The organism is Streptomyces sp. NPDC107471 (genome assembly GCF_055582845.1).
This window is the reverse complement of record NZ_JBVJPC010000016.1, coordinates 54353-162594: the sequence shown is the minus strand read 5'-3', so window position 1 is coordinate 162594 and position 108242 is coordinate 54353. Positions and strand designations below refer to the sequence as shown.

Annotated in this window: 114 protein-coding genes, 1 tRNA gene and 2 pseudogenes (2 of these 117 running past the window's edge); 56 read left to right on the top strand and 61 right to left on the bottom strand. The window is 71.3% G+C overall.

What is annotated here, in order from left to right:
* Both ACZ66S_RS37920 and ACZ66S_RS37915 read left to right on the top strand, forming a co-directional pair.
* A protein-coding gene (locus ACZ66S_RS37920) for an ABC transporter permease (RefSeq protein ID WP_469906125.1) crosses the window boundary here: on the top strand, window positions 1–476 show its 3' end. The gene continues 1069 nt to the left of window position 1, outside the view; 476 of the gene's 1545 nt are visible here — the last part of the coding sequence; the start codon falls outside the window, past its left edge; its stop codon occupies window positions 474–476.
* Window positions 463–1119 (top strand): ABC transporter, encoded by a 657-nt coding sequence (locus tag ACZ66S_RS37915; RefSeq protein ID WP_469906124.1) that lies wholly within the window; start codon window positions 463–465, stop codon window positions 1117–1119. Before ACZ66S_RS37920 ends, ACZ66S_RS37915 begins: the two co-directional genes overlap by 14 nt.
* 84 nt (window positions 1120–1203) lie before the next feature.
* On the opposite strand, the gene mshD is transcribed toward ACZ66S_RS37915, so the two are convergent.
* Window positions 1204–2130 (bottom strand): mycothiol synthase, encoded by a 927-nt coding sequence (gene mshD / locus ACZ66S_RS37910; protein WP_469906123.1) that lies wholly within the window; start codon window positions 2128–2130, stop codon window positions 1204–1206.
* 146 nt (window positions 2131–2276) lie between these two features.
* Here mshD and ACZ66S_RS37905 point away from each other — a divergent pair, with 146 nt between their 5' ends.
* Complete coding sequence (locus tag ACZ66S_RS37905; RefSeq protein ID WP_469906122.1) at window positions 2277–4127, top strand: bifunctional metallophosphatase/5'-nucleotidase; 1851 nt, start codon at window positions 2277–2279, stop codon at window positions 4125–4127.
* Between the two features lie 669 nt (window positions 4128–4796).
* Entirely contained in the window at window positions 4797–6578 is a 1782-nt protein-coding gene (locus ACZ66S_RS37900) for an ABC transporter ATP-binding protein (protein WP_469906121.1), read from the top strand.
* Between the two features lie 3 nt (window positions 6579–6581).
* On the opposite strand, the pseudogene ACZ66S_RS37895 reads toward ACZ66S_RS37900, so the two are convergent.
* The 9 genes and pseudogenes from ACZ66S_RS37895 to ACZ66S_RS37855 all read right to left on the bottom strand — a co-directional run bounded on the left by ACZ66S_RS37895 (window position 6582) and on the right by ACZ66S_RS37855 (window position 17057).
* Window positions 6582–7275: pseudogene (locus ACZ66S_RS37895) on the bottom strand (response regulator transcription factor).
* A 124-nt stretch (window positions 7276–7399) separates the two neighbouring features.
* Entirely contained in the window at window positions 7400–9163 is a 1764-nt protein-coding gene (locus ACZ66S_RS37890) for an immunity 49 family protein (RefSeq protein WP_469906120.1), read from the bottom strand.
* 89 nt (window positions 9164–9252) lie between these two features.
* A complete protein-coding gene (locus tag ACZ66S_RS37885; protein ID WP_469906119.1) occupies window positions 9253–11304 on the bottom strand; it encodes a pectinesterase family protein in 2052 nt (683 codons plus the stop codon).
* A gap of 76 nt (window positions 11305–11380) precedes the next feature.
* Window positions 11381–12820: a sensor histidine kinase gene (locus ACZ66S_RS37880; RefSeq protein ID WP_469906118.1), complete on the bottom strand. Its 1440-nt coding sequence runs from the start codon at window positions 12818–12820 to the stop codon at window positions 11381–11383.
* Window positions 12817–13554, bottom strand: coding sequence for a response regulator transcription factor (locus ACZ66S_RS37875; RefSeq protein ID WP_469906117.1), 738 nt, complete (start codon window positions 13552–13554; stop codon window positions 12817–12819). The genes ACZ66S_RS37880 and ACZ66S_RS37875 overlap by 4 nt, the downstream gene beginning before the upstream one ends.
* Window positions 13555–13657: 103 nt before the next feature.
* On the bottom strand, window positions 13658–13837 hold the full coding sequence (locus tag ACZ66S_RS37870) for a hypothetical protein (protein ID WP_469906116.1): 180 nt from the start codon (window positions 13835–13837) through the stop codon (window positions 13658–13660).
* Window positions 13838–13864: 27 nt separating this feature from the next.
* Complete coding sequence (locus tag ACZ66S_RS37865) at window positions 13865–15016, bottom strand: S1C family serine protease (RefSeq protein ID WP_469906115.1); 1152 nt, start codon at window positions 15014–15016, stop codon at window positions 13865–13867.
* 131 nt (window positions 15017–15147) lie between these two features.
* Window positions 15148–16170 carry a LacI family DNA-binding transcriptional regulator gene (locus ACZ66S_RS37860; RefSeq protein ID WP_469906114.1) on the bottom strand — a complete coding sequence of 341 codons (1023 nt, stop codon included), beginning with the start codon at window positions 16168–16170 and terminating at the stop codon, window positions 15148–15150.
* Window positions 16171–16289: 119 nt separating this feature from the next.
* Window positions 16290–17057 carry a winged helix-turn-helix transcriptional regulator gene (locus ACZ66S_RS37855; protein WP_469906113.1) on the bottom strand — a complete coding sequence of 256 codons (768 nt, stop codon included), beginning with the start codon at window positions 17055–17057 and terminating at the stop codon, window positions 16290–16292.
* A gap of 119 nt (window positions 17058–17176) precedes the next feature.
* On the opposite strand from ACZ66S_RS37855, the gene ACZ66S_RS37850 reads away from it, so the two are divergent.
* From ACZ66S_RS37850 to ACZ66S_RS37840, 3 genes are read left to right on the top strand one after another with little or no spacing between them, the layout of a single operon-like run.
* Window positions 17177–18037: an alpha/beta hydrolase gene (locus tag ACZ66S_RS37850; RefSeq protein WP_469906112.1), complete on the top strand. Its 861-nt coding sequence runs from the start codon at window positions 17177–17179 to the stop codon at window positions 18035–18037.
* 37 nt (window positions 18038–18074) lie between these two features.
* Window positions 18075–18329 (top strand): MoaD/ThiS family protein, encoded by a 255-nt coding sequence (locus ACZ66S_RS37845; RefSeq protein WP_007382997.1) that lies wholly within the window; start codon window positions 18075–18077, stop codon window positions 18327–18329.
* 2 nt (window positions 18330–18331) lie between these two features.
* Window positions 18332–19507 (top strand): hypothetical protein, encoded by a 1176-nt coding sequence (locus tag ACZ66S_RS37840; protein WP_469906111.1) that lies wholly within the window; start codon window positions 18332–18334, stop codon window positions 19505–19507.
* Here the strand turns inward: ACZ66S_RS37840 and ACZ66S_RS37835 are convergent.
* From ACZ66S_RS37835 to ACZ66S_RS37810, 6 genes are all read right to left on the bottom strand, one after another.
* Complete coding sequence (locus ACZ66S_RS37835) at window positions 19504–19911, bottom strand: VOC family protein (RefSeq protein WP_469906110.1); 408 nt, start codon at window positions 19909–19911, stop codon at window positions 19504–19506. The genes ACZ66S_RS37840 and ACZ66S_RS37835 overlap by 4 nt on opposite strands.
* A 10-nt stretch (window positions 19912–19921) precedes the next feature.
* Complete coding sequence (locus tag ACZ66S_RS37830) at window positions 19922–20182, bottom strand: DUF3099 domain-containing protein (RefSeq protein WP_383547612.1); 261 nt, start codon at window positions 20180–20182, stop codon at window positions 19922–19924.
* A gap of 75 nt (window positions 20183–20257) precedes the next feature.
* Window positions 20258–20545, bottom strand: a complete 288-nt coding sequence (locus ACZ66S_RS37825; protein WP_007382995.1) for a DUF1416 domain-containing protein — start codon at window positions 20543–20545, stop codon at window positions 20258–20260.
* A 63-nt stretch (window positions 20546–20608) separates the two neighbouring features.
* Window positions 20609–21448, bottom strand: coding sequence for a sulfurtransferase (locus ACZ66S_RS37820; RefSeq protein WP_469906109.1), 840 nt, complete (start codon window positions 21446–21448; stop codon window positions 20609–20611).
* 408 nt (window positions 21449–21856) lie between these two features.
* Window positions 21857–22585 carry an LmeA family phospholipid-binding protein gene (locus tag ACZ66S_RS37815; protein ID WP_469906108.1) on the bottom strand — a complete coding sequence of 243 codons (729 nt, stop codon included), beginning with the start codon at window positions 22583–22585 and terminating at the stop codon, window positions 21857–21859.
* 118 nt (window positions 22586–22703) lie between these two features.
* Window positions 22704–23066, bottom strand: coding sequence for a DsrE family protein (locus tag ACZ66S_RS37810; RefSeq protein ID WP_469906107.1), 363 nt, complete (start codon window positions 23064–23066; stop codon window positions 22704–22706).
* A 135-nt stretch (window positions 23067–23201) separates the two neighbouring features.
* Here ACZ66S_RS37810 and ACZ66S_RS37805 point away from each other — a divergent pair, with 135 nt between their 5' ends.
* From ACZ66S_RS37805 to ygfZ, 6 genes are all read left to right on the top strand, one after another.
* Window positions 23202–23984, top strand: a complete 783-nt coding sequence (locus ACZ66S_RS37805) for a hypothetical protein (RefSeq protein WP_469906106.1) — start codon at window positions 23202–23204, stop codon at window positions 23982–23984.
* On the top strand, window positions 23981–24775 hold the full coding sequence (locus ACZ66S_RS37800) for a hypothetical protein (RefSeq protein ID WP_469906105.1): 795 nt from the start codon (window positions 23981–23983) through the stop codon (window positions 24773–24775). The genes ACZ66S_RS37805 and ACZ66S_RS37800 overlap by 4 nt, the downstream gene beginning before the upstream one ends.
* Window positions 24772–25821: a hypothetical protein gene (locus ACZ66S_RS37795; protein ID WP_469906104.1), complete on the top strand. Its 1050-nt coding sequence runs from the start codon at window positions 24772–24774 to the stop codon at window positions 25819–25821. The genes ACZ66S_RS37800 and ACZ66S_RS37795 overlap by 4 nt, the downstream gene beginning before the upstream one ends.
* 214 nt (window positions 25822–26035) lie before the next feature.
* Entirely contained in the window at window positions 26036–26611 is a 576-nt protein-coding gene (locus ACZ66S_RS37790) for a heme-binding beta-barrel domain-containing protein (RefSeq protein WP_053846074.1), read from the top strand.
* A 66-nt stretch (window positions 26612–26677) separates the two neighbouring features.
* On the top strand, window positions 26678–27115 hold the full coding sequence (locus ACZ66S_RS37785) for a Fur family transcriptional regulator (protein WP_469906103.1): 438 nt from the start codon (window positions 26678–26680) through the stop codon (window positions 27113–27115).
* 10 nt (window positions 27116–27125) lie between these two features.
* The gene (gene ygfZ, locus ACZ66S_RS37780) at window positions 27126–28091 is read left to right on the top strand and encodes a CAF17-like 4Fe-4S cluster assembly/insertion protein YgfZ (RefSeq protein ID WP_469906102.1); all 966 of its coding nucleotides are present in this window, start codon (window positions 27126–27128) and stop codon (window positions 28089–28091) included.
* A gap of 41 nt (window positions 28092–28132) precedes the next feature.
* Here ygfZ and dtd read toward each other — a convergent pair whose 3' ends face one another.
* Window positions 28133–28558 (bottom strand): D-aminoacyl-tRNA deacylase, encoded by a 426-nt coding sequence (dtd, locus tag ACZ66S_RS37775; RefSeq protein WP_469906101.1) that lies wholly within the window; start codon window positions 28556–28558, stop codon window positions 28133–28135.
* A gap of 168 nt (window positions 28559–28726) precedes the next feature.
* Here dtd and ACZ66S_RS37770 point away from each other — a divergent pair, with 168 nt between their 5' ends.
* Window positions 28727–29350: an RsiG family protein gene (locus ACZ66S_RS37770; RefSeq protein ID WP_469906100.1), complete on the top strand. Its 624-nt coding sequence runs from the start codon at window positions 28727–28729 to the stop codon at window positions 29348–29350.
* A 72-nt stretch (window positions 29351–29422) separates the two neighbouring features.
* Window positions 29423–30673 carry a GNAT family N-acetyltransferase gene (locus tag ACZ66S_RS37765; protein ID WP_469906099.1) on the top strand — a complete coding sequence of 417 codons (1251 nt, stop codon included), beginning with the start codon at window positions 29423–29425 and terminating at the stop codon, window positions 30671–30673.
* Between the two features lie 182 nt (window positions 30674–30855).
* Here ACZ66S_RS37765 and ACZ66S_RS37760 read toward each other — a convergent pair whose 3' ends face one another.
* Window positions 30856–31041, bottom strand: a complete 186-nt coding sequence (locus ACZ66S_RS37760) for a hypothetical protein (protein ID WP_031056588.1) — start codon at window positions 31039–31041, stop codon at window positions 30856–30858.
* Between the two features lie 185 nt (window positions 31042–31226).
* Between ACZ66S_RS37760 and ACZ66S_RS37755 the strand changes: the two genes are divergently transcribed.
* Window positions 31227–32144: a winged helix-turn-helix domain-containing protein gene (locus ACZ66S_RS37755; RefSeq protein WP_469906098.1), complete on the top strand. Its 918-nt coding sequence runs from the start codon at window positions 31227–31229 to the stop codon at window positions 32142–32144.
* A 35-nt stretch (window positions 32145–32179) separates the two neighbouring features.
* Here the strand turns inward: ACZ66S_RS37755 and ACZ66S_RS37750 are convergent, their stop codons facing one another.
* A complete protein-coding gene (locus tag ACZ66S_RS37750) occupies window positions 32180–32368 on the bottom strand; it encodes a hypothetical protein (RefSeq protein ID WP_469906097.1) in 189 nt (62 codons plus the stop codon).
* A 199-nt stretch (window positions 32369–32567) separates the two neighbouring features.
* On the opposite strand from ACZ66S_RS37750, the gene ACZ66S_RS37745 reads away from it, so the two are divergent.
* Together ACZ66S_RS37745 and ACZ66S_RS37740 are read left to right on the top strand one after the other, a co-directional pair.
* Complete coding sequence (locus ACZ66S_RS37745) at window positions 32568–33449, top strand: winged helix-turn-helix domain-containing protein (protein WP_469906163.1); 882 nt, start codon at window positions 32568–32570, stop codon at window positions 33447–33449.
* A 29-nt stretch (window positions 33450–33478) separates the two neighbouring features.
* Window positions 33479–34198, top strand: coding sequence for an HAD family hydrolase (locus ACZ66S_RS37740; protein WP_469906096.1), 720 nt, complete (start codon window positions 33479–33481; stop codon window positions 34196–34198).
* Window positions 34199–34206: 8 nt separating this feature from the next.
* On the opposite strand, the gene ACZ66S_RS37735 is transcribed toward ACZ66S_RS37740, so the two are convergent.
* On the bottom strand, window positions 34207–34389 hold the full coding sequence (locus ACZ66S_RS37735; protein WP_469906095.1) for a hypothetical protein: 183 nt from the start codon (window positions 34387–34389) through the stop codon (window positions 34207–34209).
* Window positions 34390–34560: 171 nt separating this feature from the next.
* On the opposite strand from ACZ66S_RS37735, the gene ACZ66S_RS37730 reads away from it, so the two are divergent.
* On the top strand, window positions 34561–35433 hold the full coding sequence (locus ACZ66S_RS37730; RefSeq protein ID WP_469906094.1) for a winged helix-turn-helix domain-containing protein: 873 nt from the start codon (window positions 34561–34563) through the stop codon (window positions 35431–35433).
* On the opposite strand, the gene ACZ66S_RS37725 is transcribed toward ACZ66S_RS37730, so the two are convergent.
* The gene (locus tag ACZ66S_RS37725) at window positions 35423–36187 is read right to left on the bottom strand and encodes an HAD family hydrolase (RefSeq protein ID WP_469906093.1); all 765 of its coding nucleotides are present in this window, start codon (window positions 36185–36187) and stop codon (window positions 35423–35425) included. The two genes, ACZ66S_RS37730 and ACZ66S_RS37725, sit on opposite strands and share 11 nt — an antisense overlap.
* A 255-nt stretch (window positions 36188–36442) precedes the next feature.
* Between ACZ66S_RS37725 and ACZ66S_RS37720 the strand changes: the two genes are divergently transcribed.
* The 4 genes from ACZ66S_RS37720 (at window position 36443) to ACZ66S_RS37705 (ending at window position 42663) form a co-directional block, all read left to right on the top strand.
* Window positions 36443–37516, top strand: a complete 1074-nt coding sequence (locus ACZ66S_RS37720) for a phosphotransferase (RefSeq protein ID WP_469906092.1) — start codon at window positions 36443–36445, stop codon at window positions 37514–37516.
* Between the two features lie 324 nt (window positions 37517–37840).
* Window positions 37841–39895: a phosphotransferase gene (locus tag ACZ66S_RS37715; RefSeq protein WP_469906091.1), complete on the top strand. Its 2055-nt coding sequence runs from the start codon at window positions 37841–37843 to the stop codon at window positions 39893–39895.
* Window positions 39896–39923: 28 nt separating this feature from the next.
* Window positions 39924–40538, top strand: a complete 615-nt coding sequence (locus tag ACZ66S_RS37710; protein ID WP_469906090.1) for a TetR family transcriptional regulator — start codon at window positions 39924–39926, stop codon at window positions 40536–40538.
* Window positions 40539–40617: 79 nt separating this feature from the next.
* Window positions 40618–42663 carry a HelD family protein gene (locus ACZ66S_RS37705; protein ID WP_469906089.1) on the top strand — a complete coding sequence of 682 codons (2046 nt, stop codon included), beginning with the start codon at window positions 40618–40620 and terminating at the stop codon, window positions 42661–42663.
* A 71-nt stretch (window positions 42664–42734) separates the two neighbouring features.
* Here the strand turns inward: ACZ66S_RS37705 and ACZ66S_RS37700 are convergent, their stop codons facing one another.
* Window positions 42735–43577, bottom strand: a complete 843-nt coding sequence (locus ACZ66S_RS37700) for a nitroreductase/quinone reductase family protein (RefSeq protein ID WP_469906088.1) — start codon at window positions 43575–43577, stop codon at window positions 42735–42737.
* Window positions 43578–43734: 157 nt separating this feature from the next.
* Between ACZ66S_RS37700 and ACZ66S_RS37695 the strand changes: the two genes are divergently transcribed.
* The 5 genes from ACZ66S_RS37695 to ACZ66S_RS37675 all read left to right on the top strand — a co-directional run bounded on the left by ACZ66S_RS37695 (window position 43735) and on the right by ACZ66S_RS37675 (window position 47321).
* Complete coding sequence (locus tag ACZ66S_RS37695; RefSeq protein ID WP_469906087.1) at window positions 43735–44358, top strand: RraA family protein; 624 nt, start codon at window positions 43735–43737, stop codon at window positions 44356–44358.
* A gap of 2 nt (window positions 44359–44360) precedes the next feature.
* Window positions 44361–44984: an HAD domain-containing protein gene (locus ACZ66S_RS37690; RefSeq protein ID WP_469906086.1), complete on the top strand. Its 624-nt coding sequence runs from the start codon at window positions 44361–44363 to the stop codon at window positions 44982–44984.
* Between the two features lie 51 nt (window positions 44985–45035).
* A complete protein-coding gene (locus ACZ66S_RS37685) occupies window positions 45036–45761 on the top strand; it encodes a class I SAM-dependent methyltransferase (protein WP_469906085.1) in 726 nt (241 codons plus the stop codon).
* Window positions 45762–45831: 70 nt separating this feature from the next.
* A complete protein-coding gene (locus ACZ66S_RS37680) occupies window positions 45832–46446 on the top strand; it encodes a carboxymuconolactone decarboxylase family protein (RefSeq protein WP_469906084.1) in 615 nt (204 codons plus the stop codon).
* Window positions 46443–47321, top strand: coding sequence for an RNA polymerase sigma-70 factor (locus tag ACZ66S_RS37675; protein WP_469906083.1), 879 nt, complete (start codon window positions 46443–46445; stop codon window positions 47319–47321). Before ACZ66S_RS37680 ends, ACZ66S_RS37675 begins: the two co-directional genes overlap by 4 nt.
* 122 nt (window positions 47322–47443) lie before the next feature.
* Here the strand turns inward: ACZ66S_RS37675 and ACZ66S_RS37670 are convergent, their stop codons facing one another.
* The gene (locus tag ACZ66S_RS37670; RefSeq protein WP_469906082.1) at window positions 47444–49198 is read right to left on the bottom strand and encodes an ankyrin repeat domain-containing protein; all 1755 of its coding nucleotides are present in this window, start codon (window positions 49196–49198) and stop codon (window positions 47444–47446) included.
* 40 nt (window positions 49199–49238) lie between these two features.
* Window positions 49239–49979: a VOC family protein gene (locus ACZ66S_RS37665; RefSeq protein ID WP_469906081.1), complete on the bottom strand. Its 741-nt coding sequence runs from the start codon at window positions 49977–49979 to the stop codon at window positions 49239–49241.
* Window positions 49980–50061: 82 nt separating this feature from the next.
* On the opposite strand from ACZ66S_RS37665, the gene ACZ66S_RS37660 reads away from it, so the two are divergent.
* On the top strand, window positions 50062–51102 hold the full coding sequence (locus tag ACZ66S_RS37660) for a DUF4241 domain-containing protein (protein ID WP_469906080.1): 1041 nt from the start codon (window positions 50062–50064) through the stop codon (window positions 51100–51102).
* Here ACZ66S_RS37660 and ACZ66S_RS37655 read toward each other — a convergent pair.
* From ACZ66S_RS37655 to ACZ66S_RS37645, 3 genes are read right to left on the bottom strand one after another with little or no spacing between them, the layout of a single operon-like run.
* A complete protein-coding gene (locus ACZ66S_RS37655) occupies window positions 51052–51792 on the bottom strand; it encodes a dihydrofolate reductase family protein (RefSeq protein ID WP_469906079.1) in 741 nt (246 codons plus the stop codon). The genes ACZ66S_RS37660 and ACZ66S_RS37655 overlap by 51 nt on opposite strands.
* A complete protein-coding gene (locus ACZ66S_RS37650) occupies window positions 51792–52283 on the bottom strand; it encodes an SRPBCC family protein (RefSeq protein WP_469906078.1) in 492 nt (163 codons plus the stop codon). Before ACZ66S_RS37650 ends, ACZ66S_RS37655 begins: the two co-directional genes overlap by 1 nt.
* Window positions 52267–52629: an ArsR/SmtB family transcription factor gene (locus tag ACZ66S_RS37645; protein WP_469906077.1), complete on the bottom strand. Its 363-nt coding sequence runs from the start codon at window positions 52627–52629 to the stop codon at window positions 52267–52269. The genes ACZ66S_RS37650 and ACZ66S_RS37645 overlap by 17 nt, the downstream gene beginning before the upstream one ends.
* A 218-nt stretch (window positions 52630–52847) precedes the next feature.
* Here ACZ66S_RS37645 and ACZ66S_RS37640 point away from each other — a divergent pair, with 218 nt between their 5' ends.
* The 3 genes from ACZ66S_RS37640 to ACZ66S_RS37630 all read left to right on the top strand — a co-directional run bounded on the left by ACZ66S_RS37640 (window position 52848) and on the right by ACZ66S_RS37630 (window position 54571).
* Complete coding sequence (locus ACZ66S_RS37640) at window positions 52848–53339, top strand: helix-turn-helix domain-containing protein (protein WP_469906076.1); 492 nt, start codon at window positions 52848–52850, stop codon at window positions 53337–53339.
* A 71-nt stretch (window positions 53340–53410) separates the two neighbouring features.
* Window positions 53411–54088 carry a hypothetical protein gene (locus ACZ66S_RS37635; protein ID WP_469906075.1) on the top strand — a complete coding sequence of 226 codons (678 nt, stop codon included), beginning with the start codon at window positions 53411–53413 and terminating at the stop codon, window positions 54086–54088.
* Window positions 54089–54232: 144 nt separating this feature from the next.
* Window positions 54233–54571 carry a DUF2516 family protein gene (locus tag ACZ66S_RS37630; protein ID WP_030318102.1) on the top strand — a complete coding sequence of 113 codons (339 nt, stop codon included), beginning with the start codon at window positions 54233–54235 and terminating at the stop codon, window positions 54569–54571.
* Between the two features lie 69 nt (window positions 54572–54640).
* On the opposite strand, the gene ACZ66S_RS37625 is transcribed toward ACZ66S_RS37630, so the two are convergent.
* From ACZ66S_RS37625 to ACZ66S_RS37615, 3 genes are all read right to left on the bottom strand, one after another.
* Window positions 54641–55948 (bottom strand): PP2C family protein-serine/threonine phosphatase, encoded by a 1308-nt coding sequence (locus ACZ66S_RS37625; RefSeq protein WP_469906074.1) that lies wholly within the window; start codon window positions 55946–55948, stop codon window positions 54641–54643.
* A 338-nt stretch (window positions 55949–56286) separates the two neighbouring features.
* On the bottom strand, window positions 56287–57363 hold the full coding sequence (locus tag ACZ66S_RS37620; RefSeq protein ID WP_469906073.1) for a C40 family peptidase: 1077 nt from the start codon (window positions 57361–57363) through the stop codon (window positions 56287–56289).
* Between the two features lie 395 nt (window positions 57364–57758).
* Entirely contained in the window at window positions 57759–58589 is an 831-nt protein-coding gene (locus ACZ66S_RS37615; protein WP_469906072.1) for a class I SAM-dependent methyltransferase, read from the bottom strand.
* 316 nt (window positions 58590–58905) lie between these two features.
* On the opposite strand from ACZ66S_RS37615, the gene mshA reads away from it, so the two are divergent.
* A complete protein-coding gene (gene mshA / locus ACZ66S_RS37610; protein WP_469906071.1) occupies window positions 58906–60246 on the top strand; it encodes a D-inositol-3-phosphate glycosyltransferase in 1341 nt (446 codons plus the stop codon).
* Complete coding sequence (locus tag ACZ66S_RS37605; protein WP_469906070.1) at window positions 60239–60739, top strand: type III secretion system chaperone family protein; 501 nt, start codon at window positions 60239–60241, stop codon at window positions 60737–60739. Before mshA ends, ACZ66S_RS37605 begins: the two co-directional genes overlap by 8 nt.
* 55 nt (window positions 60740–60794) lie before the next feature.
* Here ACZ66S_RS37605 and ACZ66S_RS37600 read toward each other — a convergent pair whose 3' ends face one another.
* Together ACZ66S_RS37600 and ACZ66S_RS37595 are read right to left on the bottom strand one after the other, a co-directional pair.
* Complete coding sequence (locus ACZ66S_RS37600) at window positions 60795–61325, bottom strand: hypothetical protein (protein WP_469906069.1); 531 nt, start codon at window positions 61323–61325, stop codon at window positions 60795–60797.
* 10 nt (window positions 61326–61335) lie between these two features.
* The gene (locus ACZ66S_RS37595) at window positions 61336–62184 is read right to left on the bottom strand and encodes a helix-turn-helix transcriptional regulator (RefSeq protein WP_469906068.1); all 849 of its coding nucleotides are present in this window, start codon (window positions 62182–62184) and stop codon (window positions 61336–61338) included.
* 49 nt (window positions 62185–62233) lie between these two features.
* On the opposite strand from ACZ66S_RS37595, the gene ACZ66S_RS37590 reads away from it, so the two are divergent.
* Window positions 62234–62659 carry a DUF2000 family protein gene (locus ACZ66S_RS37590; RefSeq protein WP_469906067.1) on the top strand — a complete coding sequence of 142 codons (426 nt, stop codon included), beginning with the start codon at window positions 62234–62236 and terminating at the stop codon, window positions 62657–62659.
* Between the two features lie 7 nt (window positions 62660–62666).
* Here ACZ66S_RS37590 and ACZ66S_RS37585 read toward each other — a convergent pair whose 3' ends face one another.
* Window positions 62667–63926 (bottom strand): MDR family MFS transporter, encoded by a 1260-nt coding sequence (locus ACZ66S_RS37585; RefSeq protein ID WP_469906066.1) that lies wholly within the window; start codon window positions 63924–63926, stop codon window positions 62667–62669.
* A 163-nt stretch (window positions 63927–64089) separates the two neighbouring features.
* On the opposite strand from ACZ66S_RS37585, the gene ACZ66S_RS37580 reads away from it, so the two are divergent.
* Window positions 64090–64851, top strand: coding sequence for a phosphoglyceromutase (locus ACZ66S_RS37580; RefSeq protein WP_469906065.1), 762 nt, complete (start codon window positions 64090–64092; stop codon window positions 64849–64851).
* A 65-nt stretch (window positions 64852–64916) separates the two neighbouring features.
* On the opposite strand, the gene ACZ66S_RS37575 is transcribed toward ACZ66S_RS37580, so the two are convergent.
* The 5 genes from ACZ66S_RS37575 to phoU form a co-directional block, all read right to left on the bottom strand.
* A complete protein-coding gene (locus tag ACZ66S_RS37575; protein WP_469906064.1) occupies window positions 64917–65192 on the bottom strand; it encodes a ribosomal protein L7/L12 in 276 nt (91 codons plus the stop codon).
* A 60-nt stretch (window positions 65193–65252) separates the two neighbouring features.
* On the bottom strand, window positions 65253–65723 hold the full coding sequence (locus ACZ66S_RS37570) for a hypothetical protein (RefSeq protein ID WP_469906063.1): 471 nt from the start codon (window positions 65721–65723) through the stop codon (window positions 65253–65255).
* 22 nt (window positions 65724–65745) lie between these two features.
* Complete coding sequence (locus ACZ66S_RS37565) at window positions 65746–65994, bottom strand: SCO4226 family nickel-binding protein (RefSeq protein WP_469906162.1); 249 nt, start codon at window positions 65992–65994, stop codon at window positions 65746–65748.
* Between the two features lie 147 nt (window positions 65995–66141).
* Window positions 66142–66300, bottom strand: a complete 159-nt coding sequence (locus ACZ66S_RS37560) for a hypothetical protein (protein ID WP_167348002.1) — start codon at window positions 66298–66300, stop codon at window positions 66142–66144.
* 150 nt (window positions 66301–66450) lie between these two features.
* Entirely contained in the window at window positions 66451–67140 is a 690-nt protein-coding gene (gene phoU, locus ACZ66S_RS37555; protein WP_053851307.1) for a phosphate signaling complex protein PhoU, read from the bottom strand.
* A 223-nt stretch (window positions 67141–67363) separates the two neighbouring features.
* On the opposite strand from phoU, the gene phoR reads away from it, so the two are divergent.
* Window positions 67364–68620 (top strand): two-component system sensor histidine kinase PhoR, encoded by a 1257-nt coding sequence (gene phoR / locus ACZ66S_RS37550; protein WP_280850770.1) that lies wholly within the window; start codon window positions 67364–67366, stop codon window positions 68618–68620.
* A 5-nt stretch (window positions 68621–68625) separates the two neighbouring features.
* Window positions 68626–69297: a two-component system response regulator PhoP gene (gene phoP, locus ACZ66S_RS37545; protein WP_004000192.1), complete on the top strand. Its 672-nt coding sequence runs from the start codon at window positions 68626–68628 to the stop codon at window positions 69295–69297.
* A 73-nt stretch (window positions 69298–69370) separates the two neighbouring features.
* Here phoP and ACZ66S_RS37540 read toward each other — a convergent pair whose 3' ends face one another.
* Entirely contained in the window at window positions 69371–70033 is a 663-nt protein-coding gene (locus tag ACZ66S_RS37540; protein WP_469906062.1) for a copper chaperone PCu(A)C domain-containing protein, read from the bottom strand.
* Window positions 70034–70622: 589 nt separating this feature from the next.
* Here ACZ66S_RS37540 and ACZ66S_RS37535 point away from each other — a divergent pair.
* From ACZ66S_RS37535 to ACZ66S_RS37510, 6 genes are all read left to right on the top strand, one after another.
* The gene (locus ACZ66S_RS37535; protein ID WP_003953493.1) at window positions 70623–71105 is read left to right on the top strand and encodes a CarD family transcriptional regulator; all 483 of its coding nucleotides are present in this window, start codon (window positions 70623–70625) and stop codon (window positions 71103–71105) included.
* 325 nt (window positions 71106–71430) lie between these two features.
* Entirely contained in the window at window positions 71431–72195 is a 765-nt protein-coding gene (ispD, locus tag ACZ66S_RS37530) for a 2-C-methyl-D-erythritol 4-phosphate cytidylyltransferase (RefSeq protein ID WP_469906061.1), read from the top strand.
* Window positions 72185–72682 (top strand): 2-C-methyl-D-erythritol 2,4-cyclodiphosphate synthase, encoded by a 498-nt coding sequence (gene ispF / locus ACZ66S_RS37525; RefSeq protein ID WP_469906060.1) that lies wholly within the window; start codon window positions 72185–72187, stop codon window positions 72680–72682. The genes ispD and ispF overlap by 11 nt, the downstream gene beginning before the upstream one ends.
* Before the next feature lie 49 nt (window positions 72683–72731).
* Window positions 72732–74132, top strand: coding sequence for a cysteine--tRNA ligase (gene cysS / locus ACZ66S_RS37520; RefSeq protein ID WP_469906059.1), 1401 nt, complete (start codon window positions 72732–72734; stop codon window positions 74130–74132).
* Between the two features lie 103 nt (window positions 74133–74235).
* Window positions 74236–75177 carry a 23S rRNA (guanosine(2251)-2'-O)-methyltransferase RlmB gene (rlmB, locus tag ACZ66S_RS37515; protein WP_469906058.1) on the top strand — a complete coding sequence of 314 codons (942 nt, stop codon included), beginning with the start codon at window positions 74236–74238 and terminating at the stop codon, window positions 75175–75177.
* Between the two features lie 118 nt (window positions 75178–75295).
* A complete protein-coding gene (locus tag ACZ66S_RS37510; protein WP_469906057.1) occupies window positions 75296–76909 on the top strand; it encodes a DoxX family protein in 1614 nt (537 codons plus the stop codon).
* A gap of 127 nt (window positions 76910–77036) precedes the next feature.
* Here the strand turns inward: ACZ66S_RS37510 and ACZ66S_RS37505 are convergent, their stop codons facing one another.
* The 3 genes from ACZ66S_RS37505 to ACZ66S_RS37495 form a co-directional block, all read right to left on the bottom strand.
* Window positions 77037–77768, bottom strand: coding sequence for a nucleotidyltransferase family protein (locus ACZ66S_RS37505; protein ID WP_469906056.1), 732 nt, complete (start codon window positions 77766–77768; stop codon window positions 77037–77039).
* A gap of 60 nt (window positions 77769–77828) precedes the next feature.
* Window positions 77829–78287, bottom strand: a complete 459-nt coding sequence (locus tag ACZ66S_RS37500) for a hypothetical protein (protein WP_469906055.1) — start codon at window positions 78285–78287, stop codon at window positions 77829–77831.
* Window positions 78288–78504: 217 nt separating this feature from the next.
* The gene (locus tag ACZ66S_RS37495) at window positions 78505–79641 is read right to left on the bottom strand and encodes an ABC transporter ATP-binding protein (protein ID WP_020140121.1); all 1137 of its coding nucleotides are present in this window, start codon (window positions 79639–79641) and stop codon (window positions 78505–78507) included.
* Between the two features lie 216 nt (window positions 79642–79857).
* On the opposite strand from ACZ66S_RS37495, the gene ACZ66S_RS37490 reads away from it, so the two are divergent.
* Window positions 79858–79931: transfer RNA gene (locus ACZ66S_RS37490), tRNA-Thr, on the top strand.
* Window positions 79932–79951: 20 nt separating this feature from the next.
* On the opposite strand, the gene ACZ66S_RS37485 is transcribed toward ACZ66S_RS37490, so the two are convergent.
* Window positions 79952–81064 carry a sensor histidine kinase gene (locus ACZ66S_RS37485; RefSeq protein ID WP_469906054.1) on the bottom strand — a complete coding sequence of 371 codons (1113 nt, stop codon included), beginning with the start codon at window positions 81062–81064 and terminating at the stop codon, window positions 79952–79954.
* Entirely contained in the window at window positions 81057–81752 is a 696-nt protein-coding gene (locus ACZ66S_RS37480; RefSeq protein ID WP_469906053.1) for a response regulator transcription factor, read from the bottom strand. Before ACZ66S_RS37480 ends, ACZ66S_RS37485 begins: the two co-directional genes overlap by 8 nt.
* Window positions 81753–82013: 261 nt before the next feature.
* On the opposite strand from ACZ66S_RS37480, the gene ACZ66S_RS37475 reads away from it, so the two are divergent.
* Complete coding sequence (locus tag ACZ66S_RS37475; RefSeq protein WP_469906161.1) at window positions 82014–83000, top strand: endonuclease/exonuclease/phosphatase family protein; 987 nt, start codon at window positions 82014–82016, stop codon at window positions 82998–83000.
* Window positions 83001–83025: 25 nt separating this feature from the next.
* Here the strand turns inward: ACZ66S_RS37475 and ACZ66S_RS37470 are convergent, their stop codons facing one another.
* Together ACZ66S_RS37470 and ACZ66S_RS37465 are read right to left on the bottom strand one after the other, a co-directional pair.
* Window positions 83026–83502: a GNAT family N-acetyltransferase gene (locus ACZ66S_RS37470; protein WP_469906052.1), complete on the bottom strand. Its 477-nt coding sequence runs from the start codon at window positions 83500–83502 to the stop codon at window positions 83026–83028.
* Window positions 83499–84427: pseudogene (locus ACZ66S_RS37465) on the bottom strand (aminoglycoside phosphotransferase family protein). Before ACZ66S_RS37465 ends, ACZ66S_RS37470 begins: the two are co-directional and overlap by 4 nt.
* Between ACZ66S_RS37465 and ACZ66S_RS37460 the strand changes: the two are divergent.
* Window positions 84426–85079: a rhomboid-like protein gene (locus ACZ66S_RS37460; RefSeq protein ID WP_469906051.1), complete on the top strand. Its 654-nt coding sequence runs from the start codon at window positions 84426–84428 to the stop codon at window positions 85077–85079. The pseudogene ACZ66S_RS37465 and the gene ACZ66S_RS37460 sit on opposite strands and share 2 nt — an antisense overlap.
* 11 nt (window positions 85080–85090) lie before the next feature.
* Window positions 85091–86488, top strand: coding sequence for an NAD(P)/FAD-dependent oxidoreductase (locus ACZ66S_RS37455; protein ID WP_469906050.1), 1398 nt, complete (start codon window positions 85091–85093; stop codon window positions 86486–86488).
* Between the two features lie 98 nt (window positions 86489–86586).
* Here ACZ66S_RS37455 and ACZ66S_RS37450 read toward each other — a convergent pair whose 3' ends face one another.
* From ACZ66S_RS37450 to ACZ66S_RS37440, 3 genes are all read right to left on the bottom strand, one after another.
* A complete protein-coding gene (locus tag ACZ66S_RS37450) occupies window positions 86587–88068 on the bottom strand; it encodes an MFS transporter (RefSeq protein WP_469906049.1) in 1482 nt (493 codons plus the stop codon).
* A 44-nt stretch (window positions 88069–88112) separates the two neighbouring features.
* A complete protein-coding gene (locus ACZ66S_RS37445) occupies window positions 88113–89093 on the bottom strand; it encodes a zinc-binding dehydrogenase (protein ID WP_469906048.1) in 981 nt (326 codons plus the stop codon).
* Between the two features lie 61 nt (window positions 89094–89154).
* Complete coding sequence (locus ACZ66S_RS37440) at window positions 89155–90315, bottom strand: NAD(P)-binding protein (protein WP_469906047.1); 1161 nt, start codon at window positions 90313–90315, stop codon at window positions 89155–89157.
* Between the two features lie 165 nt (window positions 90316–90480).
* Between ACZ66S_RS37440 and ACZ66S_RS37435 the strand changes: the two genes are divergently transcribed.
* Entirely contained in the window at window positions 90481–91167 is a 687-nt protein-coding gene (locus tag ACZ66S_RS37435) for a pentapeptide repeat-containing protein (RefSeq protein WP_469906046.1), read from the top strand.
* Window positions 91168–91227: 60 nt separating this feature from the next.
* Here ACZ66S_RS37435 and ACZ66S_RS37430 read toward each other — a convergent pair whose 3' ends face one another.
* Window positions 91228–91728: a hypothetical protein gene (locus ACZ66S_RS37430; protein WP_469906045.1), complete on the bottom strand. Its 501-nt coding sequence runs from the start codon at window positions 91726–91728 to the stop codon at window positions 91228–91230.
* Window positions 91729–91768: 40 nt separating this feature from the next.
* Between ACZ66S_RS37430 and ACZ66S_RS37425 the strand changes: the two genes are divergently transcribed.
* Window positions 91769–93184, top strand: coding sequence for a M1 family metallopeptidase (locus ACZ66S_RS37425; RefSeq protein WP_469906044.1), 1416 nt, complete (start codon window positions 91769–91771; stop codon window positions 93182–93184).
* A 41-nt stretch (window positions 93185–93225) separates the two neighbouring features.
* On the opposite strand, the gene ACZ66S_RS37420 is transcribed toward ACZ66S_RS37425, so the two are convergent.
* From ACZ66S_RS37420 to ACZ66S_RS37410, 3 genes are read right to left on the bottom strand one after another with little or no spacing between them, the layout of a single operon-like run.
* Complete coding sequence (locus tag ACZ66S_RS37420) at window positions 93226–93693, bottom strand: hypothetical protein (RefSeq protein ID WP_469906043.1); 468 nt, start codon at window positions 93691–93693, stop codon at window positions 93226–93228.
* Window positions 93694–93697: 4 nt separating this feature from the next.
* Window positions 93698–94372, bottom strand: a complete 675-nt coding sequence (locus tag ACZ66S_RS37415) for a GNAT family N-acetyltransferase (protein WP_469906042.1) — start codon at window positions 94370–94372, stop codon at window positions 93698–93700.
* A 58-nt stretch (window positions 94373–94430) separates the two neighbouring features.
* Window positions 94431–95006, bottom strand: a complete 576-nt coding sequence (locus ACZ66S_RS37410; RefSeq protein WP_037709701.1) for a TerD family protein — start codon at window positions 95004–95006, stop codon at window positions 94431–94433.
* A gap of 169 nt (window positions 95007–95175) precedes the next feature.
* On the opposite strand from ACZ66S_RS37410, the gene arfB reads away from it, so the two are divergent.
* Both arfB and ACZ66S_RS37400 read left to right on the top strand, forming a co-directional pair.
* On the top strand, window positions 95176–95613 hold the full coding sequence (gene arfB, locus ACZ66S_RS37405) for an alternative ribosome rescue aminoacyl-tRNA hydrolase ArfB (protein WP_469906041.1): 438 nt from the start codon (window positions 95176–95178) through the stop codon (window positions 95611–95613).
* Window positions 95614–95748: 135 nt separating this feature from the next.
* Window positions 95749–96591: a sigma-70 family RNA polymerase sigma factor gene (locus tag ACZ66S_RS37400; RefSeq protein WP_469906040.1), complete on the top strand. Its 843-nt coding sequence runs from the start codon at window positions 95749–95751 to the stop codon at window positions 96589–96591.
* Here ACZ66S_RS37400 and ACZ66S_RS37395 read toward each other — a convergent pair.
* Both ACZ66S_RS37395 and ACZ66S_RS37390 read right to left on the bottom strand, forming a co-directional pair.
* Window positions 96588–97058, bottom strand: coding sequence for a GNAT family N-acetyltransferase (locus ACZ66S_RS37395; protein ID WP_469906039.1), 471 nt, complete (start codon window positions 97056–97058; stop codon window positions 96588–96590). The genes ACZ66S_RS37400 and ACZ66S_RS37395 overlap by 4 nt on opposite strands.
* Before the next feature lie 42 nt (window positions 97059–97100).
* Window positions 97101–97646 carry a flavin reductase family protein gene (locus tag ACZ66S_RS37390; RefSeq protein ID WP_469906160.1) on the bottom strand — a complete coding sequence of 182 codons (546 nt, stop codon included), beginning with the start codon at window positions 97644–97646 and terminating at the stop codon, window positions 97101–97103.
* Between the two features lie 324 nt (window positions 97647–97970).
* Here ACZ66S_RS37390 and cdgB point away from each other — a divergent pair, with 324 nt between their 5' ends.
* Together cdgB and ACZ66S_RS37380 are read left to right on the top strand one after the other, a co-directional pair.
* Complete coding sequence (cdgB, locus tag ACZ66S_RS37385) at window positions 97971–99626, top strand: diguanylate cyclase CdgB (RefSeq protein ID WP_469906038.1); 1656 nt, start codon at window positions 97971–97973, stop codon at window positions 99624–99626.
* A 121-nt stretch (window positions 99627–99747) separates the two neighbouring features.
* On the top strand, window positions 99748–100689 hold the full coding sequence (locus ACZ66S_RS37380) for a CBM35 domain-containing protein (protein ID WP_469906037.1): 942 nt from the start codon (window positions 99748–99750) through the stop codon (window positions 100687–100689).
* 3 nt (window positions 100690–100692) lie between these two features.
* On the opposite strand, the gene ACZ66S_RS37375 is transcribed toward ACZ66S_RS37380, so the two are convergent.
* The 3 genes from ACZ66S_RS37375 to ACZ66S_RS37365 all read right to left on the bottom strand — a co-directional run bounded on the left by ACZ66S_RS37375 (window position 100693) and on the right by ACZ66S_RS37365 (window position 103860).
* Window positions 100693–101622, bottom strand: a complete 930-nt coding sequence (locus tag ACZ66S_RS37375; RefSeq protein ID WP_469906159.1) for a 1-phosphofructokinase family hexose kinase — start codon at window positions 101620–101622, stop codon at window positions 100693–100695.
* Window positions 101623–101704: 82 nt separating this feature from the next.
* Window positions 101705–102916, bottom strand: coding sequence for an N-acetylglucosamine-6-phosphate deacetylase (gene nagA / locus ACZ66S_RS37370; RefSeq protein ID WP_469906036.1), 1212 nt, complete (start codon window positions 102914–102916; stop codon window positions 101705–101707).
* Window positions 102916–103860, bottom strand: coding sequence for an ROK family protein (locus ACZ66S_RS37365; protein ID WP_469906035.1), 945 nt, complete (start codon window positions 103858–103860; stop codon window positions 102916–102918). The genes nagA and ACZ66S_RS37365 overlap by 1 nt, the downstream gene beginning before the upstream one ends.
* Before the next feature lie 76 nt (window positions 103861–103936).
* Between ACZ66S_RS37365 and ACZ66S_RS37360 the strand changes: the two genes are divergently transcribed.
* Window positions 103937–105238, top strand: a complete 1302-nt coding sequence (locus ACZ66S_RS37360) for an ABC transporter substrate-binding protein (RefSeq protein ID WP_469906034.1) — start codon at window positions 103937–103939, stop codon at window positions 105236–105238.
* A gap of 33 nt (window positions 105239–105271) precedes the next feature.
* Window positions 105272–105505: a DUF3263 domain-containing protein gene (locus tag ACZ66S_RS37355; RefSeq protein WP_053848713.1), complete on the top strand. Its 234-nt coding sequence runs from the start codon at window positions 105272–105274 to the stop codon at window positions 105503–105505.
* 3 nt (window positions 105506–105508) lie between these two features.
* On the opposite strand, the gene otsB is transcribed toward ACZ66S_RS37355, so the two are convergent.
* From otsB to ACZ66S_RS37340, 3 genes are all read right to left on the bottom strand, one after another.
* Entirely contained in the window at window positions 105509–106330 is an 822-nt protein-coding gene (otsB, locus tag ACZ66S_RS37350) for a trehalose-phosphatase (RefSeq protein ID WP_469906033.1), read from the bottom strand.
* A gap of 2 nt (window positions 106331–106332) precedes the next feature.
* Window positions 106333–107727, bottom strand: a complete 1395-nt coding sequence (locus tag ACZ66S_RS37345) for an alpha,alpha-trehalose-phosphate synthase (UDP-forming) (RefSeq protein WP_469906032.1) — start codon at window positions 107725–107727, stop codon at window positions 106333–106335.
* Between the two features lie 67 nt (window positions 107728–107794).
* Window positions 107795–108242, bottom strand: partial view of a glucosyl-3-phosphoglycerate synthase gene (locus ACZ66S_RS37340; protein ID WP_469906031.1) — the final stretch only. It continues 497 nt past the right edge of the window; the window shows 448 of its 945 coding nt (coding positions 498–945); its start codon lies off the right edge, out of view — the gene reads right to left on this strand; its stop codon occupies window positions 107795–107797.

The window sequence follows — 108242 nt, the reverse complement described above, 5'->3', positions numbered from 1 at the left end:
CCCGGTACGGCCTGAGCGGCGACGCGGCGATCGACCCGCTCACCGCGCCGCACCAGGTCACCGCCGACACCCGGTGGGGCGGCAACCGGGTCCCCGAGTTCGCGGTCGCCGTCGCCTATGTGCTGGTCGCCGGTGACGAGACGAAGGGCAGCGAACTGTGCGACGGCCGTGTGGTCACCACGATGTGGCTGGCCCTGGGTGGGGACGCGCATCCGATGACCGCCCTCGCGGACGTCCGCCTCGACGACAGCGTCACCGGGGACGCGGGCGTCCTCGCCCCGACCAGCGGGCTGTCCATGACGGCCGGACAGACCGATGTCGTACGGGAGTTGCTGCGCCGGCCGCGCGGCGAGGTGACGGCCTCCGTCAAGCGGCACTGGAGCGAGCTGACCGCGCCGGGCGTCTCGACCGCCCGGGTGGCGCGGGTGCTGGGCACCGAGGTGCCGAAGGAGGCGAACGACTGTGCGGAGGAGTGACGGGGGTGCCCGGTGGGCGCTGGTCGCGGCCGTGGCACGCACCGTGCCGTGGCGGGCGGTCGGTGCCGGGGCGGTCGTGGGCCTGCTGGTCGTCGCGCTGCCGCGGCTGCTGTCCGCACGTCCCGACGCGTGGCTCGGGCTCAACCTTCTCCGGGCCGCCGCCCTCCTCTTCGCCCTGGGCCTGGCCTTCCTCATGGACGACCCGGCCCGCAGGCTCACCGCCCCCGTCCCCACCCGGCGTTGGGTGCGCGGTGGGCTGCGGGTCGCGCTGGCCGCGCCGGTCGCCGCGCTGTGGTGGACGGCGGCGCTCGCCCTGCTGCCCGGGGACGTGCGGCCGCCGGTGGGCGCGGTCACCCTGGAGGCGGCGGCCACGGCCGTCCTCGCGCTGGCCGCGGCGGCGGTGGCGGTCCGCTTCACCGACGAACCCGAACCCGGGCCCTCGGTGGCGGCCGCCGTCCTGACCCTCGCCCTCCTCGGCCCCCTCCTGCTCCCCGCCCGCTGGGACCTGTTCGTCCCGGTGGGGGACCCGGAGTGGCAGGCGGCGCACGTGCGGTGGGCGTGGGTGCTGGTGAGTGCGGCCCTGGTGTGGACGGCCTGCGGCCCGGAACCGGTACGACGGCTGCGGGTGCGCCCCGCCGCCTGATGACCCGCGCGATCCCGTCCCCCGCGATCCCACCCCCGCCCGCCCCGGCGGTCCCGCACCGCGCGGGATCTCACCCGCGCGGCCTCACGTCTCCGTGCGGTACATCAGGTCCGTCTCGTAGGTCGTGAAGCCGAGCCGCTCGTAGACCGAGACCGCCGCCTTGTTGTCGGCGTCGACGTAGAGCATCGCGGTCGGCAGGCCCTGGGCGGCGAGATGGCGCAGGCCGATCGTCGTGAGGGCCTTGCCGAGTCCGCCGCCCTGGGTGCCGGGGCGGACGCCGAGGACGTAGACCTCGCCGAGCTGTTCGGCCGCGTGCACCTTGGTCCAGTGGAAGCCGACCAGTTCGCCGTCGCGGAAGGCCAGGAAGAAGCCCTCGGGGTCGAACCAGGCCTCGGACATGCGGTCGTCGAGGTCGCGCTGGGTCAGCGAGCCCTGCTCCGGGTGGTGGGCGAAGGCGGCCGCGTTCACCGCGAGCCAGGCGGCGTCGTCCTCGCCGGGCACGAAGGCGCGGACCGTCACGCCCGCCGGGAGCACCGGGTCGGGCAGCTCCAGACCGGCCAGCGGGCGCCGCATCTGCCGCAGCTCGCGGAAGAGGGTGAGCCCGAGGACCTGGGCGAGGTGACGGGCGGCGCTGTGGCCGCCGTGGGCCCACACCCGCAGCCGCTTGCCGGAGGCGGCGAGGAGCGCCGAGCCCAGGGCGCGGCCGTGGCCGTGGCCGCGGTGGGCGGGGTGCACGACCAGCTCCGCCGCCGGCGCCTCCACCGGGTCGGTGTCCTCCAACTGGGCGTATCCGGCCAGTTCGGTGCCGACGTGCAGCAGCAGATGGGACACGCCCTCGCGGGCGCCGCCCCTGAGCTGCAACCTGCCCTGTTCGGACACCGCTTGCTGGCCGTCGTCGTGCGCGGCCTCGGCGAGGAGCCCGAGGACCGCCTCGGTCTGTTCCGGCGAGAGTGCCGAAAGGGTCTCGATGGAGCGGGAGATGCCGGGGCGTGCGATGTCGTCGCTGGTCATGGCTACGAGGGTAAGGGGAGGGTGCGGCAAAGCGGCGGCAAAGAAGCAACCAGGATGTAACCACGAAACCTCTGTCGCGCTACGCGCGTTGACCCTAGGCTGCGGCCGGACGGGGGCACTCTCACATCCGGAACACAGGGGGGCGTATGCCAGCCATATCCCAGTCGGACCTGACCGATCAGCCGGGTCGGTCGGACCGGCCGAACCGTTCGGACGCCGGTCGCCGCGGACGTCGTACGTACCGTCTGGTCGCCGTGGCCGCCGGTCTCGCCACCGTCGGCGCCCTGGCCGCCGCACTGCCCGCGGGCGCGCACGACAACAAGCACGGCAAGCCGCTGCCGAGCCGCTACCAGGACGTCCAGCTCCTGTCCTTCAACGACCTGCACGGCAACCTGGAGCCGCCGTCCGGCTCCTCCGGCCGGGTCACCGAGCTCCAGGCGGACGGGACGACGAAGACCATCGACGCGGGCGGTGTCGAGTACCTCGCCACCCATCTGCGCGAGGCCCGCAAGGGCAACGCCTACTCCGTCACGGCCGCCGGCGGTGACATGGTCGGCGCGTCCCCGCTCGTCTCGGGCCTCTTCCACGACGAGCCCACCATCGAGGCGCTGAACAAGCTCGACCTCGATGTGACGAGCGTCGGCAACCACGAGTTCGACGAGGGCGCGAAGGAACTGGCCCGGCTCCAGAACGGTGGCTGCCACCCCACCGCCGGCTGCTACACCGACAAGGAGTTCGAGGGCGCCGACTTCCCCTACCTCGCCGCGAACGTCCTGGACGAGAGGACCGGCAGGCCGATCCTCAAGCCGTACTGGGTGTGGAAGAAGAAGGACGTCAAGGTCGGCTTCATCGGCGTCACCCTGGAGGACACCCCCGGTGTCGTCTCCGCCGAGGGCGTCAAGGGCCTGAAGTTCAAGGACGAGGTCGAGACGATCAACAAGTACGCCCGCGTGCTCCAGAAGCAGGGCGTGAAGTCGATCGTGGCCCTCATCCACGAGGGCGGGGCCCCGGCCTCCGCCGCCTACAACTACGACTGTGACGCGCCCGGTGCCGGCGACGGCATCTCCGGCCCGATCGTCGACATCGCCAAGAACATCTCGCCGTCCGTGGACGCCCTGGTCACCGGCCACACCCACGCGGCCTACGTGTGCACGATCGACGACCCGGCGGGCAACCCGCGCATGGTCACCTCGGCCGCCTCCTTCGGCCGGCTCTACACCGACACCACGCTGACGTACGACCGCTTCACCGGCGACATCGCCCGTACGGCCGTGAAGTCGGCGAACCACGTGGTCACCCGGACCGTCGCCAAGGCGCCCGACATGACCGAGCTGATCGGCAGGTGGAACACCCTCGCGGCGCCCATCGGCAACCGTCCGATCGGCTACATCTCCGCCGACGTCCCGAGCACCGGCACCGAGTCCCCGATGGGTGACCTGATCGCCGACGCGCAGCTCGCCCACGGCAAGGGGCTCGACCCCGAGACCGACCTCGCGCTGATGAACCCGGGCGGGGTCCGGGCGGGCCTGACCTACGCGGCCAAGGGGACCGAGGGCGACGGGGTGGTGACATACGCCGAGGGCTTCACCGTGCAGCCGTTCTCCAACACCGTGAACCTCCAGGACTTCACCGGCGCCCAGCTCGTCAAGGTCCTCCAGGAGCAGGTGAGCGGCTCGAACGCGGCCTCGCCGAAGATCCTGCTGCCGTCGGCGAACCTCACCTACACGCTCGACCTGACGAAGACCGGCGCGGACCGGATCGTCGTCGACTCCGTGAAGCTGAACGGCACGGCCCTCGACCCGGCGGCCACCTACCGCGTCGCGACCAACAGCTTCCTCGCGGGCGGCGGCGACGGCTTCACCACGCTGGGCCAGGGCACGAACGACCTCGTCGGCGGCGACGACCTCGCCGCTCTCGTGGCGTACCTGACGGCCAACTCGTCGGCGGGCAGCCCGATCGCCCCGCCGGCCGCGAACCGGATCACGATCGTCCAGTAGGGCGCCTGCCGCAGCGCACCGCGCACTCCCCGGCCCCGCCGATCACCCACCGCCTCACCGGGCGGTGGTGTCGGCGGGGCCGTTCCATGTCCGGCTCGGTCCGTGGATGTCCGGCCTTAAATTCTGTGTCAGCCTTTCAATTCTCAGGCGATGCACATCCAGTCTTATTGAGGTCTAAGGCGAAATGGCTTTTTTGGCTGCGGGAGTGCCGTAGTGTTTTCCATGTCGAAAGCGAAAAACGTAAAAGCAAAGGACGACACGATGAGCTTCCGCAAGATCGCCCCGGTGAAGAAGACCCGCAAGCCCGCCTCGGCCCCGAAGAAGGCCCAGCCGAAGAAGCAGGCGCCGAAGCGTCGCCCGGTCGCCCACAAGGGCTGACAAAGAATTTACTCACGTAAATCAAATTCAACTGTTGCAGAACTCTGACAGAGAAGGATGCAGACATGAGCTTCCACAAGATCGTGCCCGTGAAGAAGGCCGCCAAGCCCGCTCCGGCGCCGAAGAAGAAGGCCCACAAGAAGGCCGCGCCGAAGCGCCGCCCGGTTGCCCACAAGGGCTGAGGCAGCACACCACGAGGCGGGGTCACCGGTGAGCGAGCGTGTCTCGCGCCGGGGCCCCGCCTCGGCCGTCCCCGCCGCCCGGGACGGCCGTACCTGAAAGGAAGTCGTCATGAGGGAGGTCCGCGAGGCCTTCAGTCGTTTCTGGCCGCTGACCCGCGGCGACCGCAAGTGGCTGGCGGCGATCGTCGCGTGCGTGGTGGTCTCCGCGCTCGCCGAGACCGCCGCGCTCCTGCTGTTCGCGGAACTCACCGACACCGCCCTCAAGGCCGGTTCGCTGGCCGCCTTCTGGGGCCCGGCCGGCGCCTGGCTCGCGGTGGCCGCACTGGGCGCGCTCGTCGGCTACCTCGGCAACTCGCTCGCGACCTGGACCGCGGAGAGATTCGTGCTGCGGTTGCGCGCGAAGGTGTTCCGGCACGTCCAGGACCTGCCCCCGCACTTCTTCCAGCGGCACCGCCACGGCGACCTGGTCGAACGCCTCACCGGAGACGTCGAGGCCATCGAGCAGATGGTCGTGTCCGGAGTCGTCGGCACGGTCGCCGCCGCGTTCTCCGCGCTCTTCTACTCGGCGGCCGCCCTCTACCTGCGCTGGGACCTGGCCCTCGCCACCTTCGTCCTCGCGCCCCTGTTCCTGTTCGCCGCCCGCCGCTTCTCCGGCCGCATCAGGGAGGCCGCACAGGACGAGCGGGTCGCGGACGGCGCGATCACCTCCGTCGTGGCGGAGTCCCTCGGCAACGTCGTGCTGACCCAGGCGTACAACCGCCGCCGCGACGAGGAGCGGCGCCTGGACCGCGAGGCCCGCGCCTGGATGCGGGCGTCGGTGCGCGGAGCCCGGCTCAGCGAGATGTACGAGCAGTTCGTCGAGGTCGTGGAGACGCTCTGCGTGCTCGCCGTGATCGGGCTGGGCGTCTGGGAGATCTCGGCCGACCGGATGACCCTGGGCCAACTGCTCGCCTTCGCCGCCTTCATCGGCTACCTGTACCCGCCCGTCCGCAACCTCGGTCAACTCGGCCTCACCCTCACGGCCGCCACCGCGGGTGCCCGGCGCCTGAACGAGATCCTGGACGCGCGGCCCTCGGTGGGCGACCCGGCCGAACCCGTCCCCGCCTGGCCGGTCCGCGGCTGGGTCGGCTTCCACGGGGTGCGCTTTCGCTATCCGGACGCCCACCGCGACTCCCTCACCGACGTGTCCTTCTCGGCCGCCCCCGGCGAGCTGGTCATCGTCACCGGCCCGAGCGGCGCCGGCAAGTCCACCCTGTCCAAGCTCCTCACCCGCTTCTACGACCCCTCGGCGGGCGCGATCACCCTGGACGGAGTCCCGCTCCCGCACCTGGGCCTGGAGTTCCTGCGGGAGCAGATCGCCCTGCTCCCGCAGGAGACGCTGATCCTCAACGGCACCATCCGCGAGAACATCGGGACGGGCCGGCCGGGCGCGAGCGACACGGAGATCGAACAGGCGGCCCGCGCGGCCGCGGCCCACGACTTCGTGGCGGCCCTACACGAGGGCTACGACACCCTCATCGCCCCCGGCACGGCGGCCCTGTCCGGCGGCCAGCTCAAGCGGATCACCCTCGCCCGCGCGATGCTCCGGGCCGCTCCCGTCCTGGTCCTCGACGAACCCACGGCCGGCCTGGACTCGGTGGCCGCCCGTCAGGTGGTCCAGCCCCTGCGCCGGCTGATGTCCGGCCGCACGACCATCATGATCACCCACGATCTGAGCCTGGCCCCGGACGCGGACCGGATCCTCGTGGTGGACGGCGGACGCCTGGTGGAGGCGGGCACCCACGCCGAACTGGTGGCCCGCCGAGGCACCTACGCCCGTCTCCTCGGCCCGCTCCCGCAGGACACCGCGGTCCCGCGGCTGCCGGACGACACCCTGACCCTCAGGCGCTGACCCTCACGCGCTGACGCGCAGGCTGTACCCCATGCCCCGCACGGTCTGGACGAGCCGCGGTTCGCCGCGGCTCTCCAGTTTCCGCCGGACGTACATCACGTACACGTCGAGGGTGTTGGAGGACGGTTCGAAGTCGAAGCCCCAGACCTCCTTGAGGAGCTGGGAGCGGCTGAGGACCTTGCCGGGGTGGCGCATCAGATGGACGAGGAGGGCGTACTCGGTCCGGGTGAGGTCCAGGCGGCGGGTGCCGCGGGTGACCGTGCGGGTGCGGAGGTCCACCGTGACGTCCGCGAAGGCGAGCCGGTCCGGCGGGGCGGCCGCCGGGGCGGGCCTGCGGGCGGTGCGGCGCAGCAGGGCGCGGACCCGGGCGAGCAGTTCCTCCGGCGCGAACGGCTTCGTCAGGTAGCCGTCGGCGCCGTTGTCCAGGGCGACGATTCGGTCGCCCACCGCGTCCCGGCCCGTGATCATCAGGATCGGGACCGTGGAGCCGGAGGCCCGGATCCTGCGGGTCGCGGCCAGGCCGTCGAGGCCGGGCATGGAGACGTCCATCAGCACGAGGTCCGGTGCGTCGCGCACGAGGTCCAGGGCCGTCCGGCCGTCCTCGGCGAGCACGGTCTCGTACCCCTCACCTGAGCAGCCGGCCGAGACCCTCCCGTACGTCCTCGTCGTCGTCGGCCAGCAGAATCTTCTCCGCCATCCCACCCACACTGGGGCGGAGCGCTGTGGCGGACCTGGCAGCCGGATGTGGCTGAGCTGGGTGCGACCGCGCCGGTCCGCTCCTCCCGGCACCTCCGTCCCCCGTCGCCCAGGGCCCGGCCCGGTCAGAACGGCTGCGCCGCCGCCACGAGCCGCCGGGGCAGGTACGGCGATCGCACCCTGATCCCCCAGCCCCGTCGCCGCGCGTGGCACACGAGGGCCAGGATGTCGAGACTGAGGACGGCGTCCGGGTCGGAGGGGCGGTCGGCCACGGCGTAGTGGTCGCGGTGGGCGGCGAGAGCGTCCAGGAGGGCCAGGTTGAAGCTCTCCTCGTCGCCCTCGACGAGCTGGGAGAAGAGCACCGCGGGCGGCGGCAGGACCCCCTGGTCACGGGCCTTGCCGGCGTCCCGCAGCGCCTGGTCCGTGGCCGGCTCCGGGTCCTCGCCGCACAGATAGGCGTGCAGCGCCCGCCGGTAGGAGGCCGCCACGGAACGGTCCGCACCGACCCGCTCCGGGCCCGCCAGGACCAGCGGCGCCAGATGCTCCCGCCGGCCCGTGATCAGCGCGAGGTGCACCGCCCGGTGCCAGGCCACCGGCCCGGCGTCCTCGTCCCGGCAGGCGGGGTACGTCACGGTCCTGCCGTCGATCGTCACCGGCACGTCGGTACCGGGCTCCGCCAGCGTCGTACGGAACAGCGCGGCGCCCAGCTCCGCGGCCAGCCGAAGGTTCTCCACCTGGGCGTCGCTCGCGTCCGGCGTGTGCGCGGCGCGGGTCCGGAAGAGGAGTTCCTGGTAGGTGACGGCGTAGGCCAGCTCGAAGGTGGTGAGCGACTTGCCCGGCACCGGGGTGACGGCGTCCCGGGTGTACAGCTCGAACTGCTCCTCGCTGTCCGGGTCCAGGGGGCGCGGCTCCAGACACCGCCCGAACTCCACCACGCCCGACGCGAGTTCGGCCACCGCGTCCGGGCGCCGGTCCCGGCCGTAGGGTCCCACCCGCGGCGGGGTGGCCCGGAACCCGGTGACCAGCGCGTCCGGCAGGTAGTCGCTGTCGGCGGCGGGCGGCCAGCCCTCGTCCCGGTGCGCCAGCGCCGTGAGCGCGATCGGCAGGAGGGGGAGGAGACTGCCCGGTCGCGCACCGGGCCCGGGGGTGCCGGTCAGCGGCCGCAGCAGGCGGACGACCGCCTCCCCGAACCCCTCCCGGTCGCCCGCGGTGAGCGCGCGCAGCGCCCGCAGCCCGATGCCGTACGGCTGGTCGGCGAGCGGGCGGCCGGTCTGCGCCGCCAGGGCCCGGACCCGGTCGAGCGCCGCGTCGAGCGCGGTGAGCTGCTGCTCGCGGGAGGGCGGGTGGGGGGCGTCGTCATCGCCGGTGTCGCCGACGACGTACGCCATGAAGCCGTTGATCAGTTCGGCGTCGGGGTGTCCGGAGCGGCCCCGCTGGGGTGCCTCGCGGGCGAAGTGGAAGGCCTCGCCGTGCCGGCCGGTCCGCTCGGTGAGGATCGCCAGGCAGAAGGCGTCCAGCCACCTGGCGGCGGTGACCGGCTCGGGGGTGCCGCCGGGCTCGCGGTCGTAGACCAGGCCCCAGTTCGGGTAGGTGAGGAAGACCTCGAAGCGGTCGCGCGGGTAGTAGGCCGCGTAGGCCACCGCGCCGGCGGCCGCCTCGGCGGCGTCCTCCAGGACCGCCTTCGCCTCGGGGGAGTGCAGATCGGGCGTCTCCACCGAGAGCGCGCCGAGGTACTCGACGAACTCCTGGGCGATCAGCCACCACTCCCACGCCGTCACCGGGCCGGCCTTGGACATGGAGTGGACCTGCGAACCGATCCGGTTCGCGAAGTCCTTCCGCACCGCGGAGACGGCCGCCTCGCCGACCCGATGCCTTTCGATACGCACCATTGTTCCGCTCCCCCGTCCGACTTCTTGATCTACGCGACCAGCCTAGATCGAGGGTCTGACAGCGGAGCGGAAGCAGAGGAAACGGCAGGTCAGGAGCTGCTCGGCGTCCAACCGGCCAGCCAGTCGGCGACCTCCTGGTCCGCGGCCTGGGCGTCGGTGAGCTGCGGCCGCTCGGACGAGGCCGCACCCGAGCCCGCACCGCTGTTCCGGTACTCCGCGAACCGGTCGGCCTTCCAGGAGAAGCCGCTCATGTCGGTCCACGGCGTGGACTTGACCGCCGCGCTCAGCGAGGTGTTGCGGACCGTCGTCTGCGGGTCGAGGCTCGCGTCGCCGCCGGCGTGCCAGGGGCGGCCGAGGTAGAAGCTCGCGGACGAGACGTCCCCGTTCACCGTCGAGTTGGCGATGAGGATGCCCTTGCGGTTCGCGGCGGTGCTGGGCGCGGTGACGTAACCGGCCGAGGTGCCGTTCCAGCGCTTCTTCAGCGTGATGACGGACTTGTCGATCACCGCGGTCGCCCGGCCGAAGATGAAGTCGACGTTGCCGACGACGTAGGAGTTCGTCATGTAGACACGGCCGAGCTTGTCCTTGGCGGCGGTGTCCACCAGCAGCGTGTCCTGGTCGCCGCTGACGATGACCCCGTCGAGGAACACCTTGTCGGCGGCGGTGCGCAGGGCGACGGCCTGGTTGGCGATGTCCTGGTGGGCGGCCTCGTCGAAGTCGTTGGAGATCGACAGGTTGCGGGCCTGGAAGTCGTCGGCCTCGACGGCGACGGTGGCGCTGCCGCCGGTGCCGTAGGTGCCGGAGCCGTCGGGCTTGGTGGTGCCGGACGCGTTGTTGTAGACGATCACCGTGTCGCTGCGGCTGGACCCGGTGCCCTGGATGGTCACGTGCGGCTTGTCGGACGGCACCTTGACCAGCTCGCGGTACGTCCCCGGCTTGACCTGGATGACCACCCGCGAGGCGTTGCCGGCCGGTACGGCGTTCACCGCGGCCTGCACGGTCGAGTACTGCCCGCTGCCGTCCTTGGCGACGGTGAGCGTCGTGGCCGCCGCGGCCTTGGCGGTGGCCGTCGTACCGATGGAACTGCGCGGTCCCGTCCCCGACTTGAGCAGGGCGGGCACGTCGGCGGTGTTGTCGAGGGTGTAGGCGTAGTACGTCCTCGGATCGAAGGCGGTGCCCCCGCTCTCGTTCCTGCCGCTGGTGCCCACGAAGGTGTTGCCCTTCTGGACGATGCTCGCGGTGCTGTCCTTGATGACGGGGTTCTTGAAGCCCTGGAACCAGGAGTTCTCCAGGACCATCCTGGTCGCGCCGCGCGAGTAGTTGCCGTAGGAGGAGGCGATGTCGGTGCCGGCCACGTCCTCCAGGAAGTTGTTGTAGAGGTGCGCGTGGGCGGCGTTGTCCGTCGACGGATTGCGCTGTTCGGTCTCGCGGATCCAGTTGTGGTGGATGGTGATGTCGGTGACGACGTTCTCCGTCCAGCCGATGCCGAACGCCTTGTTGTCCTGGCTGAGCCGGTTCCAGGAGACCGTCACGTAGGTGCTGTCCTTGCGGACGTCGATGAGCCCGTCGGCCATGTGCCGCAGGTCGTTGTGGTCGATCCAGACATGGTGGGCGCCGTCCATCTGGATGGCGTCGAAGTCGTGGTCCTTGTCGTTCCAGACACCTTGGTAGGTGTCCCGGACGGTCAGGTTGCGGATGATGACGTTGTGCACGCCCGGGCCCAGGAAGAAGCCGCCGCCGACGATCTGCCCGGAGGTCCCGGACCCGACGATGGTCTTGTCCGACTGGACCTTGATCTCCTTGCCGACCGGGTCCATGGCGATGGCCGCGGCGACGACGATGACGTACGGCTCGCTCGCGGTCGCGTACTTCTCCAGGTCGGCCTGGGTCCTCACGGTCACGGTCCGGCCGTCCCGGCCGCCGTACGTGCCGTTCTGCCCGAGCGCGTCGACCGAGGCGAAGCCGTCCGCGGTGGCGGTGGCCCAGTCGGCGGCGGCGGCGGTGGCGGCGGCCGCGGGGGTCTGGACACCGGGGAGCATGCCGTAGGCCATGACTGCCAAGGCGCTCAGCGCCGGCGGGAGACCGACCGCCAGGGCCGTCCTCCGGCTGCGGTGGCGGGCCTTGCTGTGTGTCTCACTCATAGCGGTTCCGTTCCGTGGGGGGATGGACCGCAGTGCAGTCGCCGCTCCCGCACGGAAGGTTGCCGCCTGAACCAGCCTACTGTGCGGGCGTCTCCGGCGGCGGAGTCGGCGCCCCCGGCAGTCGTACGGTCGCGATGGTGCCGCCGCCCTCGGCGTGATCCAGGGTGACCTCGCCGCCGGCCTGCCGGACTGTGCGGGCCACGATGGACAGGCCGAGGCCGGAGCCGGGCAGGGCGCGGGCGCTGGGGGAGCGCCAGAAGCGGTCGAAGACGTGCGGGAGTTCCTCGGCGGGGATGCCGGGGCCGTGGTCGCGGACGGTCAGGACGCCCCCGGTGAGCCGGACGTCGACGGTGCCGCCCTCGGGGCTGAACTTCACGGCGTTGTCCAGGATGTTGACCACGGCACGCTCCAGAGCGGCCGGTTCCGCGCGCGTGTACCAGGGCTCCAGCGAGGCGTTGACGGTCAGCTCCGGTCCGCGCAGCCGGGCCCGGCGCAGGGCCGCCTCGACGGTGTCCTCCAGCGAGACGACCTGCACGCGTTCGCCGCGCTGGCCCTCCGAGCGGGACAGTTCCTGCAGATCGCCTATGAGGGCGGCCAGTTCGGTCATCTGCGCCTTCACCGAGGCGAGCAGTGCCTTGCGGTCGGCCTCGGGGATGGGGCGGCCGGTCTCCTCGCTGCGGGTGAGGAGTTCGATGTTGGTGCGCAGGGAGGTGAGCGGGGTGCGCAGCTCGTGCCCCGCGTCGGCGATGAGCTGCTGCTGGAGCTCGTGGGAGCTGGCGAGGGAGCTGGTCATCGAGTTGAAGGACCGGGACAGCCGGGCGACCTCGTCCTCGGCGTCCTCGTCGACGGGGATGCGGATGCTCAGGTCCTCGGTCCTGGCCACGTGTTCCACGGCCTCGGTGAGCTTGTCCACGGGCCGCAGACCGGCCCGTGCCACGGCGAGCCCGGCGGCACCGGCCCCGAGCACTCCGACGCCGGAGACGAGGAGCAGGATCAGGGCGAGTTCGTTGAGGGTGGACTGGGTGCTCTTGAGGGGGACCGCGAGAAGCAGGGCGACTCCCCGGGAATCGCTGGTGTCGACACCCAGGTACCGGGTCAGCACACGTACGGAGTTGCCGTCCTCGTCGGTGCCGTTGCGGAAGTAGAGCGTGCTGCCGCTCGCGGTCTCGATGACGTCCTTGTCGGCGTCGGTCACCCTCACCGTCCCCGGCGAGGTCGGGTCGACACAGGGGTCGCCCTCCGCCTTGATCGCCTGGACGTAGTCGTTCCGGCCGGGGAACACCTGCGTGTTCTTCTCCGGGGCCTGCGTACACCTCTGGAGCAGCGCCCCCACCGTGCCGGGCCTGCTGGCCATCTCCTTCAAGTCGCCGTCGACCTGGTCGTACAGCTTCCCCTGCACGATGAACCAGCACGTCACCGACACCGCCGCCACCGCGAACGCCACCGCCGCCGCGACCAGCAGGGCCAGGCGGGACCGGATCGGCAGGGAACGGTACCGGCGCCGGAGCCTGTTCACTCCGCGCCCCCCTGCCGCAGCACGTACCCGACGCCCCGCACGGTGTGCACCAGCCGCGGCTCGCCGCCCGCCTCCGTCTTGCGGCGCAGGTACATGACGTAGACGTCCAGCGAGTTGGAGGAGGGCTCGAAGTCGAAGCCCCAGACCGCCTTCAGGATCTGCTCCCTGGTCAGCACCTGGCGCGGGTGCGCCATGAACATCTCCAGCAGGGTGAACTCCGTGCGGGTCAGTTCCACCGGCCGCCCGGCCCGGGTGACCTCACGCGTCGCGAGGTCCATCCGCAGGTCGGCGAAGGTGAGTGCCTCGTCGTCCTCGGCGGACGCCGCCCCGGCCGCCGCCGCGTAGGAGGACCGCCGCAGCAGCGCCCGCACCCGGGCGAAGAGCTCGTCCAGCTCGAACGGCTTGACCAGGTAGTCGTCGGCGCCCGCGTCGAGCCCGGTGACCCGGTCGCCGACCGTGTCGCGGGCCGTCAGCATCAGGATGGGCGTGGTGTCGCCCGCGCCGCGGATGCGCCGGGCGGCCGTGAGCCCGTCCATGCGGGGCATCTGGATGTCGAGGACGACCAGGTCGGGCTGGTACGCGGTGGCCTTGTCGAGCGCGTCGGCACCGTCCACGGCGACCTCGGTGTCGTAGCCCTCGAAGGCGAGGCTGCGCTGGAGTGCTTCGCGCACCGCCGGCTCGTCGTCGACGATCAGGATGCGCTGGGGGTCACGGTCGCCTTCGGCGGGGCTCATGGCTCGATTCCTCGGGTGCGGTGGGGAACGGGGACTGAAGGTGGTGAACGCTTTCAGCCTCGCACGGTTCCCCGCCGGCGCTGAAGGACGTGCTCCGGCACGGTCAGCCGCGTACGGGGCGGCGGCGGCCGCGGGCGGCGGTCGTCCCGCGGCGGGCCGCTGCCGTGGCGGCCACCTCGGGGGCCCGGGGCGCCGGGGCGTGCAGCGCGTACGCCACCTCGACGGCCAGGGCGAACCCGGCCGGGTCGGTCCCGGCCACCGTGTGCGAAACCTGCTTGATCATGACGTGCTCCTCGCGGGGGTCGGGGGGTCAGCTATCGGAGCCGCCGGCCCGCAGCGTGGCCAGGTCGGACTTGACGGTGTTGATCGGGATGGAGAATCCGAGGCCCGCGCTGCCGGCCGTGGACGAGTCGGAACTGGCCGAGTACATCGCCGAGTTGATGCCGATGATGTTGCCGTTCATGTCGATCAGCGCGCCGCCGGAGTTGCCCGGGTTGAGGGAGGCGTCCGTCTGGATCGCCTTGTACGTCGTCGTGGACGAGCCGGTGTCGCCGTTGAACTGCCGGCCGCCGAACTCGAACGGCCACTGGCCGTTGCCGCCGCCCTGGTTCTGACTCTGGCCCTCGTCGGTGGCGACGGTCACGTCCCGGTTCAGGGCGGAGACGATGCCGCTGGTCACGGTCCCGGTCAGGCCCTCGGGGGAACCGATCGCCACGACCTCGTCGCCGACCTGGACGCCGTCGGAGTTGCCGAGCGTGGCCGGGGACAGCCCGGAGGCGTTCTCCAGCTTGATGAGGGCGAGGTCCTTCTTGCTGTCGGTGCCGACGACCTTCGCGGTGTAGGTCTTGCCGTCGCTGGTGCTCACCTTGATGGTGGAGGCGCCGGAGATGACGTGGTTGTTGGTGATGATCTCGCCGTCGCTGGTGATGATCACGCCGGATCCGGTGGACTCACCGGCGTTCGAGGTGGCGTTGATCTCGACGATGCTCGGGCTGACCGCCTTGGCGACCCCGGCGACCGTGCCCTTGGCGGAGGACGGCACCACGTTGGTGCTGGTGCTGCTGGAGGCGACCGTGTCGTTGCCGGTCAGCTCCTGGATGCCGTAGGCGGTGCCGCCCCCGATGGCCGCGGCGACGATCGCGACGGCGGCGAGGAGGGCGAGGGGACCGGTGCGCCGCTTCGGGGCGGGCGCTGCGGGCTCGGCCGGGGCCGCGGTGAGGAGAGCGGTTCCGCCGCCGTCACCGTCACCGCCGTACGAACCGGCGCCCTGGGCGGCGAAGGCGGGGGCGGGCTGCGCCTGCTGCTGCCCCGGCCACACGGTGGTCGGCTCGACGGCCGGCGGCTGGGCCGGCGGGGGCGGCCACTCGGGGTTCACGGGCGACGAAGCGTGCTGCTGCTGGGCGCCCTGGGAGGGGTTCTCGTACTGCTCGTACTCGCCGTCGCGGCGGAAGCTCTCGGTCATGACAAAAAGCTTGTCGCGCGACCATGAGAGCTCCCTGAGTGCTTGCTGAGAAGCCCGGCAGAACCTCGTATGCCCGATATAAAGCCGCCGCTGGCCTTCGGTCAGGTCTTCTCAGACGGCCTTCAGGAAACTCACTCGCAGCCGCAGGAGCGGCGCACGACCAGCTTCGAGGGGAACACCTTCAGCCGCTCCCGGCGGGAGCCTGCGACCCGCAGCCCGTCGTCCAGCACCAGGTCCACCGCGGCCCGGGCCATCGCCGACCGGTCCGACGCGATCGTCGTCATCGGCGGGTCCGCCAGTGCCGCTTCCTTGATGTCGTCGAAGCCGATGACCGCCAGCTCGCCCGGCACGTCGATGCGCAGCTCGCGCGCGGCCCGCAGCAGGCCGATCGCCTGGTCGTCGGTGGAGCAGAAGATGGCCGGCGGGCGCCGCGGCCCGGCGAGGATCTCCAGCCCCACCTTGTACGCGTCGTAGCGGTTGTACGGCGCCTCGAAGAGCCGTCCCTCGGTCGGGAGCCCGGCCTCCTCCATGGCCTGCCGCCAGCCCTCGACGTGGTCGGAGACCGGGTCGCCGACGGAGGGGGTGTCGGCCGTGCCGCCCATGCAGGCGACGTAGGGGTAGCCGTGGCCCAGCAGGTGCTCCACGGCGGTCTTGGCGCCGGAGAGGTCGTCGAGGACGACGGCGACGTCGTCGATCGCCTCCGGCCGCTCGTGCAGCAGGACGACCCGGGCGTCCCAGGCGTCGATCTCGGCGGCGGCGTTGTCGTTGAGCGCGTGCGAGACCAGGATCAGCCCGGAGACCCGCATCCCGAGGAAGGCCCGCAGGTAGTGGACCTCGCGCTCGCCGATGTAGTCGGAGTTGCCGACGAGCACCATCTTGCCGCGCTCGGACGCGGCCTGTTCGACCGCGTGCGCCATCTCCGCGAAGAACGGCTGGCGCGCGTCCGGCACGATCAGGCCTATGAGATCGGTGCGCCGCGACGCCATCGCCTGGGCGACCCGGTCGGGCCGGTACCCCAGCTCCTTGATCGCGGCGAGGACACGCTCGCGCGTGGCCGGGGCAACCGGCCGGGGTCCGTTGTTGATGACGTAGCTGACCACCGCGGTGGACGTCCCCGCGAGTCTTGCCACGTCATCCCTGGTTACCTTGGCCACGCGCGGAGTCTACGCGGATGGACCCGCTCTGGGCAGGGCGTGAAGGAGGGTCCTGTACTCCCTCCGAGGGGCTTCCGGGGGTGCGCCGGTGCGGGAGCCATGCCCATGCGCGGGACCCGCTACGCCTCTACGTCCTCAAGGGCGGCGCTCTCGTCCGCATCCGCCGTCTTTGCCCGGTCCGCCCTGGCCTTCGCCTCGTCGGAGACCCGGTCGCCCTTCTCGGGCGTAACGAATCGATAACCGACGTTCCGGACGGTCCCGATCAGCGACTCGTGCTCGGGGCCGAGCTTGGCGCGCAGCCGCCGTACGTGCACGTCGACCGTCCGGGTGCCGCCGAAGTAGTCGTAGCCCCAGACCTCCTGGAGCAACTGCGCGCGTGTGAAGACGCGGCCCGGGTGCTGGGCGAGGTACTTGAGGAGTTCGAACTCCTTGAAGGTGAGGTCGAGGACCCGGCCCTTGAGCTTCGCGGAGTAGGTCGCCTCGTCGACCGACAGGTCGCCGTTGCGGATCTCCATGGGGGAGTCGTCGTTGACGATCTGCTGGCGGCCCATGGCCAGGCGCAGCCGTGCCTCGACCTCGGCGGGCCCCGCGGTGTCGAGGAGGACGTCGTCGATGCCCCAGTCGGCGGTGACGGCGGCGAGGCCGCCCTCGGTCACGACGAGGACGAGCGGACAGCCGGGGCCCGTCGAGCGCAGCAACTGGCACAGGCTGCGGACCTGGGGCAGGTCGCGGCGGCCGTCGACGAGGATGACGTCGGCACCGGGGGTGTCGACCAGGGCGGGGCCCTCCGCGGGGGCCACGCGCACGTTGTGCAGGAGCAGGCCGAGGGCCGGAAGCACCTCCGTCGACGGCTGGAGGGCGTTGGTCAGGAGCAGCAGAGAACTCATACGTCTGGTTCCTCCTCGGTCCCGCGAGGGTCATGGCCTTCGTGCACAGGGGTGTCCGAAAGCACAAAAGGACCCGGGGGCTGCATTGCCCGAGTCCTCTTCCGACGAGAATAGCCCACATGGGCATGGAGCAGGCAGGTCGTGTGGGACGTTCCACCGCGCGTCCGCATTCCGAGACGCGCAGACCCGCACCTATACGGACGTTTCTGCACACCGACGACGGAGTGGCGATCGATTCCGTATACGATCCGCCCTCCTTCGTATACGACCCCGCCCGGCCGCCCGCGCGCGACCTGGTGTTCGTGGTCGCGCACGGTTTCACCGGCGACGTGGATCGTCCGCATGTTCGCCGGGTGGTGCGGGCGCTGACGCGGTACGCCGGCGTGGTCACCTTCTCCTTCCGCGGCCACGGAGCCTCCGGCGGGCGTTCCACGGTCGGCGACCGCGAGGTGCTGGACCTGGCCGCCGCGGTGGCGTGGGCCCGCGAACTCGGCCACGCGCGCGTGGTGACCGTCGGCTTCTCCATGGGCGGTTCGGTGGTGCTGCGGCACGCGGCGCTCCACCGGCCGGAGGCCGGCGGCCGCCCGGACGTGCACACGGACACGGTGGTCGCGGTCAGTTCACCGGCCCGCTGGTACTACCGCGGCACGGCCCCCATGCGCAGGCTCCACTGGCTGGTCACCCGCCCCGCGGGCCGGGCGGTGGGCCGCTACGGCTTCCGCACCCGTATCCACCACCGCGAGTGGAACCCGGTCCCCCTCTCCCCGGTCGAGGCGGTCCCGAGGATCGCCCCCACCCCGCTGCTCATCGTCCACGGCGACCGGGACGGCTACTTCCCCCTGGACCACCCGCGGATGCTCGCGGAGGCCGCCGGCGACCACGCCGAGCTGTGGATCGAGCCCATGGGCCACGCCGAGCACGCGGTCGGCGACGGGCTGCTGGACCGGATCGGGGACTGGGCTGTCACAGCGGGCGGCTAGCCTGGCCCCGTACACCACCGAACGATTGAGGAAGCGGATGCCAAAGGTCACGGTGCGCTACTGGGCCGCCGCGAAGGCCGCGGCCGGGATCGCCGAGGAGCCGTTCGACGCGGCCACCCTCGCCGAGGCGCTGGACGCGGCGCGTGAGCGACACCCCGGCGAACTCGTGCGGGTCCTGCGGCGATGCTCCTTCCTCGTCGACGGTGACCCCGTGGGCACCCGCGGACATGAGACGGTACGGCTGGCCGACGGCGGCACGGTCGAGGTGCTCCCGCCGTTCGCAGGAGGGTGACGATGACGAACCAGCCGTACGAGGGCTACGACCAGTACCCGCAGCAGGGCTGGCCGGCCCACGCCCAGCAGGGGTACGAGGACCCGCAGGCCGCCCAGCAGTACACCCAGCAGTGGCAGGGCCAGACCTGGGAGACCCAGGTGCACGCGCCCGTCCCGGGTGCCGCGGAGACGGCGTACCTGCCCCAGCAGACGTACGACGCGGAGTCCCAGGGCTACGACCCGGGCCGGCAGGGCCCCGCCGCCCAAGGCCAGGACCCGGCCGCCTACGGCTCCGCCCCCTACGGCCACGCGGCCGGGGCTCCCGGTCACGGGGCCTACGGTCCCGCGCCGGCCACACCCCCCGGACCCGGCGAGCCCGCCCCCGCCGCGGGTCCCACCTCCTCCGAGTACGGCCCCGCCACCCTCGCCGGCAACGCGCGCGTGACCGACGCCCAGCGCGCCCGCATCGAGGGCCGGTCCCCGGTCATCGAGCCCGGCATGCAGCCCGCCGCGCTCACCGCACTGCTCGGCCTGCTGCTCTCCGGTGCGGCGGCCGTCGGGTCGTACGCCCTCCTCGTGCCCCTCGTCGTCCTCCAGGCCGTCACCGCGGCCGGCTGGTTCCGGCTGAACGGCATGTGGCCCGCCCGCCAGGGCATCGCGCTGGCGTTCCTCGGCGCGCTGGTGGCGGACGCGGCCCTGCTCACGGCCGGCCGGGAGCACGGCCCCGCGGCGATCCTCGGCACCCTCGGCGTCTGGGTCCTGCTCAGCCTGGTGCTGCAACTCCGCTCGCACGCCGACCCGGACGAGCGGATGTACGGCCTGATGGCGACCGTCGCCTCGGCGGCCCTGGCGATCGTCGCGACCGGCCACCTCGCGGCGGACCCGGACGCGGTGACGGTCGGCGCGGCCGCGGTGGCCGTGGCGGTCCTGGCCCGCGCGCTGCCGCTGCCGACCCCGGCCTCCGTGGTCGTCGCGCTGCTCGCCGCCGCGGGCGCGGGCATCGCCGTCGGCGGGATGACCGGCCTCGGCTCGAAGGGTGCCCTGCTCGGCGCGGGCGCCGCGGTGTGCGCGCTGATCGGCCACCGGGTCGCGAGCTACGACTACCCGTCCCGCTTCGTGCACTTCACGGCCGGCGTGGCCCTCCCGCTGGCCGCCTCGGCCCCGGCGGTGTACGTCCTGGGCCGCGCGATCGGCTAGCCCGCGGGGTCCGTCCGGGTCCACAGGCAGAAGGGGTGCCCGGACGGGTCGTGGAGCACCCGCACGTCGTCCTGCGGCTGGTACGCAGCGAGCCGGGCCCCTTCGGCGACAGCGCGGGCGGTCTCGGCCGCCAGGGCCTCAAGCCCGCCGTCGACCTCGATGTCCAGGTGCAGCATCATCTGCTGCTCGCCCGGCTCGCGGGTGGGCCAGACGGGGGGGACGTACCCGGGCTCGGTCTGGAAGGCCAGCGAGGTGCCCGCGGCGCCGGGCGGCGGCCCGGTGAGGACCCAGTGCGGTTCCTCGGCGCGCACCACGTAGCCGAGCAGGCGCTGGTAGAAGGCGGCCAGTTCGTGGGCGTCGTGGGCGTCGAGCACGACGGTGGACAGCCTCGCGGAAGAAGACATGCCCGCCTTCCTACTGCCGGCGCTTCTTCCCGTCCAGTTCGTCCCACCACTCGTCGGACTTGGGGTCCCCGGAGGGGTCGTCCCACCAGCGGTCGTCGGGGCCGCGCCGGTTGGCGACCATCGCGGCGAGCGGCGGGATCACCATGGCGACCACGCACATCCCCACGGCCACCGGGATCGACCAGAGCCGCACGACTCCCCAGGCCAGGACGAACAGGCCGATGCACGTGCCCATCATGGCGAAGTAGACATGCCGTCGTCGCGCCAACATGGGTCCAGCGTAGGCCGGGAAAGGCCGGAGGGCCGCACCCCAGGGGTACGGCCCTCCGGCATGTGCGCGGGTGCCTCAGACGGCGATCGCGACCTCGGCCAGGCCGCCCTGCTGGGCGACGACCGTGCGGTCGGCGGTGCCGCCGGGGACCAGGGCGCGGACGGTCCAGGTGCCCTCGGCCGCGTAGAAGCGGAACTGGCCCGTCGCGGAGGTCGGGACCTCCGCCGTGAACTCGCCGGTCGAGTCCAGGAGGCGGACGTAGCCCACCACAGGCTCGCCGTCACGCGTCACCTGGCCCTGGATGGTGGTCTCACCGGGCTTGATCGTCGAGGCGTCGGGGCCGCCGGCCTTCGCTCCACACATGTCTTTCTCCAGATTCAGAAGGGTCTGACCGGAAGGAAGGCCGGTCGGTGTCCGCGGGGTGGGTTACTTGTTGGCGCCGAGCTCGATCGGAACGCCGACCAGGGAGCCGTACTCGGTCCAGGAGCCGTCGTAGTTCTTGACGTTCTCGACACCGAGCAGCTCGTGCAGCACGAACCAGGTCAGGGCCGAGCGCTCACCGATGCGGCAGTACGCGATGGTGTCCTTGGCGAGGTCGACCTGCTCCTCGGTGTAGAGCTCCTTGAGCTCCTCGTCCGACTTGAAGGTGCCGTCGTCGTTGGCGTTCTTCGACCACGGGATGTTGCGCGCGGACGGGACGTGGCCCGGACGCTGCGACTGCTCCTGCGGCAGGTGCGCCGGGGCGAGCAGCTTGCCGGAGAACTCGTCGGGGGAGCGCACGTCGACCAGGTTCTGCGAACCGATGGCCGCCACCACGTCGTCGCGGAAGGCGCGGATCGAGGTGTCCTGGGCCTTGGCCTTGTAGTCGGTCGTGGGGCGCTCGGGCACCTCCTCGACCAGCTCGCGGGCGTCCAGCTCCCACTTCTTGCGGCCGCCGTCGAGCAGCTTGACGTTCTCGTGGCCGTACAGCTTGAAGTACCAGTAGGCGTAGGACGCGAACCAGTTGTTGTTGCCGCCGTAGAGGATCACCAGGGTGTCGTTGGCGATGCCCTTCGCCGAGAGGAGCTTCTCGAAGCCCTCCTGGTCGACGAAGTCGCGGCGGACGGGGTCCTGCAGGTCCTTGGTCCAGTCGATGCGGATCGCGTTGCGGATGTGGTTCTTCTCGTAGGCGGACGTGTCCTCGTCCACCTCCACGATCGCGATGTTCGGGTCGTCGAGGTTGGCCTCGACCCAGTCGGCATCGACCAGGACGTCGCTGCGGCTCATGCTCTTTCTCCTCCGGGGCAGTTGCGGCGGGGCGTGCGGAAGGGTGCGCGGGGCGCACGGATGCCCTGGACACCAGGGCGGGGGGATGCGGAGGTCGGTGCCGTCCGCTCAGAAGGGGCGACAGAGCATGGCGGCGACGCGGCACAGGTCGACTGCCCGCCGCTTCGTGAGATCCGCCTGTCGCTTCATAGTGGTCGATCGTAGGGACGGACATACCGGCATGTCACCGGTGTGTCGCATGTTGAGACGCGATCGTCCGGGATGTGGGAACAGAAAGCCGCCCGGGCCGCGCTCCCACGGTTCCCGGGCGGCTGTAGCCGTCGTCACATCTGCGGTACGGACGTCGTCGTCTCGCCTGTCGGACGAGCGGCGTCCGGTACGAGGCCGGTGTCCGGTACGAGGCTCGTCTTACCCGGCGAGTTTGACGTCCGAACCCTTCACCGCGATCTCCACACCGTTCGCACCCGGTACGACCTTGTCGAGCTTGATGCCGCCGGGCAGACCCTCGATCTTCTGGTCGAAGTCGGCGATCGACCGGACGTCGGAGTCGGCGAGGGTGATGCTGCCGAAGCTCGGGATCGAGTCGGCGTGCACCCGGACGGTGTCGCCGTCGACGACGCTGACGGTGCTGAGCACGGAGACCGGCTCCTTGAGCGCGCTCAGTTCGATGTCGACCTTGATCTTGCCGTTCCCGCCGTCGGAGAGGCCGACGACCTTGGCGGTGACGCCGAACGGGAGCCGGGTCTCCTCGGACTTGGCGGCCTTCAGGAGCTGGTCGTAGGCGATGGTCGCGGTTCCGGCGGCCGTGCTGGCGGTGGCGGAGCTGTAGTCGCCGGAGAACGCGACGCCCTTCATGGCGGCGTTCAGGTCGTCGATGCGGATGGTGCCGCCGCTGGTCCCGGTGTCCGCCGCGTAGTCCTTCATGCCGACCTCGACGTCGTCGAGCTCACCGCCGGCCACCTGGGTCAGGAACGGGAACCCCTTGATGTCCACGCTCGGCGTCGTGGTCAGCCCCTCCTGCGTCTTCAGCCGGTCCGCGACCTCGCCCTCCGCGAAGCGGACCGCCAGACGGTCGGCGGCGACGAACAGCCCGCCGAGGATCACGACGATGATCAGAAGTATTCGCAGGGCGCGCATGCGGTGGATTCCCCCAGAGCGGCGGTGTGGTGGACGGACGGGTGGCCGTCGAGCGTGAGACTAACCCCGCCGGGTGAGAGCCCCGCCGGATTGTCGACCACCTGTGACAGGCGGCCGCTCAGTAGACGAGCGCCTGCGCCCCGTCCGCCAGGGCCTCCTGCACGAACACCTGGGCGCCCGCGATGCGTACGCCCTCGATGACGTCCTTCTCCGTGATGTCCCGCCGGGCCGCGCACTGGGTGCACAGGGTGAGCCGGCCGCCCGCGAGGACCGACTCCAGCAGGTCGGGCAGCGGGGCCGCGTGCGGCAGCTCGAACTCCGCGGCCCGCCCCGGCAGCGCGAACCACGCCGACTCCCCGGTCAGCCACAGCGAGACGTCCACCCCACTGGCCACGGCCACCGCCGCCACGGTGAACGCCTGCGAACAACGCTCGGGTGCGTCGGCCCCGGCGGTCACCTTGATCACGAGCTTCTTCGCCATGGCCGAATCGTAACCAGCGCGGCTACAACTCCAGCCGGTGACCATGAGTCACCTGTGCGCGTGTATATGGCATGCGCGCCTCAGGTGGGTGTGAGGGATGTCTTGCAAGTACCCGAAGTAGAAGAAAAAGGGGCAGTGGCCCCGCCCGGGGACGAGCCGGTCCGTCCGGCTGCCCCGGACACGGAGGCCGTCACCCCGGCCGGGAGCCGGCCGCCGCGCCGCCGCGGACGGACCACGGCGCTGATCGCCGGTGCGGCCGTACTCGGCGTCGTCGCCGGAAGCTGCGCCGGCTACCTGATCCAGGCCGACCGCGAGCCGACGAAACTGCCCTCGCTGTCCCAGCCGGTGCTGGCGCAGGCCAAGGGCCCGGCCCCCGAACCGCTGTCCGCCGCCCAGGACCGCCGGGTCAGGACCGACGGCGACCTGCGCCAACTGCTGCTGAAGAAGCCGAGCGGGGCCAGGGTCGCGGACTGGGCGAGCGGTGACAACTGGATGACGCTGGCCGACCTGGCGGAAACGAGCGACCAGCCGGACGAGACATTCAGCAGCCTCGTCTCCCAGGAGTTCCGCCGCGCGGCCGACACGGGCTGGGAGATCGGCGGCACCTACAGCGTGGAGACCCGGCTGGTCCAGTTCCGGCAGGAGGAGACGCTGAGCGCCTCCGACGCGGCCGACAGCGAGGACTCCTACCAGGACTCCCGGGGCGGAACGAGGAGCTGGCCGGTTCCGGGCAGCGACAACGGCCAGGTCTACGTCCATACGAAGCCGGTGACCAAGCCGGGCTATCAGCCGCAGTACACCGCCGAGGCCGTCGCCTGGCGTGGAGACATCCTCATGCTGATCTTCGTCTCGGACACCAGGCCCATACCGAAGTCGAAGATCATGGATCTGGCGGAGCGGCAGGTGAAGAAGCTGTGAGCGAGACGGAGTTCGTCGCCTCCGGTGAACCGGTGAGGAAGCCGGTGCGCCGTGGTCGTACCGCTGCCGTGGTCGGGTCCGTGGTGCTGGCCGTGGCGATCGTCGCGGGGGTCGGCTACACGTGCTTCACCGTCAACGGCGCCGATCATGAAGCGGGCGCCCCCGTGTGGAGGTTCCCGAAAGGCGGGGGTGCCGAGGAGAGGACGGCCGAGGCGAAGGGGCTGTCGTCGATGCTCGTGCCGTACGGCGCCGACGGGTGGAGCCGGGGCCCGGACATCGGGGAGTACGGCTACGACGCCCGGCTCAGCGGTGCGCAGGCCACGGCGTTGCGCAAGGAGCCGTTCAGCAGACTGCCCCGGACCCAGCGCAAAGCGGTGGAGAAGCAGATCGACAAGCAGCGCATCACGGGGATGGCGATGCGCAGTTACCTGAGCACCGACGAGCTCGCGTCCGTTTACACGGACCAGGCGTCCACGGTGACCATCGAGCTTTCGCAACTGGACAACAAGGCGGCGGCGCGGGACATAGCGACGGCCGGGAACGAGTTCCTCGACGCGCTCGGCGAGGCCGGGCATGAAGGGCCTCGGATCGAGGGCCACAAAGAGGCCCGTTGCGTCCTGCTGCCGGCAGACCGCGACGAGAAACTGGACGCGATGTTCTGCGCGGCCCGGCAGGGCGACGTCCTGGTCAGTCTCACCGCGGAAAGCGCCAAGCCCATGCAGAAGACGGGTATCGCGATGCTCTTGCGCGAACAGCTCGACCGCATCGCGGAGCCCGGGGAGTCGGTATGACGGAACAGACGCAACAGCAGCCGCCGCAGCCCGCGGCCCCGCCGGCCGACCTCGAGAAGCCGGAGCCGGTCGTGTCCGGCGAGGCCGAGGCCGAGCAGAGCGATCCGCGGGATCACCTGCCGTCCCCCCGCTCCGCCGAGCCCTCGGCGGCCGCGACGGCGAGTGCGACCGCGCCCGAGTCGCCGCCCGCCCCCGCCGTCCCTGCGGCCGGGCCGCTGCCGGACACCGCGCAAGGTGCCGAGACCTCAGCACTCCTCGCGGCCACCCCCGATCCGGCGCCCAAGGACCGCCGGGTCCTGCGGGCGACCCTCCGCTGGACCGCCGCCGTCCTCACCTTCGCCGCGTTCGGTGCGGGGACCGCGTACGGGATCGCCGGGATGGAACGGACGGACGTACCAGGGCTGGCGACAGAGTCGGACGGGCGCTGGGACTACCCCACGCTGACCAAGCCACCGTTGCCCTCCGGCAGTCCCGGGCCCCTCGCCGCGGACAACAAGGCGGGCAGCCACTATGCCGACCTGCGTGCCCTGGTGCTTCCCGCACCCCGGGGGGCGACCGTCGACAAGGCGCTGCGCGGCACGGACGGCTGGCTCCCGACGAAGGACTTCCTCACGGAGTACGCCGGGAAGGACGACCGCGAGGAACTGGGGCACAAGCTCTCCGAGAACGGTCTGCGGCACATCGTGGCCCGCGGCTGGACCACCCCGGACGGTACGCACACCCGGATCTACCTGCTGCACTTCGACACCGCGGCCGTCGTGGACGATCTGTTCGGCAGCGACATCGCCCCGTACGGCAGCCCCGGCTACGCACTGCGCGACGCTTCCGACTCCGTCTCCGACGAGCACTTCCCGGACGCGGCCCGGATCCACGACATCACCGCCTCGGTCTACGTCGAGTCCAAGCCGTACGGCGCCGAACAGGTCCGGCACGCCTACATCAGTGCCGGCGACGTCCTCGCCCTCGTGATCCAGGACCGCAAGGGCACCGCGAACCCCGTCCCCTTCCAGCAGACGGTGACTCTCCAGAGCCAGCTCCTCGCGTGAGCAGGCCCGCACGGCCCCCCGGGCCCCGGCCGCGTAAGCTGGGGCCCGGCCCGTGTACATGCACCGCACCCCGCTCATCCGAGGAGCACCCCGTGGAGATCTTCTTCGAAGCCCTGCTGGTCCTGGTCTGCGTCGGCGTTCTCGCCTTCGCCTACCTGACCGTGAAGAAGCTGTACCAGGGCCAGCGCTGACCCCCCTCTAGGAACCGCCACTCATGATCGAGATCCCGTCCGACCTCCACAAGGACCTCGTCCCGCTCGCCTTCCTGCTCGGCAACTGGGCCGGCGCGGGCGTGCACGACTTCCCGGGCTCGGAGAAGTGCAACTTCGGCCAGGAAGTGACCTTCAGCCACGACGGCCGAGACTTCCTGGAGTACGCCTCCCGTACCTGGGTCCTGGACAACGACGGCAACAAGGTCCGCCCGCTGGAGACCGAGCACGGCTTCTGGCGCATCGACTCCGACCGCAAGGTCGAGGTGACGATGGTCCGCGACGACGGCGTCGTCGAGATCTGGTACGGCGAGATGGCCGACCAGAAGCCGCAGATCGACCTGGTCACCGACGCCGTCGCGCGCACCGCCGCCTCGGGGCCGTACAGCGGCGGCAAGCGGCTCTACGGCTACGTCAAGAGCGACCTCATGTGGGTCGGCGAGAAGCAGACCCCCGAGGTCGAGCTGCGCCCCTACATGTCCGCCCACCTGAAGAAGGTCGTCACCCCGGAAGAGGTCGAGCGCTGGGCCAAGGCCCTCCCCGACGACATGCCGGACGACGGGATCGCCTTCTTCAAGTAGGCCCCGCACATGAGCAGGTCCCGCTTTCCCGTGGGTCCCGCGCCGAGAGGTCCTAGACTTTCCGGTGTGGTGAGCACCGACTGGAAGAGCGACCTCAGGCAGCGCGGCTACCGGCTGACGCCGCAGCGCCAGCTTGTCCTCGAAGCCGTGGACACCCTGGAGCACGCGACCCCCGACGCCATCCTCACGGAAGTGAAGAGGACGGCGTCGGGGGTCAACATTTCCACGGTGTACCGGACCCTGGAGCTCCTGGAGGAGCTCGGCCTGGTCAGCCACGCCCACCTCGGGCACGGGGCGCCGACGTACCACCTCGCCGACCGCCACCACCACATCCACCTGGTCTGCCGCGACTGCGAGAACGTCATCGAGGCGGACGTCAAGGTGGCCGCCGACTTCACCGCGAAGCTCCGGCAGGAGTTCGGCTTCGAGACCGACATGAAGCACTTCGCGATCTTCGGCCGCTGCAAGGACTGTTCTCTCAAGGCTTCAACTACCGAGTCGTAGGCTTAGGCATATGAAGAGCCCTCTGCTGTCCCTGCCCGGCGCCGTCCCCGCCGAGGGCGTGGACGAAGGCGTCGCCGCGCACTACGGCGACCTGTTCCGCGAGCAGCGCGCCCTCGCCGACGGCACCGGATTCGTCGACCTCTCGCACCGCGGGGTCGTGTCCGTCTCCGGTGAGGACCGTCTCGGTTGGCTGCACCTGCTGCTCACCCAGCACGTCAGCGACCTGCCCACGGGACAGGCCACCGAGGCGCTGATCCTCTCCGCGCACGGGCACATCGAGCACGCGCTGTACCTCGTCGACGACGGCACGACCGTCTGGGCCCACGTCGAACCCGGCACCCAGGGCGCGCTGATCGCGTACCTGGAGTCGATGAAGTTCTTCTACCGGGTCGAGGTCGCCGACCGCACGGACGAGTTCGCGATCGTCCACCTGCCCGCCGGTTCCATCGCCCAGGTGCCGGAAGGGGTCGTCGTACGCGAGACGCCGTACGGCCGTGATCTGTTCCTGCCCCGCGCGGACCTGGAGTCGTACGCCGAGAAGTCCGGCCCCGCGGCCGGGCTGCTCGCCTACGAGGCACTGCGCGTCGAGCACCACCGCCCCCGCCTCGGTTTCGAGACCGACCACCGCACCATCCCGCACGAGCTGGGCTGGATCGGCTCCGCGGTGCACCTGCAGAAGGGCTGCTACCGCGGTCAGGAGACCGTGGCCCGGGTCCAGAACCTCGGCAAGCCCCCGCGGCGCCTGGTCTTCCTGCACCTGGACGGCAGCGAGGTCCATCTGCCGCCCGCGGGCGCCGAGATCCGGCTCGCGGACGAGGGGGCCGAGGGCCGCAAGATCGGTTTCGTGACGACCTCCGTACGCCACCACGAGCTCGGCCCGGTCGCGCTGGCCCTGGTCAAGCGGAACGTCCCCCTGGACGCGCGACTCGTCGCCGAGACGACGGCGGCGGCCCAGGAAGTCGTCGTGGAGCCGTAGGACCCAGCCCGTAGAACCCCGCCCGCTCCTCGGGGCGGGGGTCAGATCTCCAGCAGGACCGTGAACGGGCCGTCGTTGGTCAGGGAGACCCGCATCCGGGCGCCGAAACGGCCCGTGGCCACCGTCGCGCCCAGCGCGCGGAGCTGGGCGACGACCTCCTCGACGAGGGGCTCGGCGACATCGCCGGGGGCGGCGGCGTTCCAGGTGGGGCGGCGGCCCTTGCGGGCGTCGCCGTACAGGGTGAACTGGCTGATCACCAGCAGCGGGGCGTCGATGTCGCTGCACGACCTCTCGTCGTGCAGCATCCGCACCGACCAGAGTTTGCGGGCGAGTTGCGCCGCCTTCTCCTTGGTGTCCTCGTGGGTGACCCCGACGAGGACGCACAGTCCCTCGCCGCTGATCTCCCCGACCGTCTCCCCGTCGACGACGACGCTCGCGCCGTCCACCCTCTGCACCACTGCACGCATGTGCCCATCATGCCGGTCCCCCAGGCAGGGGCCGTGTTCGGGTTTGTTTTTGATCCTTAACCCCCCATCTGGGGCCGTTGGGGGCCGTTCGGGGGCACTCGGTCACATAGCGGCCACTTGGGGTGGCACGATGCTTCCACACGCCGGTCGAGGGGACGGTAGAGGCGCATGAGCACACCGAGTACCGGGCAGCATTCCGGGCCCGTCCGCGTTGTCCACAGGTCGGAACCGGAGTCACCCCGGCCACCCGCGCAGCGTTCGGACAGCCCCCTGCTGCCCCCCGATCCACCCGAGCAGGACCTCGCCACGCTGAGCCTGCCCGAACTGCGCGCCCTGCGCAGGGACGCCCAGCGGGACGAGGCCGACCTCAGCTATGTCCGGCGGCTGCTCCAGGGCCGTATCGACATCCTCCGCGCGGAGCTGCTGCGCAGGTCCCCGACGGGATCGGTGCTCGACCGGCTCCCGGAGGCCTCCGTGGTCGAGCGGCTCCCGGAGATCCTCACCGACGCCCCGGCCCGCCACCGCTCCTCGGCCCGCCACGTCCGGCTGGGCACCCCGCACAGCGAGGAGTACCGGCTGCTGGCCGCCGAGATGCTCGCCGAGGTCGAGCTCTCGGACCTCTCCGCACGCACCGACCTGGAGCTGAGCACCGCGATGGGCCGGCTCGTGCGGTACGAGCAGCAGGTCTCGGGCCGCCGGCAGCGGCTCCAGCACACCGCGGACGAGTGCAGCGGGGAGATCGCCCGGCGGTACCGGGAGGGGGAGGCGCAGGTGGAGGACCTGCTGACCTGAGGGGCCGTACGGCCGCCGGGGTGCGGAGAAAAACTGCGCGACACCCCCACCCCGCCCGCCTACCGTGGCCCCATGAACGCCCCAGCCGACATCGACGTCCGTCCGATCACCGAGGCCGAGTATCCGGAGTGGCTGCGTGCCGTGCGCGCCGGGTTCCTGCGGGAGCCCGTCGTCACGGCGGCGGAACTGGACGCCCGCAGGGGGCAGTTCGAGCCCGGCCGGTTCATCGGCGCCTTCGAGGGCGACCGTTGTGTGGCGACCTTCCGGTCGTTCGCGCAGGAGGTGACGGCGGTCGGGGGCCGGCTCGTGCCCGCCGACGCGATCTCCGCCGTCACCGTGACCGCCACCCACCGCCGGCGCGGCCTGCTGACCCGCATGATGAGCCAGGACCTCGCCGCCGCGAAGGAGCGCGGGGACGTCCTGGCCACGCTGATCGCCGCCGAGTACCGCATCTACGGCCGGTACGGCTTCGGCCCCGCCACCTCGGGCACCGAGTGGACCATCGACGTCCCGCGCGCCGGCCTGGACCCCCGCGGTCCGGATCTGGACGGCGGCCGTATCGACCTGGTGGAGCCCGAGGAGGTACGCAAGGTCGGTCCCGAACTGCACGACCGGATGCGCCGGGCCACAGCGGGGGCGATCAGCCGGGACGACTGGTGGTGGCAGCTCAACACGGGTGCCGTGCGCACCGACCCGAAGTGGAGCGAGCCGTTCTTCGCGCTGTACCGGGCGCCGGACGGCACGGTCGAGGGCCTGATGGCGTACGACGTCGACGAGAAGTGGGCCGACACCATGCAGCCGTCGAACACGGCGAGCGTGCGGGGTCTGATCGCCTCGACCCCGGCGGCCGAGCGCGCCCTGTGGCACTACCTGTGCTCGATCGACTGGGTCATGCGGGTCAGGAGCGGCTGGCGGGCCCCCGACGACCTGCTCCCGCACCTCCTGCCCAACCCCCCGGCGGCCGCCGTCACCATGCACGCGGACTGGATGTGGGTGCGGATCCTGGACGTCGTACGGGCTCTGGAGGCGCGGACCTACGACAGCGAGGGCACGCTGGTGCTGGAGGTCCTGGACGGCTCCGGGCTGGCCGGCGGCCGGTACCGCCTGGAGGCCTCGCCCGCCGGTGCCTCCTGCACGACGACCACGGCGAACGCGGATCTCACGCTGGACGTACGGGAGTTGGCGACACTGTGGCTCGGTGACGAGTCGGCGGTGCGGCTCGCGGCGCTGGGCCGGGTGCGGGAAGAGAGAGCGGGCGCCGGCCGGGGGGCCGACGCCCTGCTGCGTACGTCCAGGCGGCCTTGGTGCCCGGACATGTTCTGAGGCCTTCTTCCTGTCGACGACGGCTGACTGTTCATCCGTAGCTGTGCTCTTCAGTTGTGACTGTGCTGGTGAGGCTCTTCAGTTGGCGGTGTTCAGTTGTGGCTGTGCTGACCGACCGGGCTCCCGGCTCCCCTCCAGGAGGGAGCCCGGTCAGCCGGATCCTGGACCCGGTGAGGCGGGCGTCATCCGGACTGGGCGAGCAGCATCACGAGGATGACCGCTCCGATGCCGCCGATCGCGACGTTCTTCGACTTGACGCCGATGGTCAGGGCGAGGAACGCGATGATGCCCATCGCGCCCCACTTCCACTGGACGAGCGCTTCGAAGCCGACGGCGAGGGCGGCGATGGCGACGGCGATGAACGGCATGACGGTCCCCCCTTCGGGACGGTGGCCCCTGTCGACCGCCGAGTTGGCCAACCTCGTGAAGTTTTGACCATGTTTCTCAAGGTTGACCAAGTTGGCGACCAACTTCACTGTACTTATCTCCGCTTGGATGCGGCTCATAACCACCTTCCAGTGAACTGCCAAAAGATGGCGGGAAGTTGTAGTGTTTGGTCGTGGACCCCGAACACGCCTCCGTCACTGGGCGGAAGAGGTCACAGCGGCCACAGAAGTCACATCACGAGGTGGCCGACGAGCTCCGCGCCCGGATCCGGTCCGGCACGCTGCGGGCAGGTCAGCGCATGCCCACACAGGCGCGGCTGGCCGACGAGTTCGGCGTCGAGCGCGGGGTCGTACGCCAGGCGCTGTACCTGCTGCAGACGGAGCACCTGCTCACCAACGTCTCCAAGGGAAGCCCCGCGACCGTCGCCCCCGACCTGGGCCTCAGCAGGACGGTCGCCGGCCCCGCGGCCGCGCCGCAGCCCACCATGGTCGCCCTCGGCCCCCGGATCGCCGCCGCCTTCGCCGCCCCGCACGTGGAGATAGACGCCCTGTGCCTGACGTCGGTGTCCCTCAACCTCGCCATCGGCGAGGCGCTGCGCCAGATCCACGCCGGGCGACTGAATCCGGCCAAGGTCGACGTCCGGGTCCTGCTCCCGGGCCGGGACATCGACCTCGCCTTCCCGGTGCGGGTCGACGGCCGCGGCGACGGCGACCCGGTGCACGAGCGCTGGCTGGCCCAGCGCAACGCACAGGGGCAGGTCCTCCAGCACAACCTCCTGGCCCTGCGGGCCACGCACGGCATCGATGTGCACGTCACCTTCCGCGCCCTGCCCTTCACGCCACCGGTGAAGCTGTACCTGCTCAACGGCGCGGAGGCGCTGTTCGCGTACTACACGCTGACCCGCCGCAAGGAGGAGATCGACGACGAGCACCTGGAGCTGTACGACTCCGAGGGCACCCAGTCGATGCTGTTCGCCTTCGAGCAGGGCGCGGGGCTGCGGGACACGACGTTCGTGGAGCAGTCCCATCTGTGGTTCAACGCACTGTGGGAGACGATCAGTTCGGAGCTGGCGCTCACGAGCTGAGGTCTCCCACAGGGGCGGATCCGGGTGTGCTCGGGTCATAGGGCGGGCCCCGCGACCAGCAGGGCGAGCACCACGGCCCCGGTCGAACTGATCGCGGGGTTCTTGGCCTTGATGCCGATGGTGAGCAGGAGCATCCCGATGATGCCGCTGGCTCCGTACCTCCACTGCAGGGTCTGCTCGACGCCGACGACGAAGACGGCGGAGAGGAGGGCAAGGGCCGGCATGGTGGTTCCCCCTTCGGGCTTCGGGGCGGGCGGTGCGGAGGGGTGGTGCGGAGGGGTGGTACGGAGGGGCGGTACGGAGGCAAAACTTCCGCCAACTCAACCAAGTTGGCAACCAACTCTAACTATGTTGTCCCCACTTGGCGGTAGTTGATAAACAACTTCGCAACAACTCCCCATAGATGGATTGGAGTTGTACCGTTTGGTCGTGACCCAGGAGAACGTGGCAGTGAACGGCAGCAGAAGGCTCACGCCCCAGGAAATCGCCGACACCCTGCGGGAACGCATCCGCACGGGCGACCTCAAGGCCGGCGACCGCCTCCCCACCCAGGCCGAACTCGCCGAGGAGTTCGGGGTGGAGCGGGGCGCGGTCCGCCAGGCGCTGCGCGCCCTCCAGGAGGACGGACTGCTCAGCAACGTGAGCAAGGGGAGCCCGCCGCGGATCGCGGAGCGCGCCCCCGGACTGTCGGGGGAGCCTCAGCCGACGATGGTGGCCCTGGCGCCCCGCCTGGCCGACGCGTTCGCCGGTCCGCAGGTCAGGATCGACGCGGCCTGTCTCACGGCGGAGACGCTGATGGTGGCCCTGAGCGAGCCGGTCCGCCTGATCCACGAGGGCCGTCTGCACCCCGAGTCCATCGACGTCCGCATCCTGCTGCCCTCCCGCGACATCAACCTGGCCTTCCCGGTCCCGGTCGAGGCCCCCGACGACGACAACCCGGTCCACCAGCGCTGGCTGGAGATGCGCAACGCCCAGGGTCACGTCCTGCGCCACAACCTCCGCTCCCTGCGCTCCTCCCACGGCATCGACGTCAAGGTCCGATTCCGCGCCCTGCCGTTCACCCCGCCGGTGAAGCTGTACCTGCTCAACGGGGTGGAGGCGCTGATCGCGTACTACATGGTCGCTCGGCGGGAGGAGGCGACCGACACGGGCATGCTCGACATGTACGACGTCCTCGGCACGGAGTCGCTCCTGTTCTCCTTCGAGAAGAGCGCGGGGGAACGGGACGCGGCGTTCGTGGCCCAATCGCAGAAGTGGTTCGACGCCCTCTGGGAAACCATCACGACGGACCTGACACTCTCCTAGTGACTTCTGATACGACGGAGACAGATCAGGTGGCATCGCACACCGAGAACGAGACCGGGAACCTGCAAGACCTGATCACCCGTGCACGGGTGGTGCTCTGGGACTTCGACGGGCCGATCTGCAGCCTGTTCTCCGGGCACTCGGCTGAGAAAGTGGCCACGGAGTTGGTGGAGTGGCTGGAGGGGCGCGGCCTGCGCGGCCTCGTCACCGACCGCGAGCGGCAGACGCTGGACCCGCATGTCGTGTTGCGTGCCGTGGACGCCAGACACCCGGGCAGCGACCTGGTCGCGGAACTGGAGGAACGTCTCACCACGGAGGAGCTGAGAGCCGCGTCCTCGGCGATGCCGACCGCGTACGCCGACCCCCTGATACGCACTTGGACCGCAGTGGGCTCCCGCCTGGCCATCACGACGAACAACTCCCCCCGTGTGGTCCACAAGTACCTGGCCGGCCGAGGCCTCGTTACTTGCTTCGCCCCCCACATCTACGGCCGCACTCACGAACTGCACCATTTGAAGCCGCACCCGCACTGCCTTCACCGCGCCCTGAACGCCATGGGCGCGGCTCCTGCCGAGGCCCTGATGATCGGCGACACACCCTCCGACTACCTCGCCGCCCGGAGTGCCGGTGTCCCGTTCCTCGGCTACGCGCGTAACGGACGTAAGGAGAGGTTGCTGAGAGATGCCGGAGCCGTGACGGTCGTCGAGTCCTTGCGGCCGGTCCTCGCGGAGGTCCGGACACAAGGGTGAGGTGATGGCTAGGCCTGGACCATCAGCAGGACAAACACCAGGGCACCCAGGGACAGACATGCCGTGCTGCGGGCGCGGAAGCCCGCACCGATGAGGACGAGACAGAGGATGCCGAGCACTCCGTACCGCGTCTGGAACAACTGGTCCACGGCAAGGAGCGCGACAGCGGACAGTAATTGCAGGACGACCATGACTCCCCCAAGCCACCGCTTCCGAGAAGCGATCAACTTCCAGTCAAATTGGACTGGTTGACATAATCTCGTTCTGCCCGGACGTGTTGATCCCTTAACTGGCAGTCCAGGTGCCCAGACGATTTGACTGAAAGTGGTTTGCTCGCGGCATGGTGGCGGTACGGTCGGCGTGTGAGCGAGGGCAACACCGGCGACATCGGCGGCAAGGAGTTCGGGCGCGTGGCGAGTGCGCTGCGGGCGCGGATGGCCGGTGGCACGTATCCCGAGAAGTCGCTCTTGCCGACGCAGCGCGAACTGGCCAACGAGTTCGGGGTCTCCCGCGACACCATCCAGCGTGTGCTTCGGGAACTGGCCGCCGAGGGCTGGATCATCTCGCGGCAGGGCAGTGGCTCCCGGGTGATCAAGGTGCAGCGGATCCACTCCCCGACCAACAGCACGCAGCCGGACCGCATGGTCACCTTGCGCCCCCTCATCGACCGCGCCTTCGAGCAGCCCGACGTGACGCTCGACGTCTACACGCTGACGTCCGAGTCGCTCGACACGCACATCCGTCTCCAAGCAGAGCGGATACGACTGCGGGAGATCAGCCCGCGCAGCATCACCCTGCGCATGCTGCTGCCCGACGAGTCCCTGGCACCGCCCTATTGGCGCACCGCGGACGGTACCCACGACGAACTACTGCGAGCTCGCTACCTGGCCATCTCCCGTCGGCACACCGTGTCGCTGCGCTCGGTGCTGCGCAACCTGGAGGTGGAGGGACTGGTTCCCACTGTGGAGGTGACCTTCCGCCGGGTGGAACTCATGCCGCAGGCCAAGCTCTATCTCCTCAACGGGCGGGAAGCTGTGTACGGCCCCTATCAGGTCTACCGGCGGCCCATCCTGCTGGATGACGGGCAGGAGATAGCAGGGGCCCTCGACGTGGTGGGTCTCGGCGCAGGACTCACCCACCATGTGAAGGATGAGGACCTCTTCGCGCCGGGGACGGTGTTCGTGGACAGCATGCAGCAGTGGTTCGACTCGCTCTGGGAGTTGCTCAGCGCATAGCGGGCGACAGCCACTTGGGCGAAACGGGGAGTTTCCGGCAGGCGGCCACTACGGGAGCGAACGAGGTGACCACAGCGTCGGCCCCCTCCCGGAGCATCGCACGCGCACGGGACCTGTCCCGTGTGTAGCCGAGAAAGCGGGTGTCGGCCGCCCGGGCCGCTTGGAGGTCGGTGAGCTGATCGCCGATGAGGAGGCAGGGCGGCGCATCTTCGGGAAGGGCCAGATAGGTCAGCGCGCGCATCACACAGGCCGGGTCCGGCTTCATCAGCGCCGCGTTGTACGGATCCCTGCCGAACACGGCTTCGAACCTGCCCTTGAGCGTCGGTTGCTCGAGAAACGCCTTGATGGGGTCGTCGGCGTTGTTGCTGACGACCACCAGTCGCTTTCCTCGCTCGTGCAGTGAGCGCACGAGGGCGCCGATGCCCGGCGTCGGTGGCGCGCTCTTGACCGCCTCCCTCTCTTGGTCGGCCACGATGCGTTCCGCGAGGTCGAGCGGGCAACGTGACATCGGTCCCGAGCGGTCGTACATGTTTCTGAGGTGCTTGAGGATGCCGTGCGAGTCGTCACAGCCCTTGACGTCCTCGTCGAGTGTGCCCCAGTGCTTCAGGGCTTCCTGTTTGACCTTCTCCGCGACATCCGCCGTCGACACCCCTCGAAAGAGGTCGCACAGGGGCCCGTCGAAGTCGAAGAGCACAGCGGGGGCTTGGGTGAGCAGGGACAACACGGCGCTCTGGTCGTCGGTCGCGTCTGTCATGGGCCTCCTCGGCGTCCCGGCAGTCCTTCCCGCGGCGCGGGGTGCTGACGCGTGGAAGTGACGCCTTGCCAACGAGTGGGTGCGGCGTGTGGTTTCACGGGCGGGCGGATCCTCGTTCTGGCGTGCGCCGGATCGCCCGTGGCGGCGATGCGGGTACGGCCAATGGAGGGGTTCTTCGCCGAGGGCGGTCGGTGGTGCAGTAACGTGCCTCATCCCTTACTTCAGGGCCTCATCGGAACAGGCTGAACTCAGCGAATGACTCCCCAAGTGGTGTCCGGCACGCGTCGGCGCGCCCAGCAACTCGGCGGCGACGCCGGCGTGGTCAAAGGCCCGCTCAAGGGGTACCACCACGAGACGTACGTGCTTCCCATGCCGGGTGGGACCCGGATCGTCAAGCTGCGGGAGCCGCGCACCGAGATTCTGTGGTTCGACCGCCGGTGCTTCCAGTCGGAGGAGGAGCTGCTGCGCGCCCTGCAGGGGAAGATCAGCCGTATCCCCGAGGTCCTGGATGTCGAGGGGATGGGACTGCAGGGCTTCATCGAGGGACGCACGCTCGGGCAGGGGCTCCTGTGGAACGGACGCGTGCCCGAGACGATCCTCGACCAGCTTCTCGAGCTGTTCCGTCAGATGGTGAGGATCACGCCGGAGATGCTCGGCGTGAAGCGGCGCTGCGATGACAAGGACCGGGCGGATGACGGTGACTCCGACGCTTTCCTGGAGCGCCTTGTCGCCTTCAGTGAGGAGAAGGTCTTCGCGAGGAACAGCGAGCGGTTTGGTGAACTCTTCGCGGATCTCGGTCTGAGCGGCGAATCGTTCGCCCTCCTCAGAAAGCATGTGTCAGGGCTGCGAGAAAGGCCCTTCTGTCTCCTGCACGGAGATCTTCACCGCAAGAACCTCATTGTCGACGCTCGGGGCCAACTGTGGACAATTGACTGGGAGTTGGCGATGCTAGGCGACCCCCTCTACGACCTCGCCACGCACCTCTACCTCATGCGGTTCCCTGATGACCAGCACCGACGTGTGATTCGCGACTGGTGCCGGGTCGTCGATCGAGTCCGGCCTGGCAGTTCGAACGGCTGGGAACACGACCTGCCGCTGATCCTCGACTTCAAGAGGGCGCAGTCCGTCTTCACGGACGTGATCCGGGTGTCGGAGTCTTTGTTGCGGCGGGACAGAACGACCTTGAACTGGACCGGACTTCCTCTGGCGGCCCGCAGGTTGCAGCGGGTGCTGGGATACGCAGCCGAGCCCCTCGGGCTGGAGACGCCGAGCCACTCGCAGATCATGGGCGCTCTGGTGCGATGGCACCGCCGTATCGAAGCCGACTGAGGCGGACGGGAATTGGCGCAGAGATTCCGTGGCCTTTCTGAGATTCCTGCAAAGCCTGTGAGTTGTGCGTCAGCATGTGTGCGTGCGCTGCGGGGGCCTGGCGTGCACTAGGGTTCTGGCCCCCGGCCCTGCCGACAGCTCAAACCACTGGAGCATCCCGTGGGCGCACTTCCCGCTCCCCGTACAAGTCTCGGGGGGCAGGCCACCAGTGAAGAACTCAAAGCTGCTGCCACCGCGTTCGCCAAGCGAGCACAGGCGACCGGACGAGCGAGCAGCGGACACCACAATCGAAACTACGTAGCCCCCCTGTCGCAGGATCTGGCCGTGCTGCTGGGCGTGGAGCCCCACACCCTGGTTACCGTACGTGTCCGGCGCCCGGAGTCCCTGGCCCACCCCGTGGTGATCCGCACATGGGACGAGTCGGACATCCTGCGTGCTCTCGACAGCGCCCGCGAGACCGCGCTGTCCTGCACGCCCCGATGTCTGTTCAGTGGGGACGATTTCACCATCCTCGGCTATGTGGAAGGAGTGCCGCTCTCCACCCTGTGTCCGGACAACAAGCACATGGACACGGTGCTCATCGAGGCACAGACCGGACTCCTCGCCCGCATTACCCAGGTGCCCCGGGAAAGCCTGCCGCCTCTGCCGCCTACTTGGCAGACGTGCAAGGGCGGGGACAGCGAGGCTTTTCTGCGGGCCCTGATGCTCGCGGCTGACGAGCAGGTCCGCAAGCCCAACTGGCCGGCCTTCAGCGAGCTGTTCGAGGATTTCGGCATCCCCGAGGACGTTTTCCTCAGGCTCGCCGACGACGTACCGGCGATGACCCAGCGGCCTTACAGCCTCCTGCACGCAGACCTGCACCGTGACAACTTGATCGTGCCGTACAGCGGTGAGCCGCCCCTCATCTGTGTCGACTGGGAGCTCGCCACCTACGGCGATCCTCTTCATGACCTCGCCATCCATCTGGTGCGGACGCGTTACCGGCGCGAGCAGTGGGACGGAGTCATCGGCTGGTGGGTGAAGGACATGCTGACGCTACGCCCGGCGGCTGTCGACGGCGTGGCCAAGGACCTCGCTCATTATCTGGACTTCGAGCGGGCGCAGTCCGTGTTCCCGGACATCATGCGGGCCGCGATGTCCTTGGAGGGTTCGTACGACCAGAAGAGCCTGGACGAGGCAACCACCGCCGTCCATCGGGCACTGGAGGCCGCGGCGGCGCCGCTGAAGCTGCGGAACATGCCCGATGAGCGGGAGATCGAGCAGACATTGTTCCGCTGGCGGTCCGCCCGGCGGGTGGGGCCGCGGCGCCGTGGCCGACGCAACCACGGCGCGAGAATCCACTGGGAACCGGAGCGGCACTTCCCGGTGCGCACGGACTTCCCCGCCGCACATGTCCGTGGAGCCCTCGCCCGGGAGGTCAAGGCACCCGCAAGTCATGTGTTCAGAGGCTCAGGACACCTGAACACAGTCGTGCGCATCCCAGACTTCGGGGCCCCCGTCGTGGTGCGGCGCGAGCTGCCCAGGCCCCGCTCGGAGGGAAGCCATCTCAGTGAGCATGCCGTACTGAGGGCCATCGAAGAGTCGAGGGTGGCGGTGGCCGCACCGCGGGTTCTGGCGGTGGGAGCGAACCGTCCCTGGCATCCGTTCGCCATCCACACCTACGAGTCGCCGGGCGGGCGCGTGCCGCCCAGGCATCCGGTGGAGGGCCTGTCTCCCCAGCAGGCGAGCGCAGTGATCGATCAGCTCGCGGCCTTGACCGGAGTGGACGCGAGCGCAGTCGACCTGGTGGCGTCACGGAAGGACTTCTCCTTCTCCCAGTGGCTGAAGGACCAGCTCGTCGACTTGGTCGGGCGGTTGCCGCGGGAGTCGCGGCAACTGGCCGAGATCCTCGGTCTGCCCGGCGCCGAAGCACTGCGAGAGATCATGCGTCCGTGGGAGGTCGATCGTCGGAAGCCCGCCCTCGTGCACGGCAATCTGAACCCGTGGAATCTCGTTTGCCGAGAGGACGAACTGGAACTGACGATGATCGACTGGGACATGGCACTGGTCGGTGATCCCCTCTACGACCTGGTCCGACACATGTATCTGACTCCCACCACACCCGAGATCCGCGAGCTCATGCTCGAACGCTGGCGAGACCGGCTGGATGCGGTGTACACGCGGGGCATGGCCTCGGACTGGCCCGTGTACTGGCGCATGGAATCGGTTCGGTCCGCATACGTCGACCTCGACCGCTTGGTGACGGGCGTAGGCCTGCACGCTCCTAATGTCCGCCGAGCCGTGGACACCTACGCCTCCACCCTGCTGGCGGCCACGACCGCCCTGGGCCTTCCGACCCGCTGGCCGGAGAATCCTTACCTCGCCTTCGCGCTGCGCTGACCCCTGCCCCGGTGCGTAGGCTCACCCCATGTCCACCCCCGGCCTGCGTGAGCGCAAGAAGCAGCGGATGTACGAGTCCGTGTCCGAGATCGCCATTCGGCTCTTCCTGGAGAAGGGGTTCGACGCCGTCTCCGTGGCCGAGATCGCCGCTGCCGCCGAGATCTCCAAGCCGACCCTGTTCCGGTACTTCCCGGCGAAGGAGGATCTCGTCCTGCACCGGATCGCCGATCACGAGGACGAGGCCGCGCGGGTGGTGGCGGAGGCCGAGGAGCCGCCCCTCGTCGCTCTCCGGCGGCACTTCCTCGATGGGCTGGAGCGGGAGGATCCCGCCACCGGGCTGAGTGATCATCCCCAGGTGCTCGCCTTCCACCGGCTCCTCTACGGCACTCCCGCGCTGGTCGCGCGGGCGCACACCCACCTGGAGCGGCAGGAGGCCGCGCTCGCCGAGGTGCTCGGGGGGGATCTGGACGCGCGGCTGGCCGCCGGGCAGATCATCGCCGTACGGCGGGTTCTCGCGATGGAGAACTGGCGGCGGATCGCCGCGGGGGAGTCCGTTCAGGACGTGCGGGGGGACGCCGTGGCCGCGGCCGAGCGGGCGTTCGGGCTGCTGGTGAGCGGGCTGACCTGGCTCGACCAACAGTGAGGGGGTTGACCCGATTCCATCATCAGTGACTCGGTAAGAAATTTAACTCAGTTTCATTTTTTCGCGTACGCTCGTCCCCATGACGTCAGCCGATCCCGCTCCCCGTCTCGCCCTGAAAGAGTCCCTCCACCTCGAGCGCGTCCACCACGACCGTTGCCGTGCCGCGCTCGCCGCCATGGTGGACGGGGCGCAGGAGCAGGTCGTCGTGGGGGAGGACGTCTCCGCCTCCGGGGCCGATGCCGAGGTCCTCGGGTACCGGCTGCGCAGTCAGGCCAAGGAGATGCGGGAGCTGCCCGAAGGGCCGTTGTTCTTCGGGAAGTTGGAGTTCGACCACGGCGAGCACGCCGGGCAGGCGTATCACCTGGGCCGGCTGCGGATCACCGAGCATCCCGCCGCCCCGCCGCTCGTCGTCGACTGGCGTGCGCCCGTCTCCCGCGCCTTCTACCAGGCGAGCCCGCGCGATCCGCAGGGAGTCGCCGTGCGGCGGCGGTTCGGGTGGGCGCCGGGGAGCAAGGGGGACACCGCGGACCTGACCGGGCTGGAGGACGAGTACCTCAGGGACGGCGGGCCGGCGCAGGTCAGCGACATCGTCGCCCGGGAGATCGAACGGCCGCGCGTCGGGCCCATGCGGGACATCGCCGCGACCATCCAGCCCGAGCAGGACGACCTCGTACGCGGCGACCTCGCCGTCTCCGTGTGCGTCCAGGGCGCTCCGGGCACCGGAAAGACCGCCGTCGGACTGCACCGGGCCGCCTATCTGCTGTACACGCACCCGCAGCGCATGCGGCGCGGCGGGCTCCTGGTCCTCGGGCCCAACCGGACCTTCCTCTCCTACATCTCCCAGGTGCTGCCCGCCCTCGGCGAGAGCGGCGTACGGCAGTCCACGCTCCAGGACGAGATCGCCCGCCACCCGGTCACGGCCACGGACGCCCGTCCCGCCGCCGTCCTCAAGCACGACCCCCGCATGGCGGAGGTGCTGCGCCGGGCGCTGTACGCACGCGTGTCGACCGCACCGTCCGACTCCCTGGAGTTCAAGGACGGTTCGTACCGCTGGCGGGTCGGAGCCGGCGAACTCGCGCGGATCGTGGCGGACGTACGGCAGGAGGAACCGCCGTACGGGGTCGGGAGGGAGCGGGTGCGCGGGCGGGTGGTGCGGAGTGTGCAGTTGCAGGCCGAGCGACGCGCCGGGCCGCAGAACGGCGCCTGGGTGCAACGGATTTCGCGGTCGCGGACGATGGGGGCCTTCCTCGACACCGTGTGGCCCAAGGCGCTGCCCGAGGAGGTCGTGGCCTCGCTGCTGGGCGGCCGGGAGGAGTTGGCGGCCGCCGCCGACGGGATCCTCGACGCCGACGAGCAGCGCGACCTGCTGTGGACCCGGCCGCCGCGGTCGTGGAAGTCGGCGCGGTGGTCGGCGGCCGATCTCGTACTGCTCGACGAGGTCGCCGGGCTGGTGGAGCACCCGGAGGGATACGGCCATCTCGTCGTCGACGAGGCCCAGGACCTGTCCCCGATGGAGTGCCGGGCGATCGGCCGCCGGGCCCGTTTCGGGTCGGTGACCGTGCTCGGCGACCTGGCACAGGGGACCACGCCCTGGGCGGCCCGCTCGTGGCACACCGTCCTGCGGCACCTCGGCAAGCCGGACGCGGCCGTCGTACCGCTGACCCTCGGTTTCCGGGTGCCGCAGGCCGTCGTCGCCCTCGCCAACCGGCTCCTCGCGCGACTGGACGTGGAGGTGCCCGAGGGGCGATCGCTGCGCGGGGACGGTGAGTTGGCGGTGCGGCCCACCTCCCCGGACGCTCTGCCGGGCGCGGTCGTGGACGCCGTACGGGAGTCACTCGCGTACGAGGGGTCCGTGGGGGTCGTCGCGGCCGACGCCGACGTGGCTCGCGTACGGCAGGCTCTCGACGCGGCCGGGATCGCCGCGGCCGGGCCGGACGAGCTGGGCGCACGGGTGAGCGTGGTGCCGGCGGGTGTGGTCAAAGGGCTTGAGTACGACCATGTCGTGGCCGTCGAGCCGGCCGCGATCGCGGAGGCGGAGGAACGGGGGTTGCACCGCCTGTACGTCGTACTGACCCGGGCGGTGTCGCGGTTGGTGGTGGTGCATGGGCGGCCGCTGCCGTTCTAGGGCGTGCCGTGGGTGTGCGGTGGGGCGGCCGCCCGTGGGTGTTCCCACGTGGCGGCCGCCCCACCGGTTGATCAGGCCCCGCCCAGCAGCGGGATCAACTGCTCCTCCTCGTACGTCAGATGGGCTTCCAGTTCGGCAATCAGGCGGTCGACCCAGGTGCGGACGGTGTCGAGGTCCGGCTCGGAGAGGGTCCTCCGGAGTTCCTCGACCAGCGTGGCGATGTGTTCGTGCTCGGCGCGCAGGCGGTCGAGGGCGGGGGCCGCCTCCGGGTGGCGGTCGGCCAGGAACGGGAACATCGCCATGTCCTCGCCGGTGTGGTGGTTGTGCAGGCCCTGGCAGAACGTCAGGCAGTTGACGCGGAGTTGGGCGCCGAGGGTGGTGGTGCCTGTGGCCAACTCCCGCCGAATCAGCGCTAGTTCGCGCCGGAAGACGTCGTGGACCAGCTTGATGGCCTCGGCCGGGGAGGAGGCGTTGATGTTCGGCGGGCCCGGGCGGGCGATCTCGTGCAGGGCGACCACGGGCAGGATCCGGTCGGTCTTCTCCTGGTACCCGGCCCAGCCTCGGTCCGACTCCACGGCCCGCGCGAAGGCCCGGTCCCGTTCCTCGCCTGTCAGGACGACCGCCTTCGCCTCGTACGTGAACACCCCGCTCTCCACGGTGACTTTAGGGTGTGCGACAAGGTTGCGGTACCAGTCGGGGTGGCGGGGCGAGCCGCCCGCCGAGGCGATCACGAGGATGCGGTCGCCGCCGTCGGGAAGGTAGCCGACGGGCGTGGTGTGCGGGGCGCCGGTGCGCGCACCGGTGGTCGTGAGGAGGATCAGGCGGCCGCCCTCGAAGGGGCCGCCGACCCGGCCGTGGTGCGCACGGAACTCGTCGATGATCCGCTGGTTGAAGTCCTGGACAGGGTGGGGCACTCTCTCTTCTTTCTCTCACTGGTCTTCATGGAGGCGAAGGCGGAGAGAAAGGGGCGGGCTCCTGGCCCGCCCTGGCCTCATTCAGAGGCCGGGCACCCAACTCGCTCACGGCACAAGGCCGACCCGGCAGTCATACCCGCACGGTAACGTCCGGGACGTGATCGAGACCAGCGAGTTTGCGGACGTTCCCACGACCACCCTGGCCGATCTGCTCGGTCGTGAGCGGGTCATGGACATGGGGATCCGGCCGTTGTGGGGGCCGGTGCCGAGGGTCGCAGGGCCCGCGTTCACCGTACGGTGCCCTCCCGGCGACAACCTCATGCTGCACGCGGCGATCCACCGGGCGCCGGCCGGCTCGGTGATCGTGGTCGAGTCCGGGGACCTCGACTTCGCCCTGGCCGGCGGGAACGTGTGCGCGGTCGCCCAGCGGCGGGGGATCGCCGGGTTCGTCCTCGACGGGCTCATCCGTGACCTCGCCGAGGTGCGGGAGGCCCGTTTCCCGGTCTTCGCCCGCGGTGTCATCCCCATCCCGGGCGCGAAGCGGGTCGTGACGCCGCTGGGTGAAGGCGTGCGGTGCGGCGGGGTGCGGGTCGAGGCCGGGGACGTGGTCGTCGCCGACGAGGAGGGGGTCGTGGCGGTCCCCGCCGCGCGCCGGGCCGACGTGCTGGTCGGTGCTCGCGCCAAGCTGGCGAAGGAGGCGGCCGAGACACTCGACGACTGGGAGGCGGCACACCGGGCTCGTGTCGACGAACTCCTCGCGCGGGGCGGGTTCGAGGGCTGAGGGTGCTTCTCTTTCTGGACGTCGACGGGACGCTGCTGCCGTTCGGGGCGGCGGGGCCGTATCCGCTGTACCGGCCGGTCTTCGCGCGGCCGGATACCGTCACCGGTCTGCCTTCCTCCGAGTCCGGCGCCCCGACCCACCGGCGTCGACAGCGGTTCGGCCCTCCGACCGACCGTCCTCGACCCCCCGGCGCACCGACCGCCCAGGGGCTGCCCGATCCCCTCACCGACCACCCGCTGCTGCCCCGCGTGAACCCCGCGCTCGGCGCGCGTCTGGGCTCGCTCGGCTGTGAGCTGGTGTGGGCCACGACCTGGGGCGAGGACGCCAACACCGTTCTCGCGCCCTGGCTCGGGCTGCCCCGGCTGCCGCTCGTGGACTGGCCGGACGTGGAGGACGAGGAGGTCGAGGGGCGGACCGGTCTGCACTGGAAGACCCGCCCTCTCGTCACCTGGGCGGCCGGACGGCCGTTCGTCTGGGTCGACGACGAGATCACCGAGCCCGACCGGGCCTGGGTGGCGGCCCATCACCCCGCACGCGCTCTCCTCCTCCGGGTCGATCACCAAGTAGGGCTCAGTGACGGGGACTTCACGGTGCTGGAGGAGTGGCTGGCGGGAGAAGGACGGTGACCGGTCGATATCGAGTGGTCGCCCGGGCCCCGCTGTCTTACGGTCGCCCCCATGGCTGACGAAGGGTTCACCCATCCACGGCTCGCCGCGATCTACGACGCCCTCGACCCCGACCGCAGCGACCTCGACGCCTATCTCCGCATGGTGGAGGAGTTCGGCGCACGGCGGGTGCTGGACATCGGCTGTGGGACAGGGGTGTTCGCGCTGCTGCTGGCCCGGCGGGATGTCGAGGTCGTCGGGGTCGACCCCGCCCTGGCCTCGCTCGACGTGGCCCGCGGGAGACCGGGGAGCGAGCGGGTGCGCTGGATCCACGGGGACACGTCCGAACTGCCGCCGCTGCACGTCGACTTGGTGACCATGACGGCCAACGTCTCCCAGCACATCGTAGAAGCGGATGCCTGGCGGGGGGCCCTGCGGGGCGCGTACGAGGCGCTACGGCCGGGCGGGCGGCTGGTGTTCGAGACGCGGGACCCCGCACGGCGGGCCTGGGAGGAGTGGAACCGGGAGGCGTCGTACGCCGTGACCGACGTGCCCGGTGTCGGGGAGGTGGAGAGCTGGGTCGAAGTCACCCGGCTGAAGGGCCGGTTGGTGACCTTCCGGTGGACCTATGTGTTCGCCTCGGACGGGCGGGTGCTGACCTCGGACTCGACCCTGCGTTTCCGGGAGCGGGCCGAGGTGGAGGCGGAGCTGGGCGCGCGGGGGTTCGTGGTGGAGGACGTACGGGAGGCGCCGGACCGGCCGGGCAAGGAACTGGTCTTCGTGGCACTGCGCCCCTAGGGATGTCACACCCGCGGGCCCGCCGGTGTCTTCATGCCGAACCGGCGATCGTCCAGGGAGGACAGACACCATGGCGCTACGCGTTCCGAAGGCGGAACTCACCGTTGAGGTCAGCGAGAGCATGATCAAGGAGTTCGGGAGGGTGCCCGAGCCCGTCGAGGTGACCTGGCACAACCCGCAAGTGGTGGAGGCCGCAGGCGAGTTCGGGGCGCGTGTGCGCGCCTGGGACATGGCCGACGAGGGGCTCAAGACGTTCGCGCACATGGCCGTGGCGGCCCAGGTCGGCTGCAGTTGGTGCCTCGACATCAATTACTTCCAGGCGCAGAACCAGAATCTCGACCTGGCCAAGGCGAGCCAGGTGCCGCGCTGGCGCGAGTCCGACGTGTTCACTCCGCTGGAGCGGGACGTGCTGGAGTACGCCGAGGCCATGACCGACACACCGCCGACGGTCACCGACGAACTGTCGGCGCGGCTGCTCGACCGGCTCGGCGCGGCGGCCCTGGTCGAACTCACCGCAGCCATCGCCTTCGCCAACCTGTCGACCAGGAACAACACGGCCCTCGGAATCACGTCCCAGGGGTTCTCGGACGCCTGCGGAGTCCCATTGGCCGCGAGTTCAAGGGGCCCGGGCGAAGGCCCGCTGTCCACACGTCCCGCGGACTCGGGCGGGGCACCCACGCCATGAGCGGCGGCACGGGGGAGGACCCGTTCGTCGTCCACCGGGGCCTCCTGTTCACGGTCGCCTACGAGATGCTCGGCTCGGCGTCCGACGCGGAGGACGTGCTCCAGGAGTCCTGGCTGCGCTGGGCCGAGGTCGACCGTGCGCGAGTGAGCGAGCCCCGGGCGTATCTCGTCCGGATCGTCACCCGCCAGGCCCTCAACCGACTGCGGACGCTGTCCCGCCGCCGCGAGGAGTACGTCGGCGAGTGGCTCCCGGAACCGCTGCTGACCAGCCCCGATGTCGCCGAGGACGTCGAACTCGCGGAGAGCGTCTCGATCGCGATGCTGACCGTCCTGGAGACACTCGGACCCACGGAACGGGCGGTGTTCGTCCTGCGTGAGGTCTTCGACCTGCCGTACGGCGAGATCGCCGCGGCGACCGGGAAGTCCGCGACCGCGGTACGGCAGATCGCGCGGCGGGCCCGGGAGCACGTGGCGGCCCGGCGGCCCCGGGTACGGGTGAGCCGGTCGGAGCAGCGGGCCGTGGTGGAACGGTTCCTTCTCGCGCTGCGGACCGGGCGGTTGCAGGAGCTGATGGAGGTCCTCTCTCCGGACGTGGTCATGATCGCCGACGGTGGGGGGCAGGTGGCTGCCGCACTCGTGCCGATCCGCGGGGGTGACGTGGTGGCGAAGCTGCTGGCACGGGCGCACCAGGTGGTGACGGCGTTCGAGGCGACCGCGGTCTGGCTCAACGGCGCTCCCGCGGGACGGCTCGACTTCGACGGTGAGGCGGCCGCGGTGAGCCTCACGGTCGAGGACGGGCGGATCACTGGGATCTACGTGGTGCGGAACCCCCGAAAGCTCGGTCGCCTGGATGAGGTGGTCCCCCTGAGCAGGTAGGCCGGTGGGGCGAGGGGGAGGTCTGGGCGGGGCCCGGATCGGGGGTGACGGTGGAACGGGCGGGTTGGTCGGCCGGGTGACCCGCCGGGCCGACCGCGTCGCGCTCCCGCCGGGGCCCGCGGTCAGCGCCGCAGTCGGGTCGGCAGGGGTACCCAGCGGCGGGAGGCCCGGCGGTCGACCGTGTCCCGTCCGTCGGTGATCCGCAGGCCGGCCGCGGCGCAGCAGTAGGCGAGGATGTCCGCGCCGTAAGGGAACGCGTGATTGCGCTGCCAGAAGCGGAAGGTCCAGTAGGCGGACGGGTCCGAGCGGTGCGGTCCGATGCCGATCTCGTCGGACGCCACGATCTCGCCGTCACGGGCCAGGGTGCCGAAGGTGCCGCCCTTGGGGTTGAAGTAGACCCCGTAGGCGGTGGTCCCGGCGGATATCGCGCGCAGCACGGCGTCGTCGCTGGGCATGTAGCCGTCCTGGGTGATCACACAGCCGCCGGGGGAGCCGTCGACACCTCGGACGCCCACGTGGTGCAGGGACTCGTCGTAGTCGTCCGGATCGAAGGGCACGTGGTCGGGGTCGGTCTTCGGGCACTGTGCGGGATCGGTGCCGAGCCGTCGTAGCAACGCGTCCTCGCCGAGGCCCTGTACGAAGCAGACGCCCAGCCCTTCCGTCCAGATCGACTCGGTGCCGAACGCCGCGATGAGGGCGTCGGCCGCCTGCTGGGCGGCCACCTCCTCGGGCGGCAACTCCACGGCGCCCGGCAGGTGTTGGACGAGCGGGGCGAGGGGCGTGGTCAGCAGCAGTCGGCCCGGTGACCAGGTCTCCGTCTGCGGTGTCCACACGTCCGCCCCGGCGTCGATCAGTGCGCGCACCGTGGCCTCGTCCATGCTGTGGACGGCGTGCCAGAGCGCGGTGTGGTCCTCGTCGTCGCGTACGTCGACGTCGGCGACGTGGGGCAGGAGCGCGGCCACCGCTTCCGCCGAGCCCTGTTCCGCCGTGAGGTGCAGCGGGGTGGTGCCCTGCCATCCGACGCGTGCGTCGGGCGGGGCGCCCCCCGCCAACCGGGCTCTGACCAGGGCGGCGTCGCCCCATTCGCAGTAGCCCACGCGCTGCCAGTCGGGTCGCGGAACGTACCTCTGCCGGGCTTCCTCCTCACGCCGTAGAACCTCGCGCTGACGTCGGTCGAGAGGCGGCGCGAGGAGGGCCGGCGGTCCGCTGACCTCCACCGTCGCGAACGACCCCGACGGCGCCTCCTGATCCGGCGGCCGGAGACCGGGCCAGACCTCGAACGCACGGCCCGCGGCGGCCCGGAGCGCGTCCGCGTCGACCGGGGTCCGGGTCTCGGGCACGCCTTCGTCCGGCCACTCGACCACCAACTGCGCCTGGCCGGGCGGGGGAAGCTCCGGCAGATACAGGTCGACGTCCGTCTTGAACAGGGATCTGTGGGAGTGGTGCAGGCCGGGGTCCAGCGGGATCAGACCGATCGCCTGCTCGGTCGCCGCCTCCCGCGTCTCTCCCTGCGGTCCGGTGTACGGGAACCTCCGCGTCACCGTGCCGTCCAGCGAGGTGACCCGCCGGCCGTCGGAGAACAGCAGCCCCACCCGCAGTCCGGACTGCCGCCGCACGGCCCCGCTCTGCCGGCGGACCTTGCGGAACACCGCCAGATGCAGGGTGACCGACCCCGCCCACACGGACCACCCCGTCATCAGGACCCGTGTCTCGGCCCCCGCACCGACCACGTCGAGCTGTGGCAGCAGGGCGGGTGCCCAGCGGTCGACGGGTGGCGCATACCGGCCCTCGTCCTCCCCCGGCGGCCGTAACCGCATCGACACGGCCTGCTCGACGGCCGGTTCCTCCCCCAGCACCAGATCATCGAAGAACCCCATGCGCCGAGCGTCGCACACGGCACTGACAACGCTCCGTACGTCAGGAACGGGCGAGGACGCAGAACACGTGGCCCTCCGGGTCGGACAGGCAGGTCCACGGGACGTCGCCCTGGCCGAGGTCGAGGTCGGTGGCGCCGAGGGCGTGCAGCCGGGCCACCTCCGCGGCCTGTTCGTCGTCCGGGGACGGCAGCAGGTCGAGGTGGAGGCGGTCCGGCACGGCCGCCCCGTCCGGTGTGCGGAGGAACTCGAGATACGGGCCGGCCCCCTCGGCGGACCGCAGCACCGCCTGGTCGTCGGTCACCTCGTGCAGGGTCCAGTCCGTCGCCGCGTCCCAGAACCGGGCCATCTCCCGCGGATCCCCGCAGTCCACGACCACGGCGGCGATCGGCCCGGTGTCCCGGTACACCTCCCGGGGTTCCAGCACACAGAACTCGTTGCCCTCCGGGTCGGCGAGGACGGTCCACGGCACCTCGCCCTGGCCCACGTCGACGCGCGTGGCCCCGAGGGACTCCAGCCGGGCGACCAACTCCGCCTTATGAGTAGGGGAGTCGGTGGCGAGATCGAGGTGCACTCGGTTCTTCGCCGCCGACTTGGGCTCCGGTACGGGGACGACGTCGATCCCGAGGCCGACCGGGTCCGGCCACACGAGTCCGCCCGCGGGACCGACGTAGGTGGTGACACCGGGACGGTAGGCGATCCACCCGAGCGCCTCGGCCCAGAACCGCCCGACGGCCGCCGCGTCGACGGCCTTGATGTTCACCTGCACGGGTCGCAGTGCCATGACGACGATCCTATGCAGCCGCCCCGCGAGGGTCCGGCTGCTCGTCCCGAAGGGGTCGGGGCCCGCCCTAGACTCCCCAGCCATGGAAAAGACGTTCGAGCTCGGTGAGATCCGTTCCCCGTCGGGGACCCTTGTCGTCGTCGACGGCGGCCATCTGGGCCTGTGGAGCGGGGAGCGGTCGCCGGCGGAGATCGACCCCGCCCTCCTCGGGGCCGAGGACGCGGCCATGGCCGACGACGTCCTCGGTTCGGTCGACTTCGCCGTGGTCGGACCGGACGCGTCGGCGGCGGCCCGGAGTTTCGACCGGCAGCCGGGCGCGTTCATTCATGACATCCCGGCGTCCCGGACGGCCGAACTCGGGGCCCGGTTCGAGGAACACTGTCTCGCCGCCGGCCTGGACGCCCGCCTGGAGGCGTTGCCGGATCGCGAACCGCACGCTCGACGAGTACGCCGGACCGCCGCTGAGGGCGGCGGCGGCTTCCTGATGTTCGGGGTGCCCGTCGTCGTGGTGGCCGACGTGCCCCGCGACCGTGCTCTGCCGGTGCTGGCCTCGCGGACCGACTTCGGCGACGGGGTGGGGCCGGGCTGGTCGGAGATGGTGGTACGGACGGGCGACGGGCCGGTGGAGTCGTCCGTACAGCTCGGTGTCGTAGGCGTCGACTGGGCGCGGGTGCTCTTCGGTGACGCCGACGCCCTCGATGCCTGGCAGCACGAGGAACCGGTGGACGGCCTGGCCGACGTGGCGTTCTGGGGTGCTTCCGCGGATGCGGCCGCCGCCACGTTCGCGGCCCCTGAGCTGGGCGAACCCGGTGAGGAAGGCGTCCGTGGCTGGCGCGGGCTGACGGTGCCGGAGGCGATGGAGAAGGCCCGCGCTCTGCTGCGGTGGAAGGAGGAGAACGGTGGCCGCATGATGGTGGACTTCCGGCCGCATTCCCACCACTGGGAGGTGATGCGCCAGGTCCGCGCCTCCGAGGCGGAGGCCGGCACGGTGGACATCGGTGACGCCCGGCTTCTCTGCGCGATGACGGGTTGGGGCGACGGGTACTTCCCGGTGTACGCCGACCTCGACGCTTCAGGTGCCGTTCTCGCCGTGCGGGTGAGGTTCGCCGACCTGCCCCGGTAGTCCCGTGGGCCGGTGTTCCGCCGCCTGACGCTTCGCCACGGTGTACGTCAGGTGGGTGACCCGGGGGGACGCCGTCGAGCGGGACTGGTCGAGGGTCAGGTGGTCGGGGTCCATGCGGTCGAACAGGCGGATGCCGGTGCCGAGGAGGACGGGTGCGAGCGTGATGGTGAACTCGTCGACCAGGCCGCTGTCGAGGTACTGCTGGATCGTGTCGGCGCCACCGGCGATCCGGACGTCGCGGTCGTCGGCGGCCTCGCGGGCCAGGTGCAGGGCGGTCTCGATGCCCGCGTCGACGAAGTGGAACGTGGTGCCGCCCGGCCGCTCCCACGGCTCACGCCCGGTGTGCGTGACGACGAACACGGGGGTGTGGAACGGCGCCTCCTCCGGCCATGACGGCTCGCCCAGGTCGAACATCCGCCTGCCCATGACGCTCGCGCCGGTGCGTTCGTACGCCGCTCGGGCGATGTCGTTGTCGAGTCCCTCCTCGCCGCCCTCGCCGAGCCCGAGGTTCTCCCGGATCCAGCGCTGCGGGAACAACCACGCCTGCAGTTCCGACCACTTCGCGGTCCAGCGCCTGACGTCCGGGTCGTTGCGCTTCCCGGGCGAGAAGACGTCCTCGACCGGCACCGGCTCCGGTGCCATGAAACCGTCGAGCGACATCGTGACGCTGAAGAACACCTTCCCGGCCATCAGCTCCCGCCTCCCTCGGCGAGAGCGGTGACGTACGCCGCCAGGTTGCCGAGGGCCTGCTCGCCGCCCTCGACCGCGTGGTACTTCTCCACGGCCTCGTCGCGGAGTTCCTTCGTCGGGAAGACCGTGCGCATCACGATCCGGGTCCCGTCGCCGAACGGCTCGAAGGTCAGGACCGACTCGAAGGCGTTCGGATCGTCGCGGGACTCGCCGTGCAGGAGGGCGATCCGCTCCGGCGGGACGATCTCCCGCCAGGTGATCCACTCCTGGTAGTGCGTCCCGTCCGGCCCGCGCATCACGAAGTCCCAGGTCCCGCCGACGCGGAACTCGAAGGACCGTGTCCTGGTGGTGAAGCCTTCCGGCCCCCACCACCGTGACAGGTGCCGGACCAGCGTGAACGCCTCGAACACCAGCTCCCGTGGGGCACCGATCGTCCGTGCGACCACGATCTCGCGGTCCGCGGCCGTGCCGCCGCTACCGGTCGTCGTCATCGTGGGGTTCCTCCTGCCTCGTCCGTTCCAACTCGCGTACGTACTGGTCCAGCCGGTCGAAGCTCTCGCCCCAGAACCGCTCGAAGCCGCCCAACCACGCGTGCACCGGCCGCAGTCCGTCGGCGTCCAGGCCGTACAGCCGCTGCTTGCCGGCCCCGCGCACCGTCACGAGCCCGACCTCCCGGAGAACCCGCAGATGCTTGGACGCCTGCGGCTGGGTCATCCCCAGATCCCGCGCCAGATCGTTCACCGCCCGCTCCCCACCGCGCAGCAGCACCAGAATGTCCCGCCGCTGCGGTTCGGCGATCGCGTTGAACGCGTCGGAGGTCGTCGCCGCTCGTGCCATGACGTCATCGTATGCCTATATCGGCATGCGTGTCAGCCCACTGAGGGCGGATTTTTCACCGCCAGGACGGCGACCTCCGCATCCGCGTCCTGGAGCTGGATGACGGCACGGCACGCGGCAACGCGGCTTCGTTCGCTTGGGCTGAACGGGTAGTGGCGTGGCGCACTTTTGCAAGCGGGTGCTTGCAATAGTTAGCGGGGGTGGTGCACAGTGGACGCATGGCATCGCTCAACGTCGGCAATCTCGGTGAGTACCTGCGTGATCAGCGCCGCAGTGCGCAGCTTTCGCTCAGGCAGCTCGCCGATGCCGCCGGGGTGTCGAATCCGTATCTGAGCCAGATCGAGCGCGGGCTGCGCAAGCCGAGCGCGGAGGTGCTGCAGCAGGTCGCCAAGGCCCTGCGGATCTCCGCGGAGACGCTGTACGTGCGGGCCGGCATCCTCGACGCCGAGCGCGACCGGGACGACGTGGAGACACGTGCGGTCATACTCGCCGATCCCACGCTCAACGAGCGGCAGAAGCAGGTGCTGCTCCAGATCTACGAGTCCTTCCGCAAGGAGAACGGCTTCGAGATCGCCCCGCCGGACGCGCCCCCCACGCCGGGCGACCCGGACGGCGACACCTCCGTACAGGAGGCACGCCGGCCCCGCAGCACCCGTACATCCCCCAAGACCGACGGCGACGACGCCGACCCGCAGCAGACGGCCGGTTGAGAGCCGTCGCGCCGGCAGGCGGCGCGGGACCCAAAACCCTCATCAGCATGTGACCCGGGAGGACCATCACCATGGCCATCACCGACGACATCCGCAAGGCCGTCAAGGACCCGACCCCGCTCTACTTCCTCGCCGGCGCCGGTGACCTGGCCTTCCAGGAGGCCAAGAAGGTGCCCGGTCTGGTGGAGCAGCTCCGCGCCGAGGCGCCGGCCCGGATCGAGGCCGTGCGCGGCACCGACCCGAAGGCGGTCCAGGAGAAGGCCCAGGCCCGCGCCAAGGAGGCCGGCGCCCGGGTCAAGGAGACCCAGGTGACCCTGCAGAGCAAGGTCGGCGAGTTCATCAACAGCCTCGACGGCGACCTCAAGAAGCTCGGCAGCACGCTCGACGCGGACCTGAAGAAGCTCGGCGAGTCCGCCCAGGACCTCGCCCTGCGCGGGGTCGGCGTCGCCGCCGAGTACGCCGTCAAGGCCCGCGAGACCTACGAGAAGGTCGCCGAGCACGGCGAGCAGGCCGTCAGGACCTGGCGTGGCGAGGCCGCCGAGGAGATCGAGGAACTGGCGATCGCCGTCGAGCCGAACGCCGAGCCGGGCGAGATCAAGACGACGGCCACCACGACCCCGGTCGCGAAGCCGGCAACGCCCGCCACGGTCGCCACCCCGGCCGCCGCGGCGAAGAAGACGGCTCCCGCCGCCAGGAAGACCACGCCGCGCAAGACCACCACGGCGAAGAAGACCCCGCCCGCCAAGTAAGGCACCGCGGGACAGGTCATGACACCGGGCCGGGCACTTACCGAGTGCCCGGCCCGTTCTCCGGGTAGCGACCTTGCGGGAACGGGTACGGTGACCGCGTAATCGCGAAATGACGAACCGAGTCGGGTGGTGGACGTTGTGCTGATGCAGGGGTTCGCAGGCTTCATGTGGCTGCTGAGCATGGCCCTGATCGTTTTCAGCGGGTTCGCGCTGTTCGACGCCGCCATCCGCCGCGAAGACGCGTACCGCGCGGCCGACAAGAAGACCAAGCCCTTCTGGCTGATCATCCTCGGGCTCGCCTTCGTGGTGAACCTGATCTTCAACATCCTGTCGTTCCTGCCGATCATCGGCCTCATCGCGACGATCGTGTACATGGTCGACGTACGCCCGGCGATCCGCGCCCTTCCCGGCGGCGGCCGCAGCGGCCGGGGCCGGGGCTCGAGCAGCGACGGCCCCTACGGCCCGTACAACGGCGGCCGCTAGAGCCAGCGGTAGCCCGTACCCCGTACCCCGTCCTCCGCAGCCGGCCAGGGCACGACTCGCGACGGCGGTCTAGCGCTGACCCTCCCGGTCGAGCAGCAGGACCGCCACGTCGTCCGCCAGTTCGCCGCCGTTGAGCGACCGCACCTCGTTCACCGCGGCCCGCAGCAGCGCCTCGCCCCGCAGCCCCTCGGAGAGCTGGCGGCGGATCATGGCCACCATCCCGTCCTGTCCCAGCCGTTCCCCGCCCTCCCCGACACGGCCCTCGATCAGCCCGTCGGTGTAGAGCATCAGGCTCCACTCGGCCCCCAGCTCCACCTGCATCCGAGGCCAGCGGGCCCCCGGCAGCATCCCCAGCGCGGGGCCGTTGTTGTCGTACGGCAGCAGCCGTGCGGGCCTTCCCGGCCGGGCCACCAGCGGCGACGGGTGCCCGGCGAGGCACAGCCCGGCCCGGCGGCCGTCCGGCGCGATGTCCACCGTGCACAGGGTCGCGAAGATCTCGTCGTCCGACCGCTCGTGCTCCAGCACCTCCTGGAGCGTGCCGAGCAGTTCGTCCCCGCACAGTCCCGCGAGGGTCAGCGCGCGCCACGCGATCCGCAGCTCCACGCCGAGTGCCGCCTCGTCGGGGCCGTGCCCGCAGACGTCACCGATCATCGCGTGCACGGTCCCGTCGGGAGTCCGTACGACGTCGTAGAAGTCACCGCCGAGCAGAGCCCGCGACCGGCCCGGCCGGTACCGCGCCGCGAACCGCAGGGAGGAGCCCTCCAGCAGCGGGGTGGGCAGCAGGCCGCGCTCCAGGCGCCGGTTCTCCTGCGCCCGTACCCGTCCCTCGGCGAGCCTGCGCTCCGCCGTGTCGGAACGTTTCCGCTCCACCGCGTACCGGATCGCCCGGCTCAGCAGCCGCCCGTCCAGCTCGTCCCGGAAGAGGTAGTCCTGGGCGCCGACCCGCACCGCCTCCGCGCCGCGCTCGGCGTCGCCGGACGCGGTGAGGGCGAGGACGGCGTGCCGGGGGGCGAGCTCCAGGACATGGCGGAGCACGGCGAGCTCGTCGTCGTCCGCGGCACGGCCGGGCGCGGGCAGCGCGAGGTCGAGCAGGATGCAGTGCACGTCATCCGTGAGCAGCCGTTCCGCCTCGGTGAGGTTGCGGGCGGTGCGGACGCGGATCGGCTTGCCGGTCGGGTCCAGGAGTTCGGGGACGACCGTGGACCCGCCGGGATCGTCCTCGATCACCAGCAGGCTCAGTTGGGTGGCGGTGTTGTTGTCGACCGTGGCTTCCTTGCGCGGGGCTTCTTCCTTGGAGGGGTCGTCCTGGGGTGCGGCCGGCGCCTGACCACTCTCCACGGCCGGGATCGCTCGCTGCCGCGGTATGGGTACGGGCATCGTCTTGGATTCCTTCCCTCCCCCCGAGGGCACGGTGGGGCGAGGGTCCTCGATCCACCGACGGGGACCATAGCGGGTGGCGGGCCGGGAAAGGAATGGCGTGAGACACGCTGCTTGGCCGGTGGCCACTGTCATATGCCGCGTTTTCCACCGCAGTTGGACAGGTGACGGGTGGTGCGGGGATGACGAACGTCACGTTGGCGCCAGGTTTGCGGGGGCGTCAGGCGTGCGCCGCGTCACATGACCCAGGTCTCACCTGGTCGTCCGGGGTGACGCTGGGCGGCCCGTTCTCGGCGTCCTGTCCTCGTCGTCCCGTCCTCGGCGCCCGGCGACGGTGCTCAGGCGTCCGGCCGTACGACCCCGAGGATCGGCATCGAACCCGCCCCGGCGATCGTCACCGTGCGCCCGGGGCGCGGGGCGTGCACGATCGCGCCGTCGCCGAGGTACATCGCCACATGGCTGGCGTCGTCGAAGTAGATGATCAGGTCGCCGGGCCGCATGTCCTTGATGTCCACGTGCTCTAGCCGCTTCCACTGCTCCTGCGAGGTGCGCGGAATCGGCTTGCCGGCGCTCGCCCAGGCCTGTGAGGTCAGCCCGGAGCAGTCGTACGAGTCCGGGCCCTCGGCGCCCCATTCGTACGGTTTGCCGACCTGGGTCGTCGCATAGGCGACCGCGGTCTTCCCGGCCTCGCTGGCCTTGCCGCTGATCTCCTTGAGGACACCGGAGTCCAGCCAGGCGGTCTGCGCCTGGTGGGCGGCCTGTTCCTCCAGTTCGGCGAGGCGCTTCTTCTCCTTCGCCTCCAGTTGGGACTCGAGCTGCTCGGCCGCCGCGATCTGCCGCTGGACCTTCTTCTTGGCTGCCGCCTTGGCCTTGCGGTTGGCCTCCAGCTTGGTCCACTGGGCGGAGGCGTCGTCGGCGTACTGCTTCAAGTCCTGCTGGGTCCGGGTTAGTTCGGCGATGAGCGCCTTGGTGGCGCGCTGGCCCTGGAGAACGCGGCCGGTGCCGTCCAGGAACTCCTGCGGGTTGTCGCTCAGCATGAGCTGGGCCTCGTCCGGCAGGCCGTAGGTGCGGTACTGGGCCGCGGCCGCGGCGCCCGCGCGGGTCTTCAGCTCGGCCAGCTTCTCCTGGCCCTTCACGATCTTCCGGGCCAGCGCGACGATCTGCGCCGACTGCTGTTCGGCCTTCTCCTCGGCGGCGTTGTAGGCGTCGGTGGCGACGGCCGCGTCGTGGTAAAGCGCGTCGAGCTGTCTGCGTACGGCCTCGATGTCCTTGTTGGTCACGGCCGTCGACGGTGAGGCGGTGGGAGTGGGAGTCGGGTCGGGGGCGGCGAACGCGGCGCCGGGCGCCGCCAGTACGGCCACCGCGCCGATCACGGTCACGGCCGTGGCGATCAGACCGCGCTTGCCCGTTCCCATACCCCTGCCCCCAAAGCTGATTTACCGTCAGTAACTTACGGTGCTCGGGGGATCGTGCCACGTCATGGCCGAAAGCGACAGAGGCGTGCGTTCCTGGCGTGCCCTCTCGCAACCCGACGCTCCCCGGTGCCTCCCCCTCTCCCCGCCCCCCGAAGACGATCTCCCGCCCATTGTGACGAACGACTCACACAGATCGTTCCCTGCCGGTGGGGTGGGGAGAGGGTGGGTGGGCGTGGGGTACCGGAGTTCGTGTGGGCGGGGGTATGTGTGGCGGTGGGGTGGGGGTGTCGGGGTGCGGTGGGTACGCAGGTCGTGGACGGCACGATGGCGGCCCACCAGGGTTCAGGTGAGCGTGGTTTGCGATGTGGATCGGGCCGAGGGGGTGACGGTCGAGTTCATGCACGCAGCCCCCCACCCGGCGCCAACGCCCCCCACCTCACCGTGACTTCTCCCTGGCGCCAGCGTGCAAGGCCGTCTGTCACCGGCCAGTCGGGGGTCAGGGTGCGGACTGTCCGGATCCATCTCTGGCGGGCGCCGTAGGACGCGTAGGGGGCCGCGGCTGCCCACGCGCGGTCGAAGTCGCGCAGGAAACGGTGCACCGGCTCGCCGGGGACGTTGCGGTGGATCAGGGCTTTCGGCAGGCGTTCGGCGAGGTCGGAGGGGCGTTCCAGTGAGCCCAGCCGGGTCGCGAAGGTGACCGTGCGCGGTCCCTCGGGGCCGAGCGCGACCCACACGTGCCGGCGCCCGATCTCGTCGCAGGTCCCCTCCACGAGGAGTCCGCCGCGCGACCCCCGCGCCGGGTCCGCCGGAGCCAGCCGGGCGCACAGCCGTGCCCATACGTCGGCCACGTCGGCCTCGTCGTACTGGCGCAGCACGTTCGCCGCCCGGATGAGCAGGGGCCGCTGGGGGAGCGGGATCTCGAACCCGCCGTGCCGGAAGACGAGACCCTCACGTTCGTACGGCCGGGCCGCCGCCACCCGGGCCGGGTCGATCTCGATGCCGACCACGCGCGTGCGTGGAGCGCTGTCACGGAGCCGGGCGAGCAGTTCGACCGCGGTCCAGGGCGCGGCCCCGTACCCGAGGTCGACCGCCACGGGATCGGCCGCGCGGCGCAGCTCCGCCCCGTGCGTGGCCGCGATCCAGCGGTCCATGCGGCGCAGCCGGTTGGGGTTGGTCGTCCCGCGCGTGACCGTGCCCACAGGGCGGGAGGCGGCGCGGGATGTCATGCCTACGAGGGTATGCGGCGGGAACCCGTGTCAGCGGCCGGGCATCCGCACCCCAGCGGACCGACCGCCGCACAGGCCCAGTACGCCTCGGGCCTCATCAGACCCATGACCGCGCGACCGTCCACCGAACCGCGCCCATCGCACCCACCCCAAGCCCCACCGACGCCCCCACCCCTCGAACGGTTGAGCGACCTCCGGTAATACCTCGGCAAAAACCACCCCGAACGGAATGGGAATGCCTTCCTCCGGTGTTGCCGCCCTTGGAGGGTGTCCCACGCCCTCCGTCCGGCATGCCCGCTGCAAGGAGGAACGCCACGTGAGCCAGTACGTCAGCAGGCTCCAGCGTCGCTCCCAGGCCGCCGCACCCCACCGGATGCGCCTGCACCGCCGCCCCCGCCGCGTCGCCATGCTCTCCGTGCACACCTCCCCGCTCCACCAGCCCGGCACCGGCGACGCCGGCGGCATGAACGTCTACATCGTGGAGCTGGCGCAGCGCCTCGCCGCGATCAACATCGAGGTCGAGATCTTCACGCGCGCGACGACCGGCGGTCTCCCGCCCACCGTCGAGATGGCCCCCGGCGTCCTGGTCCGCCACGTCGACGCGGGCCCCTACGAGGGCCTCAACAAGGAGGACCTCCCCGCCCAGCTCTGCGCCTTCACGCACGGCGTGATGCAGGCGTGGGCCGGCCACCGCCCCGGCTACTACGACCTGGTCCACTCGCACTACTGGCTCTCCGGCCACGTCGGCTGGCTCGCCGCCCAGCGCTGGGGCACCCCGCTGGTGCACGCCATGCACACCATGGCCAAGGTCAAGAACGCCAACCTCGCCGACGGCGACACCCCCGAGCCCGCCGCCCGTGTCATCGGCGAGACCCAGATCGTCGCCGCCGCCGACCGCCTCATCGCGAACACCGCCGAGGAGCGCGAGGAACTCGTGCACCACTACGCCGCCGACCCCGCCAAGGTCGCCGTCGTCCACCCCGGCGTGAACCTCGACCGCTTCCGCCCCGCGGACGGCCGAGCGGCGGCCCGCGCCCGGCTCGGGCTGCCCCAGGACGCCCTGATCCCCCTCTTCGCCGGCCGCATCCAGCCCCTGAAGGCCCCGGACGTCCTGCTGCGGGCCGTGGCGGTCCTGCTCGACCAGCGCCCCGACCTCCGCTCCCGCATCCTCGTACCGGTCGTCGGCGGCCTCAGCGGCAGCGGCCTCGCCAAGCCCGAGGGCCTGCAGAAACTGGCCTCCCGCCTCGGCATCGCGGACGTCGTACGCTTCCAGCCGCCCGTCGGCCAGGAGCAGCTCGCCGACTGGTTCCGGGCCGCGTCCGTGCTGGTCATGCCGTCCTACAGCGAGTCCTTCGGCCTGGTCGCCATAGAGGCCCAGGCGGCCGGCACCCCGGTGCTCGCGGCGGCGGTCGGCGGGCTGCCGGTGGCCGTCGCCGACGAACGGACCGGGTTCCTGGTCCGCGGCCACGACCCGGCCGCCTACGCGCGCGTGCTGCGCGACTTCGCCGACAACCCGACGCTCACGCCCCGCATGGGCGAGGCGGCCGCCCGGCACGCCCGGTCCTTCGGCTGGGACACCGCGGCGGCGGCGACGGCGGACGTGTACGCGGCCGCGACACAGTCGTACCGCCGTCACGTACGCTCCCACCATGGCTGACGAAGCGAAGGCGGCACAGGTCATCGAGGGCGTCCTCAAGGACACCGAGATCGAGTGGGAGAGCCCCGCACCCGGCAACTACGTCGTGCAGCTCCCCGGCACCCGCAAGCTGAAGACCACCGTCTCGCTCCTCGTCGGCCGCCACTCCCTGTCGCTGAACGCCTTCGTCATCCGCCACCCCGACGAGAACGAACCCGGCGTGCACCGCTGGCTCCTGGAGCGCAACCTCAAGCTGTACGGCGTGAGTTACGCCGTCGACCGGCTCGGCGACGTCTACGTCACCGCCAAGCTCCCGCTCGCCGCGGTCACCGCCGACGAGGTCGACCGCCTCCTCGGCCAGGTACTGGAGGCGGCCGACGGCAGCTTCAACACCCTGCTGGAGCTGGGTTTCGCCACCGCGATCCGCAAGGAGTACGAGTGGCGGGTGTCCCGGGGCGAGTCGACGCGCAACCTGGACGCCTTCGCGCACCTGACCCAGCGCTCCCAGGACTGACCCGGCGCTTCCAGGACTGACCCGGCGCCCGGCGCGGTGGAACAGCGCCCGCGGTCTACGACTCGTCGGGCGGAAGCGAGCTCGTCGGTTGCGGGTCTTCGGTCGGCTCGTGGCTCCCGCCGGGGTCCCCGGGCGGGGCCGGCTTGTCGAGCTGGTCCGCGAAGGCCCGTAGCGCGTCGGCCAGTTCCTTCTTGGTGGGCAGCTCGTCGATCTTCCTGTCGAGCTCGGCGATCCGGCGGTTGATCTCCGCCAGATCGCCGGGTGTGGAGGGTCCCTCGGTGGGTTCCTCCGTGGGCTCCTCCGTGGGCTCGTCCGTGATCGGGGGGTCGTCCGGGGAGGTGGAGGTCGGGCTGGGATCGGAACCGCCGCTGCCGCCGACCGTCCCCCCGTCGGTGCCGCCGCCGTCGACGCCACTGACCGTGCCCTCGTCCGGCGGGAGGGTGTCCGACACACTCGTCGCCCCGCCGGGCCCGTCGTCCGAGCTCGCGGCGATGGCGCCGCCCACGCCGAGGGCGACCAGCGCGGCCGCGCCCGCGACGGCCACGGAGAGACGTCCGAACGGTAAGGAGTTCCGTCTGTCATCCATGCCGGTGACGCTAACCCGCGGCGATCACCGGACGGATGCCTTCCGTGGATCTCCGCAGACTCGTGCGGTAACGCCCCGGCGTGACCCCCACCAGCCGCTTGAAGTGCCGGGTGAGATGGGCCTGGTCGTGGAACCCGGTGAGCGCGGCGACCTCCGCGGGCCCCTGCCCCGCGAGCAGCAGACGCCGGGCCCGGTCGACCCTGCGCGAGGTGAGGTACTGGTGCGGCGCGATGCCGTACGCGGTGCTGAACGACCGTACGAGATGCGTCGGATGGGCCTGCACGACCGCCGCCGCCTCCTCCAGCGACAGCCCCTCCACGACCCGTTCGTCGAGGAGTTCGCGCAGGCGGCGGGCGAGGGCGGGGTCGCGGCGGGCGGGCCCGTCGTGCGAGGGCGGCCGCAGCAGGGCCCTGAGCCGGTCGCCGATGAGCGTCAGCCTGCTCTCCGCCTCGAACTCCTCACCGGGCCGGGTCAGCGCGGTGTGCACCTGCCCCACCCGCTGCCGCAGCACAGGATCGCGCAGGTCCGGGCCGTCGACGGCGGCCCCGATGAGCTCGTCGCCGAGCAGAGTGTGGTCGAGGTAGAGAACCCGCTTGCGGAAGCCGCCGGGTGTGGCGGGCGAGCCGTTGTGCGGGACGTGCGGCGGCAGCAGCGACACGGTGTCGTCCGGCGTGCCGTGCTCGTGCCGGTCGAGGTCGTACCGTACGGCCCCGTCGTCCACGATGAGCAGCGTCCACGCCTCGTGCACGTGCATCGGGTACGCGTACTCGGTGAAACGGGCGTGGAAGACCTCGGTGACGCCCGGGACGGCGGGGCGCCACGCGGTGACGTGCTGCGCGGGCAGGGGGATGGCCGCCATGCAAAGAACGTACAAGACGCGGCCGTGGGGTGGCCGCCAGTCTCGTCCTATGAACGATGAACCCCTCCGCTTCGACACCAAGATCGCCGTCCTGCTGCGCGAGGACCTGGAGACCTGGCAGCGCCTGAACGTCACCGCGTTCCTCGTCAGCGGCCTGGGCACGCAGGCCCCCGAGGTGGTCGGCGAACCGTACGAGGACGCCGACGGTGTGCCCTACCTGCCGATGTTCCGGCAGCCCGTGCTGGTCTTCGAGGGCACCAAGGAGACGCTGAAGGCGGCCCACGCGCGCGTGCTGTCCCGTTCGCTCCCGCGCGCCCTCTTCACGAGCGACTTGTTCGCGACGGGCAACGACCGCGACAACCGCGCGGCCGTCCGGGCGGTGGCCACGGAGGAGTTGGACCTGGTGGGCCTCGCCGTGCACGGTCCGCGCAACGCCGTGGACAAGGTGCTCAAGGGCGCGCGGATGCACCCCTGAGCGCTGGTCAGGCCGCCCCGGCCTCGGCGGTCGCGGGCTGCTCGGACACGACGGTCGCGCCGGGTGTCTCCCGGGACAGGTGGCGCATCAGGGCGGCGTAGCCCACCGCCGCCACCGTCCCGACGACCGCGCACAGCCCCCACAGCCACTCCGCCCCGAACCGGTCGATGACGAAACCGGACATCAGGGGCGCCACGAGGGCGGCGACCGACCAGGACAGGGTGTACATGCCCTGGTAGCGACCGCGGCCGTGGGTGGGGGAGAGGCGGACGACGAGCCCGGTCTGGGTGGGCGCGTTGATCATTTCGCCCAGGGTCCACACGCACACGGTGACGGCGAAGAGGCCGACGGACCCGGCGAAGGCGGTGAGTCCGAAGCCGTACCCCGCGAGCAGCGACGAGACGACGAGCAGCCGCTGCGGGTCCCGGTCCTGGATGAAGCGGGTCACCGGGATCTGCAGCGCGACGATGAGGACGCCGTTGAGGGCGATGGCCAGTCCGTAGTCGGCGGGCGTGAACCCGGCCTCGCCCATCGCGACGGGCAGCCCGATCGAACCCTGCTGGAAGATCACGGCGACCAGGAAGGACAGCCCCACGACGCTCATGAACCGCCCGTCGCGCAGGACCGTGCCGAGGCGGACGTCGTCGGGCACCTTCTCGGCGAACTGCGCCACGGGCCGGGACTCGGGCAGCTTGAGGAAGACGACCACCGCGCAGACGGCGGTCATCGCGGCCTCGATCAGGAAGCCGGCGAGGTAGCTGTACTCGGCGATGAACCCGGCGCCCATGGAGGAGACGGCGAAGCCGAGGTTGATGGCCCAGTAGTTGAGGGAGAAGGCCCGCACCCGGTCCTCGGGCCGCACGATGTCGGCCATCATCGCCTGCACGGCGGGCCGGGAGGCGTTGGAGGTCATGCCGACGACGAACGCGACGGCGGCGATGGCGACGGGGTGGTGCATGAAGCCGAGCAGCGCCACCGAGCCGGCGGTGGCGGACTGCGCGACGAGGAGGGTGGGCCGCCGACCGAGCCGGTCGGTCATCACCCCGGCCCCGATCGACGAGACGACTCCGCCCAGCCCGTGCAGCGAGGCGACGAGACCGGCGTAGGAGGCGGAGTAGCCGCGGTCGAGGGTGAGGTAGAGGGCCATGAAGGTGGCGACGAAGGCGCCCAGGCGGTTGACGAGGGTGCTGGTCCACAGCCACCAGAACTCGCGCGGCAACCCGGAGACGGTCTCGCGGGTGGCACGTCTCAGGGCGGCGAGTGGCATGGCGGGTCCCCCACGGTTGTTCGGTGTACGTAAGTGGCTCTGACGGCAGGCACAACTTACGAAGACGGGGCTCGGGCGGGCCACTCAATTAACAGATCCCGTCAACCGTCCGTCTGTCGAGCGGGCACCACCGCGATCGAAGGCGTGGATTACGCTCATACGCATGGCCGACGCACCGTACAAGCTGATCCTCCTCCGCCACGGCGAGAGCGAATGGAACGCGAAGAACCTGTTCACCGGCTGGGTGGACGTCAACCTCAACGAGAAGGGCGAGAAGGAGGCAGTCCGCGGCGGCGAACTCCTGAAGGACGCCGACCTCCTGCCCGACGTGGTCCACACGTCGCTCCAGAAGCGCGCGATCCGCACCGCCCAGCTCGCCCTGGAGTCCGCGGACCGCCACTGGATCCCGGTCCACCGCTCCTGGCGCCTGAACGAACGCCACTACGGCGCCCTCCAGGGCAAGGACAAGGCCCAGACCCTCGCGGAGTTCGGCGAGGAGCAGTTCATGCTCTGGCGCCGCTCCTACGACACGCCCCCGCCGGCCCTCGAGGACGGCACGGAGTTCTCCCAGTCGGACGACCCGCGCTACGCCACGATCCCCCCGGAGCTCCGCCCCCGCACGGAGTGCCTCAAGGACGTCGTCGTCCGCATGCTCCCGTACTGGTACGACGGCATCGTCCCGGACCTCCTCGCCGGCCGCACGGTCCTGGTCGCGGCCCACGGCAACAGCCTCCGCGCCCTGGTCAAGCACCTGGACGGCATCTCCGACGCCGACATCGCGGGCCTGAACATCCCGACGGGCATCCCGCTGTACTACGAACTCGACGCGTCCTTCAAGCCGGTGACCCCGGGCGGCAAGTACCTGGACCCGGAGGCGGCGGCAGCAGCCATCGAGGCGGTCAAGAACCAGGGCAAGAAGAAGTAAGCAAAGCCGAACAAGCCCCCTACCAGCGGGTTCTCCGTCGGTGGGGGGCTTTTCCGTGGCCGCGCTCAGCGCTTCGAGACGTACGGCTCCGGCTGTTCTCTCGTCTCCGCCCGGGCTCCCGCCTCGCGGAGGGCTGAGACGGCCGTCGCCGCGTCCTCCTCGGGTACGCCCGTGAGAACGACGGCGGGAACCCGCGTCGCCAGAGTCTTGCTGCGCCAGAGGCTCAGCCCCGTCAGCCGACGCACCACCCGCACCACGTCCATCACCCGGGCACCGGGGTCGGTGAGCACCACGTCATGGGGCACGTCGTCGCACACCAGCAAGAAGTACTCGTCTGCCATGTCTCGCCCCGCCCTTCTCCGGTTCGAGCGTACGAACCCCCAGCCGTGTGCTGTCGGGCCCTACGAGCGGCTGCGCTGCTGGGTTTCCCAGGACTGCTTCTGCCAGAACAGGGTGAGGTAGAGGGCCAGGAGGAGGTCGGGGGGCAGTTCGTCCGGGCCGTCGGGGAGGTGGGCGCGGACGGGGCGACTGCCGAGGCGGTCGTAGGAGATCTCCAGCGGGCCCACGGTCCGGACGCGGTTGCCGCCCCTGTCGTGGCTGAGCGGATAGGGGCCGAGGCGCAGCATGCGGCTGCCGAACCTGCTGTGCTCGCAGCTCCACCGGCCCACGGTGAGCGGCAGGGCGGTCCATCTGCGGTAGGTGATCTCGAGACCTGCCACGGACCGCAGGGTCGTGCTGAACCGCTGGTACTCCAGCGGCCAGGACCCCAGGGCCCGCGGTGTGCTGTCCAGCCACTCCCGCGGACCGTAGGTGACCTCCACACCACCGATGCTGCGCAGCAGGCCTCTCCGGTAGGTCAGCTCGAAGTCCATGCCCGGCCCGCCGCCCCCTGCGTCACACCGACAACGGCACCGCGTGGATCTCGTCCGCCTTGTGGCCGGCCCGTTCGTGGATGCGCTGGACCGCCTCCGGGGACGGGGCCTCCGAGAGGCAGTAGACGAGGCCGGACTGCGGGTCCGCCCAGGCGCGCTCGAAGTGCACGCCCTCTTCCTTCTCTATCGCGAGGTCGGCCTGATGGGCCTCCATCAACTGGTCGGCCGTGATGCCGTGCATCCCACGGTGTACGTCCATGAACCGCGCCATGGCCTCCACCTCCCTGCCTTCCCCGAGCCGGACGGTCACGTCCCTCCCATGCTCCCCCTCCCCACCCGCCCGGTCGAGCCGGACGACGAAGGGCCCCGGAATCACCCGGGGCCCCTCGATGTCGTACGCGATCCGGTCGTGACGGCGTCAGCCGCACTGGCACGGGTTGCCCGACTGGCACCCGCACCCGCACCCCGAGCCGCAGCCGCACGCGCCGATGACCGTCAGGGTCCTGATCGCGGCGGGCTGCTCGGTCGGGCGTTCCTGCGTGGGGTCGGGCTGGGGAGTGCTGGGGGATTCGGCCATGGGTCCCTCCTCGAGGCGAGAGCCAGAACGTGCCGACTGCCGGACCGACTGTCGGATCGGGCCCTGTGCCCATTGCATGCCCGCCCCCCTGGGCGCATCAACGGCGCACTGAGGCTCACGCACGCCCCGGACGGACCCGAAGGCGCCGGGTCAGGCCCCCTCGACTCCCGTCACCGGCTGGATCTCCTGCTGGAGCTCGTCCGCGTGCTCACCCGTCACCAGGTACACCACCCGCTTGGCCACCGACACCGCGTGGTCGGCGAACCGCTCGTAGTAGCGGCCGAGCAGCGTCACGTCGACCGCCGTCTCGATGCCGTGCTTCCACTTGTCGTCCAGCAGGTGCTGGAAGAGCGTGCGGTGCAGCAGGTCCATCTCGTCGTCGTCCTGCTCCAACTGGAGCGCCAGGTCGACGTCCTTGGTGATGATGACCTCCGCCGCCTTGGCCATCAGGCGCTGCGCGAGCTGGCCCATCTCCAGGATGGTGGCGTGCAGGTCGTGGGGGATGGCCTTCTCGGGGAAGCGCAGCCGGGCCAGCTTCGCCACGTGCTGGGCCAGGTCTCCGGAGCGCTCCAGGTCGGCCGACATGCGCAGCGAGGTGACGACGATACGGAGGTCCGTCGCCACCGGCTGCTGGCGGGCGAGCAGTGCTATCGCCCGGGCCTCGAGGTCGTGCTGGAGGTCGTCCACCTTCTGGTCGGCCTCGATCACGCTCTCGGCGAGCTTGAGGTCGGAGTCGAGGATGGCCGTCGTGGCGCGTCCGATCGCCGAGCCGACCAGGCGGGCCATCTCCACCAGACCGTCGCCGATCGAATCAAGTTCCTCGTGGTACGCGTCCCGCATTGTCGGTTCCCTCTCGTACGTCGTCCTGTGGGCTCCAGGGGCCAAAACCGGCCGTGAAACCGGTGCTGCGTACCCCACGCTCCCACGTTCGGGCCCCTACGCGTCCGTTTCCGCCCTCCCAAATGAACCCCCACTGGCTCCAAGGTGAACTCTGGGCGACGAGTGTTCGAGCTCGCACTCGGACGGCTGTGGCCAGGACGGAACCCATGCCTAACCTGGAGGCATGGACGTGAACGCGGCGGTCGCCGCAGCGGCAGCGATCGCCGGTGTGCTCACCGGTGTCATCGCCATGCTGGCGTTCCGCTGGAGCGAGCGGGAGCAGAAGCGCCCCACCCGCACCTCCCTGCACACCGATCCGGTGCTTCCGCCGGGCGTGGACACCGTCCTCTCCGTGCTCCGCTCCTCGGCCGTCGTCCTCGACGAGGCCGACGCGGTCGTCAAGGCCAGCTCCGCCGCGTACGCCCTCGGGCTGGTCCGCGGCGGCAAGCTCTCCGTGGAGCCCATGCTCCAGATGGCCAGGGACACCAGGAGGGACGGGGAGATACGCCAGGTCGAGCTGGACCTGCCCAGGCGGGGCACCGGACGGGGGGAGGCCCTCGCGGTGTCCGCCCGGGTCGCGCCCCTCGGCTCCCGGCTGGTGCTGCTCCTGGTGGAGGACCTCACCGAGGCCCGGCGGATCGAAGCGGTACGACGTGACTTCGTCGCGAACGTCAGCCATGAACTCAAGACCCCCGTCGGCGCACTGTCTCTCCTGTCCGAGGCCGTCATGGACGCCTCGGAGGACCCGGAGGCCGTGGAGCGCTTCGCCGGCCGTATGCAGATCGAGGCGACCCGGCTCACCAGCCTGGTCCAGGAGCTCATCGACCTCTCCCGGGTGCAGAACGACGACCCGCTGGAGGACGCCGAGCCGGTCCGCGTGGACGAGCTGGTCGCCGAGGCCATCGACCGCTGCCGGCACCAGGCCGGCACCAAGCAGATCACCATGGCCGCGGCCGGCGCGGCCGAGCTCAAGGTGTGGGGCAACCGCGGCCAGCTCGCCGCCGCTCTCGGCAACCTCGTCGAGAACGCCGTCAACTACTCGCCCGCCCGCACCCGCGTCGGCATAGCCGCCCGCCGGGTGTCCGCGCCGGGCGGTGACCTGATCGAGGTCGCCGTCACCGACCAGGGCATCGGCATCTCCGACAAGGACAAGGAGCGCATCTTCGAGCGCTTCTACCGCGTCGACCCGGCCCGCTCCCGCCAGACCGGCGGCACGGGCCTCGGTCTCGCGATCGTCAAGCACGTGGCCGCCTCGCACGGCGGAGAGGTCACGGTGTGGAGCTCGGAGGGACAGGGCTCCACGTTCACCCTCAGGCTGCCGGAGGCGGGCGCGGCCCGCGACCGCGCGCTCCAGCACCCCGACCTCGACGACGAGGACGGGCATTCCACCCCCGAGTCGACTTCTTACGACCCGCTTCCCGCCCCGGAGGTCCTTCCGTGACCCGAGTGCTCGTCGTCGAGGACGAGGAGTCCTTCTCCGACGCCCTTTCGTACATGCTCCGCAAGGAGGGCTTCGAGGTCGCGGTCGCGACCACGGGCCCCGACGGACTCGACGAGTTCGAGCGCAACGGCGCCGACCTCGTCCTCCTCGACCTGATGCTGCCGGGCCTGCCCGGCACGGAGGTCTGCCGCCAGCTCCGCGGCCGCTCCAACGTCCCCGTCATCATGGTGACCGCCAAGGACAGCGAGATCGACAAGGTCGTGGGCCTGGAGATAGGAGCCGACGACTATGTCACCAAGCCGTTCTCCTCGCGCGAGCTGGTCGCCCGTATCCGCGCCGTACTGCGCCGGCGCGGCGAGCCCGAGGAGGTCACCCCGGCCGCCCTGGAGGCCGGTCCGGTCCGCATGGACGTGGACCGTCACGTGGTCACGGTCTCCGGCTCCAAGGTCGACCTGCCCCTCAAGGAGTTCGACCTGCTGGAGATGCTCCTGCGCAACGCCGGCCGTGTCCTGACCCGTATGCAGCTCATCGACCGGGTCTGGGGCGCCGACTACGTGGGCGACACCAAGACCCTCGACGTCCACGTCAAGCGCCTGCGCGCCAAGATCGAGCCGGACCCGGGTGCGCCGAGGTACCTGGTGACGGTCCGCGGCCTCGGCTACAAGTTCGAGCCGTAGACCCCAGCGCTCCACGACGGGAAGGGCGGGACCTCCGAGTAGGTCCCGCCCTTCCCGTCGTACAAGCGGCTGCTCAGTTGCCCGCGGCCGACTCGGTGGCCGTCACGCTCGCGGACGCGGCGTCGGTCGGCGTGGCGGAGCCGGTCGGCGTGGCCGAACCGGAGGGGGTCGCGGAGCCGGTCGGCTTCGGCGAGGCCGTCGGCGCCGACGGGACGGCGCTCGGGCCCCACTTGCTGTAGTAGCTGTCGGCCGGGACCACGAAGGCGCGCAGGCTCACGTCACCGGTCGTGCTGAAGGTGAAGGTGACCTTCTGCGCGTTGCCGTTCCTGACGCTCTCGCCGAGCTCGCTCACCGCGGCGGCGGCGTTGCCCTTGCCGCCGAGGATGATGGAGCTGTGGGCCGGGACGGTGACCTTGCCCTTGCCCTTGGCGGGGGTGAGCTCGGCGCTGCCGCCGCCGTCGATGCTCACGGAGTCCAGCGTCTGGGGCTTGTCGCCGGAGTTGAAGACGGTGGCGGAGACCACGGCCGGGCCCTCGGTCTCACCGGAGGCCTCGGGGGTCGGCTGGGTGATCACCACGACGTTCTGGAGCTTGATGTCGCCCACGCGGGTCTCCGCGTTGTCCGGCTTGACCTCCAGGGTCTGGGCGTTGCTGCCGGCCGCGCACGCGGAGAGCGCGGCGAAGGAGAACGCGATGGCGGAGGCGGCGAGGGCGCCGCGTCGAAGGCTGCTGCTCACGGCGGCGGCAACTCCTTGACTTGAGCGGGGCGGCCCGTAAAGCCGCGCTAAGTGTCTGTCAGCGGCCTTAGGTTACCGAGCCGTTCCCGCAGCGACGCACCCGACCCTCCCCAAGGGGCGTGTCACTCCGTTCACGGATGACCCGTGCGTCACTCGCTTCCCGCACTCCGGCGCTCGTCGGGCATTCGGATAAGCGGCTTCGGCATCCAGCGGCAAATCTTCCGTGAAGGAATGCGCGATCGCCCCCGGAATTGATCACCACGTGATCCGCCGACCGTGTGTGATCAATTCCGGAATCGGCGGGGAAGTGACTGCGGACACCGAACGGAGTAGCGGAAGTCGCACACCTGGAACCGGACATTTGGGGACGTTAGCCCGCCTGGAGGCGCCTCCGGATGTGTGTAACGTACGCGTTTCCCCTCGCCCGGAGAGCCGCTCCGACCTGCGAATTCCTGCTTCCGCTCGGCCTCCGCAGCACGTTCCTGTTGCTGTTGTCAAGCCCCGAGATGTGCCCTGACCTGCGAAAACGCCATTCAGAACCCGCAGTTTCCGTGTTACCCTGGATAGCCACGGAAGGGGTACCTGTCACATGACGTTCAAGGTTGGCGACACCGTGGTCTATCCCCATCACGGGGCCGCGCTGATCGAGGCCATCGAAACTCGCCAGATCAAAGGCGTGGACAAGACCTACTTGGTGCTGAAGGTCGCCCAGGGTGACCTGACGGTACGTGTGCCAGCGGACAATGCGGAGTTCGTCGGCGTGCGTGATGTGGTCGGTCAGGACGGGCTGGACCGGGTCTTCGAGGTGCTGCGCGCGCCGTACGCCGAGGAGCCCACTAACTGGTCCCGTCGTTACAAGGCAAACCTGGAGAAGCTCGCCTCCGGCGATGTCATCAAGGTCGCGGAAGTCGTGCGCGACCTGTGGCGTCGTGAGCGCGAGCGCGGACTCTCCGCAGGTGAGAAGCGCATGCTCGCCAAGGCTCGGCAGATCCTGGTGAGCGAACTCGCCCTCGCGGAGAACACGAACGAGGACAAGGCCGAGGCGCTGCTCGACGAGGTTCTCGCGTCCTGAGCGTTCCTGTGCAGGCACCTCGCCCGCTCAGCTCAGCACACACTGAATCCGAATTGCCGCACTGAAATGCCGCGGTGCCCGATGACGCGAAAGCTGTCGCCGGGCGCTGCGGCATGTCTGTCTCCGGATGCCGGACCCAGGACCGCTCCGGGATCCCGGAGTGCCGTGCGCCTGTTCCTCTCGGGGGAAGATCCCCCGATACTTGGCGTGCCGGGCCCGGGCAGCAGGCTCGACCGGCGTCACGGAAGGGTCCGGTCAAGGCGTCGCGCCCGGCACGCTGTCTCCGTACCCACGTTGGCCGAGCACACAAACCTGACAGGAACCGATGTCTGACGTTTCGCTCCCTTCGCCCGCCGAAGCCCGTGCGGAGGCCCGCACCGCGGTGGTGATTCCGGCCGCCGGAAGGGGCGTACGCCTCGGTCCGGGCGCCCCCAAAGCGCTCCGAGCGCTGAACGGCACCCCCATGCTGATTCACGCGGTCCGCGCGATGGCCGCGTCCCGGGCCGTCTCCCTGGTCGTCGTCGTGGCCCCGCCCGACGGCGCCGGCGAGGTCAAGTCCCTCCTCGACGCGCACGCGCTGCCCGAGCGGACGGACTTCCTCGTCGTCCCCGGCGGCGACTCCCGTCAGGAATCGGTCCGGCTCGGCCTGGACGCCCTGCCCGCCGACTTCGGCATCGTGCTGGTCCACGACGCGGCCCGCCCGCTCGTCCCGGTCGACACCGTCGACGCGGTCATCGAGGCCGTCCGCGACGGCGCGCCCGCCGTCGTCCCGGCGCTGCCCCTCGCGGACACCGTGAAGGAGGTCGAGCCGGCGACCGCTCCCGGTGAGCCCGAGCCGGTGGTGGCGACCCCGGTCCGCGCGCGCCTGCGTGCCGTGCAGACCCCGCAGGGCTTCGACCGGGCGACCCTGATCCGCGCCCACGAGACGGTCAACGAGGACGTCACCGACGACGCGAGCATGGTCGAGCAGTTGGGCCTCACCGTCGTGGTCGTGCCCGGTCACGAGGAGGCGTTCAAGGTGACCCGCCCGCTGGACCTGGTCCTCGCGGAGGCGGTCCTGGCCCGAAGGAGGCTCAACGATGGTTTCTGAGCAGCCCGTGCTCCTGCCGCAGGTCGGCATCGGCACCGACATCCACGCCTTCGAGGAGGGTCGCGAGCTGTGGTGCGCGGGCCTGAAGTGGGAGGGCGAGGGCACCGGACTGGCCGGCCACTCCGACGCGGACGTCGTCGCCCACGCCGCCTGCAACGCGCTCTTCTCCGCGGCCGGGCTCGGTGACCTCGGTCAGCACTTCGGCACCGGCCGCCCCGAGTGGTCGGGTGCCTTCGGTGTCACGCTGTTGACGGAGGCGGCCCGGATCGTGCGCGCGGCGGGCTTCCGGATCGGCAACATCGCCGTACAGGTGGTGGGTCCGCGCCCGAAGATCGGCAAGCGCAGGGACGAGGCCCAGAAGATCCTTTCGGAGGCGGCCGGCGCCCCGGTGTCGGTGTCCGGGGCGACCACGGACGGCCTCGGCTTCCCCGGGCGCGGCGAGGGCCTGATGGCGGTGGCGACGGCCCTGGTGGTGCGGGAAGGGTGACGAAAGGACTGCTCCCGCGCACCCCCTTCGGCCCACTACGCTAGGTCCCGTGACTATTCGCCTGTACGACACCAGCGCCCGGCAGATCCGTGACTTCGTCCCGCTCACGGCGGGCTGTGTCTCGATCTACCTGTGTGGCGCCACCGTGCAGGCGGCCCCGCACATCGGGCACATCCGCTCCGGCCTGAACTTCGACATCATGCGCCGCTGGTTCGAGTACCGCGGCTACGACGTCACGTTCATCCGCAACGTCACCGACATCGACGACAAGATCATCGCCAAGTCGGCCGAGCAGAAGCGCCCCTGGTGGTCGATCGGCTACGAGAACGAGCGCGCGTTCAACGACGGCTACGACGCCCTCGGCTGCCTCCCGCCCACCTACGAGCCGCGTGCCACCGGGCACGTGACCGAGATGGTCGAGATGATGCAGGGCCTCATCGAGCGCGGCCACGCCTACGAGTCCGACGGCAACGTCTACTTCGACGTGCGCTCCTTCCCGGGCTACCTGGAGCTGTCGCGGCAGGAGCTGGACAACCTCCTCCAGCCGTCCGGTGACGGCGAGACCGGCAAGCGGGACCCGCGTGACTTCGCCATGTGGAAGTCCGCCAAGCCGGGCGAGCCGACCTGGTCGACGCCGTGGGGCCCCGGCCGCCCCGGCTGGCACCTGGAGTGCTCGGCGATGGCCCACAAGTACCTGGGCTCCGCCTTCGACATCCACGGCGGCGGCCTCGACCTGATCTTCCCGCACCACGAGAACGAGATCGCCCAGGCCAAGGCCTACGGCGACGACTTCGCGCAGTACTGGGTGCACAACGCCTGGGTGACCATGGCCGGCGACAAGATGTCCAAGTCGCTGGGCAACTCGGTGCTGGTCTCCGAGATGGTCAAGGAGTGGCGGCCGATCGTCCTGCGCTACTACCTCGGCACCCCGCACTACCGCTCGATGATCGAGTACAGCAAGGACGCCCTGCGCGAGGCGGAGTCGGCGTTCGCGCGGATCGAGGGCTTCGTGCAGCGCGTCACCGAACTGACCGGGAAGGCCGTGGAGCCGGCCGCCGAGGTGCCGCCCGCCTTCGCCGAGGCCATGGACGACGACCTGGGCGTCCCGCAGGCGCTGGCCGTCGTGCACACCACGGTCCGGCAGGGCAACAGCGCGCTCGCGGCCGACGACAAGGAGGCCGCGGTGGCCCGCCTCGCCGAGGTGCGCGCCATGCTCGGCGTCCTCGGCCTCGACCCGCTCGACCCGCACTGGGCCGGCGAGTCCGACCGCGGCGAGGACCTGCACGGCGTGGTCGACAGCCTCGTCCGCCTGGTCCTCGACCAGCGGGAGGCGGCCCGCGGCCGCAAGGACTGGGCCACCGCGGACGCCATCCGCGACCAGCTCGGCCAGTCGGGCCTGACCATCGAGGACGGGCCGCAGGGACCGCGCTGGACGCTGGGTCCCCGCTAGCCCCTTTCCTTGATCGATTGTGCCGCCCGGCCCTCCGGGCGGCACACTGCATAGACGTACGAACATCTCACCGACGTGGACACCCACGCAGAACAGGTAGGTCATGGCAGCCAACAACCGCCGCATGTCCGGCAAGAAGGGCGCGCAGGTCGGCAGTGGCGGCCAGCGGCGCAAGGGCCTGGAGGGCAAGGGCCCGACCCCGCCCGCCGAGATGCGCAAGGGCCACAAGAAGAACCGAATCGCCAACGCCAAGACCAAGCAGGCGGTGCGCCGTCCGGCGCCGCGCGGCCGGGGCGGCAAGGGCACCTCGGAGATGGTCGTCGGGCGCAACCCGGTCGTGGAGGCGCTGCGCGAGGGCGTGCCCGCGGTGACGCTCTACGTCCAGCAGTTCATCGACAACGACGAGCGGGTGCGTGAGGCGCTCCAGCTCGTCGCCGAGCGCGGCGGCGTCCACCTCATGGAGGCCCCCCGCCCCGAGCTCGACCGGATGACCAACGGGCTCAACCACCAGGGCCTGGTCCTCCAGGTCCCGCCGTACGAGTACGCCCACCCCGAGGACCTCGCCAACGCCGCGTACGACGACGGCGAGGACCCGCTGATCGTCGCCCTCGACGGCGTGACCGACCCGCGCAACCTCGGCGCGGTCGTCCGCTCGGTCTCCGCGTTCGGCGGCCACGGCGTCCTCGTGCCGGAGCGGCGTGCGGCCGGCATGACCGCCGGTGCGTGGAAGACGTCCGCCGGCACGGCCGCCCGCACCCCGGTCGCCCGCGCCACCAACCTGACGCGCGCCCTGGAGGCGTACAAGAAGCAGGGCATCGTGGTCGTCGGCCTCGCCGCCGACGGCGAGCACGAGATCGGCGACCTGGAGGCCCTCGGCGGCCCGGTCGCCATCGTGGTCGGCAGCGAGGGCAAGGGCCTGTCCCGCCTGGTCGGCGAGACCTGCGACTTCCGGGTGCGGATCCCGATGCCCGGTGGCGCCGAGTCGCTCAACGCCGGTGTGGCGGCGGGGATCGTGCTGTACGAGGCGGCTCGCCGGCGGGTCTGAACGACCGTTCGACGCCGTCCCCCACACGGGGTGTTCCGGGCGTTCGGGGCAAGCTTGACGGGGTCCGGACAGATCCGGCGAGTCAAAGCAGTGTCCTAACCACACGTCACTCGGTTAGATGAGTGTGGACACCAGAACACCCCGCACACCCACGGGGGACGGCCCGTCGGGCTTCGACGACGCTCCCGCGCTGAGCATGGTGAAGGTGCCGAGCGATCCGGCGCAGATCATCGTCAATCATGCGAGCTTCCGCGTGCAGTTGGGCGCGTCGACGAGACGCGCCCAGTCCCCGCGGATCGCACGGCACTTGATCGACGCCGAGGACACCGCCCGGATGCCGGCCGTCGGCGCCGCGGGGCGCCGTCGGCCCGTCGTGTGGAGCGGCAGGTCCGCGCCCGACGACACCGGCGCCCACCGCCTGTTGCAGGCCGTGCGGGGCGGCAGCGTCGGTCATGCCGAGCCGTCCGCCGGCGACGCCGGAGCCACCCAGGTCATCCCCCGCATCGACGTCGACCACGGCTACCAGGCCGACTACGACGGCGAGTTGGCCCAGACCATGGAGACCCCGGTCGTCGGCGCCCAGCGCACGCCCGACGACGACGGCACCCGACTCCTGCCCCATATGCGCACCGTGGGCAGCGCGTACGACGAACCCGCCTACGACGGCGAGGAGTTCGACGACGGCTTCGACGAGGCCCGCGCCGACCGCGCCACCAAGCGGCAGGGCGACGAGGCCGCGCGGCACGCGTACTACCCGGGCCGCCGGATGAACCTCGGCGTCGTCCTCCTCCCGCTCCGGATCTTCCTCGGCTTCATCTCCATCTACGCCGGCATGGGCAAGCTCTGCGACCCCGTCTACTTCGACGGCGGCAAGCGCGGCTCCATGGTCAAGTGGCTCAACACCCTGCACCCGTGGGAAGTGGCCGAGCCGCTGCGCCAGTTCGCCCTCCAGCACCCCGTCGGCTCCGGCCTCGTCATCGCCTTCCTCCAGGTCATCGTGGGCGTGCTCACGGTCCTGGGCTGCTGGCAGCGCGTCGGCGCGGTGATCGGCGCCGGCCTGTCCGCCGCGCTCCTCGTCACGGTGAGCTGGAAGAGCGTCCCCGCCTACGACACCCCCGACATCATCTACCTCGCCGCCTGGTCCCCGCTGATCATCGCCGGCGCCCCCGTCTACTCCATCGACGGCCGCCTCGCGGGCAGCGCCTGGCGCCGCCTCGGACCCCGCTCCGACATCTGGGAGCTGCGCCGCTACGTCCTGCGCCGCGGCGCCCTCGTCACGGCCGTCGTCGCCGGCCTCACCCTCCTGATCGGCTCCGTCCTCGGCGGTGCCGTCCGGGACGCCGACCGGGTCATCGTCCCCGGCCCCGGCGAGGCCCCGCGCAACGAGCTGCCGGGCTCCCCGCTCCCGCAGGACTCCGCCAAGGCCCGCAAGAAGAGCCCGTCGGCGTCCACCCGGCCCAGCCAGGGCGCCACCCGCGGCCCGTCCGCCGGCGCCTCCGCGACCCCCGGCGCCACCCGCGACACCGGCACGGTCACCGGCGGCTCGCCCAGCCAGACCCAGGGCACCACGGGCCGGACCTCGCCCCAGCAGTCCTCCCCGGCCCAGCAGGCCCCCAGCACCACCGCCGGCCCCACCGGGGGCACCAGCACCTCCGGCGGTTCGACAGGCGGCTCCGGCACCGGGGGCTCGTCCTCCGGCGAACCGGGCCTGGTGGGCGGTCTGTTGGGGTAGGCGGGCCGGTGGGCGACGTACTGGGCAACCCCACCGGCTGAGAGACACGGGCCCACGAGAAGGTCCCGCACCCGTGGGGGTGCGGGACCTTCTCGACGTATGCCGCCGTGGGCCGCCGGGTACGCCGCTAGCGGCCGAGGGCCGCCAGCTCCTTCGCGGCCTCCGTCAGGTCCTTCGCGGTGTCGATGGCCCGCCAGTAGGCGCCCTGCGGGATCGGGAACCCGGCGAGCCGCAGCTCGCGCGCCAGCGTGGGGAACGTGGTCCGCTCGTGGTCACCGCGCTCCGGCAGCAGCCCGGCGAACCCGGGCGAGAAGACGTACACCCCGGCGTTGATCTCGAAGGTCGACGGGGGCGCCTCCATGAAGTCCGTGACATGCCCGAACCCGTCGGTCTGCACGGCACCCCACGGGATCCGCGGCCGCGCCAGCGCGAGCGTCGCGACGGCGTCCCGCTCGGTGTGGAAGTCCGCCATGTCCCGCAGCGAGAACCGGGTCCAGATGTCACCGTTCGTCGCGTACCAGGCCCGGTCCGGGTGGGGCAGGTGCGCCGCCGCGTACTTCAGTCCGCCGCCCCGGCCGAGCGGCTCGGTCTCGATGACCGTCTGGACGCGCACCGGGAGGTCGGCCGTCCGCAGCCAGTCCTGGAGCACCTCGGCGAGATGCCCGCAGCTCACCACCACGTCCGTCACGCCTTCCTCGGCGAGCCAGACAAGCTGATGGCCGATGATCGGAGTTCCCGTACCGGGGATCTCGACCATCGGCTTGGGCCGGTCGTCGGTGTAGGGGCGCAGCCGGGACCCCTGGCCGCCGGCCAGGATCACGGCCTGGGTCGGACGGGACGCGGCGTTCGGATCGGTCATGCCCGAAACTGTACGGCGCGCCCCTGCCCCGACCCCGGTCGGCATCCCCTCTCGCGGGGGTCAGCCGTGTGCCGCCGCCACACCCGTCGCGAAGGAGGTGTCGCAGACGGGGCGGGCGTACGACTGCGCACGCGTGGGGCCGTACACCCGGACCGCGGCGCGGCCCAGGGCCTTCGCGATGGAGGCGCAGTGCTCGGCGAGCGACGGGCGCTCGTTCACGGCCTCCTGAAGGTGCGTGAGGGCGATCCCGGGGTCCTTCTCCTGGAGCTCGGTCAGGAGCTGGTCGCGCAGGGCGTCCTGCGGGGCGAGGCGCACGCTGCGCGGCTTGCTGTCCGAGACCGTCGCGTCCGAGGCGGTGAGCACCGAGGAGCTCGAGGGATCCCCCGACCAGTTGACTCGGGTGACCGCGAGGGTCCCGGAGAGCACCAGGACGACCGGCAGGACAAGGGCGAGGGAGCGGCCGATACGGCGGGCGGGGCCCCGGCCGCGTCGCGTCTGTTGGTAAGTGGAGTGCTTCACGCGTGTGAGGGTAGCGTGCGGTAATGATTTGGCGACATTTAGTCACCGGTTCGGGGGATGAGACGGTGCCGTTTTTTGGGTAGGGCGTTGACGCACACTGCTCGAAATGTGCCGGTGTGCCGGGGTATTCGTCGACACCCTTCGAGCACGGAAAGGGCCCCGCAGAGGCTCTGCGGGGCCCTTCTCGTCAACCTGGGTGAATTGCTGCTGTTCGTCCTCAGTCGGAGAGGCGCTCGCCCGTGGAGGTCGAGAACACGTGGGTCTCGCCCGGACGCGGCACGACATGCAGCGTGGCGCCCTTCTCCGGGACCGCGCGGCCGCTGACGCGGACGACCAGGTCCTTCAGCTCGCCGTCGACCTTGGCGGAGCCGTAGACGTAGCCGTCGGCGCCGAGCTCCTCGACCACGTTCACGGAGACCGCGAGACCGGCCGGGGCGTCCTCGGTGTCCTTGCTGAGGGCGGAGGCGGCGGCGCCGTTGTGCTCGACGACGTCGAAGTGCTCGGGGCGGACACCGACGGTGACGGTGGTGTCACCCTTGTCGGAGGCGGCCTTGAGGGCCTCGCGGTTGACGGGCACCACGCTGTTGCCGAACTTCACGCCGCCGTCGGTGATCGGGACCTCGACGAGGTTCATCGCCGGGGAGCCGATGAAGCCGGCGACGAAGAGGTTCGCCGGGCGGTCGTACATGTTGCGCGGGGAGTCGACCTGCTGGAGCAGACCGTCCTTGAGTACGGCCACGCGGTCGCCCATCGTCATGGCCTCGACCTGGTCGTGGGTGACGTAGACGGTGGTGATGCCGAGACGGCGCTGGAGCGAGGCGATCTGCGTACGGGTCGACACACGGAGCTTGGCGTCCAGGTTGGACAGCGGCTCGTCCATGAGGAAGACCTGGGGCTCACGCACGATGGCGCGGCCCATCGCGACACGCTGGCGCTGACCGCCGGAGAGGGCCTTCGGCTTGCGGTCCAGGTACTCGGTGAGGTCGAGGATCTTCGCGGCCTCCTCGACCTTCTGCCGGATCTCCGCCTTGTTGACGCCGGCGATCTTGAGCGCGAAGCCCATGTTGTCGGCGACGGTCATGTGCGGGTAGAGCGCGTAGTTCTGGAACACCATGGCGATGTCCCGGTCCTTCGGCGGCAGGTGCGTGACGTCGCGGTCACCGATGCGGATGGCGCCGCCGTTGACGTCCTCGAGCCCCGCCAGCATGCGGAGCGAGGTGGACTTGCCACAGCCGGACGGGCCGACCAGGACGAGGAACTCGCCGTCCTCGATGTGGATGTCGAGACCGTCGACGGCGGGCTTCGTGGAACCCGGGTAAATGCGGGTCGCCTTGTCGAACGAAACAGTGGCCATGGCTCAGAGGCCCCCTTCTACCGGCAGGAACGTGCCGGACGATCCGTTGTAGGAAGGTGGTGGTCCAGTCCACGCAGGTGGACTGGCTCAGGACGGTACCTGGCGTTCACCCGTATGTCAGTACCTGGCGGACTGTGAACTTCGCGGAAATTTTCGACAGGCCCCCTCGGCGACCTGGGTACACTGCTCGGGCGCACGTCCGCGGCAGCGGGACACGCCTCCTTAGCTCAGATGGCCAGAGCAACGCACTTGTAATGCGTAGGTCGTCGGTTCGAATCCGACAGGGGGCTCCGTCGAGGCCCGGGTCGGATCACTTCTGACCTGGGCCTCCGTCGTGTGCGGACGGTTCGGCCGCCGGCAGTTCCACGTCGATGCGCAGGCCGCCCGCGGCGCCCGGGGTCAGGGTGAGCGTGCCGTCGTGGGCGTGGGTGATGGTCTTGACGATGGCCAGGCCGAGGCCGACGCCCGCGTGGTCGGTGTGGATGCGCTCGGTGCCGCGCTGGAACGGTTCGGTGAGGGTCGGGACCAGTTCCTCGGCGAGCCGCTCGCCGGTGTTCTCGACCGTGAGGACCACCGTCCTCGGGCGCACGCCGGTCGTGACCCGCACGGTGCCCCCGTCGGGCAGGTTGTGGACGATCGCGTTGTGCTCGAGGTTCGTGGTGAGCTGGAGCAGCAGCGCCGGTGATCCGGTCGCCGGGGTGATGTCGCCGCGGGTCTCGAGGGTGACGCCGTGCTTCTCCGCGAGGGGCAGGAGCGTCTCGGTGGCCTCTTCCGCCAGCAGGGACAGGTCGACGCGCTCCCGGGTGAAGGACCGCTGCTCGGCGCGGCTGACCAGGAGCAGGGCCTCGGTGAGGTCGATCGCCCGGGTGTTGACGGTGTGCAGGCGGTCGATGAGTTCGGCGGTGTCGTGGTCCGGGTCGGTGCGGGCCACGTCCAGGAGCGACTTCGAGATCGCGAGCGGGGTGCGCAGCTCGTGGGAGGCGTTGGCGGCGAACCTGCGCTGTTCGGCGACGTGCGCCTCCAGTCGCGCGAGCATGGTGTCGAAGGTGTCGGCGAGCTCGCGGAACTCGTCGCGGGGGCCCGGCAGCCGGATCCGGTGCGAGAGGGATCCGGTCGTGGCGAGGCGGGTGGCCTCCGTGATGCGGTTCAGGGGGGCGAGCATGCGGCCGGCGAGGATCCATCCGCCGAGGAGGCCGAACACCAGCAGGAACGTCATCGCCGCGACCGCGGTGGGGGCGAAGGCCTTCAGGAACATGGTGGCCGGAGTCGCCTGCACCGCGCCCGCCGAGTTGAACGCCGGTTCTCCCTGCCGCAGCAGGAAGAAGCCCACGGCGACGATCAGCAGGACGCCCGCGAGCAGGAGGAACCCGGCGTAGCTGAGGGTGAGTTTGAGGCGGACGCTCAGACCGGGCGGCCTATCCACGGTCGTCTCCCTCGGGGCCGGCCCCCGGCTGGGCGTCGATGCGGTAGCCGACGCCCGGCACGGTGGCGATGACCCAGGGTTCGCCCAGTCGCTTGCGCAGGGCGGAGACGGTGATGCGGACGGCGTTGGTGAACGGGTCGGCGTTCTCGTCCCAGGCGCGTTCCAGGAGTTCCTCGGCGCTGACGACCCCGCCCTCGGCGCCGACGAGGACCTCGAGCACGGCGAACTGCTTCCTGGTCAGGGCGACGTAGCGATCGTCCCGGTAGACCTCCCGGCGGAACGGGTCCAGGCGCAGACCCGCGATCTCCCGCACGGGAGGGCGGTGGTGGGCGCGCCGGCGGTCCAGCGCGCGCAGCCGGAGCGCGAGTTCCTGGAGCTCGAAGGGCTTGGTGAGGTAGTCGTCGGCGCCGAGTTCGAAGCCGGAGGCCTTGTCGTCGAGGCGGTCGGCGGCGGTGAGCATGAGGATCGGCATGCCGCTGCCGGAGGCGATGATGAGCTTGGCGATCTCGTCACCGGAGGGGCCGGGGATGTCCCGGTCGAGGACGGCGATGTCGTAGGTGTTGACGCTCAGCAGCTCCAGCGCGGTGTCGCCGTCGCCCGCGATGTCGGCCGCGATCGCTTCCAGGCGGAGACCGTCGCGGATGGCTTCCGCCATGTAGAGCTCGTCCTCGACGATCAGCACACGCATGCCGTCGATGCTACGAGCGGGCGCATATCGCCGGCGTATCGAAATCCGCATACGGGCCGGAAACCGGGGGCCGCCTTGACTGGCGGTACGACACGAAGGCCGGCGCGGGTGGGCCGGCGCCCCCACGGACCCGAGGACGCAGCAGTGAGCGACACCGTGACCGGCAGTGCGCAAGGACAGGCGGGGGCGCGGGCGGACACGGCGGAGCCCGCGCCGGGCGGGACCGCCACCACTGTGACCTGGCAGCTCCGCCTCCGTCGGATGATCCGCGCCTGTTCCGGGCCGGGCCCCTGGAAGCGCGGTCCGCTGCTCGCGGGGTGCGCGCTGCTGCTCGGCCTGCTCCTGCTGCTGCACGGGTGGATCACGGACCGTGGCGGTCTCGGCAGCCTGGTGGAGACCTTCCTGCCGTGGTTCGGCCTGCTCGTGCCGGTGCTGCTGGCCGGGGCGGTGTGTCGCCGCTCCGCCTCCGCGGTGGTCGCGCTGCTGCTGCCGGTCACGGTGTGGCTGAACCTGTTCGGCGGGCTGCTCGGCGACCGCTCCCACGCGGGCGGCGACCTCGTCGTGGCCGGCCACAACGTCGGCGCCGACAACCCCGACCCGGCCGGTACCGCCCGCGACCTGGCCGCGTCGGGGGCGGACGTGCTGGCCCTGGAGGAGATCAGCGCGCAGGCCGGGCCGGTGTACGAGCGGAGCCTGGCGAGGACGTACCGGTACCACGCGGTGCTGGGCACGGTCGGGCTGTGGAGCAGGCTGCCGCTGTCGGACGTCCGGCCGGTCGACATCGAGACGGACTACGGGCCGCTGACCGAGACCAGGTCCGCCGCCGACCGGCTGCCCTCCAACCGCGCGCTGCGCGCCACGGTGGCGACGGGCCGGGGCCCGCTCGCGGTGTACGTGGCCCACCTGGGGTCCGTGCGCGTGCTGCCCGGGACCGGCTTCTGGACCAGCGGCCGGGACCGCAACGCGAAGGCGCTGGCCCGGGCCGTCGCCGCCGAGCCGAACGGCCGGGTGGTGCTGCTCGGCGACCTGAACGGCACCACGGACGACCGCGCCCTCGCCGACCTCACCTCCCGCCTGCGCTCGGCCCAGGACACGGCCGGCAAGGGCTTCGGCTTCACCTGGCCGGCCACCTTCCCGGTGGCCCGGATCGACCAGATCCTGGTCCGCGGCGTCCAGCCCCGGAGCTCCTGGGTCCTGCCGCCCACCGGCAGCGACCACCGCCCGGTGGCGGCCGCGATCAGTTGGTGAGACCGGGGTTTTGGGTGCCGCCTGGTCACCTCGTGCCGGAGGCCTTTTTCAGGGACTCGTCGGTGAGGCGGTACACCGTCCAGTCGCTCTGGGGGTGGGCGCCGAGGGATTCGTAGAAGTCGATCGCGGGGGTGTTCCAGTTCAGGACGGACCATTCGAGGCGCTGGTAGCCGCGCTCGACGCAGATGCGGGCGAGCTCGGTGAGCAGGGCCTTGCCGTGGCCGGCGCCGCGGGCCGTGGGGCGGACGTAGAGGTCCTCCAGGTAGATGCCGTGGACGCCGCGCCAGGTGGAGAAGTTGAGGAACCAGATCGCGTAGCCGACGACCGTGTCGGCGGCGTCGGTGGCCACGTGGGCGTAGGCGGCGGGCCGGGGGCCGAAGAGGGCTTCGTGGAGTTGGTCCTCGGTCGCCTTGGCCTCCGCCAGGGCCCTTTCGTAGTCGGCGAGTTCGCGGATCAGGGCGTGGAGGGCGGGCACGTCGGCGGGGGTGGCGGGACGGATCACGGCTGTCGGCTCCGGTGGGTGCGCAGGCGGTGGGCGATGTCGAGTTGGCGGGGTTCGAGGGGGCGGCCGTCCTCGATGTCCCACAGGGCGTTCTGGAGGAGGCGGCCCATGGTCCAGGCACGCGCGCGGGCGCGGTCCAGGCCGAGGACGTCGGTCATGGCGTCGAAGCGCCAGGTGATCTCGTCGGGGTCGAAGCGGTTGTCCAGGGCGGGCCAGAGTTCGAAGCCGGGGTCCCCGGCGAGGGGTTTGGGGTCGATGGCGAGCCAGGGGGCGCGGTCCGCGGCGAGGACGTTCTCGTCGTGCAGGTCCCAGTGCAGCAGCCGGTCGCCGGGCTCGTCGACGACCTCGCGGACGGCGGCCGCGCAGTCGGCGACGGTACGGCGGGCCCAGGGGTCGGGGACGCGTTCCAGGGCCGCGGGCGTCTCGTCCAGCATGGCGCGCGCGATGTCGCCGAGCCGGCGCATCCCGGCCGGGGCGGGCCCCGCGGTCAGACGGGCCAGCAGACCGGCGATGACGAGGACCGCGTCCCGGGCAGCGTGGACAGCATGCGGGCGGAGTCGAGGCGTTCCAGGAGCATGGTGTGGGTGACCGGGTCGTGGTCGAGGAGGCGGACCGCCCCGTCGCCGTCCCACCGGCGCAGGGCGACCGGCTCGTCCGCGCTCTCCTCGTCGAGGAGCTGGAGCTTGAGGGCGGCCGGGGTGCGGTCGGCGCGGCGGCGGACGGGCAGGACCAGGGCGGTGACGCCGTGCAGGGGGGAGCCGTCCGGTCGCAGGTCCCAGCGCTCCAGGAAGACCTCGACCAGAGCCGGCAGGCCCGCGATGAACTCCCGGCCCCGGTCGCCGTTGTGGAGCGCCTGGGCCGCGGCCAGTTCCTCCGGGATGTCGATCACGTGTCGGACCCTACCGGCGTGCGTGAATCGACTCATGCGAATCAACCGGGGTGTCCACAGGGTGTGGGCGTACGTCCGCAGCGCCCCCGGCACCTATGTGTGGCTGGCGGTCCTCTTCGTGACGACGGTGGCGCTGCACCACATGTCGCCGGAGTTCGAGGAGCAGTTCCTGCGGCAGCGCTCGACCAACATCCACGAGCTGTCGAGCAATCCGGTGCGGGTGCTCGTCTCCAGCGCGATGTGGATCGACAGCGGGCACTGGCTGCCGTACGTCGTCCTCTACTCCCTCTTCCACGCGCCGGCCGAGCGCCGGCTGGGCACCGCGCGCTGGCTGGCGGTGTGCGCGGCGGCGCATGTCCTGGCCTCGCTGATCAGCGAGGGCGCGCTGCTGTGGGGGATCCGGCACGGGATGGCGCCCGCCTCCGCGGTCAACACGCTGGACATCGGGGTGAGTTACGCGCTGGCCGGGGTGGTCGCCGTGCTCGTGTACCGGATTCCGGAGCCCTGGCGGTACGTCTACGGCTTCGCGGTCCTCGTCGTGTACGCGGTGCCGCTGGTGACCGGGCGGACCTTCACCGATCTCGGGCACTTCACCGCGGCGCTGATCGGTTTCGGGTGCTTTCCGCTGGTCGCCGGGCGGGAAAAAGCACGGAATCCGAAGGAGACAGCGGGTGTGCCGGCGGGCTAACGTCCCAGGCCATGAGCAGCAGGACCGTGAACGGCGGCATCTCCTTCTGGTACGCGGACGACGGCTACCCCGAGGCGCGGGAGCCGCTCGGCGGTGACGCGTCGGCGGACGTCGTGATCGTCGGCGGCGGGTACACCGGACTGTGGACGGCGTACTACCTGAAGAAGGCCGTGCCCTTCCTGCGGATCACCGTCCTGGAGCAGAAGTTCTGCGGCTACGGCGCCTCCGGGCGCAACGGCGGCTGGCTCTACAACGGCATCGCGGGCCGCGACCGGTACGCGAGGCTGCACGGCCACGAGGCCGCCGTACGCCTGCAGAAGGCCATGAACGACACCGTCGACGAGGTCGTCCGGGCGGTCGGCGAGGAGGGTTTCGACGCCGGTCTCCACAAGGGCGGCGTCCTCGAAGTCGCCCGTACGCCCGCGCAGTTGGCGCGGCTGCGGGCCTTCCACGAGCACGAGCTGTCGTACGGCGAGAAGGACCGTGAGCTGTACGGCGCCCGGGAGACCGCCGAGCGGATCCGGGTCGCCGACGCCGTCGGGTCGTCCTGGACGCCGCACGGGGCCCGGGTGCATCCGGTGAAGCTGGTGAAGGGGCTCGCGGCGGCCGTCGAGGCGCTGGGCGTCACGATCCACGAGCAGACCCCGGTGACGGAGATCCGGCCCAAGCACGCGGTCACGCCGTACGGCACCGTCCGCGCGCCCTATGTGCTGCGCTGCACCGAGGGCTTCACCGCCGCGCTGAAGGGCCAGAAGCGGACCTGGCTGCCGATGAACTCCTCGATGATCGCCACCGAGCCGCTGACCGACGAGCAGTGGGCGGCGATCGGCTGGGAGGGGCGTCAGACGCTGGGGGACATGGCGCACACGTACATGTACGCGCAGCGCACCGCCGACGGGCGGATCGCGCTCGGCGGGCGCGGGGTGCCGTACCGGTTCGGCTCGCGCACCGACAACGACGGCCGGACGCAGGCCGGGACGGTCGAGGCCCTGCGCGAGATCCTCGTCGCCTTCTTCCCGATGCTGGCCGGGACGCGTGTCGAGCACGCCTGGTCGGGGGTGCTGGGCGTGCCCCGCGACTGGTGCGCGACGGTCACCCTGGACCGCTCCACGGGCGTCGGCTGGGCGGGCGGTTACGTCGGCTCGGGCGTCGCCACCGCCAACCTGGCCGCCCGCACCCTGCGGGACCTGGTCCAGCAGGACTCCGGCCAGGGCGGCCGGACCGAGCTGACGGAACTGCCGTGGGTCGGCCACAAGGTGCGCAAGTGGGAGCCGGAACCGCTGCGCTGGCTCGGCGTGCAGGGCATGTACGCCACCTACCGCAGCGCGGACCGGCGCGAGCACGGCGGCCACAGCGCCGAGTCGTCCCGGCTGGCGCGGTGGGCGGACCGGATCGCCGGGCGGCAGTGAGCGGACGGAGGGGCGGCCCGCGGACCGCCCCTCGCGCGTTCACCTCGGCGGGTCGGCGTCGACGCCGACGACTCGGCCCGCACACCGGCGAGTCGCCCTCACGCCACCGATTCCGGCACCGGTGCCGGGGCGGGGACCCCGTGCCGCGGCGGCTTCGCCGTCACCATCAGGCCCGCCACCAGACCGGCCAGGAGCATGATGCCGACGGCCCACCAGATGGCCACCGTGTAGCCGTGCACCACGCCCTCCCGGACGATCCGCGCCTTCTGCGACGGGTCGGTGAGACGGGCGGTGACGTAGGCGGTGCTGCTGGTGGTGGCGATGGTGTTGAGCAGGGCCGTACCGATCGAACCGCCCACCTGCTGCGAGGTGTTGACGGTCGCCGAGGTCACCCCGGAGTCCTGCGGGGCGACGCCCGCGGTGGCGGTGGAGAACACCGGCATGAAGGTGAGGCCCATGCCGAGGCCCATCAGGAGCAGGGCGGGCAGGATCTCGGTGGTGTAGGAGCTGTGCACCGTCATCTGCGTGAGGATCAGCATGCCGCCCGCGGCGAGGACCATGCCGGGGACCATGAGCGCGCGCGGCGCGACGCGGTTCATCAGCCGGGCCGAGATCTGGGTGGAGCCGACGATGATCGCGGCGGTCATCGGGAGGAAGGCGAGCCCGGTGCGCACGGGGGAGTAGGCCAGCACGACCTGGAGGTAGTAGGTCATGAACAGGAAGAGGCCGAACATCCCGATGACGGCGAGCCCCATGGTCAGGAAGCAGCCCGCGCGGTTGCGGTCCTTGACGATGTGCAGGGGCAGGAGCGGCATCGGGGCCCGGGACTGCCACCACACGAAGACCGCCAGGAGGACGACGCCCCCGGCGAGCAGGCCCAGCACCAGGGGGTCGCTCCAGCCCCGCGGCTGCGCCTCGCTGAAGCCGTAGACGATCGCGACCAGGCCGCCGCAGCCCAGCAGCACGCCGGGCACGTCGAGACGGGCGCCCGCGTGGCCGGGGCGGTCGTGGAGGAGGGCGAGGGCGCCGAAGACGGCGAGCACGGCGATGGGCACGTTGACGTAGAGGCACCAGCGCCAGTTCAGGTACTCGGTGAGCAGTCCGCCCACGATGAACCCGATCGCCGAGCCGGAGCCCGCGAGGGCGCCGTAGATCCCGAAGGCCTTTCCGCGCTCCTTGGGGTCGGTGAAGGTCGTGGTCAGCAGGGACAGCGCGGAAGGGGCGAGGACGGCCGCGAAGACGCCCTGGAGGGCGCGGGCGGCGAAGAGCATGCCGGAGCCGGTGGCGGCGCCGCCGAGTGCGGAGGCGGCGGCGAAGCCGACCAGGCCGATCACGAAGGTGCGTTTGCGGCCCACCAGGTCGGCGATGCGGCCGCCGAGCAGGAGCAGACCGCCGAAGGCGAGCGTGTAGGCGGTGATCACCCACTGCCGGTTGCCGTCGGACATCCCCAGGTCGCGCTGGGCGGAGGGCAGCGCGATGTTCACGATGGTCGCGTCGAGAACGACCATGAGCTGCGCCAGGGCGATGACCACCAGGCCCCACCAGCGGCGTGGATCTTCACCTGTCCGGGTGACACTCATGGGGTCAGAAGACCATGCATCGGTACGGGTCGCATCTGGGCGTGTCATGGCTCCAGGACCACCTTTCCGGTTGTGCGGCGGGACTCCAGCGCCCGGTGGGCGGCGGCCGCCTCGGCGAGCGGGAAGCGTTGTACGGCAGGGGTGAGACGGCCCGCGGCGGCTTCGGCCAGGGCACGCAGTTCGAGGGTGCGCAGGGGGTTCGGGCCGCCGGCCCTGCGGGCCATGACGGGTCCGAGGACCTGCTCGGAGACGCCTTCGACGAGGTAGGGGCGGCCGTCGTGGATGCCCTCGCCGGACCAGCCGAAGACGATGTGCCGGCCGTTCTCGCCCAACAGCCCGACGCTCTCGCGGGCGATCTCCCCGCCCACCCCGTCGAGGACGACGGTGGCGGGACGGCCGCCGAGGAAGGCGCGGACCTTCCCGGGCCAGGCGGAGTCCGTGTAGTCGACGGCGAGGTCGGCGCCGTTGGCCCGCACCCGTGCCGTCTTCTCCGGTCCGCCCGCGAGGCCGACGACGGTCGCCCCGGCGTTCTTCGCGTACTGCACGAGCAGGGTGCCGATGCCGCCGGCGGCCGCCGGCACCACGACCACCGAGTCCGGGCCGAACTCGGCGAACCGGACGATCCCCATGGCCGTACGGCCCGTCCCGATCATGGCGACGGCCTGGGCGAAGTCGAGGTTCCCGGGGATCTCGTGGACGCGGTCGACATCGGTGACGGCGAGTTCGGCGTAGCCTCCGGGGGCGAAGCCGAGGTGGGCGACCACGCGCCTGCCGAGCCACAGTCCGGCGACACCCTCGCCGAGGGACTCGACCGTGCCGGCGACCTCGCGGCCGGGGATCGTGGGAAGCGCGGTCGGCCGGGGTGCCGGGCCCTGGTGGCCCTCGCGCAGGGCCGTGTCCAGCAGGTGGACTCCCGCCGCTCGTACGGCGATACGGACCTGGCCGGGGCCCGGTACCGGGTCCTCGGTGCGCTCGTAGGTCAGGTTCTCGGCGGGACCGAAGGCGTGCAGGCGGACGGCGTGCATGGGAGGAACCCTCCTGTGTAGGTGTGCGCCCGTGGTGCGGGTGTGCGCCCACCCTCCGACCTCAAGCATGCTTGAGGTCAAGGGTGTTCCGGCCCAGCGCCAGGGACACGGCGGTGAGCGCGCTGGTGAAGGAGACCTCCGAGAGCACTCCGGGCGCCGCGACCTGGTCGCCCGCGAGATAGACGCCGTCGCCGCGGTCGACGGCGGGCCGGTCGCGCCAGCTCGTGCCGGGCAGGTCGACGGCTCCGGTACGGCCGCTCGCGACGGACTCGCGCCGCCAGGTGACCCGCTCGCGCCAGCCGTCGAAGGCGAGGTCGAGCAGTTCCTCCGCGCGCGCGATCCCGTCGGCCCTGGTCTCGTGCGGGGCGATCGGGATCTGCCCCTGCAGGAGCTGTTCGCCCGCGGGGGCCAGGGTGCGGTCCTGCGCGGTGAACCGTTCGAGCCAGCCGGGGGAGTCGAGGTCGGAGACGGCGAAGGCGTCGCCGCGCCGGGTGCGCAGCGCGAGGTCGAGGAGGGCCGTACGGCCGCTCGGCCAGGTCAGCGAGTCGTCGCGGAGGAGCCGGCGGGCCGCGTCGAGGGAGGTGGCGACGACCACGGGGGTGTCGGTGGGCAGGGTGTCGACACGGGACAGCGTCTCCATCCGGACGCCCAGGTTCCAGGCGCGGGCTGCCATCCGGTCCACGACGGTGGCCCAGCCGCCGCGCGGGTAGTGCGCCTCGGGCGGCAGCTTGGTGGCGCGCCGGAGCCGTTCCTGCACGAACGCGGCGGACAGGGCGCCCGGGTCGTGGTGGAAGAGGGCGACGGCGGAGTAGTGGGCGGCGGCCCGGGCCCCCTCCTCGCCGGCCTGACCGGTGGCCCACGACATGAAGTCCACGTCGACCGGCGCCTGTTGGGCACTGCGGCGCAGCAGCTTCAGCATCGCGAAGGGCGGGGTGCGGCGGAGGACGCCCTTGTGCCGCAGCCGCAGCCGGGCCGCCTCCAGGGGCGGCAGCGGGGCGAGCGGGCCGATGAGGTCGCGCTGCCGGAGCCAGGACCAGTGCGGACCGGCGTTGTACAGGGCGTGCGGGCCGTCGTTCGTGCGGTACGGCCCCTCGGCGGTCCTGGCCCGGCCGCCGAGCGTGTGATGGGCCTCGTGCACGGTGACCTTGGCGCCCGCCTCGGCGGCGGTGATCGCCGCGGTCAGCCCGGCGAGGCCGCCGCCGATGACGGTGATGCGGTGCATGGCTGTGGATCTCCCTCTGCTCGGTCGCGTCGTCGTCGCGTCTTCGTCGTTTCCTCGTCGTGTCTTGTCCTCGCCGGTATGACTCGTCGAGGGCGCCGGAATGTGACATGCGGCCCGTCGGCCCAGGTCAGGGGGATTGTCAGTGGTGGCGTGCAGGATGGGGGCATGGTGCGGAGAGCGACGGGCGGGGCGGGCGGTTCGCGGGTGAAGGGGGCGCGGCGGCCCGAGGTGCGGCTGCCGCCGCTGGAGCCGTACGGGGGCGGGGGGCTGGAGCCGGACGGGGACTACGACGGCCTGGAGTTCGTGGAGGCGGACTTCGCGGGGCAGGACGGGGCGGGGGCCCGCTTCATGGACTGCGCGCTGAGAAGCTGCGCGCTGGACGAGGCGCGGCTCCACCACGCCCGCTTCCTCGACTCGGTCCTCACCGGCCTGCGGGGCGTGGGCACCGACCTCGCGGAGTCGACCCTGCGGGACGTCGAGGTGATCGACGCGCGTCTGGGCGGCGTGCAGTTGCACGGTGCGGCCCTGGAGCGGGTGGTGATCCGGGGCGGCAAGATCGACTACCTGAACCTGCGCACGGCGGTCCTGAAGGACGTCGTCTTCGAGAGCTGCGTCCTGGTGGAACCGGACTTCGGCGGGGCCCGCCTGGAGCGCGTGGAGTTCGTCGACTGCGCCCTCAAGGGCGCCGACCTCACGGCGGCGACCCTCAAGGACGTGGACCTGCGCGGCGCCGCGTCCCTGGAGATCGCCCGGGGCGTGGACCGCCTGGCGGGGGCGGTGATCAGCCCGTCACAACTGCTGGACCTGGCCCCGGTGCTGGCGGCGGAGGTGGGGATCAGGGTGGAGGGGTGACCGCAGGAGACCGGACGACGGCCACCTCACCGCGCTGTCACCACCGGCTCACCGCACCGGTCACTTCACTCTCGGGAAGCGTGCCTGGAGGGTCCAGATCGCCGGGTTCTCGTCCAGGTCCTCGTGCAGGTCGACCAGGTCGGCGATCAGGTCGTGCAGGAAGTCGCGGGCCTCGCGGCGCAGGTCCGCGTGGGAGAAGGTGAGCGGGGGCTCCTCGACCGGCATCCAGTCGGCCTCGATGTCCACCCAGCCGAAGCGGCGCTCGAAGAGCATGCGGTCGGTGGACTCGGTGAAGTCGAGTTCGGCGTGCTGGGGGCGGGAGGCGCGGGAGCCCGCGGGATCGCGGTCGAGGCGTTCCACGATGTCGCACAGCGCCCACGCGAAGTCGAGCACCGGCACCCATCCCCAGGCCGTGGACAGCTCCCGGTCCTCCCGGGTGTCCGCGAGATACACGTCCCCGCAGAACAGGTCGTGCCGCAGGGTGTGGACGTCCGCGCGGCGGTAGTCGGTCTGCGGGGGGTCCGGGAAGCGGTTGGAGAGGGCGTAGCCGATGTCGAGCACGTAGGCGATGGTGTCACGCGCGCCTCATAGGATCACCGGCGTGCCCCGATCCGCGCCGCTCGTCCCCGTCGCCCCGCGCGTCCCCACGGCCCTGCTCCTCGCGGGCGCCCTCGCCCTGACCGCGTGCGACGGCGGAGTGCACGGCACCCCCGGCGGCTCCGGCCTGCGCGACCCGTACTTCCCGAAGGCGGGCAACGGCGGTTACGACGTCAGCCATTACGACCTCGACCTCGCCTACGACCCGGACACGTCCAGGCTCTCCGGCACCGCGACCCTGACCGCCCGCGCCACCCAGGACCTGACCGCATTCCACCTGGACCTCGACGGTCTGGACGTCGAGAAGGTCACCGTCGGCGGCGAGACGGCCCGCTGGAACCGCACCGGCCAGGAGCTGACCGTACGCCCGCACGACGACCTCGACGAGGGCCGCGTCTTCCGGGTGACCGTCCGCTACTCCGGCACCCCCGGGACGATCACCGACCCGGACGGCTCCGCGGAGGGCTGGCTGCCCACCGAGGACGGCGCGGTGGCCCTCGGCGAACCGGTCGGCTCGATGGCCTGGTTCCCGGGCAACCACCACCCCTCCGACAAGGCGTCCTACGACCTCACGGTCACCGTGCCCGAGGGCCTCCAGGCCGTCTCCAACGGCGAGTTGACGGCAAGCGGCACCCGCGGGGGCCGTACGACGTCGCACTGGCACACCGCCGAGCCCATGGCGAGCTACCTGGCCACCCTCGCGATCGGCGACTACGACGTCCAGCGCTCCACCCTCGCCGACGGCCTGCCCGTGTACGTCGCGGTCGACCCGGCGGAAGCGGCCGCGAGCCGCAAGGTGCTGGCGCGGATCCCCGCCGTGCTCTCGTGGGCGCAGGACACCTTCGGCCCGTACCCGTTCTCCTCCACCGGCGCGATCGTCGACCGCGCGGGGGACGCCGAGTACGCCCTGGAGACCCAGAACCGCCCCTTCTTCCCCGGCGCTCCGGACACCGAGACCCTCGTCCACGAACTCGCCCACCAGTGGTACGGCGACTCCGTCACCCCGAGGACCTGGCGGGACATGTGGCTCAACGAGGGCTTCGCGACCTACGCCGAGTGGCTGTGGGCGGAGGACCACGGCGGCGACAGCGCCCAGGAGACCTTCGACGCGCTGTACGCGCACGGCGAGGACGAGTACGACGACCTCTGGTCCTTCCCGCCCGGCAAGCCGTCCGACGCCGCGCACCTCTCCGACAGCCCCGTCTACCAGCGCGGCGCGATGGTCCTCCACAAGATCCGCCAACAGCTCGGGGACACCGCCTTCCTGGCCCTCCTGCGCGACTGGGCCACCACCCACCGCCACGGCACCGCGGACACCGAGGACTTCACCTCGTACGTCGAGGACCTCGCCCCCGACAAGACCTTCGGCCCGATCTGGAAGGACTGGCTGTACGGCGAGGGCAAACCGGCCCGGGCCTGAGACCTCGGGACGGTAGGCATCGGGACGGTCGGGGGAAGCGGTCAGGCCCGGTCGCCGAGATCCCTCCGCATCGCCGCCCGCGCCGCCCAGACCGCCTTGCCGTGCCTGAGGCGGTGCTCCTGGAACGCCGGTGTGTCGAGCGGCGGATCGCCGGCGGCAAGAACGTCCTGGAGCTCCCGCAGGGTGGCGTAGACGGCCTCGATCACGTCCGACATCTCCTGCGGGGCGCAGATCAGCGCGGACTCGCGTATCTCGTCGCAGCCCGACGCCCGGAACGCGCCCCGGACGGCGGCGTCCAAGGGAACCCCGTCCGGGGGCCGGAGCGCCGCCGCGTACATGTCCTCGTAGGCCTGCCGGTACTTCGTCAGACAGGCCACGTAGATCTCCTTGCGCTCCTGCCGGGTCCGTTCGGTCCGGTCGCGCAGCCAGCGCACCCGGTCGGCGAGCAGGGTCGATCCGACACCGACGAACGCGCCGAGCGCCGTCCCGGCCAGGGCCGTCCACTCCACGCGGTCAGGCCCTCTCGGGCAGCGCCTTGCGCAGCACCGAGCAGGGGCGGTCCAGTCGGCGGTTCGGGCGGTGGGCGATCACCTGGTAGCCGAGGGTGGTCCAGAAGGAGAGGGCGCGGTCGTTGCCGTCGAGGACGGCGAGGCGGACGGCGGTGCGGCCCGCTTCGCGGAAGCGGTCCTCGACGAGTCGCGCCAGCCGCTGTCCGTGGCCCTGCCGGTGCACGCCCGCGTCGATCATCAGCAGCCCGATCCACGGATCCGGGTCGGCCGGGTCGGGGTGGTGGGCGAGGGTGATCGCGATGCCGACCAGCAGGCCCCGGCTGCGGGCCAGCAGCACCTCGGCGTCCGGATGCGCGAGCTCCTCGGCCAGCGCCGCCGCCACCTGCTCCGGGCGGATGTCGTCCGGGTCCGGGAAGTCACCGCTGAGCGCGAAGAACTCGTGGTTGGCGGCGTAGAGGGCGGTGAGTTCGGTCAGCAGAGGACCCGGGATGTCGTGGTCGGGGGTGAGGTCGAGGGGGGTGAGGAGCATGCCGGGCAGAGTAGTTGACGGCCGTGACGGCTCGTCCTTGTAACGCGGCAGGCCCTCTGTCGAGATGGCCCGGTCGCCGATGGTGACGTCCTCGCCGTGGACGAAGTCCTTGCCCCGGTCAGGGGGTGGTCGCGGATATTGCTGACCCACGACATGAGCCCCCGGCCGGCAAGGCCAGGGGCTCACGTGCAGCTCAGCGGGGGGAACGTCAGACGTTCACGCCGAAGTCCTGGGCGATGCCGACCAGGCCGGAGGCGTAACCCTGGCCGACCGCGCGGAACTTCCACTCCGCGCCGTTGCGGTACAGCTCGCCGAAGACCATCGCCGTCTCCGTGGCCGCGTCCTCGGAGAGGTCGTAGCGGGCGATCTCGGCACCGCCGGCCTGGTTGACGATGCGGATGTAGGCGTTGCGGACCTGGCCGAAGTTCTGCGAGCGGTTCTCCGCGTCGTAGATCGACACCGGGAAGACGATCTTGTCGATGTCGGCCGGGAGACCGGCCAGGTTGACGTTGATCGCCTCGTCGTCGCCCGCGCCCTCGCCGGTGCGGTTGTCACCGGTGTGGACGATGGTGCTGTCCGGGGTCTGCTTGTTGTTGAAGAAGACGAAGTGGGCGTCGGAGTAGACCTTGCCCTGCGTGTTGACCGCGATCGCGGAGGCGTCGAGGTCGAAGTCCGTGCCGGTGGTCGTGCGGACGTCCCAGCCGAGGCCCACGGTGACGGCGGTCAGGCCCGGAGCCTCCTTGGTGAGCGAGACGTTGCCACCCTTGGACAGGCTTACAGCCATTGTTGGGAGTCCCTTCCCTCGTTATGTAACGGGCACGAAGCTACAGCTACCTCTATGAACGCCGCGAGTGGTGTCGAAGGTTCCCCGCTTCTTTACTTTCTTTACCCAAGCGGAAGCGGGCGGCGGAGGGGGATTATTGGGGTGACGTGGACTGGTCAGAGGCGGGAACATGGACCCCATGTCCGGTCCCCACGTCATCCGCGGCTCCGTCTCCCTGCCCGAGGCCGAGCTCATGTGGCGTTTCTCGCGCTCCTCCGGCCCCGGTGGCCAGCACGTCAACACCAGTGACTCCCAGGTGGAGCTGCGGTTCGACCTGGCCCGCACCGAGTCCCTGCCCGACGTGTGGAAGCAGCGGGCGCTGGCCAAGCTGGCCGGACGGCTCGTCGACGGGGTCGTCACCGTCCGCTCCTCCGAGCACCGCTCGCAGTGGCGCAACCGTGAGACCGCCGCCGTACGCCTGGCGGCGCTGCTGGCCGAGGCGACGGCGCCGCCGCCGAAGCCGCGGCGGCCCACTCGGATTCCCCGTGGGATCAATGAGCGCCGGCTCCGGGAGAAGAAGGCGCGGTCGGACACGAAGCGGGGGCGGTCCGGGCGGGACTGGGGGTAGGCGGGTCGTCGTTCGGGTGCCGGTCCGTTGTAACTGGTCGCGCAGTTCCCCGCGCCCCTGCAGGGGCGCGTCACGTTCTCCTCGTCTCATCCGTCAACTCATCGACAGGTGACGGCGACGAGAGCGGTGACCCCCATGCGCGACGACGAGTTCCTGGCCGAGCGGTTCGAGGCGCACCGTGGGCGGCTGCTGGCCGTGGCACGGCGGATGCTCGGGTCGGCCGGCGAGGCGGAGGACGCCGTGCAGGAGGCGTGGCTGCGGACGAGCCGCTCGGACACCACCCACGTCGACAACCTCGGGGGCTGGCTGACCACGGTCGTCGGGCGGGTCTGCCTCGACATGCTCCGCGCCCGCAGGTCCCGCGCCGAACAGCCCCTGGAACCCGAGGTACCGGTCCCGGTCACCGTCCCCGACCCCGAGCAGGACGTCCTCCTGGCCGACTCGGTCGGCGGCGCCCTGCTCGTCGTCCTCGACACCCTCACCCCCGCCGAACGGCTCGCCTTCGTCCTCCACGACCTCTTCGCGGTCCCGTACGACGAGATCGGCGGCGTCATCGGCAAGTCCCCGGCGGCCGCCCGCCAGCTCGCCAGCAGGGCCCGGCGCCGGGTGCGGGGCGCCGAGGCGACCGAGACCGATCCGACGCGTCGGCGCGAACTCGTCGACGCCTTCCTGGCCGCCGCGCGCGAGGGGGACTTCGAGGGGCTGCTGGAGGTCCTCGACCCGGATGTCGTGGTGCGCACCGAGGCCGGGGTGACGACGGGCGCCCTCGCGGTGGCCAAGGGGGCGAGCGGATACGCGCGGCACATCACCGGTGTCGTCCGGCCGGCTCTGGTCGAGGGCCGCACCGGCATCGCGCTGCTGCGGGACGGCCGGGTGGAGCGGACCCTCGCGTTCACGTTCGTACACGACCGGATCGCCGTGATCGAGATCACCACGGACCCGGCGACGGCGGCACGCTCGGACGTCACCCTCCTCTAGGCGAGGTCCAGGACGCCCACGGTCTCTCCCTCGCTCAGCTCGCCGGTCCGGCGGAAGCCGAGCTTCAGATAGAACTCGGCCGGGCCGTCCGGACCCTCGTGCCAGGTGACGTACAACTCCTTCGTGCCCCGGCGGCGCAGCTCCGCGGCGACGGACTCGACGGCGAAACGGCCGTAGCCGCGGCCCTGCGCGTCGGCCGCGATGTTCAGCCGCCACAGGCCGGAGCGGCGCACGGTGCCGCCGTCGGCGCGCCAGTCGATGTCGAGGAAGGCCATCAGGAAGCCGACCGTGCGGTCACCGTCGACGATGAGCCGGGGCCAGGCCACACCCGGGGGATGCACGTAGGCCTCGGCGAGGGACTGCACCACGGGGGAGACCGCGAATTCCTGCTCCGGACGGACGCGTATGCCGGTCGCCGTTTCGAAATTCCCGGGTGTGACCTCTTCGAGGCGGGGTGCGAATGTCATCCGGGGACCTTAGGGCGAGCCCGCGGCGCACCGCCACGGAATTCAGCCCAACTGCCGGTACCGGCCGCGGAAATACGTCAGCGGGCCGCCGTCCGCGCTCGGCACGCCGGCCGTCAGGACGCGGCCGATCACCAGGGTGTGGTCGCCCGCCTCGACGCGCTGCTCGGTGCGGCACTCCAGGGTGGCAAGGGCGCCGCCCACCAGAGCGGCGCCGGTCGCGGAGCCGCGGACGTACGGGATGTCCTCGAACAGCAGGCGGTCGCTGATGCGGCCCTTCATGGCGAAGCGGCCGGCGATGTGCCGCTGGCTCTCGGACAGGACGGACACCGCCCACAGCGGCTGCTCGTCGAGCAGGTCGTCCATCCGGGACCCGGTACGCAGGCTGACCAGCACCAGAGGCGGGTCGAGGGAGACCGACAGGAACGCCGTGGCCGTCATGCCGACGTCCTCGCCCCCGGGCCCCTCGGCGTCGAGCGGGGGTTCGAACGCGGTCACCAGGACCACGCCCGCGGCCAGCCGGGACATGGCGGCGCGGAACTCGTCGTTGCTCACCCCCACAGCATGCCCGGAAGCGGGCGGAGGGATCATCGGGACGGTGGGGGAGGCGGTGTTCGACACGCCGGAAACGCTAGTCCCGGCGCCGGGCCCGCCGCATCGGGCCTTCGCCCGAGACCGGACCTAGGTCTCACGACGGGCGGCCTGCCGGAACCTGCATAATCGTCCGAAATTTGCAGGCGGTAAACGCACAGGAAAAACACAGAAACCCCGCTCAATTGCTCATCTTTTGCTGTGACTTGAGTCACAAGAGGTGCCAATTGTTGACCCTGTGTACCGACCGGGCAGCGCGCTGTGATTCAGTGGCTGGACAGATGACCCTTGATTCACTGCGAGGTCTCGGGGGGAGGGCGAGCAATGGAGAGCGAGTCGGAGCCGTACGTCCGTCTTGCGTCCCTGCGACAACTGCACCAGGTCATGGCCGACATGAACACGGCCCGCAGCCTGGCCGACACACTGCAGACCGTCGCGAACGGCGTGGTCACCGCACTCGGCTACGAACTGGCGTGCGTCAATCTCGTGCGCCCCGACGGCGATCTCGTGGTCGCCGCCTTCGCCGGGAACCAGGCCGCCGAGGCGCTGATCACCGGCCGGGTGGGCTCCCGCGAGTCCTGGGAGCGCCGGCTGAGCATGGGGGAGACCTGGGGCGACCTGGTCTTCATTCCGCACACCGAGGGCTGGATCCTCGACGACGACGACGTCCCGCAGTGGTACACCGACGGCCCGGCGCCCCGCTTCGAGGACGAGTGGCACCCCTCCGACCGGCTGTTCGCGCCGATGTACACGCCGGGCGTGCCGGGCGGGCAGTGCGGCGAGCTGATCGGCGTGCTCTCCGTGGACCGGCCGCGCAACGGCCGCAGGCCGGGCGCCTGGGGCCGCGAGGCGCTGCAGATGTACACGTTCCAGGCCGCCATCGCGATCAGCAACGCGCGCCTGCGCGCGAACATGCAGCGCGCGCTGGTCCGGCTGGAAAGGGAGCAGCAGGCGCTCAGGGCCAGCGAGGAGAGCTTCCGGCAGGCCTTCGAGTACGCCCCCTCCGGCATGGCCATCGCCGAGATGGGCGGCGACCAGCACGGCCGCATCCTGCGCACCAACGACGCCCTGTGCCGCCTGCTCGGCCGCCCCGCGTCCGCGATGCGCCGCTACGCCTTCTCCGACCTGGTCCACCCCGAGGACATAGGCACCCTGCTGCGGACCTCGGCGGAGGGCGGCCGCGCCGAGCTCCGCCTCGGGCGCCGGGACGGCACGTACGTCTGGGTGTCCCTGCGCAACTCGGTGGTCGCCGACGCCGCCGACGGTCCGCGCTTCCTGCTCACCCACGTCGAGGACATCGAGGAGCGCAAGCGCCGCGAGCTCCAGCTCGCCCACCGCGCCTCCCACGACTCCCTCACCGGCCTGCCGAACTCCGCCGAGCTGCGCTCGCGGCTGTCCTCCCGGCTCTGCCAGCGCCCCACCCACACCGGCGCCCTGGAGCCCGTCGACGCGGCCTTCGGCCACCCGGCCTTCGACGCCAACGGCCACGGCTTCGACTTCCGGCAGGGCGGCACCGAGGCGTTCGCCGCCTTCGACCACCATGTGCACACCGTGGCCCCCGAGGGGGAGCGCGACGACGGCACCAAGGGGCTCGCGGTGCTCTTCTGCGACCTCGACGGCTTCAAGTCCATCAACGACCGGTTCGGGCACAACGCGGGCGACGCGGTCCTCATCGAGGTCGCCCGGCGGCTGTCCCAGTGCGTGCGCGACGGCGACACCGTGGCCCGGCTCGGCGGCGACGAGTTCGTGATCCTCGCCGACGGCCTCGGCAAGGCCGACGCGGCGGACCTCGCGGTGCGCCTGCGCAACGAGATCATCCAGCCCATCCGGGCCGAGGGACGGGCCGTGCGGGTGGGTGCCAGCTTCGGTATCGGCTGGGCGCACTGCGGCATGACCGCGGACGAAGTGCTGAAGTCGGCCGACGAGCGGATGTACGTCGAGAAACGATCTCGTCCCAAACAGCACAGACGCGCGGGCTGAGCCCCAGGTCAGCGAGCCGATGCGATCCGAGTCACCCGTTTGGGCCATCTGGAGCGGGTAGGCTCGCCATTCTGACTCCACGTATCGCATCCGATCCGCACCTGTTGAGGAGTACCAAGGGATGACGTCCGGCAACAACGGCGCGAGCACGCCCGAGGACGACGACCCGTTCGGCTACCTCTACGCCGACGGCCAGGCCAACGGGGCCCAGCCGCCCTCCGGCGGTTACGGCTACCCGAACTCCGTCAACAGAGTCCGCGCGGTCGGCCAGCGCCAGTACGGACAGCAGCAGGCACCGACCGCGCCGACCGCGGCGTACGGCCAGGTCCCGCAGCAGCAGGCCCAGGGCGGCTACGGCCAGCCCAGCGCGCACTACGCCGCCCCCGAGACCTTCCCCGGCTCCGCCCCCACCAGCCAGCAGCCCATGCCGGGCCACAACGGCGGTGGCCGGCGCAGCGGCGGCCCCAACACCAAGGGCCTGCTGATCGGCGCGATCGCGGTGGTGGCCGCGGTGGTCATCGGCATCGGCATCGCGATCGCGGGCGGCGACGACCAGAAGGACGACAAGGGCGGCGAGGCGGCGACGACCCCGACCGCGTCCCAGAGCTCGGAACCGAGCGCGTCGAGCTCCGCGGAGGCGGAGGCCGACCTGCCGAAGGCCGACGTGAAGACGATGCGGCTGGAGGGCGGCACCAGCGTCGCGTCCGACGTGAAGGGCGCCAAGTCCGACGGCGGCGTCTACGTACAGGGCTTCAACCAGGTCGGGGCCTCGGTCACCTGGACCGTCAACGGCATCAAGGAGGCCGGCACCTACCGGCTCTACGTCCGCTACGGCCTGCCCGCCGAGGACGCCAACGCCACGGTGACGGTCAACGGCAAATCCGCCTCCCGGCCGCTGAACATGAAGAACTTCGGTGGGCTGCCCGCGAACGAATGGCAGGAGACGTGGGCCCAGGTCTCCCTGACCAAGGGCACCAACACCGTTCAGCTCTCCTGCCAGCAGGGCAACCAGTGCAACGCCCTGCTCGACCAGTTCTCCGTGACGGAGAACGCCGACCAGTAGGGCTCAGGCCGCGCTGGCCTCTCCCGTGACCGTGACCCGGCCCAGCAGCTCCTCGTAGGCCGCCCGGTCGAACTCCCCGGCCACCGGCGTCAGTACGGTCGCCGCCGACAGGGCGACCGCCTCGGTCAGACGGGTCGGCCAGGGGAGCCGGCGCACCAGGCCGGACAGCAGGCCCGCGACCACCGAGTCGCCGGCGCCCGTCGGGTTGCCGGACACCGGGGCCGGGGGCGTGGCGCGCCAGCGGCCCTCGGGGGTGACCGCCAGGAGGCCGTCCCTGCCGAGGGTCGCGACCACCGACCGGGCGCCCCGCCGCCGTGCGTCCTGGGTGGCCCGCAACGGCTCGTGCGAGCCGGTCAGTTCGGACAGTTCCTCGGCGTTCGGCTTGAGGATGTCGGGGCGGGCGGCGACCCCGCGGCGCAGTGCCTCGCCGCTGGTGTCGAGCAGGACCGGGACCCCGGCCGCCTTCGCCGCGCGGATCAGGCCGGCGTACGCCCCCACCGGCACACCCGGCGGCAGGCTCCCGCACAGGGCCACCGCCGCGACCGACGCGACGAGATCCCCGTACGCCTCCTGGAAGGCGGACCACTCCGCGGGTGTGACGGTGGGGCCCGGTTCGTTGAGCTGGGTGGTGTCGCCGGAGCGTTCGTCCACGACGGCGACCGTGCGCCGGGTCGGGCCGGTGACCGGGACGAGCGCGTCCACCAGGCCCGGGACGGCGGTGAGGTGCTCCTGGACCGTGCGGCCGGTGGCGCCGCCCGTGAAGCCGGTGACCGTCACCTCGTGGCCGAGCGCGGCCAGCACCCGGGCCACGTTCAGGCCCTTGCCGCCGGGGCGCTCGACGACCTCGGAGACCCGGTGGCTGGTGTGCGGCCGCAGCGACCGTACGCGATAGGTGATGTCGAGAGCGGTGTTCAGCGTGACCGTGAGGATCACCCGGGCCGACCTCCCCCGAAGACGGACGGACATGTGCCCGTCCAGTCTCCCAGGACGGTCCCGGACCCAACAGCGGGACAGATCATCCCAGTTGCGGATCGACCACCCATTCACCCCGGCGCATGACGCCCTTGAGGTCGAATCGCTGGTCGAGGAGGACCAGGTCGGCGTCCTTGCCGGGCTCCAGGGACCCGATGCGGTCGGACATCCCGAGCAGCCGGGCCGGGTTGGCGGAGATCGCCGCGACCACGTCCTCGACCGGCAGCCGGTCGACGGTCACCGCCCGCTTGAACGCGCGGTCCAGGGTGAGCGTCGAGCCGGCGATCGAACCGCCCTCGACCAGGCGGGCGACGCCCTCGCTGACCTCGACCTCCAGGGGGCCGAGCATGTAGCGCCCGTCGCCGAAGCCGGCCGCGTCCATGGCGTCCGTGATGAAGGCGACCCGCTGCGCCCCCGCGTGGTGGAACGCCAGTTGCAGCGCGGCCGGGTGCAGGTGCGTGCCGTCGTCGATGAGCTCGACCGTGATCCGCTCGTCCTCCAGGAGGGCCGTGATGGGCCCCGGGGTGCGGTGGCCGAGGGGCGGCATCGCGTTGAAGAGGTGCGTGGCCACGGTGGCGCCCGCCTCGATCGCCTCGACGGTCTGCTCGTAGGTCGCGTCGGTGTGGCCGATCGCCGCGATGACCCCGTGCTCGGCGAGCAGGCGCACGGAGTCGACGCCGCCGGGGAGTTCGGTGGCGAGGGTGAGCATCCTGGCCTGACCGCGCGCCGCGTCGATCAGCTTGCGGACCTCCGCCGGGTCGGGATCGCGCAGCAGGTCCTCCGCGTGCGCGCCCTTGCGGCACGGGGAGATGAACGGGCCCTCGAAGTGGATGCCGGCGATGTCGCCCTGCTCGGCGAGCTCGCTCAGCAGGCCGGCTCGGTGGGCGAGGAAGTCCATGTCGCCGGTGACGGTGGAGGCGACGAGGGTGGTGGTGCCGTGGGCGTGGTGCGTGGCGATGCCCGTGAGCACGTCCTCGATCGAGCCCGAGGTGAAGGAGGCGCCGCCGCCGCCGTGGTTGTGCAGGTCGACGAAGCCGGGGACCAGCCAGTGTCCGGTGACGTCGACGACGTGGGCGTTCTCGGGTGCCGTACTGGTGATGCGCGTGCCCTCGACGACGATCCGGCCGCTCTTGACCGTTCCCGTGGGCAGGACCACGGTCGCGCCGGACAGGACGAGGGGGGTCTTGTCCGTTGCGGGGTGCGGGTGCGTCGTGGTTTGTCGCGCAGTTCCCCGCGCCCCTGGGGGGGTTGCCATCAGGGCGTTACCTCCGAACTGTCCGTCGTGTCTAGGAGATCCCAGGCCAGGAGGCCCGCGCCCAGGCAACCCGCCGTGTCGCCCAGTGCCGCGGGGACGATCGTCGGGAGTTTCTGGAAGGTGACCCGGCTGCGGACCGCGTCCCGCAGCGGTGTGAACAAGGTTTCCCCCGCCTCCGCCAGGCCGCCACCGATGATCAGGGTGCGGGGGTCCAGGAGGGTGAGGGCGGTGACCAGGCCGTCGGCCAGGGCGTGCACGGCGTGCTGCCAGATCTGCCCGGCCCCGGGGTCCGCGGCCTCCACCGCCTTCGCGCAGTCCGCCGCGTCCGCTGCCGGGTTCCCGGTGGCCGCGGCCCAGGCCTCGCTGACGGCGGCCGCGGAGGCGTACCGCTCCAGGCAGCCGCGCTGGCCGCAGGGGCAGGGCGTGCCGTCGGGGCGTACGACGACGTGGCCGATCTCGCCCGCGAAGCCGTGGGCGCCCGCCTCCACCTGTCCCTGGATGCCGATCGCGCCCGCGATGCCGGTGCCGAGGGCGACGAAGAGGAAGCGGTCGGTGCCCCGGCCGGCTCCGATGCGGCCCTCGGCGAGGCCGCCGGTGCGGACGTCGTGGCCGAGGGCGACCGGGACGCCGCCGAGGCGTTCGGCGAGCAGGGTGCGCAGGGGGACGTCCCGCCAGCCCAGGTTGGCGGCGTAGGCCGCGATGCCCCGGTCCTCGTCGACGATGCCGGGGACGGCGACGCCGGCCGCGGCCGCGGGGGCGCCGAGGTGCTCGGTGCCGTACGCGCGCAGCTCGGCGGCGAAGTCGAGGATGCCGTCGACGACCGCGTCCGGTCCGCGCTCGCGGCCGGTCGCCCGGCGGGCCCGGTGCAGGAGCTCGCCGCCCGCGCCGACCAAGGCCGCCTTCATCCCGGTGCCGCCCACGTCGAGGGCGATGACATGTCTCACGGGGGACAGTGTGACCCGTTGACCCACAAGAGGTCTAGTCCACTCACGTGGTGTAGACCTTACTTCTGAGATATGTATGACTTTTCGAAAGTTTTCGAACGTGAGTTTGGGGCGGTTGTCGGTGCGGCGGCGTAGGACGGGAACGATCGCGGCGGTGTCCGCACTGGGGATGACGGCGGTCCTCGGCGGCTGCGGCCTGGGCGGCGGATCGGACGAGGTGACGCTGAGACTGGTCGCGGCCGACTACGGAGACAGCTCGGCCAACAGCTCCCAGAAGTACTGGGACCAGCTCGTCGAGGAGTACGAGGCGAAGCACTCCGGGGTGAAGATCGACGTCAGCGTGTACTCGTGGACCGACGTCGACCGCAAGGTCAAGGAACTGGTCGACGCGGGCGAGGCGCCCGACATGGCGCAGATCGGCGCCTACGCCGACTACGCCGACAAGGGGCTGCTGTACAAGGCGGACGAACTGGTCGGCATCCGGGAGCAGGCCGACTTCGTCTCCCAGCTCGGCTCCGCGGGGCGGATCAACGGAATGCAGTACGGCATGCCGTTCGCCGCGTCGACCCGGCTGCTCTTCTACAACAAGACCCTCTTCGCCGACGCCGGCCTCACCCCGCCCACCACGTGGAAGGAGCTGGCCGCCGACGCCGAGGCGCTCAAGGCGGACGGGGTCAAGTACCCGTACGCGCTGCCGCTCGGTCCCGAGGAGGCGCAGGCCGAGACCATGCAGTGGCTGCTGAGCGGGGGCGGCGGCTACGTCGACGACGTCGGGACGTACGGCATCGACTCCGACGAGAACGTCGCCACGCTGACCTGGCTCAAGGACGACCTCGTCGGCAAGGGCCTGACCGGCCCGGTCGCGCCGGAGAACCTGAACCGGGCCGCCGCGTTCTCGGCGTTCGCCGCCGGGGACGTCGGGATGCTCAACGGGCACCCCTCGCTGATGAAGATCGCCGCCGAGAAGGGGGTGAAGTTCGGCATGGTGCCCATGCCCGGCGCCGACGGGCCGACGAAGAACTCCATGGGCGTCGCCGACTGGATGATGGCCTTCCGGCAGAACGGCCACGCCGAGCAGGTGGGCGACTTCCTCGACTTCGTCTACAGCGAGAAGAACGTCCTCGCGTTCTCCCGGGAGTACGACCTGCTGCCGGTGACCAACTCCGCCTCCGAGGTCATGGGCGCCAGCTCCCGGGACGCCGACCTCAAGCCCTTCCTCGCCGCACTGCCCTCCGCGGAGCTGCCGCCGGTGGGCAAGACGTCCTGGGCCTCGGTCAGCGCGGCGGTGAAGAAGCGGATCGGCGCCGCCGTGAGCTCCGGCGGGAGCCCCGCCGAGGTGCTGCGCACGCTCCAGCTCACCGCGCAGAAGGCGGAGTAGTCGCTGTCAGTGGCGGGCGTTACGGTTCCGGGCATGGAGCATGCGGGACTCGACCGCCGGGAGCGGGACATCCTCGCGCTGGAGCGCCGCGGTTTCGCGGGGCCCGGCGCGAAGGAGCGGGCGATACGTGAGGAGCTGGGCCTGGCGCCGGTCCGCTACTACCAGCTCCTCAACGCCCTGCTGGACGACGAGCGCGCGCTGGCCCACGACCCGGTGACGGTGAACCGGCTGCGCAGGGTGCGCCAGGCCCGGCGCGAGGAGCGCTGAGGGTCAGGCGAGTCGTTCCGCCAGGGCCCGCAGCAGGCCCACCACGCCGGCCGGGCCGTCCACCACCAGGTCGGCCCGCTTGCGGAGCTCGGTCACCTCGTCGCTGCCGCTGCACACCAGGAGACCGGCGGTGCCCGCGGTACGGAGCTCCTCGACCGCGGAGAACGCGGGCAGGTCGCCCAGGTCGTCGCCGGCGAACAGCACCGACCGGGCGGAGACCTCGCGGGCGTGCCTCAGGAGGGCCACCCCCTTGTCCATGCCGGGCGGGCGGAGCTCCAGGACCAGACGGCCGGGCTCCACGATCAGGCCGTTACGGGCGGCCAGGTCGGTGAGGGGCCCACGCAGCGCCTCGAAGGCGGACTGGGGATCGGCGGCCCTGCGGGTGTGGACGGCCACCGCGCGGCCGCCCTTCTCCTCCAGCCACGCACCGGTCCCGGCCAGCAGCTCCGGCAGTTCCGCACGGACCGCCGCCACGCCGGGGTGCGGGGCGGGGGCGGTGACCTCGCCCGTCGCCGCGTCCCAGCGCTCCGCCCCGTAGTGGCCGAGCACGGTCAGGTGCTCCAGGCCGGGGACCTCGGCGAAACCGCCGTTGCGGACCGCGACCGCCGCCGGGCGGCCGGTGATCACCGCCACGGACGCCACCTTCGGCGCGAGGACCGCGAGCGCGGGCACCGCGTCGGGGTGGGCGACCGCCTTCTCGGGATCCGCCACGATCGGCGCCAGCGTCCCGTCGAAGTCGAGCCCGATCACCGCCCGCCGCGGTTCCGCGAGGACGGCCCGCAGGCCCTCCTCGCCGGCGGTCGTGAGGGGCGTGGGAAGGTTCATGCTCACCCGTCCAGCGCGCGGAGCGCGTTCAGTTGGTCCAGGAACCACTGGGCGGGCGGGAGTGCCGTCGCCGCCGCGGCCAGCCGCTTCGCGCCCTCGGCCCGCTCGTGGGCCGGCATCGTCAGCGCCTCGTGCAGGGCGGCCGCCGTCTGCTCCACGTCGTACGGGTTCACCACGATCGCGTCGTCGCCCAGCTCCTCGTACGCCCCCGCCTCCCGCGACAGCACCAGCGCGCAGCCCTCGTCGGAGACCACCGGCACCTCCTTCGCGACCAGGTTCATGCCGTCCCGGATGGGGTTGACCAGCGCCACGTCGGCCAGCCGGTACGCGGCGAGGGAGCGCGCGAAGTCGTCCTTCAGATTCAGCAGGACCGGCGTCCAGCCCGGTGTGCCGAAGGTGTCGTTGATCTCCTCCGCCACCCGCCGCACCTCGGCCGTGTAGTCCCGGTAGACCGCCAGGTCCTGCCGCGACGGATACGCGAACGCCACGTGCACGACCCGCTCCCGCCACTCCGGCCGCGACTCCAGCAGCCGCCGGTAGGCGTGCAGCCCGCGCACGATGTTCTTGGACAGCTCCGTCCGGTCCACCCGCACGATCGTCTTCCGGCCCGCGCCGATCTCCTCGCGCAGGCCGACGATCCGCTCCTCGACGTCGGCCTCGTGGGAGCGGGCGCGCAGGAAGTCCGCGTCCGCGCCCAGCCCGTGCACCCCGATCCGGGTCTCGCCGAGCCCGTCCGCGCACTGGGTGGCGCAGGCCGTGAAGGCGTCCGCCCAGCGGCGGGTCAGGAAGCCGAGCCGGTCGGCGCCCAGCATGCCCCGCAGGAGCTGGACCGCGATGTCGTCCGGCAGCATCCGGAAGTACTCCACCGGCGCCCACGGCGTGTGCGAGAAGTGCGCGATGCGCAGGTCGGGGCGGAGCTCGCGGAGCATCCCCGGCACCAGGCACAGGTGGTAGTCCTGCACCAGGACCGCCGCCCCCTCGGCCGCCTCCTGTGCGAGGGCCTCGGCGAAGGCGCGGTTGTACGTCTCGTACGACGCCCACTGGCGCCGGAACTCCGCGTCGAAGGACGGCTCCAGCGGGGTCTGGTAGAGCAGGTGGTGGACGAACCACAGGACCGAGTTCGCGATGCCGTTGTACGCGTCCGCGTGCACGTCGGCCGGGATCGCGAGCATGCGGACGCCGTCCTCGCCGACCCCCTGCCGTACCGCCTCGCGGTCGCCGTCGGAGAGCGCCGAGCACACCCACAGCGCGTCGGCCTCCGGCCCGATCGCCGACAGTCCCGAGACGAGTCCGCCGCCGCCGCGCTTCGCTTTGAGCTCGCCGTTTTCCTGGACCTCGTAGGAGACCGGACCCCGGTTGGATGCGACCAGTACGTGAGCGTTGTGCGAGGGAGCCATGCCTCGACATCTAGCCCGGGGTGCAACCGCTCAAACGTTCCCTTGGGAGCGCTCCGGAAGGGCGCTCCTACGCCGCCTTCCTTTTCATGTACTCCGCGATCTCCGTCATCGGCGGCCGCTCCTCGGTGTCCACCGAGTAGGTACGCGGCTCGAAGCCCTCCCGGCCCCGCTCGAACTGGGTGAGGGCGGGCCGGATCAAGTGGCCGCGGGCCAGCCGGAGCTGGGCCGTGCGGTAGATCGCGGCGGACATCCGGCCCAGCGCCTGCCCGTCCTGGTGCCGGTGCCTGCGCACCCCCACGTCGACCTGGGCCAGCGCGTCCAGACCGACCAGGTGCAGGGCGTCGACCAGCATCCCCAGCTCGACGCCGTAGCCGACGGGGAACGGCAACTGCTCCAGCAGCGAGCGCCGGGCCGCGTACTCGCCGCCCAGCGGCTGCACGAAACCGGCGAGCTGCGGCCAGTGCATGTTCAGCAGCGGGCGCGCCATGAGCTCGGTGACCCGGCCGCCCTGCCCG

What these genes read in the sequence shown, in the direction of transcription:
- ACZ66S_RS37670 (WP_469906082.1), bottom strand. Translation starts at nt 49,198, where the DNA reads ATGGGGTTCTTCGATGATCTGGTGCTGGGGGAGGAACCGGCCGTCGAG.
- ACZ66S_RS37455 (WP_469906050.1), top strand. Translation starts at nt 85,091, where the DNA reads ATGAGCAGCAGGACCGTGAACGGCGGCATCTCCTTCTGGTACGCGGAC.
- ACZ66S_RS37635 (WP_469906075.1), top strand. Translation starts at nt 53,411, where the DNA reads ATGGCCATCACCGACGACATCCGCAAGGCCGTCAAGGACCCGACCCCG.
- ACZ66S_RS37765 (WP_469906099.1), top strand. Translation starts at nt 29,423, where the DNA reads ATGAACGCCCCAGCCGACATCGACGTCCGTCCGATCACCGAGGCCGAG.
- ACZ66S_RS37505 (WP_469906056.1), bottom strand. Translation starts at nt 77,768, where the DNA reads ATGACCGATCCGAACGCCGCGTCCCGTCCGACCCAGGCCGTGATCCTG.
- ACZ66S_RS37560 (WP_167348002.1), bottom strand. Translation starts at nt 66,300, where the DNA reads ATGGCCGAATCCCCCAGCACTCCCCAGCCCGACCCCACGCAGGAACGC.
- ACZ66S_RS37460 (WP_469906051.1), top strand. Translation starts at nt 84,426, where the DNA reads ATGCGAATCAACCGGGGTGTCCACAGGGTGTGGGCGTACGTCCGCAGC.
- ACZ66S_RS37595 (WP_469906068.1), bottom strand. Translation starts at nt 62,184, where the DNA reads ATGGCGGCCATCCCCCTGCCCGCGCAGCACGTCACCGCGTGGCGCCCC.
- ACZ66S_RS37410 (WP_037709701.1), bottom strand. Translation starts at nt 95,006, where the DNA reads ATGGCTGTAAGCCTGTCCAAGGGTGGCAACGTCTCGCTCACCAAGGAG.
- nagA (WP_469906036.1), bottom strand. Translation starts at nt 102,916, where the DNA reads ATGGCAACCCCCCCAGGGGCGCGGGGAACTGCGCGACAAACCACGACG.
- ispD (WP_469906061.1), top strand. Translation starts at nt 71,431, where the DNA reads ATGTCTGACGTTTCGCTCCCTTCGCCCGCCGAAGCCCGTGCGGAGGCC.
- phoR (WP_280850770.1), top strand. Translation starts at nt 67,364, where the DNA reads ATGGACGTGAACGCGGCGGTCGCCGCAGCGGCAGCGATCGCCGGTGTG.
- ACZ66S_RS37840 (WP_469906111.1), top strand. Translation starts at nt 18,332, where the DNA reads ATGACGAACCAGCCGTACGAGGGCTACGACCAGTACCCGCAGCAGGGC.
- ACZ66S_RS37680 (WP_469906084.1), top strand. Translation starts at nt 45,832, where the DNA reads ATGGCGCTACGCGTTCCGAAGGCGGAACTCACCGTTGAGGTCAGCGAG.
- ACZ66S_RS37565 (WP_469906162.1), bottom strand. Translation starts at nt 65,994, where the DNA reads ATGGCGCGGTTCATGGACGTACACCGTGGGATGCACGGCATCACGGCC.
- ACZ66S_RS37650 (WP_469906078.1), bottom strand. Translation starts at nt 52,283, where the DNA reads ATGACGACGACCGGTAGCGGCGGCACGGCCGCGGACCGCGAGATCGTG.
- ACZ66S_RS37810 (WP_469906107.1), bottom strand. Translation starts at nt 23,066, where the DNA reads ATGGCGAAGAAGCTCGTGATCAAGGTGACCGCCGGGGCCGACGCACCC.
- otsB (WP_469906033.1), bottom strand. Translation starts at nt 106,330, where the DNA reads ATGAACCTTCCCACGCCCCTCACGACCGCCGGCGAGGAGGGCCTGCGG.
- ACZ66S_RS37655 (WP_469906079.1), bottom strand. Translation starts at nt 51,792, where the DNA reads ATGGCCGGGAAGGTGTTCTTCAGCGTCACGATGTCGCTCGACGGTTTC.
- ACZ66S_RS37875 (WP_469906117.1), bottom strand. Translation starts at nt 13,554, where the DNA reads ATGAGCCCCGCCGAAGGCGACCGTGACCCCCAGCGCATCCTGATCGTC.
- ACZ66S_RS37790 (WP_053846074.1), top strand. Translation starts at nt 26,036, where the DNA reads ATGATCGAGATCCCGTCCGACCTCCACAAGGACCTCGTCCCGCTCGCC.
- ACZ66S_RS37510 (WP_469906057.1), top strand. Translation starts at nt 75,296, where the DNA reads ATGAGTGTGGACACCAGAACACCCCGCACACCCACGGGGGACGGCCCG.
- ACZ66S_RS37630 (WP_030318102.1), top strand. Translation starts at nt 54,233, where the DNA reads ATGCAGGGGTTCGCAGGCTTCATGTGGCTGCTGAGCATGGCCCTGATC.
- ACZ66S_RS37440 (WP_469906047.1), bottom strand. Translation starts at nt 90,315, where the DNA reads ATGCACCGCATCACCGTCATCGGCGGCGGCCTCGCCGGGCTGACCGCG.
- ACZ66S_RS37475 (WP_469906161.1), top strand. Translation starts at nt 82,014, where the DNA reads ATGATCCGCGCCTGTTCCGGGCCGGGCCCCTGGAAGCGCGGTCCGCTG.
- ACZ66S_RS37345 (WP_469906032.1), bottom strand. Translation starts at nt 107,727, where the DNA reads ATGGCTCCCTCGCACAACGCTCACGTACTGGTCGCATCCAACCGGGGT.
- dtd (WP_469906101.1), bottom strand. Translation starts at nt 28,558, where the DNA reads ATGCGTGCAGTGGTGCAGAGGGTGGACGGCGCGAGCGTCGTCGTCGAC.
- ACZ66S_RS37625 (WP_469906074.1), bottom strand. Translation starts at nt 55,948, where the DNA reads ATGCCCGTACCCATACCGCGGCAGCGAGCGATCCCGGCCGTGGAGAGT.
- ACZ66S_RS37360 (WP_469906034.1), top strand. Translation starts at nt 103,937, where the DNA reads ATGACTTTTCGAAAGTTTTCGAACGTGAGTTTGGGGCGGTTGTCGGTG.
- ACZ66S_RS37850 (WP_469906112.1), top strand. Translation starts at nt 17,177, where the DNA reads ATGGGCATGGAGCAGGCAGGTCGTGTGGGACGTTCCACCGCGCGTCCG.
- ispF (WP_469906060.1), top strand. Translation starts at nt 72,185, where the DNA reads ATGGTTTCTGAGCAGCCCGTGCTCCTGCCGCAGGTCGGCATCGGCACC.
- ACZ66S_RS37735 (WP_469906095.1), bottom strand. Translation starts at nt 34,389, where the DNA reads ATGGTCGTCCTGCAATTACTGTCCGCTGTCGCGCTCCTTGCCGTGGAC.
- ACZ66S_RS37660 (WP_469906080.1), top strand. Translation starts at nt 50,062, where the DNA reads ATGGAAAAGACGTTCGAGCTCGGTGAGATCCGTTCCCCGTCGGGGACC.
- ACZ66S_RS37685 (WP_469906085.1), top strand. Translation starts at nt 45,036, where the DNA reads ATGGCTGACGAAGGGTTCACCCATCCACGGCTCGCCGCGATCTACGAC.
- ACZ66S_RS37480 (WP_469906053.1), bottom strand. Translation starts at nt 81,752, where the DNA reads ATGCGTGTGCTGATCGTCGAGGACGAGCTCTACATGGCGGAAGCCATC.
- ACZ66S_RS37450 (WP_469906049.1), bottom strand. Translation starts at nt 88,068, where the DNA reads ATGAGTGTCACCCGGACAGGTGAAGATCCACGCCGCTGGTGGGGCCTG.
- ACZ66S_RS37720 (WP_469906092.1), top strand. Translation starts at nt 36,443, where the DNA reads ATGACTCCCCAAGTGGTGTCCGGCACGCGTCGGCGCGCCCAGCAACTC.
- arfB (WP_469906041.1), top strand. Translation starts at nt 95,176, where the DNA reads ATGGACCCCATGTCCGGTCCCCACGTCATCCGCGGCTCCGTCTCCCTG.
- ACZ66S_RS37640 (WP_469906076.1), top strand. Translation starts at nt 52,848, where the DNA reads ATGGCATCGCTCAACGTCGGCAATCTCGGTGAGTACCTGCGTGATCAG.
- ACZ66S_RS37575 (WP_469906064.1), bottom strand. Translation starts at nt 65,192, where the DNA reads ATGGCAGACGAGTACTTCTTGCTGGTGTGCGACGACGTGCCCCATGAC.
- ACZ66S_RS37795 (WP_469906104.1), top strand. Translation starts at nt 24,772, where the DNA reads ATGACGGAACAGACGCAACAGCAGCCGCCGCAGCCCGCGGCCCCGCCG.
- ACZ66S_RS37820 (WP_469906109.1), bottom strand. Translation starts at nt 21,448, where the DNA reads ATGAGCCGCAGCGACGTCCTGGTCGATGCCGACTGGGTCGAGGCCAAC.
- ACZ66S_RS37835 (WP_469906110.1), bottom strand. Translation starts at nt 19,911, where the DNA reads ATGTCTTCTTCCGCGAGGCTGTCCACCGTCGTGCTCGACGCCCACGAC.
- ACZ66S_RS37750 (WP_469906097.1), bottom strand. Translation starts at nt 32,368, where the DNA reads ATGCCGGCCCTTGCCCTCCTCTCCGCCGTCTTCGTCGTCGGCGTCGAG.
- ACZ66S_RS37620 (WP_469906073.1), bottom strand. Translation starts at nt 57,363, where the DNA reads ATGGGAACGGGCAAGCGCGGTCTGATCGCCACGGCCGTGACCGTGATC.
- ACZ66S_RS37760 (WP_031056588.1), bottom strand. Translation starts at nt 31,041, where the DNA reads ATGCCGTTCATCGCCGTCGCCATCGCCGCCCTCGCCGTCGGCTTCGAA.
- ACZ66S_RS37535 (WP_003953493.1), top strand. Translation starts at nt 70,623, where the DNA reads ATGACGTTCAAGGTTGGCGACACCGTGGTCTATCCCCATCACGGGGCC.
- phoU (WP_053851307.1), bottom strand. Translation starts at nt 67,140, where the DNA reads ATGCGGGACGCGTACCACGAGGAACTTGATTCGATCGGCGACGGTCTG.
- ACZ66S_RS37815 (WP_469906108.1), bottom strand. Translation starts at nt 22,585, where the DNA reads ATGCGCGCCCTGCGAATACTTCTGATCATCGTCGTGATCCTCGGCGGG.
- ACZ66S_RS37905 (WP_469906122.1), top strand. Translation starts at nt 2,277, where the DNA reads ATGCCAGCCATATCCCAGTCGGACCTGACCGATCAGCCGGGTCGGTCG.
- ACZ66S_RS37600 (WP_469906069.1), bottom strand. Translation starts at nt 61,325, where the DNA reads ATGGATGACAGACGGAACTCCTTACCGTTCGGACGTCTCTCCGTGGCC.
- ACZ66S_RS37710 (WP_469906090.1), top strand. Translation starts at nt 39,924, where the DNA reads ATGTCCACCCCCGGCCTGCGTGAGCGCAAGAAGCAGCGGATGTACGAG.
- ACZ66S_RS37665 (WP_469906081.1), bottom strand. Translation starts at nt 49,979, where the DNA reads ATGGCACTGCGACCCGTGCAGGTGAACATCAAGGCCGTCGACGCGGCG.
- ACZ66S_RS37870 (WP_469906116.1), bottom strand. Translation starts at nt 13,837, where the DNA reads ATGATCAAGCAGGTTTCGCACACGGTGGCCGGGACCGACCCGGCCGGG.
- ygfZ (WP_469906102.1), top strand. Translation starts at nt 27,126, where the DNA reads ATGAAGAGCCCTCTGCTGTCCCTGCCCGGCGCCGTCCCCGCCGAGGGC.
- rlmB (WP_469906058.1), top strand. Translation starts at nt 74,236, where the DNA reads ATGGCAGCCAACAACCGCCGCATGTCCGGCAAGAAGGGCGCGCAGGTC.
- ACZ66S_RS37585 (WP_469906066.1), bottom strand. Translation starts at nt 63,926, where the DNA reads ATGCCACTCGCCGCCCTGAGACGTGCCACCCGCGAGACCGTCTCCGGG.
- ACZ66S_RS37380 (WP_469906037.1), top strand. Translation starts at nt 99,748, where the DNA reads ATGACGTCCGGCAACAACGGCGCGAGCACGCCCGAGGACGACGACCCG.
- mshD (WP_469906123.1), bottom strand. Translation starts at nt 2,130, where the DNA reads ATGACCAGCGACGACATCGCACGCCCCGGCATCTCCCGCTCCATCGAG.
- ACZ66S_RS37770 (WP_469906100.1), top strand. Translation starts at nt 28,727, where the DNA reads ATGAGCACACCGAGTACCGGGCAGCATTCCGGGCCCGTCCGCGTTGTC.
- ACZ66S_RS37900 (WP_469906121.1), top strand. Translation starts at nt 4,797, where the DNA reads ATGAGGGAGGTCCGCGAGGCCTTCAGTCGTTTCTGGCCGCTGACCCGC.
- ACZ66S_RS37855 (WP_469906113.1), bottom strand. Translation starts at nt 17,057, where the DNA reads ATGAGTTCTCTGCTGCTCCTGACCAACGCCCTCCAGCCGTCGACGGAG.
- ACZ66S_RS37825 (WP_007382995.1), bottom strand. Translation starts at nt 20,545, where the DNA reads ATGTGTGGAGCGAAGGCCGGCGGCCCCGACGCCTCGACGATCAAGCCC.
- ACZ66S_RS37580 (WP_469906065.1), top strand. Translation starts at nt 64,090, where the DNA reads ATGGCCGACGCACCGTACAAGCTGATCCTCCTCCGCCACGGCGAGAGC.
- ACZ66S_RS37865 (WP_469906115.1), bottom strand. Translation starts at nt 15,016, where the DNA reads ATGACCGAGAGCTTCCGCCGCGACGGCGAGTACGAGCAGTACGAGAAC.
- ACZ66S_RS37445 (WP_469906048.1), bottom strand. Translation starts at nt 89,093, where the DNA reads ATGCACGCCGTCCGCCTGCACGCCTTCGGTCCCGCCGAGAACCTGACC.
- ACZ66S_RS37495 (WP_020140121.1), bottom strand. Translation starts at nt 79,641, where the DNA reads ATGGCCACTGTTTCGTTCGACAAGGCGACCCGCATTTACCCGGGTTCC.
- ACZ66S_RS37570 (WP_469906063.1), bottom strand. Translation starts at nt 65,723, where the DNA reads ATGGACTTCGAGCTGACCTACCGGAGAGGCCTGCTGCGCAGCATCGGT.
- ACZ66S_RS37890 (WP_469906120.1), bottom strand. Translation starts at nt 9,163, where the DNA reads ATGGTGCGTATCGAAAGGCATCGGGTCGGCGAGGCGGCCGTCTCCGCG.
- ACZ66S_RS37845 (WP_007382997.1), top strand. Translation starts at nt 18,075, where the DNA reads ATGCCAAAGGTCACGGTGCGCTACTGGGCCGCCGCGAAGGCCGCGGCC.
- ACZ66S_RS37435 (WP_469906046.1), top strand. Translation starts at nt 90,481, where the DNA reads ATGGTGCGGAGAGCGACGGGCGGGGCGGGCGGTTCGCGGGTGAAGGGG.
- ACZ66S_RS37675 (WP_469906083.1), top strand. Translation starts at nt 46,443, where the DNA reads ATGAGCGGCGGCACGGGGGAGGACCCGTTCGTCGTCCACCGGGGCCTC.
- cdgB (WP_469906038.1), top strand. Translation starts at nt 97,971, where the DNA reads ATGGAGAGCGAGTCGGAGCCGTACGTCCGTCTTGCGTCCCTGCGACAA.
- ACZ66S_RS37395 (WP_469906039.1), bottom strand. Translation starts at nt 97,058, where the DNA reads ATGACATTCGCACCCCGCCTCGAAGAGGTCACACCCGGGAATTTCGAA.
- ACZ66S_RS37645 (WP_469906077.1), bottom strand. Translation starts at nt 52,629, where the DNA reads ATGGCACGAGCGGCGACGACCTCCGACGCGTTCAACGCGATCGCCGAA.
- ACZ66S_RS37590 (WP_469906067.1), top strand. Translation starts at nt 62,234, where the DNA reads ATGAACGATGAACCCCTCCGCTTCGACACCAAGATCGCCGTCCTGCTG.
- ACZ66S_RS37400 (WP_469906040.1), top strand. Translation starts at nt 95,749, where the DNA reads ATGCGCGACGACGAGTTCCTGGCCGAGCGGTTCGAGGCGCACCGTGGG.
- ACZ66S_RS37830 (WP_383547612.1), bottom strand. Translation starts at nt 20,182, where the DNA reads ATGTTGGCGCGACGACGGCATGTCTACTTCGCCATGATGGGCACGTGC.
- ACZ66S_RS37705 (WP_469906089.1), top strand. Translation starts at nt 40,618, where the DNA reads ATGACGTCAGCCGATCCCGCTCCCCGTCTCGCCCTGAAAGAGTCCCTC.
- ACZ66S_RS37615 (WP_469906072.1), bottom strand. Translation starts at nt 58,589, where the DNA reads ATGACATCCCGCGCCGCCTCCCGCCCTGTGGGCACGGTCACGCGCGGG.
- ACZ66S_RS37885 (WP_469906119.1), bottom strand. Translation starts at nt 11,304, where the DNA reads ATGAGTGAGACACACAGCAAGGCCCGCCACCGCAGCCGGAGGACGGCC.
- ACZ66S_RS37390 (WP_469906160.1), bottom strand. Translation starts at nt 97,646, where the DNA reads ATGATCCCTCCGCCCGCTTCCGGGCATGCTGTGGGGGTGAGCAACGAC.
- ACZ66S_RS37355 (WP_053848713.1), top strand. Translation starts at nt 105,272, where the DNA reads ATGGAGCATGCGGGACTCGACCGCCGGGAGCGGGACATCCTCGCGCTG.
- ACZ66S_RS37725 (WP_469906093.1), bottom strand. Translation starts at nt 36,187, where the DNA reads ATGACAGACGCGACCGACGACCAGAGCGCCGTGTTGTCCCTGCTCACC.
- ACZ66S_RS37605 (WP_469906070.1), top strand. Translation starts at nt 60,239, where the DNA reads ATGGCTGACGAAGCGAAGGCGGCACAGGTCATCGAGGGCGTCCTCAAG.